General features: G+C 75.4%; 106 protein-coding genes, 1 tRNA gene and 1 pseudogene. 38 read left to right on the top strand and 70 right to left on the bottom strand.

The features are described 5' to 3' along the window. Nucleotides 1-75: 75 nt before the first annotated feature. Together IEX99_RS05945 and IEX99_RS05940 are read right to left on the bottom strand one after the other, a co-directional pair. Nucleotides 76-867 carry a WecB/TagA/CpsF family glycosyltransferase gene (locus tag IEX99_RS05945; protein ID WP_229677838.1) on the bottom strand — a complete coding sequence of 264 codons (792 nt, stop codon included), beginning with the start codon at nucleotides 865-867 and terminating at the stop codon, nucleotides 76-78. 13 nt (nucleotides 868-880) lie between these two features. Beyond that, nucleotides 881-2119 (bottom strand): outer membrane beta-barrel protein, encoded by a 1239-nt coding sequence (locus IEX99_RS05940; protein ID WP_188899099.1) that lies wholly within the window; start codon nucleotides 2117-2119, stop codon nucleotides 881-883. A 206-nt stretch (nucleotides 2120-2325) separates the two neighbouring features. Here IEX99_RS05940 and IEX99_RS05935 point away from each other — a divergent pair, with 206 nt between their 5' ends. From IEX99_RS05935 to IEX99_RS05915, 5 genes are all read left to right on the top strand, one after another. After that, a complete protein-coding gene (locus tag IEX99_RS05935; RefSeq protein ID WP_188899098.1) occupies nucleotides 2326-2847 on the top strand; it encodes a hypothetical protein in 522 nt (173 codons plus the stop codon). A 6-nt stretch (nucleotides 2848-2853) separates the two neighbouring features. Next, nucleotides 2854-4644, top strand: coding sequence for a type I secretion system permease/ATPase (locus IEX99_RS05930; RefSeq protein WP_229677837.1), 1791 nt, complete (start codon nucleotides 2854-2856; stop codon nucleotides 4642-4644). After that, nucleotides 4641-6134, top strand: coding sequence for an HlyD family type I secretion periplasmic adaptor subunit (locus tag IEX99_RS05925; RefSeq protein WP_188899097.1), 1494 nt, complete (start codon nucleotides 4641-4643; stop codon nucleotides 6132-6134). Before IEX99_RS05930 ends, IEX99_RS05925 begins: the two co-directional genes overlap by 4 nt. 71 nt (nucleotides 6135-6205) lie before the next feature. Next, nucleotides 6206-6496 (top strand): hypothetical protein, encoded by a 291-nt coding sequence (locus IEX99_RS05920; protein ID WP_188899096.1) that lies wholly within the window; start codon nucleotides 6206-6208, stop codon nucleotides 6494-6496. 4 nt (nucleotides 6497-6500) lie between these two features. Next, the gene (locus IEX99_RS05915; protein WP_188899095.1) at nucleotides 6501-7541 is read left to right on the top strand and encodes a glycosyltransferase family 2 protein; all 1041 of its coding nucleotides are present in this window, start codon (nucleotides 6501-6503) and stop codon (nucleotides 7539-7541) included. Nucleotides 7542-7663: 122 nt separating this feature from the next. On the opposite strand, the gene IEX99_RS05910 is transcribed toward IEX99_RS05915, so the two are convergent. Beyond that, nucleotides 7664-8785 carry an acyltransferase family protein gene (locus IEX99_RS05910; protein WP_188899094.1) on the bottom strand — a complete coding sequence of 374 codons (1122 nt, stop codon included), beginning with the start codon at nucleotides 8783-8785 and terminating at the stop codon, nucleotides 7664-7666. 160 nt (nucleotides 8786-8945) lie between these two features. Between IEX99_RS05910 and IEX99_RS05905 the strand changes: the two genes are divergently transcribed. Both IEX99_RS05905 and IEX99_RS05900 read left to right on the top strand, forming a co-directional pair. Continuing rightward, nucleotides 8946-10397, top strand: coding sequence for an O-antigen ligase family protein (locus tag IEX99_RS05905; RefSeq protein WP_188899093.1), 1452 nt, complete (start codon nucleotides 8946-8948; stop codon nucleotides 10395-10397). Between the two features lies 1 nt (nucleotide 10398). Next, entirely contained in the window at nucleotides 10399-11484 is a 1086-nt protein-coding gene (locus IEX99_RS05900; protein ID WP_188899092.1) for an acyltransferase family protein, read from the top strand. 42 nt (nucleotides 11485-11526) lie between these two features. Here IEX99_RS05900 and IEX99_RS05895 read toward each other — a convergent pair whose 3' ends face one another. Genes IEX99_RS05895 through IEX99_RS05880 form a run of 4 tightly spaced genes read right to left on the bottom strand, consistent with a single transcriptional unit; the run spans nucleotide 11527 to nucleotide 16459 of the window. Beyond that, nucleotides 11527-12309 (bottom strand): FkbM family methyltransferase, encoded by a 783-nt coding sequence (locus tag IEX99_RS05895; protein ID WP_188899091.1) that lies wholly within the window; start codon nucleotides 12307-12309, stop codon nucleotides 11527-11529. Next, nucleotides 12306-13079 (bottom strand): glycoside hydrolase family 16 protein, encoded by a 774-nt coding sequence (locus IEX99_RS05890; protein WP_188899090.1) that lies wholly within the window; start codon nucleotides 13077-13079, stop codon nucleotides 12306-12308. The genes IEX99_RS05895 and IEX99_RS05890 overlap by 4 nt, the downstream gene beginning before the upstream one ends. Nucleotides 13080-13122: 43 nt before the next feature. Next, on the bottom strand, nucleotides 13123-14139 hold the full coding sequence (galE, locus tag IEX99_RS05885) for a UDP-glucose 4-epimerase GalE (RefSeq protein WP_229677836.1): 1017 nt from the start codon (nucleotides 14137-14139) through the stop codon (nucleotides 13123-13125). Between the two features lie 4 nt (nucleotides 14140-14143). Next, on the bottom strand, nucleotides 14144-16459 hold the full coding sequence (locus IEX99_RS05880; RefSeq protein WP_188899088.1) for a GumC family protein: 2316 nt from the start codon (nucleotides 16457-16459) through the stop codon (nucleotides 14144-14146). A gap of 221 nt (nucleotides 16460-16680) precedes the next feature. On the opposite strand from IEX99_RS05880, the gene IEX99_RS05875 reads away from it, so the two are divergent. From IEX99_RS05875 to IEX99_RS05865, 3 genes are all read left to right on the top strand, one after another. Next, the gene (locus tag IEX99_RS05875; protein WP_188899087.1) at nucleotides 16681-17277 is read left to right on the top strand and encodes a polysaccharide biosynthesis/export family protein; all 597 of its coding nucleotides are present in this window, start codon (nucleotides 16681-16683) and stop codon (nucleotides 17275-17277) included. A gap of 104 nt (nucleotides 17278-17381) precedes the next feature. Then, nucleotides 17382-18179 carry a penicillin-insensitive murein endopeptidase gene (gene mepA / locus IEX99_RS05870; RefSeq protein WP_229677835.1) on the top strand — a complete coding sequence of 266 codons (798 nt, stop codon included), beginning with the start codon at nucleotides 17382-17384 and terminating at the stop codon, nucleotides 18177-18179. A gap of 116 nt (nucleotides 18180-18295) precedes the next feature. Then, entirely contained in the window at nucleotides 18296-19180 is an 885-nt protein-coding gene (locus IEX99_RS05865; RefSeq protein WP_188899086.1) for an MBL fold metallo-hydrolase, read from the top strand. 34 nt (nucleotides 19181-19214) lie between these two features. Here the strand turns inward: IEX99_RS05865 and guaA are convergent, their stop codons facing one another. The 8 genes from guaA to IEX99_RS05825 all read right to left on the bottom strand — a co-directional run bounded on the left by guaA (nucleotide 19215) and on the right by IEX99_RS05825 (nucleotide 28264). After that, nucleotides 19215-20807 (bottom strand): glutamine-hydrolyzing GMP synthase, encoded by a 1593-nt coding sequence (gene guaA / locus IEX99_RS05860; protein ID WP_188899085.1) that lies wholly within the window; start codon nucleotides 20805-20807, stop codon nucleotides 19215-19217. A gap of 45 nt (nucleotides 20808-20852) precedes the next feature. After that, the gene (locus tag IEX99_RS05855) at nucleotides 20853-21449 is read right to left on the bottom strand and encodes a GNAT family N-acetyltransferase (RefSeq protein ID WP_188899084.1); all 597 of its coding nucleotides are present in this window, start codon (nucleotides 21447-21449) and stop codon (nucleotides 20853-20855) included. Then, the gene (locus IEX99_RS05850) at nucleotides 21446-22768 is read right to left on the bottom strand and encodes an RsmB/NOP family class I SAM-dependent RNA methyltransferase (RefSeq protein ID WP_188899083.1); all 1323 of its coding nucleotides are present in this window, start codon (nucleotides 22766-22768) and stop codon (nucleotides 21446-21448) included. The genes IEX99_RS05855 and IEX99_RS05850 overlap by 4 nt, the downstream gene beginning before the upstream one ends. Then, the gene (locus IEX99_RS05845; protein WP_188899082.1) at nucleotides 22765-23463 is read right to left on the bottom strand and encodes a haloacid dehalogenase type II; all 699 of its coding nucleotides are present in this window, start codon (nucleotides 23461-23463) and stop codon (nucleotides 22765-22767) included. The genes IEX99_RS05850 and IEX99_RS05845 overlap by 4 nt, the downstream gene beginning before the upstream one ends. 72 nt (nucleotides 23464-23535) lie before the next feature. Continuing rightward, nucleotides 23536-24621 (bottom strand): LLM class flavin-dependent oxidoreductase, encoded by a 1086-nt coding sequence (locus IEX99_RS05840; protein WP_188899081.1) that lies wholly within the window; start codon nucleotides 24619-24621, stop codon nucleotides 23536-23538. A gap of 115 nt (nucleotides 24622-24736) precedes the next feature. Continuing rightward, entirely contained in the window at nucleotides 24737-26233 is a 1497-nt protein-coding gene (guaB, locus tag IEX99_RS05835; protein WP_188899080.1) for an IMP dehydrogenase, read from the bottom strand. Nucleotides 26234-26321: 88 nt separating this feature from the next. Then, nucleotides 26322-27125, bottom strand: a complete 804-nt coding sequence (locus tag IEX99_RS05830; protein ID WP_188899079.1) for an RlmE family RNA methyltransferase — start codon at nucleotides 27123-27125, stop codon at nucleotides 26322-26324. Then, nucleotides 27053-28264 (bottom strand): Ppx/GppA phosphatase family protein, encoded by a 1212-nt coding sequence (locus IEX99_RS05825; protein WP_188899078.1) that lies wholly within the window; start codon nucleotides 28262-28264, stop codon nucleotides 27053-27055. Before IEX99_RS05825 ends, IEX99_RS05830 begins: the two co-directional genes overlap by 73 nt. Nucleotides 28265-28541: 277 nt before the next feature. Between IEX99_RS05825 and IEX99_RS05820 the strand changes: the two genes are divergently transcribed. After that, nucleotides 28542-28615 (top strand) — tRNA-Gln (locus IEX99_RS05820). Nucleotides 28616-28719: 104 nt separating this feature from the next. Here the strand turns inward: IEX99_RS05820 and gpt are convergent. Next, entirely contained in the window at nucleotides 28720-29214 is a 495-nt protein-coding gene (gene gpt, locus IEX99_RS05815) for a xanthine phosphoribosyltransferase (protein ID WP_188899077.1), read from the bottom strand. A gap of 13 nt (nucleotides 29215-29227) precedes the next feature. Beyond that, nucleotides 29228-29569 carry a tRNA-binding protein gene (locus IEX99_RS05810; protein WP_188899076.1) on the bottom strand — a complete coding sequence of 114 codons (342 nt, stop codon included), beginning with the start codon at nucleotides 29567-29569 and terminating at the stop codon, nucleotides 29228-29230. A 277-nt stretch (nucleotides 29570-29846) separates the two neighbouring features. Between IEX99_RS05810 and IEX99_RS05805 the strand changes: the two are divergent. Further along, nucleotides 29847-30542 (top strand): annotated as a pseudogene (locus tag IEX99_RS05805) (MlaA family lipoprotein); the annotation flags it as partial. 167 nt (nucleotides 30543-30709) lie between these two features. On the opposite strand, the gene IEX99_RS22390 reads toward IEX99_RS05805, so the two are convergent. Further along, complete coding sequence (locus IEX99_RS22390) at nucleotides 30710-31342, bottom strand: ABC transporter substrate-binding protein (RefSeq protein ID WP_229677833.1); 633 nt, start codon at nucleotides 31340-31342, stop codon at nucleotides 30710-30712. 96 nt (nucleotides 31343-31438) lie between these two features. Between IEX99_RS22390 and hpnA the strand changes: the two genes are divergently transcribed. The 4 genes from hpnA to IEX99_RS05785 all read left to right on the top strand — a co-directional run bounded on the left by hpnA (nucleotide 31439) and on the right by IEX99_RS05785 (nucleotide 36533). Further along, entirely contained in the window at nucleotides 31439-32434 is a 996-nt protein-coding gene (gene hpnA / locus IEX99_RS05800; protein ID WP_188899074.1) for a hopanoid-associated sugar epimerase, read from the top strand. Next, a complete protein-coding gene (locus IEX99_RS05795; RefSeq protein WP_188899073.1) occupies nucleotides 32431-33591 on the top strand; it encodes a glycosyltransferase in 1161 nt (386 codons plus the stop codon). Before hpnA ends, IEX99_RS05795 begins: the two co-directional genes overlap by 4 nt. Before the next feature lie 171 nt (nucleotides 33592-33762). Beyond that, nucleotides 33763-35754, top strand: a complete 1992-nt coding sequence (gene shc / locus IEX99_RS05790; RefSeq protein WP_188899365.1) for a squalene--hopene cyclase — start codon at nucleotides 33763-33765, stop codon at nucleotides 35752-35754. After that, nucleotides 35751-36533: a phosphorylase family protein gene (locus tag IEX99_RS05785; RefSeq protein ID WP_188899072.1), complete on the top strand. Its 783-nt coding sequence runs from the start codon at nucleotides 35751-35753 to the stop codon at nucleotides 36531-36533. The genes shc and IEX99_RS05785 overlap by 4 nt, the downstream gene beginning before the upstream one ends. Here the strand turns inward: IEX99_RS05785 and hpnH are convergent. After that, entirely contained in the window at nucleotides 36444-37601 is a 1158-nt protein-coding gene (gene hpnH / locus IEX99_RS05780; protein ID WP_188899071.1) for an adenosyl-hopene transferase HpnH, read from the bottom strand. The genes IEX99_RS05785 and hpnH overlap by 90 nt on opposite strands. A 12-nt stretch (nucleotides 37602-37613) precedes the next feature. After that, nucleotides 37614-38576, bottom strand: coding sequence for a 4-hydroxy-3-methylbut-2-enyl diphosphate reductase (gene ispH / locus IEX99_RS05775; protein WP_188899070.1), 963 nt, complete (start codon nucleotides 38574-38576; stop codon nucleotides 37614-37616). Nucleotides 38577-38857: 281 nt separating this feature from the next. Here ispH and IEX99_RS05770 point away from each other — a divergent pair, with 281 nt between their 5' ends. The 4 genes from IEX99_RS05770 to IEX99_RS05755 are packed head-to-tail and all read left to right on the top strand — an operon-like array spanning nucleotide 38858 to nucleotide 42804. Continuing rightward, nucleotides 38858-39967 carry an enolase C-terminal domain-like protein gene (locus tag IEX99_RS05770; protein WP_188899069.1) on the top strand — a complete coding sequence of 370 codons (1110 nt, stop codon included), beginning with the start codon at nucleotides 38858-38860 and terminating at the stop codon, nucleotides 39965-39967. Nucleotides 39968-39972: 5 nt separating this feature from the next. Beyond that, the gene (locus IEX99_RS05765; RefSeq protein ID WP_188899068.1) at nucleotides 39973-41103 is read left to right on the top strand and encodes an NAD(P)/FAD-dependent oxidoreductase; all 1131 of its coding nucleotides are present in this window, start codon (nucleotides 39973-39975) and stop codon (nucleotides 41101-41103) included. After that, the gene (locus IEX99_RS05760) at nucleotides 41084-41386 is read left to right on the top strand and encodes a (2Fe-2S)-binding protein (protein ID WP_188899067.1); all 303 of its coding nucleotides are present in this window, start codon (nucleotides 41084-41086) and stop codon (nucleotides 41384-41386) included. The genes IEX99_RS05765 and IEX99_RS05760 overlap by 20 nt, the downstream gene beginning before the upstream one ends. Beyond that, a complete protein-coding gene (locus IEX99_RS05755) occupies nucleotides 41383-42804 on the top strand; it encodes an FAD/NAD(P)-dependent oxidoreductase (RefSeq protein ID WP_188899066.1) in 1422 nt (473 codons plus the stop codon). The genes IEX99_RS05760 and IEX99_RS05755 overlap by 4 nt, the downstream gene beginning before the upstream one ends. An 18-nt stretch (nucleotides 42805-42822) precedes the next feature. Here IEX99_RS05755 and IEX99_RS05750 read toward each other — a convergent pair whose 3' ends face one another. The 5 genes from IEX99_RS05750 to IEX99_RS05730 form a co-directional block, all read right to left on the bottom strand. Continuing rightward, a complete protein-coding gene (locus tag IEX99_RS05750) occupies nucleotides 42823-43623 on the bottom strand; it encodes a YdcF family protein (protein WP_188899065.1) in 801 nt (266 codons plus the stop codon). 77 nt (nucleotides 43624-43700) lie between these two features. Continuing rightward, a complete protein-coding gene (locus IEX99_RS05745) occupies nucleotides 43701-45302 on the bottom strand; it encodes a glycosyltransferase family 39 protein (RefSeq protein ID WP_188899064.1) in 1602 nt (533 codons plus the stop codon). A 90-nt stretch (nucleotides 45303-45392) separates the two neighbouring features. Then, complete coding sequence (locus tag IEX99_RS05740; protein ID WP_188899063.1) at nucleotides 45393-47189, bottom strand: DUF6311 domain-containing protein; 1797 nt, start codon at nucleotides 47187-47189, stop codon at nucleotides 45393-45395. A gap of 31 nt (nucleotides 47190-47220) precedes the next feature. Further along, on the bottom strand, nucleotides 47221-48309 hold the full coding sequence (locus tag IEX99_RS05735) for a TauD/TfdA family dioxygenase (RefSeq protein WP_188899062.1): 1089 nt from the start codon (nucleotides 48307-48309) through the stop codon (nucleotides 47221-47223). 31 nt (nucleotides 48310-48340) lie between these two features. Further along, on the bottom strand, nucleotides 48341-49501 hold the full coding sequence (locus IEX99_RS05730; protein WP_188899061.1) for a PQQ-dependent sugar dehydrogenase: 1161 nt from the start codon (nucleotides 49499-49501) through the stop codon (nucleotides 48341-48343). A 695-nt stretch (nucleotides 49502-50196) separates the two neighbouring features. On the opposite strand from IEX99_RS05730, the gene IEX99_RS05725 reads away from it, so the two are divergent. Continuing rightward, nucleotides 50197-51060 (top strand): hypothetical protein, encoded by an 864-nt coding sequence (locus IEX99_RS05725; RefSeq protein WP_188899060.1) that lies wholly within the window; start codon nucleotides 50197-50199, stop codon nucleotides 51058-51060. Nucleotides 51061-51105: 45 nt separating this feature from the next. Here the strand turns inward: IEX99_RS05725 and IEX99_RS05720 are convergent, their stop codons facing one another. Together IEX99_RS05720 and IEX99_RS05715 are read right to left on the bottom strand one after the other, a co-directional pair. Continuing rightward, nucleotides 51106-51984, bottom strand: a complete 879-nt coding sequence (locus IEX99_RS05720; protein ID WP_188899059.1) for a carbon-nitrogen hydrolase family protein — start codon at nucleotides 51982-51984, stop codon at nucleotides 51106-51108. Nucleotides 51985-51986: 2 nt separating this feature from the next. After that, on the bottom strand, nucleotides 51987-52997 hold the full coding sequence (locus IEX99_RS05715; RefSeq protein ID WP_188899058.1) for a dipeptidase: 1011 nt from the start codon (nucleotides 52995-52997) through the stop codon (nucleotides 51987-51989). Between the two features lie 99 nt (nucleotides 52998-53096). Between IEX99_RS05715 and IEX99_RS05710 the strand changes: the two genes are divergently transcribed. Continuing rightward, nucleotides 53097-54077, top strand: coding sequence for a Bug family tripartite tricarboxylate transporter substrate binding protein (locus IEX99_RS05710; RefSeq protein ID WP_188899057.1), 981 nt, complete (start codon nucleotides 53097-53099; stop codon nucleotides 54075-54077). Nucleotides 54078-54224: 147 nt separating this feature from the next. On the opposite strand, the gene IEX99_RS05705 is transcribed toward IEX99_RS05710, so the two are convergent. The 8 genes from IEX99_RS05705 to IEX99_RS05670 form a co-directional block, all read right to left on the bottom strand. Beyond that, the gene (locus IEX99_RS05705; protein ID WP_188899056.1) at nucleotides 54225-54425 is read right to left on the bottom strand and encodes a type II toxin-antitoxin system Phd/YefM family antitoxin; all 201 of its coding nucleotides are present in this window, start codon (nucleotides 54423-54425) and stop codon (nucleotides 54225-54227) included. Nucleotides 54426-54588: 163 nt separating this feature from the next. Further along, entirely contained in the window at nucleotides 54589-55506 is a 918-nt protein-coding gene (locus IEX99_RS05700; RefSeq protein WP_188899055.1) for an aminotransferase class IV, read from the bottom strand. Between the two features lie 147 nt (nucleotides 55507-55653). Beyond that, nucleotides 55654-57129, bottom strand: a complete 1476-nt coding sequence (locus IEX99_RS05695) for a Ppx/GppA phosphatase family protein (protein ID WP_456304523.1) — start codon at nucleotides 57127-57129, stop codon at nucleotides 55654-55656. A 74-nt stretch (nucleotides 57130-57203) separates the two neighbouring features. Then, a complete protein-coding gene (locus IEX99_RS05690; protein WP_188899054.1) occupies nucleotides 57204-59486 on the bottom strand; it encodes an RNA degradosome polyphosphate kinase in 2283 nt (760 codons plus the stop codon). Between the two features lie 12 nt (nucleotides 59487-59498). Next, a complete protein-coding gene (locus IEX99_RS05685; protein WP_188899053.1) occupies nucleotides 59499-60245 on the bottom strand; it encodes a P-loop NTPase family protein in 747 nt (248 codons plus the stop codon). Next, complete coding sequence (locus tag IEX99_RS05680; protein WP_229677860.1) at nucleotides 60242-61471, bottom strand: AI-2E family transporter; 1230 nt, start codon at nucleotides 61469-61471, stop codon at nucleotides 60242-60244. Before IEX99_RS05680 ends, IEX99_RS05685 begins: the two co-directional genes overlap by 4 nt. 5 nt (nucleotides 61472-61476) lie before the next feature. Next, on the bottom strand, nucleotides 61477-62037 hold the full coding sequence (locus tag IEX99_RS05675) for a CDP-alcohol phosphatidyltransferase family protein (RefSeq protein ID WP_229677832.1): 561 nt from the start codon (nucleotides 62035-62037) through the stop codon (nucleotides 61477-61479). A gap of 34 nt (nucleotides 62038-62071) precedes the next feature. Continuing rightward, nucleotides 62072-62890, bottom strand: a complete 819-nt coding sequence (locus tag IEX99_RS05670; RefSeq protein ID WP_188899052.1) for a hypothetical protein — start codon at nucleotides 62888-62890, stop codon at nucleotides 62072-62074. 63 nt (nucleotides 62891-62953) lie between these two features. Here IEX99_RS05670 and purM point away from each other — a divergent pair, with 63 nt between their 5' ends. The 3 genes from purM to IEX99_RS05655 are packed head-to-tail and all read left to right on the top strand — an operon-like array spanning nucleotide 62954 to nucleotide 64925. Then, entirely contained in the window at nucleotides 62954-64030 is a 1077-nt protein-coding gene (purM, locus tag IEX99_RS05665) for a phosphoribosylformylglycinamidine cyclo-ligase (protein ID WP_188899051.1), read from the top strand. Next, nucleotides 64030-64698 carry a phosphoribosylglycinamide formyltransferase gene (purN, locus tag IEX99_RS05660; RefSeq protein WP_188899050.1) on the top strand — a complete coding sequence of 223 codons (669 nt, stop codon included), beginning with the start codon at nucleotides 64030-64032 and terminating at the stop codon, nucleotides 64696-64698. The genes purM and purN overlap by 1 nt, the downstream gene beginning before the upstream one ends. A gap of 56 nt (nucleotides 64699-64754) precedes the next feature. Then, complete coding sequence (locus tag IEX99_RS05655) at nucleotides 64755-64925, top strand: aa3-type cytochrome c oxidase subunit IV (protein ID WP_229677831.1); 171 nt, start codon at nucleotides 64755-64757, stop codon at nucleotides 64923-64925. A 137-nt stretch (nucleotides 64926-65062) separates the two neighbouring features. Here the strand turns inward: IEX99_RS05655 and ndk are convergent, their stop codons facing one another. Next, complete coding sequence (ndk, locus tag IEX99_RS05650) at nucleotides 65063-65488, bottom strand: nucleoside-diphosphate kinase (protein WP_188899049.1); 426 nt, start codon at nucleotides 65486-65488, stop codon at nucleotides 65063-65065. 136 nt (nucleotides 65489-65624) lie between these two features. Here ndk and IEX99_RS05645 point away from each other — a divergent pair, with 136 nt between their 5' ends. Together IEX99_RS05645 and IEX99_RS05640 are read left to right on the top strand one after the other, a co-directional pair. After that, nucleotides 65625-67505, top strand: a complete 1881-nt coding sequence (locus IEX99_RS05645; RefSeq protein ID WP_188899048.1) for an ABC-F family ATP-binding cassette domain-containing protein — start codon at nucleotides 65625-65627, stop codon at nucleotides 67503-67505. Nucleotides 67506-67799: 294 nt separating this feature from the next. Next, nucleotides 67800-68384: a hypothetical protein gene (locus IEX99_RS05640; protein WP_188899047.1), complete on the top strand. Its 585-nt coding sequence runs from the start codon at nucleotides 67800-67802 to the stop codon at nucleotides 68382-68384. A gap of 30 nt (nucleotides 68385-68414) precedes the next feature. Here IEX99_RS05640 and IEX99_RS05635 read toward each other — a convergent pair whose 3' ends face one another. The 5 genes from IEX99_RS05635 to IEX99_RS05615 all read right to left on the bottom strand — a co-directional run bounded on the left by IEX99_RS05635 (nucleotide 68415) and on the right by IEX99_RS05615 (nucleotide 73969). Next, nucleotides 68415-70214 carry a thiamine pyrophosphate-binding protein gene (locus IEX99_RS05635; protein WP_188899046.1) on the bottom strand — a complete coding sequence of 600 codons (1800 nt, stop codon included), beginning with the start codon at nucleotides 70212-70214 and terminating at the stop codon, nucleotides 68415-68417. Between the two features lie 51 nt (nucleotides 70215-70265). Continuing rightward, on the bottom strand, nucleotides 70266-71315 hold the full coding sequence (locus tag IEX99_RS05630; protein WP_188899045.1) for an ABC transporter ATP-binding protein: 1050 nt from the start codon (nucleotides 71313-71315) through the stop codon (nucleotides 70266-70268). Further along, a complete protein-coding gene (locus IEX99_RS05625) occupies nucleotides 71312-72364 on the bottom strand; it encodes an ABC transporter ATP-binding protein (protein ID WP_188899044.1) in 1053 nt (350 codons plus the stop codon). The genes IEX99_RS05630 and IEX99_RS05625 overlap by 4 nt, the downstream gene beginning before the upstream one ends. A gap of 172 nt (nucleotides 72365-72536) precedes the next feature. Continuing rightward, nucleotides 72537-73328: a hypothetical protein gene (locus tag IEX99_RS05620; RefSeq protein ID WP_188899043.1), complete on the bottom strand. Its 792-nt coding sequence runs from the start codon at nucleotides 73326-73328 to the stop codon at nucleotides 72537-72539. After that, entirely contained in the window at nucleotides 73325-73969 is a 645-nt protein-coding gene (locus tag IEX99_RS05615; RefSeq protein WP_229677830.1) for a TlpA disulfide reductase family protein, read from the bottom strand. Before IEX99_RS05615 ends, IEX99_RS05620 begins: the two co-directional genes overlap by 4 nt. A 56-nt stretch (nucleotides 73970-74025) precedes the next feature. Here IEX99_RS05615 and argH point away from each other — a divergent pair, with 56 nt between their 5' ends. Continuing rightward, the gene (gene argH, locus IEX99_RS05610; RefSeq protein WP_188899042.1) at nucleotides 74026-75447 is read left to right on the top strand and encodes an argininosuccinate lyase; all 1422 of its coding nucleotides are present in this window, start codon (nucleotides 74026-74028) and stop codon (nucleotides 75445-75447) included. Continuing rightward, nucleotides 75444-75584: a hypothetical protein gene (locus IEX99_RS05605; RefSeq protein WP_188899385.1), complete on the top strand. Its 141-nt coding sequence runs from the start codon at nucleotides 75444-75446 to the stop codon at nucleotides 75582-75584. Before argH ends, IEX99_RS05605 begins: the two co-directional genes overlap by 4 nt. A 35-nt stretch (nucleotides 75585-75619) precedes the next feature. On the opposite strand, the gene IEX99_RS05600 is transcribed toward IEX99_RS05605, so the two are convergent. From IEX99_RS05600 to IEX99_RS05560, 9 genes are all read right to left on the bottom strand, one after another. Next, on the bottom strand, nucleotides 75620-76369 hold the full coding sequence (locus tag IEX99_RS05600) for a trypsin-like serine peptidase (RefSeq protein WP_188899041.1): 750 nt from the start codon (nucleotides 76367-76369) through the stop codon (nucleotides 75620-75622). 409 nt (nucleotides 76370-76778) lie between these two features. Then, nucleotides 76779-77177, bottom strand: coding sequence for a copper chaperone PCu(A)C (locus IEX99_RS05595; RefSeq protein ID WP_229677829.1), 399 nt, complete (start codon nucleotides 77175-77177; stop codon nucleotides 76779-76781). 304 nt (nucleotides 77178-77481) lie between these two features. Next, nucleotides 77482-77967 (bottom strand): hypothetical protein, encoded by a 486-nt coding sequence (locus tag IEX99_RS22655; RefSeq protein WP_188899039.1) that lies wholly within the window; start codon nucleotides 77965-77967, stop codon nucleotides 77482-77484. Next, the gene (gene lpxK / locus IEX99_RS05585) at nucleotides 77964-78953 is read right to left on the bottom strand and encodes a tetraacyldisaccharide 4'-kinase (protein WP_188899038.1); all 990 of its coding nucleotides are present in this window, start codon (nucleotides 78951-78953) and stop codon (nucleotides 77964-77966) included. Before lpxK ends, IEX99_RS22655 begins: the two co-directional genes overlap by 4 nt. 8 nt (nucleotides 78954-78961) lie before the next feature. Continuing rightward, nucleotides 78962-80341, bottom strand: coding sequence for a 3-deoxy-D-manno-octulosonic acid transferase (locus IEX99_RS05580; RefSeq protein WP_229677828.1), 1380 nt, complete (start codon nucleotides 80339-80341; stop codon nucleotides 78962-78964). A gap of 78 nt (nucleotides 80342-80419) precedes the next feature. Beyond that, nucleotides 80420-81145: a lysophospholipid acyltransferase family protein gene (locus IEX99_RS05575; RefSeq protein ID WP_188899037.1), complete on the bottom strand. Its 726-nt coding sequence runs from the start codon at nucleotides 81143-81145 to the stop codon at nucleotides 80420-80422. Nucleotides 81146-81547: 402 nt separating this feature from the next. Next, nucleotides 81548-82915, bottom strand: a complete 1368-nt coding sequence (locus IEX99_RS05570; protein WP_188899036.1) for a pilus assembly protein TadG-related protein — start codon at nucleotides 82913-82915, stop codon at nucleotides 81548-81550. Between the two features lie 144 nt (nucleotides 82916-83059). Further along, on the bottom strand, nucleotides 83060-83338 hold the full coding sequence (locus tag IEX99_RS05565) for a hypothetical protein (protein ID WP_188899035.1): 279 nt from the start codon (nucleotides 83336-83338) through the stop codon (nucleotides 83060-83062). 311 nt (nucleotides 83339-83649) lie between these two features. Continuing rightward, the gene (locus tag IEX99_RS05560) at nucleotides 83650-84474 is read right to left on the bottom strand and encodes an SDR family NAD(P)-dependent oxidoreductase (RefSeq protein WP_188899034.1); all 825 of its coding nucleotides are present in this window, start codon (nucleotides 84472-84474) and stop codon (nucleotides 83650-83652) included. A 130-nt stretch (nucleotides 84475-84604) separates the two neighbouring features. On the opposite strand from IEX99_RS05560, the gene IEX99_RS05555 reads away from it, so the two are divergent. Continuing rightward, nucleotides 84605-85357 (top strand): SDR family NAD(P)-dependent oxidoreductase, encoded by a 753-nt coding sequence (locus tag IEX99_RS05555; RefSeq protein ID WP_188899033.1) that lies wholly within the window; start codon nucleotides 84605-84607, stop codon nucleotides 85355-85357. Nucleotides 85358-85417: 60 nt separating this feature from the next. Continuing rightward, on the top strand, nucleotides 85418-85756 hold the full coding sequence (locus tag IEX99_RS05550) for a c-type cytochrome (protein ID WP_188899032.1): 339 nt from the start codon (nucleotides 85418-85420) through the stop codon (nucleotides 85754-85756). A gap of 46 nt (nucleotides 85757-85802) precedes the next feature. On the opposite strand, the gene IEX99_RS05545 is transcribed toward IEX99_RS05550, so the two are convergent. The 9 genes from IEX99_RS05545 to IEX99_RS05505 form a co-directional block, all read right to left on the bottom strand. After that, nucleotides 85803-87800: an elongation factor G gene (locus tag IEX99_RS05545; RefSeq protein WP_188899031.1), complete on the bottom strand. Its 1998-nt coding sequence runs from the start codon at nucleotides 87798-87800 to the stop codon at nucleotides 85803-85805. Between the two features lie 227 nt (nucleotides 87801-88027). Continuing rightward, on the bottom strand, nucleotides 88028-89305 hold the full coding sequence (locus IEX99_RS05540; RefSeq protein ID WP_188899030.1) for a flavin monoamine oxidase family protein: 1278 nt from the start codon (nucleotides 89303-89305) through the stop codon (nucleotides 88028-88030). Between the two features lie 54 nt (nucleotides 89306-89359). Further along, nucleotides 89360-89872 carry a flavin reductase gene (locus IEX99_RS05535; RefSeq protein WP_188899029.1) on the bottom strand — a complete coding sequence of 171 codons (513 nt, stop codon included), beginning with the start codon at nucleotides 89870-89872 and terminating at the stop codon, nucleotides 89360-89362. Nucleotides 89873-89985: 113 nt separating this feature from the next. After that, entirely contained in the window at nucleotides 89986-90723 is a 738-nt protein-coding gene (gene phoB / locus IEX99_RS05530; RefSeq protein WP_188899028.1) for a phosphate regulon transcriptional regulator PhoB, read from the bottom strand. A gap of 10 nt (nucleotides 90724-90733) precedes the next feature. Next, on the bottom strand, nucleotides 90734-91465 hold the full coding sequence (gene phoU / locus IEX99_RS05525; protein WP_188899027.1) for a phosphate signaling complex protein PhoU: 732 nt from the start codon (nucleotides 91463-91465) through the stop codon (nucleotides 90734-90736). A 24-nt stretch (nucleotides 91466-91489) separates the two neighbouring features. Beyond that, nucleotides 91490-92332 (bottom strand): phosphate ABC transporter ATP-binding protein PstB, encoded by an 843-nt coding sequence (gene pstB / locus IEX99_RS05520; protein WP_373285161.1) that lies wholly within the window; start codon nucleotides 92330-92332, stop codon nucleotides 91490-91492. Next, nucleotides 92329-93276: a phosphate ABC transporter permease PstA gene (gene pstA, locus IEX99_RS05515; protein ID WP_229677827.1), complete on the bottom strand. Its 948-nt coding sequence runs from the start codon at nucleotides 93274-93276 to the stop codon at nucleotides 92329-92331. The genes pstB and pstA overlap by 4 nt, the downstream gene beginning before the upstream one ends. Further along, nucleotides 93273-94175 carry a phosphate ABC transporter permease subunit PstC gene (pstC, locus tag IEX99_RS05510; RefSeq protein WP_188899026.1) on the bottom strand — a complete coding sequence of 301 codons (903 nt, stop codon included), beginning with the start codon at nucleotides 94173-94175 and terminating at the stop codon, nucleotides 93273-93275. Before pstC ends, pstA begins: the two co-directional genes overlap by 4 nt. Before the next feature lie 99 nt (nucleotides 94176-94274). Next, nucleotides 94275-95276 (bottom strand): PstS family phosphate ABC transporter substrate-binding protein, encoded by a 1002-nt coding sequence (locus IEX99_RS05505; protein ID WP_188899025.1) that lies wholly within the window; start codon nucleotides 95274-95276, stop codon nucleotides 94275-94277. Nucleotides 95277-95684: 408 nt separating this feature from the next. Here IEX99_RS05505 and IEX99_RS05500 point away from each other — a divergent pair, with 408 nt between their 5' ends. The 4 genes from IEX99_RS05500 to IEX99_RS05485 all read left to right on the top strand — a co-directional run bounded on the left by IEX99_RS05500 (nucleotide 95685) and on the right by IEX99_RS05485 (nucleotide 99418). Continuing rightward, on the top strand, nucleotides 95685-96038 hold the full coding sequence (locus IEX99_RS05500) for a hypothetical protein (protein WP_188899024.1): 354 nt from the start codon (nucleotides 95685-95687) through the stop codon (nucleotides 96036-96038). A gap of 346 nt (nucleotides 96039-96384) precedes the next feature. Beyond that, complete coding sequence (locus IEX99_RS05495; RefSeq protein ID WP_188899023.1) at nucleotides 96385-97947, top strand: ABC transporter substrate-binding protein; 1563 nt, start codon at nucleotides 96385-96387, stop codon at nucleotides 97945-97947. Nucleotides 97948-98419: 472 nt separating this feature from the next. Beyond that, entirely contained in the window at nucleotides 98420-98938 is a 519-nt protein-coding gene (locus tag IEX99_RS05490) for an Hsp20/alpha crystallin family protein (RefSeq protein WP_229677826.1), read from the top strand. Nucleotides 98939-99055: 117 nt separating this feature from the next. Further along, nucleotides 99056-99418, top strand: a complete 363-nt coding sequence (locus IEX99_RS05485) for an SPW repeat protein (RefSeq protein ID WP_188899022.1) — start codon at nucleotides 99056-99058, stop codon at nucleotides 99416-99418. Nucleotides 99419-99626: 208 nt separating this feature from the next. Here the strand turns inward: IEX99_RS05485 and IEX99_RS05480 are convergent, their stop codons facing one another. The 4 genes from IEX99_RS05480 to IEX99_RS05465 all read right to left on the bottom strand — a co-directional run bounded on the left by IEX99_RS05480 (nucleotide 99627) and on the right by IEX99_RS05465 (nucleotide 102852). Further along, on the bottom strand, nucleotides 99627-100439 hold the full coding sequence (locus IEX99_RS05480) for a creatininase family protein (RefSeq protein ID WP_188899021.1): 813 nt from the start codon (nucleotides 100437-100439) through the stop codon (nucleotides 99627-99629). Nucleotides 100440-100539: 100 nt separating this feature from the next. Next, nucleotides 100540-101784, bottom strand: coding sequence for a Zn-dependent hydrolase (locus tag IEX99_RS05475; RefSeq protein WP_188899020.1), 1245 nt, complete (start codon nucleotides 101782-101784; stop codon nucleotides 100540-100542). A gap of 22 nt (nucleotides 101785-101806) precedes the next feature. Beyond that, nucleotides 101807-102247, bottom strand: a complete 441-nt coding sequence (locus IEX99_RS05470) for a VOC family protein (RefSeq protein ID WP_188899019.1) — start codon at nucleotides 102245-102247, stop codon at nucleotides 101807-101809. Between the two features lie 140 nt (nucleotides 102248-102387). Further along, complete coding sequence (locus IEX99_RS05465) at nucleotides 102388-102852, bottom strand: PilZ domain-containing protein (RefSeq protein WP_188899018.1); 465 nt, start codon at nucleotides 102850-102852, stop codon at nucleotides 102388-102390. Nucleotides 102853-103068: 216 nt separating this feature from the next. Here IEX99_RS05465 and IEX99_RS05460 point away from each other — a divergent pair, with 216 nt between their 5' ends. Both IEX99_RS05460 and IEX99_RS05455 read left to right on the top strand, forming a co-directional pair. After that, on the top strand, nucleotides 103069-104280 hold the full coding sequence (locus IEX99_RS05460; protein ID WP_188899017.1) for a class I SAM-dependent rRNA methyltransferase: 1212 nt from the start codon (nucleotides 103069-103071) through the stop codon (nucleotides 104278-104280). Then, nucleotides 104277-104729 (top strand): DUF3293 domain-containing protein, encoded by a 453-nt coding sequence (locus IEX99_RS05455; protein ID WP_188899016.1) that lies wholly within the window; start codon nucleotides 104277-104279, stop codon nucleotides 104727-104729. Before IEX99_RS05460 ends, IEX99_RS05455 begins: the two co-directional genes overlap by 4 nt. On the opposite strand, the gene IEX99_RS05450 is transcribed toward IEX99_RS05455, so the two are convergent. From IEX99_RS05450 to IEX99_RS05440, 3 genes are all read right to left on the bottom strand, one after another. Beyond that, entirely contained in the window at nucleotides 104681-105580 is a 900-nt protein-coding gene (locus tag IEX99_RS05450) for a MipA/OmpV family protein (protein ID WP_188899015.1), read from the bottom strand. The two genes, IEX99_RS05455 and IEX99_RS05450, sit on opposite strands and share 49 nt — an antisense overlap. Continuing rightward, nucleotides 105577-106311: a class I SAM-dependent methyltransferase gene (locus IEX99_RS05445; RefSeq protein WP_188899014.1), complete on the bottom strand. Its 735-nt coding sequence runs from the start codon at nucleotides 106309-106311 to the stop codon at nucleotides 105577-105579. Before IEX99_RS05445 ends, IEX99_RS05450 begins: the two co-directional genes overlap by 4 nt. Before the next feature lie 128 nt (nucleotides 106312-106439). Then, on the bottom strand, nucleotides 106440-107489 hold the full coding sequence (locus IEX99_RS05440) for an amidohydrolase family protein (protein ID WP_188899013.1): 1050 nt from the start codon (nucleotides 107487-107489) through the stop codon (nucleotides 106440-106442). A 163-nt stretch (nucleotides 107490-107652) separates the two neighbouring features. Between IEX99_RS05440 and IEX99_RS05435 the strand changes: the two genes are divergently transcribed. Then, entirely contained in the window at nucleotides 107653-108300 is a 648-nt protein-coding gene (locus IEX99_RS05435; RefSeq protein WP_188899012.1) for a nitroreductase family protein, read from the top strand. 128 nt (nucleotides 108301-108428) lie between these two features. Here the strand turns inward: IEX99_RS05435 and IEX99_RS05430 are convergent, their stop codons facing one another. From IEX99_RS05430 to IEX99_RS05415, 4 genes are all read right to left on the bottom strand, one after another. Next, nucleotides 108429-109013: a nitrile hydratase subunit alpha gene (locus IEX99_RS05430; RefSeq protein ID WP_188899011.1), complete on the bottom strand. Its 585-nt coding sequence runs from the start codon at nucleotides 109011-109013 to the stop codon at nucleotides 108429-108431. Nucleotide 109014: 1 nt separating this feature from the next. Further along, nucleotides 109015-109317: an SH3-like domain-containing protein gene (locus IEX99_RS22805; protein WP_188899010.1), complete on the bottom strand. Its 303-nt coding sequence runs from the start codon at nucleotides 109315-109317 to the stop codon at nucleotides 109015-109017. Next, the gene (locus IEX99_RS22800) at nucleotides 109314-109613 is read right to left on the bottom strand and encodes an SH3-like domain-containing protein (RefSeq protein WP_188899009.1); all 300 of its coding nucleotides are present in this window, start codon (nucleotides 109611-109613) and stop codon (nucleotides 109314-109316) included. Before IEX99_RS22800 ends, IEX99_RS22805 begins: the two co-directional genes overlap by 4 nt. Before the next feature lie 59 nt (nucleotides 109614-109672). After that, nucleotides 109673-110275, bottom strand: a 603-nt coding sequence (locus IEX99_RS05415) for an SH3 domain-containing protein (protein ID WP_308421471.1), incomplete at its 5' end; no start/stop codon positions are given.

The raw sequence follows: 110275 nt of genomic DNA, 5'->3' as shown, positions 1-110275 counted from the left end.
CCGAGGCGCGGTCAGCCATGAGCCGAGAAAATCTTTGAAATTCATATAATTTTCGATTTTGTCTGCCATTATGTGTCAGCTTTGCCGCCGCCCCCGCGCCTCCCTCCACAGCAGCGCCAGGATCGCCGGATCGTCCCGCAGGTAGCGCCGGGCCAGCCGGCGCGGATCCTGGGCAAGCCGCCAGGCCCACTCCAGCCCCGCCCGCTGCACCGCAACCGGTGCCCGGCGCTCCGCCCCGCAGAGGAACAGCAGGCTCGCCCCGATGCACAGCGCGGTGCCGCGCGCCTGTCCGCGCTCGGCCAGCCGGCGCGCCACGATCTCCTGCCGCGGCGAGCCTACGGCGAGGAAGGTGAGGCGCGCCTGCGCCCGCTCCACGAAACGCAGCGCCGCCTCCAGCGCCGCCGGGTCGCCCTCGAAGCCCATCGGCGGGTCGTGATGGGCGATCGCGGAAAGCCCGGTCCGCGCCGCCAGCGCCGCCACCCGTTCGGGCGCCATGCCGAGGATCGCCACCCGCTCGTCCGGCGCCACGGCGGGCTGCCCGTGGGAGGGGGCGAGCAGCGCCGCCGTCAGGTCGCTGCCCGGCACCACGGGCGGGACCGGCAGGCCGAGCAGCCGCGCCAGCCGCGCCACCACCCGGCTGTCGAGCAGCCGCAGCCACGCCCCCTGATACAGCGGGCCGAGCCGCTCCGGCTCCCGCGCCAGCCGGACCAGGTGGTCGGCATTGGGCGTCACCACGTAGGCGAAGGGCGCCCCGGCCGGCCGCTGCGCGATCGCCCGCGTCGCCCCGGCCAGGTCCAGCGCATCGAACTCCAGTCCGAGCAGCCCGACCCGGCCCGGCGGCACCGCTCCGCGGCTCTCCTCGCCCACGCGTTCTCCGCGGTCAGATGGCCATCCGCAGGCGCACCTGGATCAGGTTGCGGTAGTACTCCTCGGCGCCGCCGGTGGCCTCGATCCGGTTCACGTGCTGGTAGCTCGCGATGAGCTGCATGTTGCGGTTGAGCAGCCAGCGGCCGGAGAGGATGGCGTAGGCGTCGGTGGCCCGGAGGCTCGGGCTCTCGTACACGCGCCGGTCCGCCCCCAACTCGAGCCCGAGGATCACGTTGCGCAGCAGCTCGTGGTCCACGTTGGCCTGGAGCAGGGTGCGGGTGTAGCTGACGCGGCTGAGGCTGATGGACTCCTCGATGGTCCGGCGCAGGCCGAGGGTGACGGTGGTGATCTGGCTCGGCGCCCAGATCACCTGCGCCTCGAAGGCCGGCCCTTCCAGGTCCTTGATCGCGGGGGATTCGTAGCTGCGCCGGCGGTAGCCGATCCCGCCGCGGCCCTGCCAGACGCCGTCGAAATCGTACTGGAACCCGACCAGCACCTCCCAGGTGAAGCTGTCGCGCCCGCGGGAAACCGCCCGCTCGTACCGGATGTCCTGGAACCGGGCGACCAGCGTGCCGAGCCGCCCCGGCGCGAAGGCGTAGCCGGCGCCGACCACCGCGATCCACGTCTGGAAGTCGTTCGCCGACAGCGTCTGGGGCACCCCCCCGGGGGCGATGTCGTCGAACCGGAAGATCTGGTAGTTGAGAAGCGCCGTGAGCGCCAGCCGGTTGAGCCTTGTGTTTCCGGCGATCTGGAACTCGTCCACGTCGAAAGGCGCCGGTTCGGCGACGCCGGCCTGCTGCAGGTCCACGCTGCCGGTGTCGAGATGCTCGCGCCGGTGGGTGTAGCGCGCCTCGAGGCTGGACGCCGCCCCGATGTCGAGGCGCCCGAAGGCGCCGACCGACCAGTCGAGCCAGTCGAGGGCGCCCTGCGAGAAGTACCGCCGCCCCCCGACATTGCCCGCCACCCCGACCGCGTGGCGCGACCAGTCGCTCTCCAGGCCCGCGCCGAGGCGCCAGTCGAAGAAGCCGTCCCCGGTGCGGTTCCGCCGTTCCGCGAACACATTGTCGTCGTAACCGAGCCCGAGATCGGCGGCGGCGTCGAGCCGGAACGCGCCGACCCGGACGCCGAGCGGATCGAATTCGGGCCTGGGCCGCGTCGTGACCGTCGCTCCCCGGGCGGTCGTCTCGGCCGGAAAGACCTGCGCCTGGGCCTCGAAGGCGGCCGCCCCCGCGAGGAGGACGGCCCCGAGCACGCCCCCGATGCCGGAGAACGAACATTGACGGTGGCGGAACACCCTGTGACTCCCGGTGCGGAACCCCGCTCGACCGTGCTACCACGCATGCGGACGACCGGCCACCCGCGGAATGACAGCGCGAGTTCACCGGTTGTTGCGCGGGCCATCCCTTCCCCGCGCCGCGCCCCTCTGTCTTTTTCTTGTGCTGGAGTGGATGCCCCCCGATGGCGTCGTCGCCTGTCGAGACCTTGCGGCCGGACCTCCCCCAGGCCGCGCCGCGCCCGCCGGAGGCCGCAGTGACCGCGGCCGGCAAGGTTCCCCCCCCGCCCACGGCGGACACCGCCGCGCCGGAGGCGCCGCCGCGCCTCGGCGCGTTCCGCAGCGGCCGCGGCGACGACCGGCTCACCGATCTGCTGGCCTACGCCATGGCCGTCGAGGCGCACGAGGCGGCTGCCGCGAAGGGCGAGGCCGCCGCGCCCCTCGCCGCCCCCGAGGCGGCCGAACGGTGGCGCGACCGGGCGACGCGCGAGCTGCACGACCACGCCTTCCGCCTGCTGCACAACCGGGTCGAGGAGATCCGCGCCGAGGCCGTCGCCGAGCATCTCGGCCGCCACCCCCGGCCGCCGGGCCTTGCGATGCTGGTCCTCGCCAACCTGCTCGCCCTGGGCCTCGCCGCGGTCGCCGCCGCCTGGCTGCACGGCAACCCGCAGGTCCTGGCGCGGATCCTGGCGGCGTTCGGGAGCTGAAGGGGGATGGCGATGTTCTTCGGCAACCGCGCCCAGGCCGCCGGGATGTTCGGCGAGCGCGCGGCGGAGACCCCGCTCGCCCTCGCCCTGCGGGCATGCAAGCGGCAGTTCTGGTCGGTCGGCCTGTTCAGCGGCGTGGTCAACCTGCTCCAGCTGACCGTCTCCATCTACATGATGCAGGTGTTCGACCGGGTGCTCTCCACCCGCAGTGTCGACACCCTGATCTACCTCACCGTGGTCGCGATCACGGGGATCGGCGTGCTCGCCCTGCTCGAGGCCGCGCGCGCCAAGGTGATGCACCGCGTCGCCTCGTGGATGGAGCACAGGGTCGCGCCCGAGGGCTTCGTCCGCGCGGTCGAGAGCCAGCTCCGCGGCCGCTCCTACCGGATGGAGGCGCTGCGCGACCTCGCCGTGTTCCGCAACTACCTGAGCTCGCCCGGCGTCCTCAACCTCTACGACGTGCCCTGGGTGCCGATCTTCCTGCTGGTGATCTTCGCCCTGCACCCCACCCTGGGCTGGATCGCGCTGCTCGGCGCGCTGCTGCTGTTCGCCCTCGCGATCCTCAACGAGGTCGCCACCGCGGGCCTCCTGCGCCAGGCCAACACCGCCTCGATGGCGACCCAGCGGCGGGCGGACTCGATCGTGCGCAACGCCGAGGTGATCGACAGCATGGGCATGCTGCCGGCGGTGATGAGCCGCTGGCGGGAATCGGTGGCGGAGGCGGCGCCAGCCATGGGAGCGGCCTCGGACCGGGCGTCCGTGCTGCTGGCCATCACCAAGTTCATGCGCCTCGCCGTGCAGATCGGCGTCCTCGGCACCGGCGCCTTCCTGGTGCTGCAGCAGGAGATCACCGCCGGCGCCTCGATCGCCGCCTCGATCATCATGGGCCGGGCGCTCGCGCCGGTGGAGCAGCTCATCGGCGGCTACAAGCAGCTCGTCCAGGCGCGGCAGAGCTTCCGCCGCCTGCAGACCTTCCTCTCCCTCCCCCGGCTGCGCCCGCCCGGCCTGCCGCTGCCCGAGCCCAGCGGGCGGCTGACCGTGGAGCGCGTCTCCTACGCCTTCCCGGGCCAGGCGGTGGCGATCATCAAGGGGGTGAACTTCGCGCTCGCCGCCGGCGAGAGCCTCGCCGTGATCGGGCCCTCGGCAGCCGGCAAGACGACGCTGATCCGGCTGCTGATCGGCACGCTGCAGCCGACCGCCGGCAACGTCCGGCTCGACGGCGCCGACGTCTACACCTGGATGCGCGAGGACTTCGGCCGCCACGTCGGCTACCTGCCGCAGGACGTGGAGCTGTTCGACGGCACCGTCTTCCGCAACATCGCCCGCATGGGCGAGGCCGAGCCCGAGGAGGTGTTCGCGGCCGCGAGGCTCGCCGGCTGCCACGAGATGATCCTGCGCCTGCCCCAGGGCTACGACACCGAGATCGGCGACGGCGGCCAGCACCTCTCTGGCGGCCAGCGCCAGCTCATCGGCCTGGCGCGGGCGATGTTCGGCAACCCGAAGCTCGTCATCCTCGACGAGCCGAACTCCAACCTCGACGGCGACGCCGAGGCCGGGCTGATGCGCGCCCTCGCCGAGCTCAAGCAGCGCGGCACCACCGTGGTCCTCGTCTCGCACCGGCCGACCCTGGTGCAGGGCGTGGACAAGGTGCTGCTGCTGCGCGACGGCGCGGTCGAGATGTTCGGCCCGCGCGTCGAGGTGCTCAAGCGCCTGATGCAGCCCGCGCGCCCGCAGGAAATCGCCGCCACGGCCTCCGGCGCCACGCCGCGCCTCGAAGGCCAGAGGGCCGCCCAATGAGCCTCACCACCACGCCTCCCCGCTCCGACACCGCGCTGGCCGAACGGCCGCGCGCCGCCCCCCCGGCCGCGGCGCCAGCGCGACCGCCCGCGCCGCCGCCCCCCGGCGGCCGCGACCAGGCCGTCGGGCCTCGGCGGGTCGGCCTGCCCGCCTTCCCCGCCGCGGGCGGCGCGCTGCGGCCGCCGGTCGAGGAGATCCTCGATGCGCCTCGCCCGCGCACGCGGGGGCCGATGCTGTTCGGCTTCATCTCCATGCTCCTGTTCTTCGGCGGGTTCGGCGCGTGGTCCGTCCTCGCCCCGCTCTCGGAGGCGGCGATCGCGCCCGGCGTCATCAAGGTCGAGGGCCAGCGCCGCACCATCCAGCACATGGAGGGCGGCTACGTCCGCGAGATCCTGGCGCGCGACGGCGACCGGGTCGAGCGCGGCCAGGTGCTGATGCGGCTCGACGACATCCAGTCCGGCGCCAACCTCGAGGCCCTGCGCAGCCAGCGCTGGGCGCTGCTCGCCCAGGACGCGCGGCTCTCCGCGGAACTCGCCCGGCTGCGCGAGATCGCCTTCCCGCAGGACCTGCTCGCCGCGGAGGATCCTCGCGCCCGCGACGCGGTCGCCGGCCAGCGCGCCCTGTTCGAGGCCCGGCAGGCGAGCCTCGCCAGCCAGATCAGCGTGCTCCAGGCGCGGATCGACCAGCAGAACGCGGTGCGCGATTCCGCCGAGGGCACCCTGCGCTCGGCGCGCCAGCAGCTCGAGAGCTTCCGGCAGGAGGAGGCGGACATCGGTCCCCTGGTCCGCCAGGGTCTGATCCAGCGCCCCCGCCTGCTGCAGATCCAGCGCAGCGCCACCGAGCAGGAGGCGCGCATCACCGCCGCCCAGGCGGACATCGACCGCGCCAGCCACGCCATCCTCGAGGCGCGCAGCCAGATCCGCCAGATCGAGGACCAGCGCCTGCAGGAGGTCTCGGCCGAGCTGCGCGAGGTCCGCTCCCGCCTCGCCGAGGTCGAGGAGCGGCTGCGCGCCGCCCAGGACGTGGCCCAGCGCCGCGACATCGTCGCGCCGGAACCGGGCATCGTCGTCAATTCGCGCGTCTTCACCATCGGCGCCGTGGTCCGCCCCGGCGACGCGGTCATGGACCTGACCCCGCTGCAGGACCGGCTGATCGCCGAGGTGATGGTACAGCCCAACGACATCGACGTGGTCTATCCGGGCCTCCGCACCGAGGTGCGCCTGCCGGCGTTCAAGCAGCGCCTCGTCCCCTTCCTGCACGGCGAGGTGACCTACGTCGCCTCCGACGTGACCATGGACGAGCGCACCCGGCACAGCTACTATCGCGCCTTCGTGCTGATCGACCCGGAACAGCTCGAGCGGCTGCCGAACGTGCAACTGGTGCCCGGCATGCCGGTTGAAGCCTACATCCAGGTCGGCGAGCGGAGCTTCTTCCGCTACATGATCCAGCCGATCCTGGACAGCTTCCACCGCGCCTTCCGGGAGCAGTAGGCGCGCCGCGGCGGCGCCGGGGAAACGCAAGGGACGGGTCGCGCGGCCCGCCGACGGGAGAGCATCACGACATGGCCGAGATTCGCACCATCCTGTTCGCCGATGGCATGCTCGATGCCACCGTCGCGAACGGCGTCGCCCGCATCACGCTCGCGCAGAGCGGTCCCGAGGGGAAGCCCATGCCGGCCGGCCAGCTCTGCGTGCCGCTGGTCCAGTTGCCGACGCTCGCCAACGGCCTGGTCAACCTGCTCCGCCAGGTCGAGGCCAGGGCCAAGGAGGCGCAGCAGCAGCGCCAGGCGGCCGCGCCGGAGAGCGATTCCATCGCGGTGCCGCCGCCGGGCGCGTTCCGCTTCCAGAGCTGACCCCTTGCCGCCGGGCCCGGAAACCGCCGGGCGCGGCGCGGACGGCCGGCCGACCCTGTCGGTGGTCGTCTGCACCCATGCGCGGCCGCGCTACCTCGCGGCCTGCCTCCACGGGCTCGCCCGGCAGTCGGCCGCGGCGCGGGCGCGCTGCGAGACCATCGTGGTGGACAGCGCCTCGCCACCGCTGCCGGCGATGGAGGTTGCGGCGCTCGCCGCCGCCGCCGGTGCGCGCCTGCTCCGCAGCGAGACGCCCGGCCTCTCCGTCGCGCGCAACCTCGGCCTCGCCGCCGCCAGCGGGCGCTGGATCGCCTATCTCGACGACGACGCGGTGCCGGAGCCGGACTGGGCGGAGGCGCTGCTCGCCCGGATCGCCGCCCTGCCCCCGGACGCGGCCGCGCTCGGCGGGCGCATCCTGCCGGAGTGGGAGGCGCCGCTGCCGCCCTGGTGGCCGGACCGGCTCCGTGGCGTGTTGACCATCGTCGAGTGGCCCGGCTTCGGGGAGGTCGGGGCGCCGGAAACCCCGGCCGAGGCCGCTGTCTACGGCGCCAACATGGCCTTCGCGGTGGCGCCGCTGCGCGCGGTCGGCGGGTTCGACGCCGCCCTCGGACGGGTCGGCGCCCGCCTCCTCTCCGGCGAGGAGGTGGAGGCGCTCGACCGGCTCTGGGCGCATGACTGGCGGGTGTTCTACGACGGCGCCGTGGCCGTGCGGCACCACATCCAGGCCGAGCGGCTGCGGCCGGGGTGGCTGCTGCGGCGCCTCTACTGGCAGGGCGCCACCGACGCGCTGCGCGACCGGCGGCGCGGCCTCGGCCGCTCGCTGCGCCGGTTGCCGCCGCGGCTCGCCAGGCTGGCGGTCCAGGCCCCGCTCCTCGCCTGGCCGGAAGCCTCGGTGCGGCTGATGCGCGTGCGGTGCGGTGCGGCCTACAACCTCGGCTACGCGCGCGGCTGCCTGCTCGCGGCGCGGACCCTGCTCCGCCGCGGCAGCGGCCGCGGCGCGCCGGGCGGCGCGGCGCGCGGCAGGCTTTTTGGCGACGCCACCCGCTGATCCCGGGGACCGCGGGCGCCGACCGGTCCACCCGCGCCTCCCGCCGGGTCCCACGGCGCACGCGCCGCGGCCGGGCGCCCGGGGACGCCGACGGCCAAGGGCGGATCGGCCGCGACCGCGAACTATCCGCCCATGCGCGCGAGCAGCCAGCGCTGGGCCGGCACCTCGACCAGGCGCCAGGCGAGCCAGCCGGCCGCCAGGTTGACGCCGAGCGCCACCCCCATCAGCGCGAGCCGCGCCGGCTGGGAGGGGTCGGCGACCCGCAGCAGCAGCACCAGTGCCGCCTCGACGAAGACCCAGCAGAGATAGACGCCGTAGGACGCCTCGCCGAGGCGGAGCGCCAGGTCGCGCGGCGGCGTCGCCGGCGCCGGCCGGGCGGCCTCGCGGCAGTACCCGCCGGCGATCAGCGCGGCCAGCCCCGCCACCGTCACCGTGTCCACGCCGAGGGCGATTCCGCCCGGCACGCAGAGGCCGGCGATCGCGAGCGCGGCCGGCGCCACCGCCCCGGGCCGCGGGCTCTCCGCGCAGAGGCGCCCCAGGGCGAGGCCGAGCACGAACTCGGACGCGAAGCGGAGCAGCCCCAGGTGCACGGTCAGGTTGAGCCCCGCCCCCGGATCGCGCGCGCCCAGCGCGAGCAGCGCGGCGAGGGCGAGCGGCGGCACGGCGAGCAGGGCCGGCCGCGGCGCCGCCAGCACGGCCGCGAGCAGCAGGGGGAACGCCAGGTAGCCGGCCCATTCCGCCGAGAGCGCCCAGGAGGGGTAGTTCCAGGCCAGGACGTCCGTCGTCTCCCAGCTGTTGACCAGCAGCGCCTGGAGCCAGAAGTCGCGCATCCCGAAACGCGTCGGGTCGTTCACCTGCAGCCCGGCCAGCGCCGCCAGCCCCACCAGCGCGGCGAGCGCGAGCAGCGCCAGGGCGTGCAGCGGGTAGAGCCTGGCCAGTCGGCGCCCGAGGAACCGCGCATGTCCCCGCAGCCCCCAGGGCGGCCGCCGGTGGTAGCCGAGCCAGAGCGCGAAGCCCGAGAGCAGGAAGAACCCGTCCACCCCGAGCCAGCCCTTGCGGACCACCGCCTCCGCCACCGGCACGCCGCGCAGCGCGCCGAGCGCGAGTTCCAGGTGATAGATCACCACCCATCCGATGAAGAGCAGCCGGAGCCGCGTCAGCGCCGCGACCCGCGGCGGCGCCGCGCCCCCCGGCGCTGCCGCCCCCGCCGGGGCGACGGCGGCGCGGCCCTCGCGGCCCGGCAAGGGGCGCGCCGCGGGCTCGGCGCGGCCGGCCGCCTCATCGCGCGCGAGGCCCGCGCCGATCCTCGCCGAAGGCAGACCTCCCATCACCGTTCCCGATGCATCCTGATTTCGCCTGCGGCGTTGTCGGGTGCGACGACCCGCCCGCCACAACGCCACGCGCATGCGATCCGTTCCATCCACGCTCCGTCCCTGGCTGCTGATCCTGCCGGTCGGCGCGGCGCTCCTCGGCGCCGCGATCGCCGCGCCGGAGATCACGATCCGGCTGGTGCCGCTCCTGATCCTGATCCCCGCCGCGCTGCTGCTCTACGAGTACCCGCTGGCCTTCGCGGTCCTGCTGGTCGCGACCTACGGCCTCGGCGTGGACTTCGAACTGGCGCGGATGGCCTCGAGCGCGGTCCGGGACGGGACGGAGGAGGCCGCCGCGAGCGGGGCGAGCGAGGGCCTCGGCGCGCTGGGCGCGGCGGTGGTCAAGGTGATGCCCTTCGTCCTCGCCGCCATGCTGACGGTGCGCTACGGCTTCGCCTCGGCGGTCAACTGGCCGTTTCTCGCCTTCGCGGCGATCGCCGCGACCAGCATCGTCGTGCTGCCCATGGGCCGGGTCGTCGACCTGCCGGAGATGGTGCGCAGCTTCCTCGGCTCCACCGCGCCCTTCGTCCTGGCCTTCGCGGCGGCGCCGCGCCGGTTGTGGTCGCTGCTGTGCAAGGGCGTGGTCGCGGTGCCGCTGGTGAGCGCCGCGGTCGGCGTGCTCTACGACCTCATCGGCCCGCACTTCGCGGTCGACCCGATCTACGGCCGCTTCCAGGGCATGCACAGCGCGCCCTTCCTGGCGGGCTTCGTCGTGACCGCGATCTTCGCCTGCACGCTCGAGTACCTGCGGGGCTTCCGCCCGATCTGGCTGGTCCTGGGCGCCGCCAACCTGCTCGTCCTGTTCGCCACCCAGGCGCGCGCCCCGACGACGACGGTGGCGCTGTTCCTGCTGCTGGTCTTCATCGCCGCCCGCGACCGGATCTTCCCGCTGCGGCGCAAGGCGGACCTGGTGATGGGCGGGATGCTGCCCGGCCTCATCGTCCTCGGCCCGGCCTTCCTCTACGCGCTCGACCGCTTCATCGGCAGCGACGGGGAGTTCAACTACTCCGGCCGCGACGTGATCTGGCCCTACTTCGTCGACGCGATCGAGGCGCGGCCGCTGTTCGGCTACGGCCTCGGCGCGGGCAAGCTGATCGTTGATCCCGACGATCCGCAGATCAGGCTGATCCGCTCCAACGCCGCGCACAACGAGTACCTGCGCCTCGCCGTGGACGCCGGCGTGGTCGGCTGCGCCGCGATCTTCGCCGGCATCGTCGCCTGGATCTGGGGCGGCACGCGCCGCACCGCGCGGACGGAGCGGGTCGTGCTGCGCTGCGCGCTGGTCGCGGCGCTGTTCCACGCCGCCTTCGACAACGTGCTGATCGCCACCACGGGAGTGGTCCAGTTCATCTGGTTCACCGCCGCCATGGCCCGCAGCCGCCTCGAGGTGCGGACCGCGCCCGGCGCGGCGCCCCTCCCGTCCCGGCCGCGCCGCGGCGCCCCCGCAGCCGCGGGAGGCGGCGGCGGAAGACGAGGGGCCGCGTAGCATGCCGCCCCCGGACCGCACGCTCGACGCCGCGGCGCCCCCCCGCCCGCCCGCGCCGGGCGCCGCCGCGGCGGCCGGCCGTCCCGCCCGGGCGGCGGCCGGCGCCCGCCGGCTCGACCTCGACCGCGCGAAGGGCGTGGCGATCCTGCTCGTCGTGTTCGGCCACATCGTGGCGCGCGAGCCGCCGGCGGGGGTCGAGTGGTACGACCAGGTCCGCTACCTGATCTACCGATTCCACATGCCGTTCTTCCTCTACCTGAGCGGCTACGTGGCGTGGCTGACCGGCGCGGCGCTGACCCCCTCCGCGGCGGTCCCGGACCTGCTGCGGCGGCGGGCGGAGCGGCTGCTGCTGCCCTTCCTCCTGTTCGGCCTGTTCGTGCTGCTCGGCAAGCTCGTCGCGGCGCGGGTGCTGCACGTGGACAACGCGCCGGCCGGGCTGCTCCAGGGGCTGCGGGACCTCGTCTGGACCACGGGCGAGAGCCCGGCGACGATGGTCTGGTTCCTCTGGGTGCTGTTCCTCAGCAGCGCCCTGGCGCCGCTGCTCGTGCCGCGGATCGGTCTCGCCGGCTTCGTCGCGCTCGGCTTCGTCCTGGCCGCGGTCGAGCTGCCGGCGATCGCCTATCTCGACAAGTTCGGCCGGCACTTCCTCTTCTTCGCGCTCGGCTGCCTGGCCGCCGCGCGGGAAGCGCGCTGGCTGCCGCTGTTCGAGCGCCGGCAGCCCCTCTGGTGGGCCGCCTTCGCGCTGTCGCTGCTCGCCGCCCATCTCGGCTGGATCGGCGAGTGGTGGTCGCTCGCCGTCTGCGGCGTGGCGGCGATCCCGGCGCTGCACGGGGCGATGCGCCTGCCGCCGCTCGCCGCGGCGTCCTGGCCCCTGTTCTTCGGCCGCTACTCGATGGCGATCTACCTGCTCAACACGGTCGCGATCGGGCTGACCAAGGCGCTGCTGCTGGCGGCCGGCGTCGGCTGGACCGCGTCCGGCTTCCTGGTCCACGCGCCGGCGCTGACGCTCGCCGGCGTGTTCCTGCCGATCCTCGTCAAGGTCCACGCGCTGCGCCGGGTGCCGGCGCTCGACCGGATGACCAGTTGAGGCGGGATCCGCCCTGCGGGCCGCGGGCGCCGCCTTCCGGGATCAGGCCTCGATGTGGCGGGCCACCAGCTCGGCCTTCTCGTCCGCGAGGAAGAAGGTGCCGAGCGTGCCGGTGCGGCCGGCGCGGAAGCGTCCCGCCTGCGCGTCGTAGAGGTAGGGCCGGAAGCCGAGGCCGGCGAGGTGATCCAGCACCGCCGCGCCTGGCGTCTCGATCAGCAGCACCGGGCGGTGGCGGCGGAGCGTCTCCTCGGCCCCGCGGAGCGCGGCCAGCTCGTAGCCCTGCACGTCGAGCTTGATGAAGAAGGGTGCGGTCGCGAGGCTGTCGAGCGTCACCACCCGGCACCGGACCGTCTCGATCCGCAGCTTGGCGGGATCGAAGCCGCTGATCGTCCGCGGGTTCAGCCAGGACGCCGCCGCCGCGCGGTCGATCGAGGCGAGGCCGTCGAACACGTAGCCGCGGTAGGAGGGGATGTGCAGGTCGAACTCGCCCTCGCGGTCGCCGAGTCCCACCGGCTCGATCCGCACCCCTGGCAGGCGGCCGAACCGGCGCTCGAGCCGCGCCGCGAGCGCCGGGTTCGGCTCGAACGAAAGGATCCGCGGGCGCCGCGCGGTCATGCGGATCGCCGCGATGCTCTGCCCGCGGTTGGCGCCGACGTCGAGGTGCAGCCGGTCCTCGCCGCCGAACAGGCGCAGCGCGGCGAAGTCCGGCTCGAACGGCCGCCGGGCGATGCCGCGCAGCAGGTGCTGCAGCTCGGCCTTGGCGTCGCCCAGCCAGGGCGCATAGGTCTGGGCGGTGCGGAGCAGCCGCCTGGTCGACTCCCTCACCGGCCGCCTCCGGGGCGGCGCGGGGATGCGCCGGCCTCTCCCGGCCCGCAGACCGCCGCCCCCGGCGCCTCCGGCGTGAGGACCCGACGGCCGATCCAGCGGACGTAGCGGACCTCGACCTCGTAGGGATCGGGCGCGTCGGCGTCCGGCGGGCCGTTGTGCCAGGCCTCGGACGCCGAGGCGACATGCGCCTGCAGGCCGATGCTCATCGGGATGTCCGGCACGTGCTCGGTCCAGCTGTGCTTGTGGCGCCCGTTCACGTAGAACTCGAGCCGCCGCCCCGGCGTCCAGACGATCGAGTAGGTGTGCCACTGCGTCGCGTCCACGTCGGTGAAGCGCGAGTCGTAGCGGTCGTCGTTGATGCCGCGCGGCCCCTGCCAGTGCAGGGTGGTCATCACCTGCTGCTTGTCGACGCTCGGCGTCTCCACGATGTCGATCTCGGGCGGCCACACCAGGCGGCCCTGCGCGTCGGGCAGCGCCGGCCAGAGCAGGAAGGCCTGCCCGAGGCCCTTCCCCGGCGGGATCCGCGCGCAGATGTCCACCTGTCCGCCGAGGAACCCCTCGAACCCGGTCGCCTTCAGCCCCATCGAGACGCCGCCGGCCTTCCAGCGGCCGCCGTCGCGGAAAGCGCGCAGGCGCAGCACGCCGCCCCGCACCGCGACGCCCCGGCGGTCCCAGTCGAACATGCCGTTCCAGTAGGTGCTGCCGTGGTAGACGATCTGCCACTTGCGGCGGTCGAGCTCCGTGCCGCGGAAATCGTCCTCGAACATGGGCCCTCCCGATGCCGCCCGCCGCTCCGCCCGCGCTGCCGCCTCAGGCCGTCGCCGGCGCGGTGGCGGCGCGCCCGCCGTACCCCTGCGGATGCCGCTCGCGCCACGCCCAGGCAGTGCGGACGATCGCGTCGAGCCCGGCGAATCTGGGCGTCCAGCCTGTCTCGCGCCGCAGCCGTTCGCTCGAGGCCACCAGCACCGGCGGGTCGCCCGGCCGGCGCGGCCCGACCGCGTGCGGCACCTTGCGCCCGCCGACGCGCTCGACCGCCGCGATCACCTCGCGCACCGAGTACCCCGCCCCGTTGCCGAGGTTGTAGCGGCAGGAGCCGTGCTCCAGCCGCTCCAGCACGCGGAGATGCGCGTCGGCGAGGTCGGTCACGTGCACGTAGTCGCGGATGCAGGTGCCGTCGGGCGTCGGGTAGTCCGCGCCGAACACGGTGAGCGGCGGCGTGCGCCCGAGCGCGGCGTCGATCGCGAGCGGGATCAGGTGCGTCTCCGGCCGGTGGTCCTCGCCGAGGCGTCCCTCCGGATCGGCGCCCGCCGCGTTGAAGTAGCGCAGGCAGGCCGAGCGCAGCCCGTGCACCCGGTCGGCCCAGTAGAGGCCCCGCTCCACCATCAGCTTCGATTCGCCGTAGGCCGAGCCCGGCCGGACCGGCGCCTCCTCGTCGATCGGGATGCGGTCCGGCTCGCCGAACAGCGCGGCGGTGGAGGACAGCACGAACTTCCGCACCCCCGCCTTCACCGCCGCCTCGGCGAGCCACAGGCTGTTCGCCGCGTTCTCGGCGCAGTAGCGCAGCGGCTCGCGCATGCTCTCGCCGACCAGCGAGAGGGCGGCGAAGTGCAGCACCGCGTCGAAGCGGTGCGCGGCGAAAACCTCCGCCACGGCGCGGCGGTCGGCGAGATCGGCCACCACCAGCTCCGCGCCCGCCGGCACCGCCGCGCGGTGCCCCTGGTGCAGGTTGTCGAGCACCACGACGCGGTCGCCGCGCTCGACCAGCGCGAGCGCGACGTGGCTGCCGACATAGCCGGCACCGCCGGTCACGAGATAGCTTCGCCCCAAGCCCCTACTCCCTGAAATAGCCCCCGTAGCGGGGATGATACACCTCGCTGTCGGCATAGCCCGAACGGCGGTGGACCTTGGCGTCCACCCGGGTGAGCGCCGCCCCCACCACCCGCGCCCGCGCCTCCTCGAGCAGGCCGAGCGAGTTGCGCACCACGCTGCGCGGCGTGTCGCGCCAGCGCACGCAGAGCAGGGTGGCGTCCGCGAGCCGCGCCACCACCCGCGCGTCGGCCATGGCGAGCGCCGGCGGCGCGTCCAGCACGATCAGGTCGTAGTCCCGCCGCACCCGCTCGAGCAGCGCCACCATCGCCTCCGACATGAACAGGCCGAGCGAGTGGATCTCCGCCGCCCCGGCCGGGATGTAGTCGAGGCTGGTCAGGTGGTCGCGCCGGAGGATGTCCTCGAGCGTCGCCTGGCCGAGCAGGAGGTCGGTCACGCCCGGCGCGCCCTCGGCGCGGAATACCCGGCCCACGCCCGGCTGGCGCACGTCGCAGTCGATCAGCAGCACCCGCTCGCCGTTCATCGCCGCCGAGCGGGCGAGGGAGATCGAGGTGGTGGTCTTGCCCTCGCCCGGCCGCGCCGCGGTGACCAGCACGATGCGCGGCGGGTCGGCGCCGAGCCAGAGCGCGGCGCGCAGCGTCCGGATCGCCTCGGCGTAGGGACTGAGCGGCTTGCGCACCACGTAGTCCTCGGCCCGGTGGCGGCCGAGGATGCCCTTGCGCAGGGTCGGAATCAGCGCGAAGCACGGCAGGCCGAGCGCGCCGCGCAGATCGTCGCCGGAGCGGATGGTGCTGTCGGCCTGCTCGAGCACCCAGACGACGAGCAGCCCGAACAGGATGCCGAGCACCGCGGCCGCGGCGACGAAGGCGGTCACCCGCGGGAAGCTCGGCCGCACCGGGAGCGTCGCCGGAGAGAGCACCCGCGCGTCCGGCCGCTCGATCGCGTTCTGCGAGACGGTCTGCTGCGAGCGCTCGAGCACGGCGCGGAGCAGCGCGCGCAGCGCCTCCGCGTCACGCTCCAGCGCGGCGACCTGGATCTCGGCCGCCTGGGTCTCGTTGAGGACCTCTTGCTGGCTGCGGACCGACTGCTCGAGGCTGGCGACGCGGGCGCGCTGCGCCTGCACCTCGGCGGTCAGCGCCGACACCACGCGGGCAGTCTCCGCGCCGGCGGCGCGGTTGGCCGCGGCGAGCCGCGCGGCGGCGGCGCGCACCTCCGGATGGTTCCGGCCGTAGGTGGCGGAGAGCCGCTCGAACTCCCGCTGCGCCTCGTTCTGGGCGGCGATCGCCGCGGTGACGCTGCCCGCGCCGAGCGCGGTGAGATCGGTCCCGCCCCCGCGCTGCGCGGCCGCGAGTCGCGCCTCCGCCGTCGCCAGCTGCTCGCGCGCCGCGGTCAGGTCGGCGGTCATGCGGCTGAGCTGCTCGGTCCCGATCCCCGCGGCGACGCCGCGCGCGAGCCCGGACCGCGCCCGGATCTCGGCGATGCGGCTCTCGGTCGCCTGGAGCTCGCCGCGCAGCGCCGCGACGCGCCGGTCGAGCCAGTCGTTGGCGCGCCTCAGCTCGGCGAATTTCGACTCGAGCTGGTCGTTGATGTAGAGTTCCGCGGCGAGGTTCGCGACCGCCTGCGCGAGGTGGGGGTCCTCCGAGGTGAACTGCACCTGCAGCACCCGGCTGTTGCGCACCACCGCGACCAGCAACTGATCGAGCACCGCCTCCGCCGCGCTGATCTCGGCGCGCTCCTCGGGCGGCGTGCGGGCGATGGGCCTGGGCGCGACGAGCTCGGCGAGCTCGGCGGACCAGGGCGCGAGGCGGTCGGCGAGCTCGGCGCGGATGCGGAAAGGCAGGGTCCCGGCGCGCTCGGCGTCGCGCAGCCACCAGGCGAATTCCGGCCGCCGCGTCAGCTCGAACTGGCGCACGATCCGCCGCGCGACCGAGAGCGAGCGGATCACCTCGACCTGGCTCGCCAGCACCGCGTCCGTCGTGCCGTCCTGCAGCACCGCGGTCGGGCCGCGCAGCACCGGGTCCGAGTACTCCTGGCGGTCGTACATCACCTTCGTCGTGGCGGTGTAGAGCGGCGTCATCTGCCGCGTCGCGACGTAGGCGACGATGGGGAAGAGCAGCGCGCAGAGGATCAGCACCCAGCGCCGCCGCCGCAGCGTGGCGAGCAGGACGCCGACGCTCATGCCCTCCGGCTCGATCGCCGGCGCATAGCTCTCGCCGTAACCGGGCGCGGCGGCGCCCGGCCCCAGCGGGGGGCGCGGCGCGAAGGGCCGCGGCTCCGCGGTGGCGAGCGGTGTCCGCGACTGCACCGGTCGGTCTAGCATCGGTTCCAGGCCCCCCTCTCTCAACCAGGCGCTCGGGCGGCGGCGCCGCCAGGTCTCGCGCGTCGCCGCGAGGCCGTAAACGCGCGCGGACGCAAAGGGAGCGGCGCACCGGAAAACAACAGCGTGATGGACCGGTCCCGCAAGGACACCGGTTCGGATGCCCGGCGGAACGAGCGGCCGGAGAAAGCGTTCACCGGGCGTGGAGGAAGAGGGACTGCCCCATGCGATCACAATCACGCAACCAGCGGAGCCCGCGTTTCGTCCTGCTCATGGGCCTCCTGCTGCTCCTGGGCGCCTGCGCCGCCCCGGGCGCGCATCTGCCGCCGCTGCCGGAGACGGACCGGAGCAGCGCCAACGCCTACCGCCTCGGACCGAACGACGAGGTGCGGGTCACCGTGTTCAACGATCCGCGGCTGACCGGCGAATTCCGCGTGACCGACGCCGGCGCGATCGCCCTCCCCCTGGTCGGCACCGTGCCGGCGCAGGGCCGCAGCACGCGGGACGTCGAGCGGGCCATCGAGCGGGAGATGCAGCGCAAGGGGCTGTTCCGCGACCCCTCGGTCGCCGTGGAGGTGCGCAACTACCGGCCGATCTACGTTCTCGGCATGGTTGAGCGGGGCGGCCGCTACCCTTATGAACCGGGCATGACCGCTCTGTCCGCCGTCGCCGTCGCGGGCGGCTTCAACTACCGCGCGCTGCAGGACTACGTCTCGGTCACCCGGATCGGCCCGGACGGCCGCGCGCACGAGTACCGCGCCCCGCGCGACGCGCTGCTGCAGCCGGGCGACGTGGTCACCGTCTTCGAGAGGCGCTTCTGAGGCGGGCGGCCGCTGCCGCGCTGCGGGCGCTGGCGCCGGTCCTGGCGCTGGCGCTTCCCGCCGCCGCGGAACCGGCGCGGCGGCCCACGGGCGACCTCTCGGCCGTGACCGCCGCCGCGCCTCCGCCCTACCGCGGCGAGGTCTGGGGTGCCCTGAGGCGTCCCGCGGCCGGCCCGCCCCGTGCCATCGGCGGCCACGCCAACGGCTGCATCGCCGGCGCGGTGGCATTGCCGCCCGAGGGGCCAGGCTGGCAGGTGGTGCGCGCCTCGCGCAACCGCTTCTGGGGGCATCCGCGGCTGATCGCCTTCGTGCAGGACTTCGCCGGCCGGGCGCAGGCGCTCGGCTTCCCGGACCTGTGGATCGGCGACCTCGCCCAGCCGCGCGGCGGGCCGATGGCCTACGGCCACGCCAGCCACCAGACCGGGCTCGACGTGGACATCTGGCTCGACCTCTCGCCCAAGCCGCGGGTCCCGGCCGCGGCGCGGGAGGACATCCGCGTCCCCTCGCTCGTCCTGCCGGACGAGAGCGACGTGGACCCGGCCCGCTTCACGCCGCGCCACGCGGCGCTGATACGGCTCGCCGCGGAGAGCCCGGGGGTCGAGCGCGTGCTGGTCAACCACGCGATCAAGCGCGCGCTCTGCCGCGCCGAGGCGGGCGCGCCCTGGCTCCGCCGGGTGCGGCCCTGGCGCGGGCACGATTCGCACATGCATGTGCGCCTCGGCTGCCCCGATGGCGACCGCGGCGCCTGCCGCGACCAGGCGCCGCCGCCGCCGGGCGACGGCTGCGATGCGGCCACGCTCGACTGGTGGCTGACGCCCGAGGCGCGCCGCCCGCCGCCGCGCCCGCCGGGACCGCCGCCGGTGATGCCCCTCGCCTGCGCGCGCGTGCTGGCCGCGCCCTGACCGCGTATCGCCCTACCCGCTGGGCAGGAGGCGCCGCCTCGAGGATAGTGCCGCCGAGCGCCCGCGCCGGCCGCCGCGACGGCACGCGCGGCAGCCCGCCACCGAACGGAGGACGCATGAGCATCCCGGTCCCGCAGAAGCAGATCCCCGGCATCTACCACCGCCGCGTCGGCGACATCACCGTCATCGCGCTGAGCGACGGCTTCCTCGTCGGCTCGCTCGACGTGCTGAGGAACATCACGCCGGACGAGGCCGCGCGGATGCTCGTCGAGTCCTTCCGGCCGGTGCCGCGCGTCACCTCCGTCAACTGCTACGCGATCCATTCCGCCGGCCGGCTCGCCCTGGTCGAGACCGGCTGCGGCAACACCATGCAGGACACCGCCGGCAGGCTGCTCGAGCACATGGCGATCGCCGGGCTCGACCCGGCGCAGGTCGAGGCGGTGATCCTCACCCACATGCACCCGGACCACTCCAACGGCCTGACCGACCCCGCCACCGGCAGGCCGTTCTTCCCCAACGCCGAGCTGGTGCTGCACGCCGACGAGTGGGCGCACTGGCACGACGACGCGCGCATGGCGCAGGCGCCGGAGATGCATCGCGTCCGCTACTTCCCCTCCGCCCGCCAGCAGGGCGCCCCCTACCGCGACCGGCTGCGCCTGCACCGCGGCGGCGAGGTGTTCCCCGGCGTCACCGCCATGCCGATCCCAGGCCACACGCCGGGCCACACCGGCTACATGATCGCCTCCGGCAGCGACGCGCTGTTCATCTGGGGCGACATCGTCCACGTCCCGGACGTGCAGATCCCGCGCCCGGAGGTGGCCATCGAGTTCGACGTGGACTCCGCCGCCGCGATCGCCACGCGCAGGCGCGTGCTCGACATGGCGGCGACCGACCGGCTGCTGATCGCCGGGATGCACGTGCACTTCCCGGGCTACGCGAACATCGGGCGCGGCCCGGAGGGCTACCGGCTGGTGCTGGAGCCCTGGCGCCAGACGCTGTAGGGGCGGCGCGCGCGGCGGGCGCCGCCGTCGCGCGCTACTCCCACTCGATGGTGCCCGGCGGCTTGCTCGTGATGTCGTAGGTGACGCGGTTGACGCCGCGCACCTCGTTGACGATGCGGTTCGCCACGCGCGTCAGGAAGCCCATGTCGAAGGGATAGACGTCGGCGGTCATCCCGTCGGTGCTGGTCACCGCGCGGAGCGCGCAGGCGTGGTCGTAGGTGCGCTGGTCGCCCATCACGCCCACGGTGCGCACCGGCAGCAGCACGGCGAAGGCCTGCCAGATGGCGTCGTAGAGCCCGGCGGCGCGGATCTCCTCGAGGAAGATCGCGTCCACCTTGCGCAGCAGGTCCGCCTTCTCGCGCGTCACCTCGCCGGGGATGCGGATGGCGAGGCCCGGGCCCGGGAAGGGGTGGCGCCCGACGATGCCCTCCGGCAGGCCGAGCTCGCGCCCGAGCGCGCGCACCTCGTCCTTGAACAGCTCGCGCAGCGGCTCGACCAGCCGCATGCGCATCCGCTCCGGCAGGCCGCCGACGTTGTGGTGCGACTTGATCGTGACGCTCGGCCCGCCGGTCGCGGAGACGCTCTCGATCACGTCCGGGTAGAGCGTGCCCTGGGCGAGGAAGTCGGCGCCGCCGAGCCGGCGCTGCTCCTCCTCGAACACCTCGACGAACAGCCGGCCGACGGTCTTGCGCTTCTCCTCCGGGTCGGTGACGCCGCGCAGCGCGCCGAGGAACAGGTCGGAGGCGTCGCGGTGCACGAGCCGGATGTTGAAGCGGTCGCGGAAGGTGGCGACGACCTCCTCCGCCTCGCCGGCGCGCATCAGGCCGTGGTCCACGAAGATGCAGGTGAGCCGCTCGCCGATCGCCTGGTGGATCAGCGCCGCCGCCACCGCCGAGTCCACCCCGCCGGAGAGGCCGCAGACCACGCGCCCCTCCCCCACCTGGTCGCGGATGCGGGCGATCGCCTCGGCGCGGAAGGCGCCCATCGTCCAGTCGCCGCGGCAGCCCGCGACCTTGTGCGTGAAGTTGCGGAGCAGCGCCGCGCCGTGCGGCGTGTGGACGACCTCCGGGTGGAACTGCACGCCGTAGAAGCGGCGCGCGTCGTCGGCGATGAAGGCGAAGGGCGCCCCCTCCGAGACGCCGATGACGCGGAATCCGGGCGGCAGGCGCGTCACCCGGTCGCCGTGGCTCATCCAGACCTGCTCGCGCCCGCCCTTCGCCCACACGCCCTCGGTCAGCGCGCACGCGTCCACCACATCCACGAAGGCGCGGCCGAACTCGCGGTGGTCGGCGGGCTGCACCTCGCCGCCGAGCTGCGCGCACATCGCCTGCTGGCCGTAGCAGATGCCGAGCACGGGGACGCCGAGCGCGAACACCACCGCCGGGGCGCGCGGGCTCTCGCCCTCGTGGACGCTCGCCGGGCCGCCGGAGAGGATGATCGCCTTCGGCGCGAAGGCGCGGATGCGCGCCTCCTCGGCGGAGAAGGGCCAGATCTCGCAATAGACGCCCGATTCGCGCAGCCGGCGCGCGATGAGCTGCGTCACCTGGCTGCCGAAGTCGAGGATGAGGACGCGGTCGTGCCCGCCCGCAGCGGGCGACGACGGGGCGGAATGCGGGGCAGTGACCATGGCGGCTTCCAGCACAACCGGCCGCGCGGCGCAAGCCGCTGGCGCCTACCGTTCCGGCGCCGGGGCGGTGGCGGCGAGCAGCGACTCGATCGGGTCCCACACCATCGCGTTCTGCTCCACCTCGCGCCCGGCGAAGCGGATCACCTCGCGCGCCGCGAGGCGGCCGCCGAGCCGCCCGTAGAACCAGCGCGTCGGGTTGTCGCGCAGCACCCAGAGCATGACGGAACGGCAGCCGATCGCCTTGAGGTGCGCGGCCATCGCCCGCATCAGCCGCCGCCCCGCCCCGCGCTCGCGGAAGTCCTCGAGCAGGTAGAGCGTCTCGATCTCGCCCTCGGCCAGCGCCGGGCGGCGCGAGCGCCCGCCGGAGGCGAACCCCACCACCGCGGGCGGCTCGCCGCCCTGTCCGCCCGCCGCCCCGGAGGCGACGGCGACGAACACGGCGTGCCCGTCGGCCCGGTCGAGGATCGCCCGCTCGTAGGCGCAGCCGAGGCGACGGGCGCAGAGCGCGGCGAGGTAGGCGTCGGGCAGCACCCCGGCATAGGTGTTGCGCCAGGTCTCCGCATGCACCGCGCCGATCGCGGCGGCGTCGGCGGGGCGGGCGCGGCGGATGCAGATGGTGGTGGCGGAGCCGGTGTGGGTCATGGCGCGCGACGCTCCAGCACCGCGACGAAGAACCCGTCGGTGCCGTGGCGGTGCGGCGTGAGGAGCAGCCACGGCGCCTCGCCGCCCGGGAAGGGCGCGGCCTCGCCCGCGAGGCGCGGCCAGAGGTCGCGCGGCGGGATCGGTGCGAAATCGTCACGGGCGGCCGTGAACGCCTGCATCTGCCCCTCGTCCTCCTCGGGCAGCACCGAGCAGGTAGCGTAGATCAGACGGCCGCCCGGGCGAACAAGTTCCGCTGCGGCGGCGAGAATCTCCCGCTGGCGCGCCGTCAGCTCCGCAAGGTCGTCCGGGAGGGTGCGGAGCCGGGCGTCCGGGTTGCGCCGCCAGGTCCCCGTTCCCGTGCAGGGCGCGTCCACCAGCACCCGGTCGAACTGGCCGGCGCGGCGCTTCGCCCAGCGGTCGCCGGGGACCAGCAGGTGCCGCTCGGCGTTGTCCACCCCGGCCCGGCGGAGGCGGCGCACCGCCCCTTCCAGGCGCGGCGCCGAGACGTCGCAGGCGACGATGCGGCCCTTGTTGCCCATCGCCGCCGCCATGGCGAGCGTCTTGCCCCCCGCCCCGGCGCAGTAGTCGCAGACCCTGAGCCCCGGCCGCGCGTCGGCGAGCAGCGCGACGATCTGGCTGCCCTCGTCCTGGATCTCGACCAGCCCCTCGCGGAAGGCGCGGGTGCCGGTGACGGGCCGGCGGCCGGCGACGCGCAGGCCCCAGGGGGACCAGGGCGTCGGCCTCGCCTCCACGCCTTCCGCGGCGAGGGCCGCGGCGGCCTCGTCGCGCGTCGCGCGCAGCAGGTTCACCCGCAGGTCGAGCGGCGCCGGGCGTTCCATCGCCGCGGCCTCGGCGGGAAGGTCGTCGCCGAAGCGCGCACGCAGGCGCGGCAGCAGCCATTCCGGGACGTTGAGCGCGACGTGCTCCGGCATCTCCGGATGGCGCAGCGCCTGCCCGGCGAGGCGCGCCAGCACGCGCCGCTCCTCCGGCGCGAGCGGCGCGGCGGCGAAGCGCCCGCCGGGGAAGGCGCCGCGGCCGAGGCCGTCCAGGTCCCAGCCCTCCGCCAGCAGCAGATGCGCGCCGATCAGCAGCCGCGGCGTCGCCGCCGGGGCGCCGGCGCGGGCCAGCCACCAGTCGAGCCGCAGGCGCTGGCGGATCGTGCCCCAGGCGCGCTCGGCGACGGCGCGGCGGTCGGAGGCGCCGATGAAGCGGCGGGCGCGGAAGAAGTCGTTGGCGATCGCGTCCGCCGGCCGCCGCGGCTCCGCCTCGACGGCGGCGAGCAGCTCGATCGCGGCCGCGATCCGCGCGGCGGGCGTCACGTCGCGCCGAGGCGCAGCAGCGCGGGCAGCGGGGCGAGGTCGGGAATCTCCGGCACGCCCGCCTCGCGCAGCCCGTACTCGTCGGGCTCGCCGGCGCGGTTGACGCGCACCGCGCCGAAGCCGTTGGCGAGCGCCGCCTGGGCGTCCCAGGCGTTGGCGGAGACGAAGGCCATCGCCTCGGGCGCCTCGCCGAAATGCCGCGCGGCGAGGCGATAGACGCGCGGATCGGGCTTGAACACGCCGACCTCCTCGACGCTCAGGACCGCATCGAGCAGCCCGGCGATCCCGGCCGCCTCGCAGGCCTCGGCGAGCATGCCGGGCGTGCCGTTGGAGAGGATCGCGGCCGGCACGCCCGCCGCGCGCAGCGCCTCGAGCGTCGCCCTCGCCTCCGGAAAGGCGTCCGGCCGGCGGTAGGCCCGCAGCAGGTCCTCGCGCAGCGCCGGATCGGCGATGCCATGCCGGGCCAGGACGTAGTCCAGCGCGTCGCGGGTGCAGAGGAAGAAGTCCTCGTGGTGCTGGGGCCCCGTCAGGCTGCGCACCCAGGTGTATTCGAGCTGCTTCTGCCGCCAGGCCGCGGCGACCTCGCGCCAGCGCGGCCCGAAGCGCGCCGCGTGACGCGCCACCGGCGCCTGCACGTCGAGCAGCGTGCCGTAGGCATCGAAGATCACGGCGGCGGGGCGAGGCGGGGCGGCCATGGCCGGATCATGCCCGCCGCCGCGGCGCGGGGCCAGGGCCGCGCGCCGGCCCTCGCCGCCGCGTGCGCGGCGTCACTCCGCGGCCGGGGCCGGGGCGCCGGCGCCGAGGCGGTCGAGAGGGCCGAGCGCCTTCTCGAGCAGCGGCCGCACCTCCGTCGCGAAGCGCTCGATCGAGCGCAGCGCGGTCGCCTGGTCGGAGCCGCCGGGGCTGAAGTTCATCAGGTAATGGTCGGGCCGGGCGATGCGGATCTCCCGCGCGATGCGCTCGGCGACCACCTCCGGGCTGCCGACGAGGAGGTTGTCGGCCATCTGCTCGAGCGTCGGCTCGTTCTCGTAGGGCTTCTCGACCAGCATCGCGCCCTGCATCAGCTCCTCGCGCCGGCGCAGGCTCTGCGACAGGCGGACCTGGGAGCGCGAGTGCTCGACGAAGCGCATCACCTCCTCGCGGCTGTCGGTGACGCAGACGTGGCGCGAGACGGCGAAGCGCATGCCGCGCGGGTCGCGCCCCTCGGCGGTCCAGGAGGCGGCGAAGCGGTCGCGCGCCCTGGCGAGCAGCTCGGGCGTGAAGTGGCGCGGCGTGACCATCACGCCGTAGCCCTTGCGCGCCGCCAGGCGGTGCAGGTCCGGATTGTCGCCGGCGACCCAGACCTCGGGGATGCGGTTGTTCACGGTGCGGGAGGCGATGTGCGTCTCCGGCATGCGGTAGTGCTCGCCCTCGAAGGAGAAGGTCTCCTGACCGAAGGCGAGCTCCAGCATCCGCATGAACTCGATCACCTTGGGCACCGAGTTCCTCAGGTCCTCCCCGAAGCGGTCGAACTCGTAGGGCTGGTAGCCGCTGCCGACGCCGAGGACGAGGCGCCCGTGCGTCATGGAATCCACCAGCCCGATCTCGGCGAGCAGGCGCGCGGGGTGGTAGAGCGGCACGACGACGACGGCGGTGCCGAGGCGGATCGTCGTCGTCTCGCCGGCGAGGCGGGCGAGCATCATCAGCGGCGAGGGGCTGGCGCAGTAGTTCGAGAAGTGGTGCTCGGCGATCCAGGCGGTGGAGAAGCCGGCCTGCTCGGCGAGCTTCACCTGCTCGACCTCGTTGTCCACGAGCTGCCGGGTGGGCGTGCCGGGCGTGCGGTAGCTCATCAGGTTGAAGTGGCCGAAATCCATGGCGCGTTCCCTCGCGTTGCTCCGCCGTGCTGGCTTGGCGAGGGTGGAGTGTCGGCGATCCGGGCCGGCGGCTCAACCGCCGCGCGCCGGCGCGGCGGAGGGGACGGCGGCCCCGTCAGTCCTGGCGGTAGTTCGGCGCCTCGCGCGTGATCGCCACGTCGTGCACGTGGCTCTCGCGCAGACCGGCGTTGGTGATGCGCCGGAAGCGGCAGGACCGCTGCATCTCCGCGATCGTCGCGTTGCCCGTGTAGCCCATCGCCGCGCGCAGCCCGCCGACGAGCTGGTGGATCACCGTCGCCACCGGCCCCTTGTAGGCGACGCGCCCCTCGATCCCCTCCGGCACGAGCTTGAGCTGCTCCTGCACGTCCTGCTGGAAGTAGCGGTCCGCCGAGCCGCGCGCCATCGCCCCGAGCGAGCCCATGCCGCGATACGCCTTGTAGGAGCGGCCCTGGTAGAGGAACACCTCGCCCGGCGCCTCGTCGGTGCCGGCGAACAGGCTGCCCATCATCACGCAGTCGGCGCCGGCGGCGATCGCCTTGGCGATGTCGCCCGAGGTGCGGATGCCGCCGTCGGCGATCGCCGGCACGCCGCGCGCGCGGCACACCGCCGCCGCCTCGATCACTGCGGTAAGCTGCGGTATGCCGACGCCCGCCACCACCCGCGTCGTGCAGATCGAACCGGGTCCGATGCCGATCTTCACCGCGTCGGCGCCGGCGTCGATCAGCGCCTCCGCGCCTTCGGCCGTGGCGACGTTGCCGGCCACCACCTGCACCGAGTTCGACAGGCGCTTGATCCGCTCCACCGCCGCCAGCACGCCGCCGGAATGGCCGTGCGCCGTGTCCACCACGATCACGTCCACCTCGGCCTCGATCAGCGCCTCGGCACGGCGCAAGCCGTCCTCGCCCACCCCGGTCGCCGCGGCGCAGCGCAGCCGGCCGAGCGCGTCCTTCACCGCGCTCGGGTGCGCCAGCGCCTTGTCCATGTCCTTTACGGTGATGAGGCCGACGCAGCGGAACGCCTCGTCCACCACCAGCAGCTTCTCGATCCGGTGCTTGTGCAGCAGGCGCCGCGCCTCCTCGGGCGCGACGCCCTCGCGCACCGTCACCAGGTTCTCGCGCGTCATCAGCTCGTAGACGCGGGAGTTCGGGTCGGTCGCGAAGCGCACGTCGCGGTTGGTGATGATGCCGACCAGCCGGCCCGTGCCGCGCTCCACCACCGGGATGCCGCTGATCCGGTGCTGGCGCATCAGCGCCTGCACCTCGGCCAGGGTCTGGTCGGGATGGATGGTGACCGGGTTCACCACCATGCCGGACTCGAACTTCTTCACCTGGCGGACCTGCGCCGCCTGCTCCTCCGGCGAGAGGTTCTTGTGGATCACCCCGATGCCGCCCGCCTGCGCCATGGCGATCGCCATGCCCGCCTCGGTCACCGTGTCCATCGCCGCCGCGACCAGGGGGATGTTCAACGCGATCTCGCGCGTCAGCCGCGTGCGCGTGTCGGTCTGGCTGGGCAGGACGGTCGAGTAGGCCGGCACCAGCAGGACATCGTCGAAGGCCAGCGCCTCCTCGATCACGAGGCGCCGGGCGGGGTCGGGCAATGTGTCGGGTGCCATGGGGGAAGGATTCGCCATCCGCTGCCTTGGCGCGCCCCCATAGCCGCCGGAGGCGCGGCTTAGCAAGCGCGCGAGCGTTGCGGCCCGCTCACGTCTGCGCTGCGCCGCCCGCCGCCGGCACCGCGGCGGCGCCCCGGAACCCCGTCGCCACCACGTAGAGCTCGCTCGATTCCTTCCGGCTCGCCGGCGGCTTGGCGTGGCGGACGGCGGCGAAGTTGCGCCGCAGCGCGTCGAGCAGCCCCCGCTCCGCTCCGCCCTGGAACACCTTCGCGACGAACGCCCCGCCCGGCGCCAGCACGCGCAGCGCGAAGCCGAGCGCGATCTCGGCGAGCGCGACGATGCGCAGATGGTCCGTCGCCGCGTGCCCCGTGGTGTTCGGCGCCATGTCGGAGAGCACGAGGTCCGCCGGCCCGCCGAGCGCCTCCTCGACGCGCCGCTCGGTCTCCTCCTCCCGGAAGTCGCCCTGCAGCACGGTCGCGCCCGGCACCGGCTCCATCGGCAGCAGGTCGAGCGCCACCACCCGCCCCGACGGGCCGACCTTGCGCGCCGCCACCTGCGTCCAGCCGCCCGGCGCGGCGCCGAGGTCCACCACGCGCGCCCCGGGCCGGAGCAGGCGGAACCTCGCGTCCAGCTCGAGCAGCTTGAACGCGGCCCGGGAGCGCAGCCCCTGCGCCTGCGCCGCCCTGACATAGGGGTCGTTGAGCTGGCGCGTCAGCCAGCGCTGGCTGCCCGCGCTGCGCCTCTTGGCGTCGCGCAGCCGGCTGGCCAGGAGGCGACCCCCCGCGGGCGATCTCGGCATGGCGCGGCCCCCCCGACGCGTCAGGCGCGGCCCGGCGCGGCGAACAGCGCCGCCACCCCGGCGGCAGCGCCCTCGGCCGCTTGGTGGCGCCATCGCGCCGATCGCGCCGCGGCCCGGTCGGCGCGGATCATGCGCATCAGCATCCCCTCGCGCAGGCCGCGATCGGCCACCGTCAGCCGGGGCGCCGGCCAGACCTGGCGGATCGCCGCATAGACCGCGCAGCCCGGCAGCACGAATTCCACCCGCTCCGGCCCGACGCAGGGGTGCGCTGCCAGCCCCTCGCGCCCCAGCGCGAACAGGTCGGCGAGTGCCGCGTCGGCCGCCTCGCAGTCGAGGGTCTGGCCGTCCACCAGCGGCCGGCGGTAGCGCGGCAGCGCCAGCGCCACGCCGGCCAGCGTGGTCACGGTGCCGGAGGTGCCCATCAGCCGCACCCCGCCGGCGCGGATCTCCTGCCCGATGCAGTGCACCCGGTCGAAGGCGGCGAAGTGGGCCGCGACCTCCTCGACCACGGCGAGGAAGCCGCGCTCCGAGAAGCAGGAAAGGCCGGCCCGCTCGGCCAGGGTGACGACGCCGAGCGGCAGGGAGAGGTATCCGATCAGCTCCGGTATCCCGGCCGCATTCTGGTGCTCCGGCCGCCCCCCGCGCTCGCGTGGCGGGCGCACCCGGATCCAGGCGATCTCCGTGCTGCCCCCGCCGATGTCGAACAGGAGCGCCCTGCGGTCCCCGGGCTCGAGCAGCGGGGCGCAGGACTCCATCGCCAGCTCGGCCTCCTCGCGCGCGGAGATGATGCGCAGCCGGAGGCCGGTCTCCGCCTCGACGCGGGCGAGGAAGGCGGGGCCGTTGGTGGCGCGGCGGCAGGCCTCGGTGGCGACCGCCTGGAGCCTCCGCACCGGCCGCCGCGCCAGCTTCTCCGCGCAGGCGCGCAGCGCCGCGAGGGCCCGCCCCATCGCCGCCTCGGACAGCCGCCCGGTGGCCGCGAGGCCCTCGCCGAGCCGCACGATCCGGCTGAAGCCGTCGAGCACGCGGAACCCGCCGGCCGGCCCGGGCGCCCCGATCAGCAGCCGGCAGTTGTTGGTGCCGAGGTCGAGCGCCGCGAAGGCCGGGGCCAGCCCGCCGCCGCCCCATGGCCCATGCGGGCCCGTCCCCACCCGCGCCGGCGGCGATGGCGGCGGGTCGGCGGAGACGGCCGCCGCGGCGGCTTCGGCCGCGGCGAATGCGGAATCGTCGGGCATCTCGGGCGTCCGGTCCGCTCCGTAGGGGCGGACGTCTGATGATCCGGCTATGTGGGCGGAGCGGCAAGCGGATTCGAGGAGGCCGAACGGCCCGGCCCCCGGCCCGGGGAACGCGCGACGGGCCGTGCAGGACCGGCGCGCCATCCGGCCGTTGCGTGCCGTCGCCGCGGTCCTGCGCCCGCCTGGCCCCCGCCCGCGGCTTGCTTCGGCGGCCCGCGCGCGCTAGCTAGCGGGCATCGGCCGAACCGCCGTGTCGGGTGGCGCGCGCCGATCCGCTTGGGGGATAGTTTAGCGGTAGAACTACCGGCTCTGGACCGGTCAGCCCTGGTTCGAATCCAGGTCCCCCAGCCACTTCCCCGCGCCGCCACTCCGCGACCGATGCGCCGCTGCGGCCCCTCCGGGCCGGCCGAGGCGCCGTTGCCCCTGACCGGGAGCGGTCCGCCGCCCCCCGCGCCCTATGCGGCGTTGCCCCCGCTTGCGTGCGCCTTCGCGATCGGCGCAATGAATTGCGGCTCGGTGTCCCAGGGGAACAGGATCCAGGTGTCCTGGCTGACCTCGGTGATGAAGGTGTCCACCAGCGGCCGTCCTAGCGGCTTCGCGTAGACGGTCGCGAAATGCGCCTTCGGCAGCAGCGCGCGGACCACCCGCGCGGTGCCGCCGGTGTCCACCAGGTCGTCCACCAGCAGCCAGCCCGTGCCGTCCCCGGCGGCCGCGGGCAGCTTGGCCACGCGCGGCTCGCCCCGCTCCTCTTCCTCGTAGGTCAGGATCGAGACCGTCTCGATGACGCGGCACTCCAGCTCGCGCGCCACGATCGCCGCCGGGATCAGCCCGCCGCGCGTGATCGCCACGATCCCGGTGAACGGCCCAAGGCCGACCAGGCGCCAGGCCAGGGCCTTCGAATCCCGGTGCAACTGGTCCCAGGTGACAGTGTAGTAGCGCGGCGAGGTCATGCGGCGCCGCGGCTCAGTACACTCGCCCGCCGTCGGGCACCTTGAAGTCGGGACGGAGCAGCACCACCGCGCCGTTCTCGTCCGGCAGGCCGAGCACCAGCACCTCGCTCTCGAAGCCGGCGATGCGCCGCGGCGGGAAGTTCACCACCGCCACCACCTGCCGCCCGATGAGCCGGTCGGGCGTGTAGTGGTCGGTGAGCTGGGCCGAACTGCGCTTCACGCCGGTCGCCCCGCCGAAATCCACCCAGAGCTTGATCGCCGGCTTGCGCGCCCCGGGGAAGGGCTGGGCGTCGACGATGGTGCCGACGCGCATCTCGACCCGCTCGAACTCCTCGATGGTGATCTGGCCGGCCATGGATGCGCCCTCTAGCCCAGCAGACGGGGTTGCGGGAAGGGCGGGCGGATCGCATTCGCCGGAGCGGGAGCGGACCCGGTGGCCGGCACCTGAGTTCGGAATGGCGGGGCGTGCCTCCCGCCCCCTCCGCGTGCGTCCGGAAGCAGCTCCGCGGCGGCTGCATGGCCCCGTTAAGCATGCCGCGCGCTCTTCGGTGCAGGCTTTTTGCGCGTTTCTGTCTGCCTCGACGTGATTTCGCGGGTGCCGGCCCCTGGGCCTGATCCGGTATGGTGAAAAGATGCGCTCCGCCCGATTCCGCCAGGGCCTGCTCCGCAGGCTGCTGCCCCTCCTCCTTCTTCTCGCCCCGCTCGCCGCCTGCGCCACGGCCGGCGCGAACGGCCCCGAAGCGTTCGAGCCGACCGATCCCGGCGACCCGAACGAGGCCCTGAACCGCGAGGTGTTCGACTTCAACCTCGCCCTGGACGACGCGGTGATCCTGCCGGTCGCCAGGGCCTACCGGGCCGCGGTGCCGGAGTTCGCGCGCGTGCGCATCCGCCGGTTCCTCGAGAACCTGGAGGAGCCGCGTGTCCTTGCGAACAACCTCCTCCAGGGCCGGCTGGAGGATGCCGGCCACACCACGCTGCGCTTCGTCTTCAACTCGACGGCCGGGCTGGGAGGCCTGTTCGACGTCGCGACCGACTGGGGCATCGCGCGGCGCACCGGCGATTTCGGCCAAACGCTCTACGTCTGGGGCATCGCGGATTCGCCCTACCTCGTCCTGCCCATCGCCGGTCCCTCCACCGTCCGCGACACGATCGGGCTGGTCGGCGACGGCTTCCTCAACCCGCTCAACTGGCTGATCCCGTTCGAGGCGAACATCGGCCGCGGCGTCGTGGCCGGCATCGACCTGCGCGAGCAGAACATCGAATCGCTCGACGCGCTGCGCCGGGAGTCGCTCGACTTCTACGCGCGGCTGCGCAGCGTCTGGCGCCAGCGCCGGGCGGCCGAGCTGCGCAGCGCCATCGTCGGCGCCGCCGAGCCCAACGAGGGCCTCGACGTGCTGCAGGATCCCGGCGCCGCCGCCCCGGCCGAACCGCCCGCCTCCGGCGACCCGCGCGCGGCCGCCCCGCCGCCCGGCGCCGCCGCCGCTCCCGGCGGCGCTCAGCCGCTCAGCAGCGCCGCGCTGCGGCGGCGTAGCTCGGCGGCCAGCCGCTCGGGCCCGCCCTCGCGCAGGATCGTGGTGAACTCGGCGCGGCGCGAGGCGAGCTCGCTGATCGCGCCGGTCAGGTAGATGTCCACGATCCTCCAGTCCTCCGTCGCCGACCGGCGCATCAGGTAGTTGAGCTGCACCGGCTCGCCGTCGGTCCGGTTCAGGGTCGTGCGCACCAGGCGGTCGCCGGTGCGCAGCTCCGTCTCGCCGAGCGTGGTGAAGGTCTCGCCGGAATAGCCGTCGAAGCGGGCAGCATAGCTGGCGACGGACCAGTCGGTGAAGGCCGCGACGATCGCGGCCTGCTGCTCCGGCGCCATGCGGGTCCAGGCGGGGCCGACGGCGATGCGCGCCATCGCGGGCAGGTCGAAGGCCGCTTCCATCGCCGGCCGCAGGCGCTGCTCGCGCCCGCGCGGGCCGAGGCGCCGCGCGTCGCGCATCACCTCGAGCAGCACGGCGTGGAACCGCTCGACCACCGCCGTCGGCTCGCCGGCCTGCGCGCGCGCGGGCCGGGCGAGGGAAGGCGCAACGAGAAGGGCGGCGATGCCGAGCAGGGCGCGCCGACCGCGCGAATCGGGACCGGTCATGGGGGCGGACATAGCACGGGCGCCGCCTCTCGGCTGGACATCGGGCCCGCGTCCGGCGACACGTTCGCCGGAGCCTCCCTGCCGCCCGCGGAGACCATGCCCGAACGAGTGCTGCTGACCGGCGCCACCGGCTTCCTCGGCTCGGCTATCGCGCGCGCGCTGCTCGCCTCGGGCCGCGAGGTGCGCGCCCTGGTCCGTCCCGGCACGCCGCGCCTCCTCCTGGAGGGGCTGGAGGTGGAAACCGTCCCCGGCGACCTGCTCGACGCGGATTCGGTCCACGCCGCGGCGGCGGGCTGCGCGGCGGTGGTCCATTGCGCCGCCGACTACCGCATCTGGGTGCCCGACCCGGACCGGATGGAGCGGGTCAATGTCGGCGGCACCCGCGCGGTGATGGAGGCGGCGCTCGCCGCCGGGGCGCGCCGCGTCGTGCACGTCAGCAGCGTCGCCGCGCTGAAGCCCCGTCCCGATGGCACCCCCGCCGACGAGGCCGACGCCGCCCGGCCTGAGGAGGCGATCGGCCCCTACAAGCGCAGCAAGACCCTGGCCGAGCGCACCGTGGAGGCGATGGTCCGCGACCGGGGCCTGCCGGCGGTGATCGTCAATCCCTCCACCCCGGTCGGCCCCCGCGACCGGCGCCCGACCCCGACCGGCCGCGTCATCCTCGAGGCCGCCCGCGGCCGCATGCCCGCCTACGTGGATACCGGCCTCAACCTCGCCCATGCCGACGACGTCGCGGCCGGCTGCGTTGCGGCGCTGGAGCGCGGCCGGATCGGCGAGCGCTACATCCTCGGCGGCCAGGACGTCGCGCTCGGCGACCTGCTGCGCCACATCGCGCGCCGCGCGGGCCGCCGCGATCCGGTCCGGCTGCCGCGCGGCCCGCTCTGGCCGCTCGCCGCCGCCTCCGAGGGCTGGGCGCGCCTGACCGGGCGCGAGCCGATGCTGACCCGCGACGGCCTGCGCATGGCGGCGCACCGGATGTTCTTCTCCAGCGCCCGCGCCGAGCGGGAGCTCGGCTACCGCGCCCGTCCCTGGACCGAGGCGGTGGACGACGCCCTCGACTGGTTCCGCCAGGCGGGAATGCTCCGGCGGTGAGCCTCGCGGTCGCGCTCGCCGCGGCGCTCGCCTGGGCCGTGCTGATCCTCGGCCGCGGCGGCTTCTGGCGCTGCGACGTGGACGACCGCGACGCCGGCGCGCTGCCGGAGCCCGCGTGCTGGCCGGCCGTCGCCGTGGTGGTGCCGGCGCGCGACGAGGCCGCGACCGTCGGGGCCACCGTCGCGGGGCTGCTGGCGCAGGACTATCCGGGACCGCTCCGCGTCGTGCTGGTGGACGACCGCAGCCGCGACGGCACGGCGGAGGCGGCGCGGGACGCGGCGGGCGGCGACCCCCGGCTGGAGGTCATCCGGGGCGGGGCGCGCCCCGCCGGCTGGACCGGCAAGCTCTGGGCCCTCCGCCAGGGCCTCGGTCATCTTGCCGACTCGCCCTGCGACTACCTGCTGTTCACCGACGCGGACATCCGCCACGCCCCGGACAGCTTGCGCCGCCTCGTCGCCCGTGCGGAGGCCACCGGCGCGGTGCTCGTCTCGCTGATGGCGCGGCTGCGCTGCGAGAGCCTCGCCGAGCGGGCGCTGATCCCGGCCTTCGTGTTCTTCTTCCAGATGCTCTACCCCTTCCGCTGGGCCAATGCGCCGCGCGCCCGCACCGCCGCCGCCGCGGGCGGCTGCGTGCTGCTGCGCCGCGCCGCCTTCGCGCGCGCGGGCGGGCTCGAGCCGATCCGCGGCGCGATCATCGACGACTGCGCGCTCGCCCGGCGGATGAAGGCGCAGGGACCGATCTGGCTCGGCCTCACCGATCGCGTGGTCAGCCTGCGCGGCTACCGGGGCCTCGACGGCATCCGGCGCATGGTGGCGCGCACCGCCTATGCGCAGCTCGGCTACAGCCCGCTGGCGCTGGCGGGGATGCTGCTCGCCCTGGCCCTGGTCTTCCTCGCCCCGCCGGCCCTGGCGCTGGCCGGCGCCGGCGCGGCGCGCGCGCTCGGCGCGGCGGCCTGGTTCGCCATGGCGGGAGCGTTCGTGCCGATGCTGCGGCGCTGCGGCCTCTCGCCGGCCTGGGGCCTGGCGCTGCCGGGAATCGCCGCGGCCTACATGCTGTTCACGCTCGATTCGGCCTGGCAGGAGGCGCGCGGCCGCGGCGGCATGTGGAAGGGCGAGCCCGGCCCGCGGGCCGACCCCTCGCAGGCCGGAGACGGCTGACCGGCCGCCCGAGCCGCGGGGCGGGGGCCGGCCCCGTCGCGTCCCGGCCACGACGCCGGCGGCCGCGCGCCTGTTCCGCGATCGGTGCGCAGCGGCATTCGCCCCCTGGCTTTCGGCAGGCCCGCATCCCGGGCTATGTTCGCGGACCCAGGAACGATCAGCGTGTCGAAGATGCAGGACTTCCCGTCGGCGGCGCTCGCCGCGCCGGCCGACCTCCTCGGCCGCGACCTCCTCGACGAGGCGGTGGACCGCGGCGCCGCGGCCTTGCGCGCGGCGCAGCGCCCGGACGGGCACTGGGCCTTCGAGCTCGAGGCGGACGCGACCATCCCGGCCGAGTACATCCTGCTGCGCCACTTTCTCGGCGAGCCCGACCCGCCCGAGCGCGAGGCCCGCTTCGCCCGCTACCTCCGCCGCCTGCAGTCGCCGGACCACGGCGGCTGGCCGCTGTTCCATGGCGGCGCCCCCGACGTCTCGTGCAGCGTGAAGGCCTATTTCGCCCTCAGGCTGATCGGCGACGGCCCCGAGGCCCCGCACATGCGCCGCGCCCGCGAGGCGATCCGCGCCGCCGGCGGCGCGGAACGCTGCAACGTCTTCACCCGCATCGCCCTCGCCCTGTTCGGCGAGGTGCCGTGGCGCGCCGTGCCGGTGATGCCGCCGGAGATCATGCTGCTGCCGCGGTGGTTCCCGTTCCACATCGCGAAGATCTCCTACTGGGCGCGCACCGTGCTGGTGCCCCTGCTGGTGGTGATGGCGCGCCGCCCGCGCGCCGCGAACCCGCGCGGCGTGAGCGTCCGCGAGCTGTTCCTCGTGCCGCCGGAGCGGGTGCGGCGCTGGCCGGGCGGGGAGCATGAGAAGGAGCCCTGGGCCACCCTGTTCCGCGCCCTCGACCGCGTGCTGCAGACGGCGCAGCACGTCTTCCCCGCCGGCCCGCGCCGGCGCGCCGAGGCGTTGGCCGAAGCCTTCGTCACCGAGCGACTGAACGGCGAGGACGGGCTCGGCGGCATCTTCCCCGCCATGGTCAACGCCCTGCTGATGTACCGCTGCCTCGGCGTCCCCGAGGATGATCCGCGCATGCGCACCGCCCGCGCCGCCATCGAGAAGCTGGTCACCGGGCGCGGCGTGGACGAGGCCTACCTCCAGCCATGCCTCTCGCCGGTCTGGGACACCGCACTCGCCTGCCATGCCCTGATCGAGACGGGCGATCCGCGCGACGAGGCGGCCGCGCGCGCCGGGCTGCGATGGCTGCTGCCGCGCCAGGTGCTCGACGTGGTCGGAGACTGGGCCTGGCGGCGACCCGGCGTGCGGCCCGGCGGCTGGGCCTTCCAGTACGCCAACCCCCACTACCCGGACGTGGACGACACCGCCGCGGTCGTGCTGGCGCTGGATCGCGCCCGCTCCTCCGGCCTGCTCGAGGGCGCGGCGGTGGACGCGGCCATCGCGCGCGCCGCGGAATGGGTGCGCGGCATGCAGTCGCGCGGCGGCGGCTGGGGCGCCTTCGACGCCGACAACGAGCACCACGCGCTGAACAGCATCCCCTTCGCCGACCACGGCGCGCTGCTCGACCCGCCGACCGCGGACGTGACCGGCCGCTGCCTCGCCATGCTCGCCCAGCTCGGCGACGGCCCCGAGGACCCGGTGGTCGCGCGCGCGACCGACTGGCTGCTGCGCGAGCAGGAGCCCGACGGCTCCTGGTTCGGCCGCTGGGGCGTGAACTACGTCTACGGCACCTGGTCGGTGGTGACGGCGCTGAACGCCGCCGGGCTGCCCCCGGACGCGCCGCCGATGCGGCGCGCGGTCGCGTGGCTGAAGGCGCGGCAGAACCCCGATGGCGGCTGGGGCGAGGACGGGGCGAGCTACGCGCTCGACCGGACCGCGCCGCGCGCGCCGGCCCCGAGCACCGCCTCGCAGACCGCCTGGGCGCTGCTCGCGCTGATGGCCGCCGGCGCGGCGGAGGACGAGGCGGTGGCGCGCGGCGCCGCCTTCCTGCTGCGCAGCCAGCGGCCGGACGGGACCTGGCCCGAGGAGGCCTACACCGGCACCGGCTTCCCGCGCGTCTTCTACCTCCGCTACCACGGCTACCGGCAGATCTTCCCCGTCTGGGCGCTGGCGCGGCTGCGCGCCCTGCGGCGCGGCAATTCGCGCGTCGTGCCGCACGGGCTGTGACCGCCGCGCCGCTGCTGGTCGTCGTCGGCATGCGGCGCGAGGCGGCGCTGCTGCCCGCGGAGGCGACGGTCGTGTGCGCGGGCGGCGATCCGCGGCGCGCGGCGCGGCTGCTGCAGGCGTGGGCGGAAGCTCCCGACCGCGCGCCCGGCGGAGCAGGGGCGCGGCCCCGGGGGAGCGAGGACAGGCGCGCCGCGGCGGCGGTGCTCAGCTTCGGCATCGCCGGCGCGCTCGACCCCGCGCTGCGGCCGGGCGACCTGCTCGTCGCGACGGAACTGCGCGGCGCCGAGGGCGCGCCCTACCCCGCCGATCCCGGCTGGTCCGCCGCCCTCGCCGCCGCGACCGGCGCCCGCGCAGGCCCGTTCGCCGGCGCCGATGCCGTCGTCGCCGACGCCGCCGCCAAGCGGGCGCTTCGCCTCGCGACCGGCGCGCTTGCCGTGGACCTCGAATCCGGGCCCGCCGCCGCCTTCGCCGCCGCGCGCGGCCTGCCCTTCGCCGCGCTGCGCGCCGTCGCCGACACCGCGGCCGAGCGCATCCCGCCCGCCGCCCTCGCCGGCCTGACCCCGGAGGGCCGCGCCGACCCGCTGGCCGTCCTTCGCGCGCTGGCCCGCCGCCCGGGCGACCTCGCCGACCTGCTCCGCCTCGCCGCGCGCAGCCGCGCCGCGCTGGCGGCGCTTCGCCGCGCCGTCGCGCTACTCGGCCGCGATCTGGGGCGCGGCCCTCTCCCGCTCGCGCTTCTGCCGTTCCTGCTCCTCGGCGAGCGCCTGCTCCACGTGGCGTGAGAACACGTACTCCGCCGGGCGCTGGCCCTCGAGCGGGATCTCGGGCGCCATCGGCCCCGCGGTGCGCGGCCCGCGCAGCGCCGCCCACAGCGCCTTCCACGGCCGCTTCACCGCGTCCATCACCGCCGTCGCCTCGTAGCCGGAGTGCACCATGCAGTCGGCGCACTTCTCGTAGTTCCCGGTGCCGTAGGAGTCCCAGTCGGTCTCCTCCATCAGCGCGCGGAAGCTCCTCGCGTAGCCCTCGCCGATCAGGTAGCAGGGGCGCTGCCAGCCGAAGACGTTGCGCGTCGGGTTGCCCCAGGGGGTGCAGCGGTAGCTCTGGTTGCCGGCGAGGAAGTCGAGGAACAGCGGCGAGTTGCCGAACCGCCACCCCCTGCCCCTGCCGCGCGCGAAGATCGCCCGGAACAGCTCCTTGGTGCGGCGCCGGTTGAGGAAGTGCGCCTGGTCCGGCGCGCGCTCGTAGGCATAGCCCGGCGAGACCATGATCGCGTCCACGCCCATCGCGGTCACGTCGTCGAAGAACCGCGCCATGCGCTCCGGATCGGCGTTGTTGAACAGCGTGCAGTTGATCGCGACGCGGAAGCCCCGCGCCCGCGCCGCCTTCAGCGCCTGCACGGCGCGGTCGTAGACGCCCTTCTGGCTCACCGCCCAGTCGTGCTGCTCGCGGTCGCCGTCGAGGTGGATGTCGAGGGTGAGTCGCGGATGCGGCGTGAACCTGTCGAGCTGCTTCTCGAGCAGCAGCGCGTTGGTGCAGAGGATCACCACCTTGCCGCGCGCGAGGCAGCCTTCGACGATCCTCGGCATCTCCTTGTGCAGCAGCGGCTCGCCGCCGGCGATCGCCACCACCGGCGCGCCGCACTCCTCCACCGCCTCCATGCACTCCTCGAAAGAGAGGCGGCGGTTCAGGATCGGGTCGGGGTAGTCGATCTTGCCGCAGCCGGCGCAGGCCAGGTTGCACCTGAACAGCGGCTCCAGCATCAGCACCAGCGGGTATCGCTTCCGGCCGGCGAGGCGCTGGCGGAGGATGTAGGCGCCGATGCGCAACTGCTGCGCGAGGGGGATGCCCATGCCGCGACCGCCCTATTGCGCCGACGCCGCCGCGGCCGCCGCGGGGGAGCGCGGTTCCAGCGCGGCCGGCAGGCGGAAGTGCACGTTCTCGACCACGCCTTCCAGCGTGCTGACGGATTCGACCGGCGCGACGCGGCCGAGCGCCTCGACCAGCTCCCGCACCAGGCTCTCGGGCGCCGAGGCGCCGGCGGTGATGCCGACGGTGCGCGCGCCCGCGACCCATTCGGGCCGCAGCGCCGAGGCGTCGGGGATCAGGTGGCAGGGCACGCCCTGCTCCGCCCCGATCTCGCGCAGCCGGTTGGAGTTGGAGCTGTTCGCCGCCCCCACCACGAGCAGCACGTCGCACTGCCGCGCCAGCGCGCGCACCGCGGTCTGGCGGTTCTGGGTGGCGTAGCAGATGTCGCGCGTGTCGGGCCCGACGACGTCGTCGAACCGGGCGCGGATCGCCTCGATGGTCGCCCGCGTGTCGTCCACCGAGAGCGTCGTCTGGGTCACGTAGGCGACCGGGCGGGAGCGCGGCAGCGCCAGCCGCTCCACGTCCTGCGCATCCGCCACCAGATGCACCTCGCCGTCGATCTGGCCGAGCGTGCCGACGACCTCGGGGTGGCCGGCATGGCCGATCAGGATCACCGCGCGGCCCTGGGCGGCATAGCGGCGGCCCTCGTTGTGCACCTTGGAGACCAGCGGGCAGGTCGCATCGAGCACGTCGAGGCCGCGCGCCGCCGCGGCGGCCTCGACCTGCCGCGACACGCCGTGGGCGCTGAACACCGTCACCGCGCCCGGCGGCACCTGGTCGAGCTCCTCGACGAAGATCGCGCCGCGGCGCTCCAGGTCCTCCACCACGCGGCGGTTGTGCACGATCTCGTGGCGCACGTAGACGCCCGGGCCGTGCATCTCGATGGCGCGTTCGACGATCGCGATCGCCCGCACGACACCCGCGCAGAACCCGCGCGGCTGCGCCAGGATCACCCGCATGCCTCATTCCCCCAGCGGAACGCCGGCGGGGACGTTCCGGTCCGTATCCGCACTATTCGCATCTCCGGCGGCCGAAGGTAATGGGCCGCCGCGGCGGGACCCCGCCGGCGAGGCGAAGATGCCGGCCCGGATACGGCTTTGGAAGGATTTCCTGACCGGGCAGGTCTGATTTCGCCCCGAAGCGTGGCATCGCTGCCGCGCCCGCGGCGCCGGCAACCCGTCTCCCGCCGCCGGCGAGGGCGGGATAGGCTGCGCCGCTCCGGGAGGGGAGGCCGCGCGCCATGAGGATCACCGACGTCGTCCTGACGCTGTTCGCCTGGAAGGACATCCCGCCCGTCACCTACGGCGCGCACACTGCGGCGTCCGCCGGCGAATCGCGGCTCGGCCTGCTCGAGATCCGCACCGACCAGGGCGTCACCGGCCACGCCTTCCTCGGCTCCGCCACCATCCCGGCGGATGCGGAGGCGGCGATGCTGATCCGCTGGCTGAAGCCGCTGGTCCTGGGCGAGAACCCGCTCGACCGGGAGAAGCTCGTGGCGCGGCTCTGGACCCGCATCCGCCAGGCGACGCCGCGCGCGATCGGCGCGGTGGACGTGGCGCTGTGGGATCTCGCCGGCAAGGCGCTCGGCGTGCCGGTGCACCGCCTGCTCGGCACCTACCGCGAGGCGATCCCGGCCTACGCCAGCTCCGCCATCCTCCCCTCCCCGGACGCCTACGCCGAGGAGGCGGTGCGCTACCGGGAGGCCGGCTGGGCCGCCTACAAGATCCACCCGCCGCAGCGGCCGGAGGCCGACATCGCCGCCTGCCGCGCCGTGCGCCGCGCCGTCGGCGACGACTACCGGATCATGCTCGACTCCACCTGGGCCTACGACTTCCCGACCGCGCTCCGCGTCGGCAAGGCGGCGGAGGAGCTCGGCTTCTACTGGTACGAGGACCCGCTCGCCGACCAGGACCTCTACAACTACGTCAAGCTGCGCCAGCTCCTGCGCATCCCGATCATGGCGACGGAGTACCCGCTCGGCGGCCTCGACGGCTACGCGGCCTGGATCATGAACCGCGCCACCGACTACCTGCGCGGCGACGTCGCGGTGAAGGGCGGCATCACCACGGTGCTCAAGACCGCGCACCTCGCCCAGGCCTTCCGCATGAACTACGAGATCCACCACGGCGGCAACTCGCTCAACAACTTCGCCAACCTGCACCTCGCCATGGCGATCCCGAACACCGAGTTCTTCGAGGTGCTGCTGCCCGCCGAGGCGCAGAAGTACGGCGTCGTGGACGACATCGAGATCGGCAGGGACGGCATGGTGCGCGCCCCCGACCGGCCCGGCCTCGGCGCCGAGATCGACTTCGACCTGATCCGGCGCATGACGGTCGCCGTGCTGGGCTGAGCGCGATGGCGGGGGCGGAGCACCACGACATCGCCGTCGTCGGCGGCGGCATGGTCGGCTCGGCCATCGCCTACGGCCTCGCGAGGCGCGGCGCGCGCGTCGTCGTGCTCGACCAGGGCGACGGCGCGCTGCGCTCGGCGCGGGTGAATTTCGGGCTCGTCTGGGTGCAGTCCAAGGGCGACGGGATGCCCGCCTACGCCCGCTGGACCCGCCGCTCCGCCGACCTCTGGGGCGCCTTCGCCGCCGAGCTCGCCGAGGCCACCGGCATCAGCCCGGAGCACGAGCGGCGCGGCGGCCTCGCCTACTGCCTCGGCGAGGAGGGGTTCGAGGCGCGCCGCACGACGATCCTCCGCCTGCACAACCAGGCCGGGCCGGAGGTGTACGGCCTCGAACTCCTGGAACGCGCCGCGCTGGAGCGCCTGATGCCCGGCGTGCGCTTCGGCCCCGAGGTCACCGGCGCCGCCTTCTGCCCGCACGACGGCTGCGCCAACCCGCTGCGCCTGCTGCGCGCCCTGCACGCCGCGCTGCGGCGCCACGGCGCCGCCTACCGGCCCGACGCGCCGGCGCGCGCGGTGCGGCCCGACGGCGAGGGCTTCACCGCCGACACCCCGGCCGGCCCGATCCGCGCGGCGAAGCTGGTGCTCGCCGCCGGCCACGGCACCCCCGCGCTCGCCGGCGCGCTCGGCCTGCGCGCGCCGCTGCGCGCCGAGCGCGGCCAGGTGATGGTGACCGAGCGGGTGCAGCCCTGCATCCCGCTGCCCGCCAACGGCATCCGCCAGACCGCCGACGGCACGATCCTGCTCGGCACGACGCACGAGGACGCCGGCATGGACACCGGCACGACCCTCGCCGGCGAGGCGGCGATCGCGGCGAACGCGGTGCGCGTCATGCCCGGCCTCGCCCGCGCCCGCGTGGTCCGCGCCTGGGCGGGGCTGCGCGTGCTCTCGCCGGACGGGTTCCCGGTCTATCACCGGTCGGCGCGCTTCCCCGGCGCCTACGCGGCCATCTGCCATTCCGGCGTCACGCTCGCCGCCGTGCACGCCAACGACCTCGCCGAGGCGATCCTCGCCGAGCGCCTCCCCGACACCCTGCGGCCCTTCGCGCCGGAGCGCTTCGATGTTCCACAGGCCGCCTGACCCGGCGCGCGAGGCGACGCAGGCCGTCACGGTGACGCTCGACGGCCGTCCGGTGCGGGCGCGCGCGGGCGACACGGTGGCGGCGGTGGTGCTGCTCGCCGGCCTCGGCCACACGCGGACCGACGCCGCGACCGGCGAGCGGCGCGCGCCCTACTGCATGATGGGCACCTGCCACGAGTGCCTGATGGTGATAGACGGCGAACCCTCCCGCCAGGCCTGCCTCGTCACGGTGCGCGAGGGCATGGCGATCGAGCGCCAGCCCGGCGCGCCGCGCCTGCGATGACGCCGCGCGAGGAGCGCTTCGATCTCGTCGTCGTCGGCGCCGGCCCCGCCGGCCTGTCCGCCGCCACCGAGGCGGCGCGGCTCGGCCTCTCCACCGTCGTCCTCGACGAGCAGCCCTCGCCGGGCGGGCAGGTCTGGCGCGCCGTCGAGCGCGCCGCCGCGGACGCGCCGCTCGCCGCCGCGCTCGGCGCCGAGGGCCGCGCCGGCGCCGCGCGGGTCGCCGCCTTCCGCGGCTCCGGCGCCGCCTACCGCCCGGAGACGCAGGTCTGGCAGGTGGAGCGCGACGGCCGGGTGATGGCGAGCTGCGCCGGCATCGCCTCGGTCCTCCGCGGCGAGCGCGTGCTGCTCGCCGTCGGCGCGCTGGAACGGCCGGTGCCGATCCCGGGCTGGACCCTGCCCGGGGTGATGACGGTCGGCGCGGCGCAGATCCTGCTCAAGACCTCCGGCGCCCTCCCCGATCCCGGCGTGTGGGTCGCGGGCCAGGGGCCGCTGGTGTGGCTCTACTGCGCGCAGGTGCTGGCGCTCGGCGGCCGCGTCGCCGGGGTGCTCGACACCGCGCCGCCGGGCGCCTGGCGCGCCGCCGCGCGGCATCCCGCGGCCGTGGCGACGGCATGGCGTTCCGTTGCCGAGGGCCTCGCCTGGCGGCGCGCCGTCGCGCGCGCGGGCATCCCCGTGCACCGCGGCGTGGAGGCGGTGGAGGCCCTCGGCGAAGGGGGCCGCATCGCGCGCCTGCGCTGGCGCGGCGCCGACGGCGCGCGGCGGGAGGCGCCGGCGCGCGGGCTCCTGCTGCACGAGGGCGTGGTGCCGAACGTGCACGCGGCGCTCTCGCTCGGCTGCGCCCATGCGTGGGACGACGCGCAGGCCTGCTTCCGCCCCGTGCTCGATCCCTTCGGCCGCAGCAGCGAGCCGCGGATCCTGATCGCCGGCGATGCCGGCGGCATCCTCGGCGCGCGCGCCGCCGGGCTGCGGGGGCACATCGCCGCCCTCGGCGCGGCCGCCGATCTCGGCCGGCTCACCCCCGCCGGGGCAGCGGCGCGCGCCGCCCCGCTCCGGCGCCTGCTCCGGCGCGAGGTCGCGCTGCGCCGCCTGCTGGACACGCTGTTCCCGCCGCGCCCCGCCCTTGCCGCGCCGGCCGACGAGGTCGTGGTCTGCCGCTGCGAGGGCGTCACCGCGGGCGCGCTGCGCGAGGCGGTGCAGCTCGGCGCGCTGGGGCCGAGCCAGGCGAAGGCCTTCACCCGCGCCGGCATGGGGCCGTGCCAGGGCCGCACCTGCCTCCTCCCGCTCGTCGGCACCATCGCCGCCGCCCGCGGCGTCCCCCCGGCGGAGATCGGGCCGCCGCGCGTCCGTCCGCCGCTCAGGCCGGTCACCGTCGGCGAGCTGGCGACGCTCGCGGAAGCCGGGGGCCCGCGTCTCGCCTGACCGGCGCGGCGCCCCGCGTCACGGCGCCGGGAACAGCGCGTCGGTCCGCCCCATCGCCCGGTAGGCGAGCAGCCCGAGCCACTCCCGCAGCCCGGTCTCGAACTGCGCCAGCCGCTCCGGGAAGGGGGCGTCGTACCAGACGACGAGGCTGCGCCCGGTGCGGTAGTTCACCGGCCAGGCCAGCACCTCCCACCCCGCCTTGCGGAACACGCCCACCGCCCGCGGCATGTGGCTCGCGGAGGTCACGAGCAGCCAGGTCTCGCCCGGACCGGGTCGCATCAGGGCGCGCGTCAGCACCGCGTTCTGGTGCGTGTTGCGCGCCGCCTCCTCGTAGGTCACGCGCTCCGGCGGCACACCCATGGCCGTGAGCAGCGCGCGCGCGACGTCGGCCTCGGTCAGCCCGCCATGGACCAGGGAGCCCTGCCCGCCGGTGAAGACGAGCCGCGCCTGCGGATAGCGCCGCGCCAGCGCGACCATCTCGGTCAGCCGCTCCGCCGCGCCGTTGAGCGCCGGGATGCCGCGCGCCTCGGTGATGGTCTGGTCCACCATGCCGCCGAGCACCACCACGCCGTCCACCCGCGCCGGCGCCGCGGCCGGACGGGGAAAGCGCTCCTCGAGCGGGATCAGCACCCACTGGCTGAGCGGCGTCGCGAACACGGCGGTGTAGAAGCCGAGCGCGGCGAGCAGCGGCCACCGTCCCCAGCGCCGCCGCCGCCACAGCGCCCACAGCCCGAGCCAGCCGAGCAGCAGCGCGAAGGTCCCGGGCCGCAGCGGGAACCAGAGCACCTTCGAGAGCACGTAGCTGAGCTGTTCGGACACGGGCGGCTTCCGGCATCGGCACCGACCCGGCCCGAATAGCGAGGCGGCCGGCCGATGGCCAGCGCGCCGCCCCGCGCTCAGCGCCGGCGCCAGATCTCCACCGGCCCGCGCTCCTCCATCACCGTCGCGGCGATCGCGTAGTCCTGCGCGAGCGCCTCCTCGAGCATCGCCCGCACCGTCGGGCGCATGGCCGTCCACCAGCCGCGGTCCACCACGATCGCCGCGGGGCGGGAGGCGAGCACGCGCGCCACCTCGGCGTCCATGTCGATGCCCGCCACCGCGCCGTAGCGGCCGGTGAGCTGCGCCGGGAAGACGTAGCGCGTGGCCAGCCCGACATCGGCGAGCGCATGGACCACCGGGTGGTAGTTGGCGACCAGCACCGGCGCCCCGCGCGGCACCGCGGCGGCGAGCGCGGCCGCCACCCCGCGCACCGGGTCCGGCTCGCGCAGGCCGACGCCGCGCTGCATGCGCGGCACCGCGTCGCCGAGCCAGGCGTCCACGCTCAGGGCCGCGATCACCAGGGCGAAGGCGAGGCCGGCGCGCCGCGGCGGCGGCGCGATGCAGCACGTCGCCAGCCGCCACGCCCCGCAGGCGGCAAGCAGCGCGAGCGGCGGCAGCCAGAGCAGGAAGTAGTGCTCAAAGAACATGCCCGGCATGGCGACGGCGAGGCTCGCGGCGACGAACCACAAGGCCCCCACCGCGCCCAGCCGCCGGGCCCAGCCCTCCTCGGCCGCCCCGCGCCGCGCCGGCAGCGGCGCCAGCGCCGCCATGACGAACAACCAGGCGAGCCCAAGCATCGCCGTCCCCACCTGCCAGGCGGCCGTGCCGGGATCGAGCCGCTCGCCGCCGTAGCGCAGCGGCGCGAGGAAGGACCCGTCGAGGAACTCCCAGAACGCGCCATGCAGCGCATAGGCCAGGGCGAACAGCGCGGTCGGCGCCGCGCACAGCGCGGCATAGGCCGCCGCCATCGCGAGCCCGCGCCGCCAGGGCAGTGCGCCGCGCCGCCACGCCGGCGCGGTCAGCAGCAGGAAGGCGAGGGAACCCTCCGGCACCGCCACCGGCTTCACGGTCAGCGCCGCGCCGACGAGCAGCCCCGTCGCCACGAGGTCCCGCCAGCGCGGCGCCGCCCCCCGCTCCAGCGCCCGCGCCGCCCCGCGCACGCCGAGCGCCATCGCCGCGGCCACGAAGGGCGCCAGCAGCACCTCCGTGTTGGTCGCGAGCCCGCCGAGCAGCACGCTGTGCGCCACGTAGAGCAGCCCCGCCCCGAGCGCGACGCCATGGGGCGCCCCGGCCGCCCGCGCCGCGCCGTGCAGCGCCCAGCCGGTCAGCGCCACCGCGACCGCGCCGAACAGCCGCACCGCGCCCACCCCCTCGCCGAGCACCGCCATGGCGAGCGTCAGCAGTGCCGGCCCGCCCACCGGATGCATGTCCCACACCGCGACCAGCGGCCAGCCGCCGCGCAGCCAGGCGCGGGCCTGGAGGATGTAGAGGCCCTCGTCGGTGTCGATCACCGCGGGGACGAATCCGAGCGCCCGCAGCGCCAGCGCCGCGGCGAGCAGGATCAGCGGGGTCGCGACCGCCGCGGCCGGCGCTGCGCCCGGCGCCGGCGGCGCCGCGACGGCCGAACCCGCCCGCGCGTCCTCGGCGGCGGCGCCGGCGGTCGGTCGAACGATGCTCATGGGCGCGGCGTCGGGTGGCTGGAAGGACGGGCGGCGGACCCTCCGCCCGGCGCGGGCGCGGAGCAGGCGGAGCAAGCCCTCCCGCGGCGCTCACCCACCGGGCCGACCCTGCGTCACGTCCGGTCGCCCCTCGGTGGCGGCCTGCGATCGGCCGAGCGGCCGCGCCCCTGCCGGCGCGGGGCGTTGCAGCAGCCATCCCGGCGCGAGTACCGCGATCCCGTCGATCTCCGCCAGCAGGTCCCGGCTCGGGTCGTGCGCCGCGGCCGCCAGACGCAGCGTCGGCGCGTCGCGCAGCACGTAGAGCGTGGCGGGCTCGAAGTCGCCGGCTGCGATCCGCGCCGTGACGGATTCCCGGAGGGCGCGCACCGCCTCCGCGTCGATGCGGGCGAGATAGACGGCGTCCGTCGGCATGCCGTGGCGCGCGGCGAACCGGGCGACGGACTCCCAATGCGGGCCCTGGTTCGCCGCCGGCACCGCCCGCACCCGGCGATAGGCGTGCCCCGCCTGCTCCCAGAACGGATCGGGCAGCCGCTCCCGCGGCACGCGGGGCGCGTCGGCGACGAGGGAGCGCAGCCGCGCCATCGCCGGCGCCAGGTCCGCGGCCTGCACCGCCAGCAGCGCCGCGAGCAGCAGCCCCGCCCGGCGCCCGCCCCAGGCCTGCGCGACCAGGCCCACGGCGCCCAGCAGCAGCGCATAGGCGAGCGGCCAGACGAACCGCTCCGACGCCCGCAGCGCACCGGCCAGGGCGAGCGCCCAGCCCGGCGGCTCGAACAGCGTCAGCACCACGCCGCCGACGGCCACGCGGTGCGTGATGGCGAACCCGAGCAGGCCGAGCAGGACCGCCGCGAGCGGCCAGTGCCGCCGCAGCACGGGCCGCAGCACGGGACCGCGGCGCCGCGCCCACGCCAGCGCCGCGGCGAGGATCAGCAGCAGGGCGCCGAGCCCGAGATAGCTCCCCCCCGCCTCCGCATGGTTGAGCCCCGGCAGGGCCGGCAGCAGCGCGCCCCATTCCGCCGCGTCGAAGAGCGCCAGGAGATCGAGGCCCAGGGCGCCATACCCCGGCGCATCGAAGCCGCGCCGCAGGACGAAGAACCCGCCGGCCCAGAGGCCGAGCGCCCCCGCGCCAGGCACCGCCACGCCCTCGGCCGCCAGCCCCGCCGCTCCGGCCCGTCCCTCCCGCCCCGGCAGCGCCCGGCGCAGCCAGTCCGCGCTCCACAGTGCCAGCACCATCGCGAGCAGGTAGCCATGGACGAGGCTGGTCGCGAGCACCAGCAGCCCCCAGGCGCCGCCCTGCCGCAAGCCCCTCCCCTCCGGCCGCAGCGCCAGCCAGAGCGCGGCGAGCAGCACCCACTGCCCGGCCAGGGCGAGATGCCCGCCCATCCGGTTGAGCAGCATCGGCTGCAGCACGAACAGCCCCGCACCCGCCAGCCGCGCGAGCGGCTCCGCCGCGACCAGCCCGATCAGGCGCCAGGCCAGCAGCGCCTGAGCCACCCCGCAGCCGAGCAGCCAGAGCCCCCAGTACTGCGGCACCGCCACCAGCCCGCGCAGCGCCTTGAACGGCAGCGCCAGCAGCGGGATCGCATCCGCGTAGAAGATCGAGGAGCCGAGCTCCAGTCCGTAATCGGGGTTGAGGCCCGGCGGCAGCGCCCAGGGCGAGCGCACGAAATAGGTCCAGCCGAGCAGATACTGCACCGGGTCCGGCCCCAGCGGCCCCGCCAGCATCCACCCCACCGAGCGGGGATCGATCACCCCCGGTCCGAACACCAGCAGCACCGGCAGCGCCCCGAGCAGCGCCGCGCCCCCCCAGCCCAGCCAGCGGGCAGCGCCGGAGGACTCCCCGGCCCGCGCCGAGGCGCCGGCGCGCGGCGCGGGCGCCGCGCGAGGCATCCCGCCGCCCTCGGCCCGGGCCGCCACCGCCTCAGTCCGCGCAGGCCATGCCAAGTGCCGCGGCCTGCCGCCGCTCGAAGGCGCGGCGATGCGCGTCGTGGTTCTGCCCGCGGATGCCGCCGCGCACCGTTCCCGGCTCGACGGCGCGATAGGCGTTGCGCCAGCTCTCCGGGAGGCGGCGGGAATCGGGGGGCGCCAGCCACAGCCGGAACAGGAGGCGCCTGCGTTCCGGCTCCTCGAAATCCTCGAACGAGGTCCGGGAATGCAGGGTGACGTGGCTGTTGAGCAGCTGCATGTCGCCCGGCGCGAGCCACATGCGGTACATCACCGCGTCGCGGCGCAGCACCTCGTCGAGCGCATCCAGCGCCTCGCGCTGCGCCGCGGAGAGCGGCGGCACGCCCTCGATTCGCTGCGCCGAGGTGACGCGGTTCCGGTTCCAGCGGCTGAACAGCAGCCCGTCCGCCGTGTCGTAGATCGGGTTCGGATAGGCCGGCGCCTCGTCCGGCGCCTGCTCGCCCTGGCGGCTGAACCAGAACGGCTGGTGCAGCAGCGCGCAGAGGTCGGGGCGCTCCGCGGCCAGCAGGTTGCGGGCGGTGACCGAGCTCGAGACCATGCTCATCCCGCCCCTGCGCGCCTGGTTGTAGCAGGTCAGCACCACCACGTCGGCGCCGTCGGTGTGGAAGTCGAGCTCGGCGTTGGAGGAGTAGCCGCGCCCCGTCGGGCTCCGGTACACCGTCCCCGCGTCCTGCACCTTGGAGACGTAGTGGCTCGCCTTGCCCTGCGGCCGGGCCACGCCGTGGTGGAGTCCGATCGCCCAGGTCATCAGCTCGAACTCGGCCGGCGTCACGCCCTCGCGCGGCAGGCCGCGGACCAGCGCGATGCCGCGGCCGTCGCGGATCTCCCGGAACGCGGCGGCGATCGGCACCGCCGCGGCGCCGAGGTCGAATTCCTCGCGCCGGTAGTCGAGCAGGTCCCGCTCCGGGTCGCGCCCCACGCGCCGGACCGCGACGACGAGGTCGCGCCGCGCGCGGTCGTCGAGGGTAAAGGTCCAGGCCGCCCGGCCGGCCTCGAGCGCAGCCGCGCCCCAGGCCGCCGGCGTGTCCGCCGCGATCGGCTGCATCCTCGCTCCTCTCCTGCTCCCCGTGCTGGTCCTAGCGGGCCGGATCGAGCCGCAGGATGCGGCCGTTCGGCTCGTCGGTCAGGATGTAGAGCCGGCCGTCGGGCCCGACCAGCACGTGGCGCATGCGCACGAGGCCCTGGAGGAGCCGCTCCTCCCCCGTCACCCGGTCCCCCGCGGTCGTCAGACGCACCAGCTGCGGCGGACTCAGCGTCGCGAGGAACAGGCTGCCGCGCCAGCCGGGGAATTCCGCTCCGTCATAGAAGGCGATGCCCGAGGGGCTGACCGAAGGCGTCCAATTGTAGGCGGGATCCTCCATACCGGGCAGCGACCGGTGCTCGGTGAAGCGAAAGCCCGAATAGGCGAGGCCCTGGCTGACCACCGGCCAGCCGTAATTCGCCCCGCGCCGGATCACGTTCACCTCGTCCCCTCCGCGCGGGCCGAGCTCGGCCTCCCAGAGCGAGCCGGTCCAGGGGTTGAAGGCAAGCCCCTGCGGGTTCCGGTGCCCGTAGGACCAGATCTCGGGCCGGGCATCGGCGCGCCCGACGAACGGGTTGTCCGGCGGGACCGAACCGTCGCGGGCGAGGCGCAGCACCTTGCCCGCGAGGTCGTCGAGCCGCTGCGCGCGCTCGCTCTGCTTGCGCTCGCCGGTGGCGAAGAAGAGGTAGCGGCCGTCCGGGGAGAAGGCGATGCGGCAGCCGTAATGCTCCCAGCTCAGCCGCTGCGGCGGTCCGGCGTCGAGGACGGTGGCGGTCCCTTCGAGGCGGGTCCCGTCGGCGGAGAGGCGGGCACGGCTCAGTCGGGTGAGGGCGCCGCCTTCGGGGACGGCGCTGCCATGGCAGAAGAAGATCTCGCGGCTGCTGGCGAAGTCGGGCGCGAGCGCGATGTCGAGCAGCCCGCCCTGGCCGCTTGCCGCCACCTCCGGCACCCCGGGGATCGGCGGCGAGACGCGGCCATCGGCCGTGACCCGCCGCAGCCGGCCGGGGCGCTCGGTCACCAGCATGTCGCCGCTGCCGTCGGGCAGGAAGACCGCCCCCCAGGGATGCTCGAGCCCGCGCGCGAACTCGGTGACGCGGAAGGTCGCCGCGTCCGACCGCACCGGGGCCGAGGGCGGCCCCTGGGCGCAGGAGGCGGCGAGGGCCGCGATGAGCGCGAGCGCCAGGCTCGACCGGAGGAGGGACACCGAACTGGTCATGCCACACCCTTGTCTGAGGACCATCCCGCCCCTGCGCCGGCCGCCGGGGCGAGCCGGGGGCAGACACAAGCACGCGAGGAGGCCGCGGGGGAACTCCCCCTATCTGGCGATAATGCACAACCATGGGTGGAAGCAGCCCCGGCGCTCCCGAACGCCGGCCGCCGCAACCGCGGGGTGGGCCGCTGCCGCGGCACCCGCCGCGGGAGCCGGCGTGGGGACATCCGCACCGCCGCACGCGTCGCAGCTTCCCGGAACCGCGCGATCCGGTGCGGCCAAGAAATGTTGGTGCATCGCAACCGGCTTCGGTCTAACGTCCAGCGGACCCTTGCGCACCCGGGAGCACGCGTGCCTCACGCATCGCCTCGACGGGCGGGAGAAGCCCATTTCCGCGGCCCCGCGGCGGCCGGCGCGGGCGGCGTCCGCCGCGCGGACGATCCGGCTTCGAACGGATTTCACGCCCATCCCGCGAATCCGGGGGTGCGCTCATCCAGATTTTGTGATACTTGCGTTATCGCTTCGTGGTTGATGCGCGGCCCTGGCCGTCCTCGCCGCGACGCTCAGGCAGGGACGATGAGCACGCTGCCATTCCCGACCCGTTTCCGCTCGCCCGGCGCCGCCCTCCCCCGGCGCCGGCGGCGGCTTTCGGCCCCCGCGGCCGAAGCGCGTCGCGAAGGCGGCGCGGGAGCCGCCCGCCCATGGCGATGAGGAACACCCGCACCCCCCGCGAGACGACGGACCACCAGTCCGTCTTCTACGGCGCGATGGGCCGCGAGCCCGATTCCGGCACCATGCAGGACGTCCGGCACGGCCTGCGCTGGCTGCTCGGCGGCGTGGCCGCCTTCTTCCTCGGCGTCGTCCTCGGCGAGGTCTGGCCGAGCAGCGGCCCGGGGCCGCGCGACCCGGGGCCGCGCACGGCGCAGGTCGCGTCGCAGGCGCGGCAGCCGGTGGCGACCCAAATCGTCCAGGTCGGACTCCATCGCCTGGCCGTGCCCAGCAACCTCCTGACCGAACGCCAGGTCGACGCGGCACGCCGGTCCCGCGGCGGATTCGTCACTTATCTCGCCTGGGCCGACCCGGGCAACCCGACCTCGGAGGCCTCCCGGCGCTGCATCGAGGCGCGGCCACGCTGCCGCGACTCGCTCACCATGGTCGTCACCACCAACCGCACGCCGGTCGAGCAGCAATGGGCGAACGCGCGCCGCGCGCTGTCGCGGATCGCCGGCGGCGAGGCCTACGGCGTGCAGTTCTACACCGGCCGTCCCGGCCCGGACGGCCGGCCGAGCGCCTCGATCGAGTTCGGCGAGCGCACCGCCGAGGGACAGGTCGTCTATGGCCGTTGCCCGCGCTCGCGCCGCGACATGCAGGACATGGCCGCCGCGCAGCAGGCCGCGACGGTGGACCCCGGAGCGAACTGCACCCTGACCTTCGACGTCCGGCCCGGCCTCTCGGTCACGCTGATGGTGCGGGGCGAAAGGCTGCCCGAGTGGCGCCGCGCGCAGGTCGCCGCCGCGACCCTGGTCGAGACCTTCGCCGCCGCCGGCGCCAGCAGCCCGGCCTGACCGGGACGGACACGCCTCGGCTCCGCCGGGAGGGCCGGCGCGCGGTCAGTCGCGCCGCACCGCCACCAGCGGCCCGTAGAGGTCGGGGCGCCGGTCGCGCCACCAGGGGAAGTCCTTGCGCGCCCGTGGCACCGCCCCGAGGTCGAGATCGGCAACCAGCAGTTCCTCGCGCTCCCGCCCGGCCTCCGCGACGATGCCGCCGCGCGGGTCAACCACCATGCTGCGGCCGAGATGGCGGCGCGGCCCCTCCATCCCGACACGGTTGGCGGCCACGACCCACACCCCGTTCTCATAGGCCCGGGCCCGCAGCGGCACCTCCCAGATGGAGGCGCGATGCTCGGGATCGGCGTAGGTCGAGTAGCAGATCGGCATGAAGATCGCCGCCGCTCCGGCCAGCGCCAGCGCCCGCGATGGCTCCGGGTAGAGCCGGTCGTTGCAGATCTGGATGCCGAAGCGCAGCCCCTCCGTCTCGAATACCGGCAGCGAGTCGCCCGGGGCGAAGTAGAGCTTCTCGAAGCTGCCCGTGCCGCCCGGCGCGTCGGTCGGGAAGTAGGCCGGGATGTGCGTCTTGCGGTAGGTGCCGAGGCGCCGGCCCTCCGCGTCCACCACCAGCGCGCTGTTGTAGTAGCCGCCGCCCCTGGTCCGTTCGGCGAAGGGCAGGATCGCCGCGAGGCCGTGCCGGCGCGCCAGCGCCGCCAGCTCGCCGATCTCCGGCCCCTCCGCGTCGAGGAACCAGCGGTCGAAGTCCTTCTCCAGGCGGTTGGGAAAGAACGGCGCGAGGAACAGCTCGGAGAAGCAGAGCAGGCGCACGCCCTCCCGCTCCGCCTGCGCGAACAGCCGGCGCGCCGCCTCGATGCCCGGCGCCGGGTCGTCGGACAGCACCGGCCCGGTCTGCGCCGCGCCGACGCGGAGCGTGCGGGGCATGGTCAGCCGTCGCCCCAGATCTCGCCGAATACGCGATACCAGTTGCGGCCCATGATCTTCTCGACCTCGCCCTCCGAGAAGCCCGCCCTCAGCAGGGCGTCGGTCTTGCGGCCCATCAGCGCGGGCGAGTTGATCTCGTCCGGATAGCGCTTCGCCAGCGAATTGCCGAACGCCTTCACGTAGTCCGCCGTGCCGCTGCGGTAGCGCGTCGCGCTCATCTCGAGGAACGCGTCCGCCGCCTTCTCGTCGCCCACCGCGGCGAAGTCGGTTCCGAACCCGACATGGTCGATGCCGACCAGGTTCAGGATGTGCCGCAGGTGGCGGATGAAGAGTTCGAGCGTCGGCGGATGGTGCGGGTCGCCGTCCCAGTTGGTGAAGCCGTGGATGCAGACGCCGATGACGCCGCCCGTGTCACGCACCGCGCGGATCACCTCGTCCGACTTGTTGCGCGGCCGGTTGGTCACCGCCTTGGCGTTGGCGTGGGTGATCAGCACCGGGCGCCTGCTCGCCCGCGCCGCGTCGAGCGAGGTCCGCTCGCCGACATGGCTGAGGTCGATCGCGATGCCGAGCCGGTTGAACTCCGCCACCACCTCGTGGCCGAAGCGCGAGAGGCCGGCATCGCGCGGCTCCAGGCACCCGTCGCCGACCGCGCAGGCCTCGTTGTAGGTGAGCTGCACGACGCGCAGGCCGAGCCGGTGGAACGCCTCCGCGCGCTCGATCCGGTCGCCGAGTGCCTTGGTCTCCTGCCAGCCCATGATGAGGCCGACCTTGCCCGCCGCCCGCGCCGCGTCGATGTCGGAGGTCCGCTCGACCAGGTGCCACTGGCCGTTCGGGTCGGCGCAGCGGGCGCGCCAGGTGGCGAAGGCGTCGAAGGTGTCCTCGAAGCTCGCCACCGGCGGGCGCAGCGTCACGTTCGCCGCGGCGACGTTGCCCGCGCGCAGCGTCCGCGCGTCGCCATCGGAGCAGAAGACGAGGCCGTCGATCACCATCAGCCGGTCGTGCAGCGAGGACATGGGCGGATGCTTCCTCCTTGTGGCGCGTCGACGCGCCCTTGCGCATAGCAGCCGAGCCGGCGACGATTGGGAAGAGCGGAGCACGAGGGGGACCGGGCCATGCCCAGGCCGGCGCGCCGACACCTGCTTCTCGCCCCGGCGGCCGCCGCCGCGCCGGCCGGGGCGCAGCCCGCGGCCACGGCGCCCTGGCCCGCGCGCCCAGTCCGCATGGTGGTCGCCTACCCGGCGGGCGGCAGCACCGACATCACCGCGCGGCTGATGGCGGAGCGCCTCTCGCGCGCCTGGGGCCAGCCGGTCGTGGTCGAGAACCGCGCCGGCGCCGCCGGCACGATCGGCGCCGACTCCGTCGCCAAGAGCCCGCCCGACGGCCACACCCTGCTGATGGCCGCGTCGCCGGAGATCGCGATCGCGCGCAGCACGCAGCGCAACCTGCCCTACGATCCGGTGCGCGACTTCGCGCCCGTCATGCTCGTCGGCGAGGTGCCTTTCCTGCTGGTGGTGAACCCCTCGGTCCCCGCCCGCACGTTGGCGGAACTGATCGCCCTCGCGAAATCGCAGCCGGGGCGGCTGAACTACGCCTCCTTCGGCATCGGCACCTCGTCCCACCTCGTCGGCGAGCTGTTCCGCACCACCGCCGGCGTCGACATCACCCACGTGCCCTACCGCGGCAGCGCCCCGGCGATGACCGACCTGATCGCCGGCCAGGTGCAGATGGCCTTCGACACCATCCCGGCCGCCCTGCCGCATGTGCGGGAGGGCCGGCTGCGGGCCATCGCTGTGGCCACGCCGGAACGCTCGCCGCTCGCTCCCGACGTGCCGACCTTCGGCGAGGCCGGGCTGCCCGGCTTCACCGGCGGCACCTGGATCGGCCTCGTCGCCCCCGCGGCCACCCCCGCCCCGGTCGTCGCGCGCATCTGGCAGGATGCCGACGCGCTCATGCGCGAAGGGCTCGCCGCAGCCCTGCGCGACCGCGGGCTCGAGCCGCGCGGCCTCGGCCCCGAGCCCTTCCGCCGCTTCATCGAGGCGGAGGTGGGCAAGTGGTCCGCCGTGGCCGAGCGCGCCGGCATCCGTCCCGAATAGCGCGCGGCCAGCCGCGCCCATGCTGGCGGCGATCGCCGGCCGACGCCGAGGCCGCGAACGCGGCCCGTGCGGCGCAGCCGGGCGAACCGGCGGTCGCGCCCAGCGTCCGGGGGGCGTTCGATGCCTCAGCATCGGCCGCCGCCGGCATCAGTCGCGCGCCGTCGCCTCGCCTTCGATCACCCGCGCCGGCTGCGGCGCCATGTCCGCCGCGCCGGCCCACAGGCGCCGGTAGTCATCGAGCGGCAGCAGCACCGCGAAGGCGCGCCCCTCCCGGGTCATCACCAGCGGGCCGCGCGCCACCGCGTCGAGGATCTGGGGGAGCATCTCCTCCAGCGTCCCGACGTCCATCCGCAGCAGGCCCTCCAGGCCGGCCTCCGCGTCCCCGGGCGGCGAGACAGGAATCGCCTCGTCGCCCGTCCTCGGAGGTGCACCGCCACCGCTGCCGCGTCGTGCTGCCATGCGCCGTGGTTCTCCCTGAGGCGGTCCCCGTCCTGCCCGGCACGCCCCGCGCTCAGGCGGCGACCGGCGTTCGCCACTCGGCATGCGCATCGGTCGTCCCGCGCACGACCGACTCGTAGGCGGCCTGCAGGCGCATGGTGATCGCGCCCGGCCTGCCGTCCCCCACCGGCAGCCGGTCCACCGCGACCACGGGCTGCAATTCCTGTCCGGTGCCGCAGATGAACGCCTCCTCGACGACGTAGAGCTCGGTGCGGTCCACCAGCCGCTCCTCCGCCGCGAGCCCCATCTCGCCGGCGAGCGTCAGCACGGTGTCGCGCGTCACGCTCTCCAGGATGTCGCTCTGGCGCGAGGGGGTGACCAGCCGCCCGTCGCGCACCAGGAACAGGCACGCCCCCGGCGTCTCGCTCACCTTGCCGAGATGGTTGAGGATCACCGCCATGTCGTAGCCGTCCGCCTTCGCCTGCAGGCCGGCGAGGCGCCCGGCGTGGTAGTTCGCCGTCGCCTTCACCCGCGGCGGCATCGCGCCGTCGGCGATCCGCACCCAGGACGAGACGCCGAGCGAGAGGCCGGACGCGTACTTCGCCGAGCGCTCGCGCGGCACGCAGGCGCAGAACCACCCCGTCGGCCCGGTGCTCGCCTGGCTGCCGATCGCCTCGATCTGCACCTGGAGGCGGATGTAGGCGTCCTCGTCCGGCGCGTTCTCGCGCACCGCGCGCAGCACGCCCTCGCGCAGCGTCGCGAGCGAGGGCGGATCGTCGAAGCGCATGATCTTCATGCCCTGCCCGATGCGCGCCAGGTGCTCCTCGAGCCGGAAGACGAAGAAGCGCCCCGTCGCCGGGTTGCGGTAGGCGCGGATGCCCTCGAACACGCCGACGCCATAGGCCGCGACCACCGAGAGCGGATGGATGCGCGCCTCCTCGAACGGCACGGAGCGGCCGTTGTGGATCAGCACCTTCGCCTGCCAGGCCATCGCGTCGGCTCCGCCCGAGGGCGCCCGCCCTGCGCGGCGCGCCGGGAAGCCCGCGGCGCGGCGGCGGGGATGGCTCGCCCCTGTTCCACGGACTCCGCGCAGGGTGGCGAAGCCGCCCGAGCCCGGCAAGGGCCACGCGCGGCCCCCTCACCCGCGCGCCACCTCGACCACCGTCTCCAGCCCGAAGGCGGCGCCGAGCGCCTCGACGCGGCGGACCACGCTCTCGCCGGCGAACACGCCGCTGCCCGCGACCAGGCGCAGCGCCAGCCGCCCGCCGCGCCGCGCCAGCGCCGTGCCGGCGAGCAGCGCCGGCGTGCCGCCGGACAGCGTGTAGGCCAGCCGCAGCGCGGCGCCCAGCATCTCTGCCCGCCGCATCGCGGCGGCGTCGAGCAGCGCGCGGCTCGTCCCGAGCCACGGCGCGTCCGGCTCGGCCTCGTAGCGCAGCGCCACGACCAGGGCGAGGAAGGCGCGCGCGTGGTGGTCGAGCCCGACCCCGGGCTGGCGCAGCACGCGCAGGAAGGCCTGCTCGGCGCGGTAGTCCGGGTGGTCGTGGCTGCCGATGTCGCTCACCCAGCACGCCGCCTCGCGCAGCGCCCGTTCCGCCGGCCGCTCGCCCTCGAACAGCGGCGCGGTCCAGCGGAACAGCGCCTCCGGCAGGCGCGGGTCGCGGCCGAAGCGGAGCGCGAGGTCCTGGCCCGCGGCGAGCAGCGGATCGCTGCGCCGCACCGCCTCCGGCAGCAGCTCCGCGTACCAGCCCTCGCGCAGACCGTTGGCCGAGAACACGACCCGCCGCGCGCCGGTGACCCGCAGCAGCCGCCGCAGCACCACCGCCGCGAAGGGCAGGTCGGCCACGCGCTTGGCCGGCGCACCGGGCATGCGCTCCAGCGTCCGCCGCGTCGCCGCCGTCACCATGGAGGCGAGGTCGCGCGCCTCGTCGCGCGGCAGCACGTAGTGATGGACGATCATCAGCGGATAGGCGGTCTGCGCGATGTGCATCCGCGCCAGGGCGCGCCAGGCGCCGCCGACGAGGTAGAGATCGCGCCCGGCGGCGCCCTTCAGCCACGCCACGCGGTCGAGTTCGGCCCGCGCCACGGCCCGCGCGCGGGCGGGCTCGCCCCCGGCGCGCTCGGCGAGGCGCAGCGTGCCGAGCGGCAGGCTCGCGACGCGCCCGGCCCGCCCCTCCTCCAGCTCGACCAGCTCGAGCGACCCGCCGCCGAGGTCGGCGAGGACCCCGTGCGCCTCGGGGAAGCCGAGCAGCACCCCCTCCGCGGAGAGGCGCGCCTCCGCCTCGCCGGAGAGGATGCGGATCGGCACCTCCGGGCCGAGGCGGGCGCGCAGCGCCTCCACGAACTCAGCGCCGTTGGCGGCGTCGCGCACCGCGGCGGTGGCCAGCACCTCGACCGGATCGGCCTCCATGGCGCGCGCCACCGCGTGGTAGCGCGCCATCACCGTCAGCGCCTGCTCCATCGCCGCGCCGTTGAGCCGGCCGGTCGCGGCGAGGCCACGGCCGAGGCCGAGCACCGCCTTCTCGTTGAACACCGTCACCGGGTTGCGCACACGCCCCTCGAAGACGACGAGGCGCACCGAGTTCGATCCGAGGTCCACCACGCCGCAGCGCGGCAGCGCCGCGTGCGGTGCGAGAGCGTGGCCGGCGCGCGCGAGCGCCGCACCGGGGGAGAGCGCAAGATCCAAGGCGCTCAGTCCTGCCGCACCCGGTCCGGCCGGGCGCGCCGCGGCGCGGCGCCGACGAGGCGCGCCGGCACCCGGTGCAGCGCGCTGCCGCGGCCGGACAGCGAGGGGTTGGTCATGAAGTACTCGTGCGCGGAGACCGGCTCCGGCCCCGGGTCGAGCCGGCGGTAGGTCCCGTCCGGCCGCAGCGCCCAGGATTGCATGGTATCCTTCAGGTTGGTCACCATGATCTGGTCGAGGACCTGCGCGTGCACCGTCGGGTTCTCGATCGGCACCATGGCCTCGACCCGCCAGTCGAGGTTGCGCGCCATCAGGTCGGCGGAGGATATGAACACTCGCGCGCGGCGCGACGGCAGCCGGTGGCCGTTGCCGAAGACGTAGATGCGGCTGTGCTCGAGGAACCGCCCGACGATGGACTTGACCCGGATGTTCTCGGACAGGCCCGGCACGCCGGGGCGCAGGCAGCAGATGCCGCGCACCACCAGCTCGATCCGCACCCCGGCGCGACTCGCGCGGTAGAGCGCGTCGATGATCTGCTCGTCCACCAGGCTGTTCACCTTAATCCAGATGCCGGCGGGTCTGCCCTCGCGCGCGAAGGCGATCTCCCGCTCGATCAGGCCGAGCAGCGCCGGGCGCATGGTGAGCGGCGCGAAGGCGATCGCCTCCATCGCCTCCGGCCGCGCGTAGCCGGTCAGGTAGTTGAACAGCCGCGCCGCGTCGCGCGTCAGCGCCGGGTCGGCGGTGAAGAAGGAGAGGTCGGTGTAGATGCGCGCGGTGACCGGGTGGTAGTTTCCCGTCCCGAAATGGGCGTAGGAGCGCAGCGTGCCCCCCTCGCGCCGTACCACCAGGCTCACCTTGGCGTGGGTCTTGAGGTCCATGAATCCGTACACGACCTGCACGCCGGCCGCCTCCAGCTCGCGCGCGAGGGCGATGTTGCGCTCCTCGTCGAAGCGGGCCTTGATCTCGATCACGCCGGTCACGCTCTTGCCCGACTCCACCGACTCGATCAGGGCGCGGACGATCGGGCTGTCGCGCGTGGTCCGGTAGAGCGTCTGCTTGATCGCGACCACGTTCGGGTCGCGCGCCGCCTGGCGCAGGAACTGCACCACCACGTCGAAGGACTCGTAGGGGTGGTGGACGACGATGTCCTTGGCGCGGATCGCGGCGAAGCAGTCGCCGCCGTAGTCCAGGATGCGCTCCGGGAAGCGCGGCGTGTAGGGCGTGAACAGCAGGTCCGGGCGGTCGTCCACGATCAGCTGGCGCAGGTCGGAGAGGCCGAGCAGCCCCTCCACCACGAACACGTTGCCGCGGTCGGCCGCGAGCGATTCGGCGACGAAGTCCACCATGTCGGGCGGCGTCGCGGCGGTGACGGAGAGGCGGATCGGGCGGCCGCGGCGCCGGCGCTTCAGCGCCGTCTCGTAGGAGCGCACGAGGTCCTCGGCCTCCTCCTCGAACTCCACGTCGGTGTCGCGGATCAGGCGGAACAGGCCCTGCTCGGCGAGGAGGAAGCCCGGGAACAGCCGGTTGAGGAACAGGCCGATCAGGTCCTCGAGCAGCAGGAACCGGATCGGCGCGGGCCCGGCCCCGGGCCCCGCCGCGGGGGCCGCCTCGGCGGGCGGGATCAGGCGGATGAAGCGCTCGATCTGCGGCGGCAGCGGCAGCATCGCCCGCATCGTGCCGCCGTCCTCCTCGCGCACGAGCTTGAGCATCATGCAGAGCGCGAGGTTGGCGATGAACGGGAAGGGATGCGCGGGGTCCACGGCGAGCGGCGTCAGCACCGGGAAGACCCGCTCCATGAACCAGGTCTCGAGCCAGCGCAGATCGGCCTCGGAGAGCTCGCGCGGCTCGACCACGACGACCCCGGCCTCCCGCAGCAGGCCGCGCAGCTCGAGCCAGGCGCGCTGCTGCTCCTCGATCAGCCGCTGCGCACGGGCGTGGATCGCGGCGAGCTGCTGGCTCGGCGTCAGCCCGTCCGGCGAGGGCTTGGCGATGCCGGCCCGCTCCTGCCCGACCAGCCCGGCGACGCGCACCGAGTAGAACTCGTCCAGGTTCGAGGCGGAGATGGCGACGAAGCGCAGGCGCTCCAGCAGCGGATGGCGCGGGTTCGCCGCCTCCTCCAGCACGCGGTGGTTGAAGTCGAGCCAGGACAGCTCGCGGTTGATGAAGCGGCGCGGACTGTCCGGCGGGATCTCCGGTACCGCCGGATGCGGCGGCTCCGCCGGCGAAGGCGCCGCCCGCTGCAGGTCGGCGACGTCCGGGGCGGTGGTGGCGGCTGCGGCCGAGGCGCTCATGGGCAAAGCCTACTACAGCGGGGCGCGCGTCGCCGCGGAATCCGGCGACGTTGCCGCCGCGCAACCCCCGTCCTCGTCGGCCGCGAAGCCGCAGAGGTCGCGCAGCGCCTCGCGGGCCAGCGCCCGCGTCACGGCGCCGCCCGCCGCCAGCGCGGCGCGGTCGAGCCGGGCTGCCGCCTCGGCCAGCGCCGCGCCCTCCCGCGGCAGGCGGGCGAGCAGCCAGGCCTGCACCTCCGGCGCGACACGAAGCTGGCGGTCGGCGAAGTGCTTGGCGAGCAGCGCCGCGAGCAGGGCCTCGCCCGGCCGCCCGATCGCCACCGCATGGGTCGCGCGCAGCCGGCTGGCGAGGTCGGGCAGCGCCACCGGCCAGCGCGCCGGCGGGGCGCGGCCGGCGACCAGCAGCGGATCGCCCCGCTCCGCGCACAGGTTGATGAGGTGCAGCAGCGCCCGTTCCTCCGCCGCGCAGTCGGCGTCGTCGAGCGCCGCCGGCCCCGGCTCCGGCAGCCCGCGCAGCGCCGGTCCCTGCAGCACGCGCCAGCCGCGCGCGGCGGCGAGGCCGCGCAGCATGTGCGTCTTGCCCACCCCGGGCGGCCCCCAGATCGCGAGCCGTCCTTCGGGCCATTCCGCCACGCGGCCGAGCCAGGCGAGCGCCGCGGCGTTCGATTCGTCCTGCAGCACGTCCTCGGGCGCGAAGGACGCCGCCACCGGCAGCGCGAGGGCCAGTTGCCGGGGCCGCCCGCCCTGGCCGCCGCCGTTCATGTCCCGGTGCGCGGCGGGTCGAGGTAGAGCGGGCTCTCGAGGTAGCGGCGCAGCCAGTAGCGCGCCACCACGCCGATCGTGGCGGCCATCGGAACCGCCAGCAGCACGCCCAGGAACCCGAAGGCCACGCCCCCCGCGAACAGCGCGAAGATCACCCACACCGCGTGCAGCTCCACCCGGTCGCCGAGCAGATAGGGATAGATGATGTAGCCTTCCACGATCTGCCCCGCGACGAACACCGCCACCACGACCGCCACCTCCTGCCAGGTGCCGAACTGGCCGATCGAGAGCAGCGTCGCGAGCACGAGGCCGGTGGTCGAGCCGACGTAAGGAATGAAGGTCAGGATGCCCGAGAGCAGCCCGACCATCAGCCCGAGCTCGAGCCCCGCCAGGGACAGCCCGACCGCGTAATAGACGCCGAGCCCGGTGCAGCAGAGCAGCTGCCCGCGCAGCCAGGCGGACAGCACCCGGTCGGTGTCCCGCGCGAGCTGGCGGATCGTGTTGGCCGAGCGGCGCGGCAGCCAGCTCTCGATCCGCGCCAGGATCCGCGGCCAGTCGCGCAACAGGTAGAAGGCGACGATCGGCGTCACCACCACCAGCGTGAACACGTTGAAGAGCGCGACGCCGCCGCCGAGCAGCCGCGTCGCCGCGGTGCCGAGCCAGGCGAGCATCGCGCCGACCTGGTTGACGGCGAGCTCGCGGAGCTGCGTGTCCATGTAGGCCGGCCCCACGGCCTCCTCGATCCGCAGCAGCGCATCGCGCAGCGCGGCACCGACGCGGGCGATGTAGGCCGGCAGGCTGGCCACCAGCACGCCGATCTGCGCGATCACGAGGGGCCAGAGCAGCAGCAAGCAGAGCAGCGCGAACAGCACCAGGGCGAGCACCAGCAGCAGCGCCGCCAGCCCGCGCGGCACGCCGAGCCGCGCCAGCCGGGTCGCCGGCGGGTCGAGGAAGTAGGCGATCACTCCGGCGAGCACGAAGGGCGTGAGGATACTCTGGAACAGCCAGACCCCGAAGAGCAGCGCGCCGAGCAGCCCGAGCACCAGCCCGAGGCGCTGGCGTGGCGTGGCGGTGCGCGGCCCGCCGCCGGCAGGCGGCGCCGGCGGCCAGCGCGCGCCGCCCCGCGCCGGCGCCGCCTGCCCGGCGGGGGGCGGCGGCGGCCCGGCCTTGCGGTCCGCCGCCTCCGGCCGCGGGGGAGACGGCGGCGATGGCGGCGGCGCGACCATGCGGCTCACCGCACGCCGACCTCGCCGCGGGAGGCGACGGCGAACACGTAGGCGGCGCCCGACGCCAGGGTGCTCGCCGCCACCAGCCAGACCATGGCCGCGAGCAGCCCGCCGAGGTCGAGCGCATACCCGCCGACCAGCAGCGCCAGCGCCGCCAGCGCGATCTGCAGCGCCGTGTTTACCTTCGAGATCAGCAGCGGCCGGATCCGCGGCGGCGCGCCGATGACGGCGAGCACGAGCACGCCGCCGACGATCAGCAGGTCGCGGAACACCACCAGGATCGCGAGCCAGCTCGGCAGCACGTGGACCGCGGCGAGGGTAACGTAGACCGAGACCAGCAGCACCTTGTCCGCCACCGGGTCGAGCACCGCGCCGAGCGCGCTGCGCGCGTTGCGCACCCGCGCGAGCCAGCCGTCCACCGCGTCCGACACGCCGGCGCCGACGAACAGCCAGAAGGCGAGGTCCAGCCGCTCCTGCAGCATCAGCCAGACCGCCGCGGGCACGGCGCAGATGCGCGCCAGGGTGATCGCGTTGGGAAGCGTGAACAGTCCAGCCTCCGCGGTCACGCCGCGCGCCGTGGCAGGGGCGGCGGCCGCGGGCTCAATACCCTCGGGCAAGGCCGACCTGCCAGCCCGCGCCCGTCGGCCCCGCGCCCGGGGCGAGCGCCACGCCGGCGCCGTGCAGCAGCCCCTCGGCCGCCGCCACCGGCACGGCGCGCAGGCCGAGCCGCAGGCGCGCCCCGTCCACCGAGATCGCGACGATGTCGAGGCGCGCCACCTCGGGCGCCGCCATCAGCCTGCGGCGCAGCTCCAGCCATTCGCCGAGCGATTCGAAGCGCGCGACCGCGTCCACCGTCGCAACGGCCGGCCCGAGGGCCCGCCGCATCGCCCCCGGATCCGCCGCCGCCGTGCCGCCGAAGCCGCCGCCGACGGCGTTGCCCGTCACCGGCCCGACGCCGGTCTGCGCGCGGACGCGGCCGGGGTTGAAGTTGACCGTGAGGCGCCCGCTGTAGCGGGTCGGCGTCGTCCGTTCCTCCTCGATGATGATCGAGTCCACGAGTCCCTCGATCTGCGCGTCCGAAAGGTTGCGCGGCGCGCCGATCTCCGCGGCCAGGCGCTCCCACGCGGCGCGCCGCCCGGCGGCGAGCGCACGCTCGCGCGCCACCACGCCGTCGGCGGCGGTCGCCTCCGCCGGAACGCCGCGCTGGACATAGGGGTTCGCCGTGCGCGGCGCCACCGCCGCCTCGCCGCCCGGCGCCGGGTCCTGCGCCCGCAGCGGCCGCGCGCCGGGCACCGCCGCCGCCCAGCAGAGCAGCGCCGCGACCGCCGTCGCCGCGCTTGCGCGGCCGAGGCGCGCGTGGTGATTTCCGCGCCGCTCCCAAACCCGCCACCGCACCGGGATCCGGGCCAGTTCCCGCATCGCCTCCCTTTCCTTCCGCGCCGCGCCGCGACACACCTTGCCCATAGCCGATCGGAGGCCGTCATGACCAGCCTGACCTACCGGGACGCCGGCGTGGATATCGCAGCGGGCGAGGCGCTGGTGGAGGCGATCGGGCCGCTGGCGCGCAGCACCGACCGGCCGGGAACGATGGGCGGGCTCGGCGGTTTCGGCGCGCTGTTCGACCTGCGCGCGGCGGGCCTGCGCGACCCGATCCTCGTCTCCTCGACCGACGGGGTCGGGACCAAGCTGCGCCTCGCCATCGAGGCCGGCCGGCACGACACGGTCGGCGTCGACCTGGTCGCCATGTGCGTCAACGACATCGTCGTGCAGGGCGCGGAGCCGCTGTTCTTCCTCGACTACTTCGCCACCGGCCGGCTGCGCGTCCCCCAGGCGCGCGCGGTGATCGCCGGCATCGCCGAGGGTTGCCGCCAGGCCGGCTGCGCCCTGGTCGGCGGCGAGACGGCGGAGATGCCGGGCATGTACGCGGCCGAGGACTACGACCTCGCCGGCTTCGCCGTGGGCGCGGCGGAGCGCGAGCGGCTGCTGCCGCGGCGCGACCTCGCGCCCGGCGACGCGGTGCTCGGCCTCGCCTCCTCCGGCGTGCACGCCAACGGCTTCTCGCTGGTGCGGCAGGTGGTGGCGCGGGCCGGGATCGGCCTCGACGCCCCCGCGCCCTTCGCCGGGGGCGCGACGCTCGCCGAGGCCCTGCTCGCGCCGACGCGGATCTACGTGCGGGCGGTGCTCGCCCTGCACCGCCGCGGCCTGCTCAAGGCGGCCGCGCACATCACCGGCGGCGGCCTGCCGGGCAACCTGCCGCGCGTGCTCCCCGCCGGCATCGAGGCGAGGCTCGACGCCGCCGCCTGGCCCGTGCCGCCGGTCTTCGCCTGGCTCGCCGAGGCGGGCGACATCGCCCCCGACGAGATGCTGCGCGTCTTCAACTGCGGCATCGGCATGGCACTGGTCGTCGCCGAGCCCGACCGCGCCGAGGCCGTGCGCGTCCTCGAGGCCGCGGGCGAGCGCGTCTTCGCCATCGGCCGCCTCGCCGCCGCCCCCGGCCCGGCGGCGCTGCGCGTCGACAACCTGGCCGGGACCTGGCCCCGCGGCGCCGGCGCCGCGTGATGCCGGCCGCGCCTCGCCGCCGGGTGGCGGTGCTGATCTCCGGCCGCGGCTCCAACATGCGGGCGCTGCTCGCGGCGGCGCGCGACCCGGCCTATCCGGCGGAGATCGCGCTCGTGCTCTCCAACCGCGCCGACGCCGCCGGGCTCGCCCACGCGGAGGCCGCCGGCGTCCCGGCCGCGGTGGTCGAAAGCCGCCTCTTCCGCGGCGACCGCGAGGCGTTCGAGCGCGCGCTCGACGCCGCGCTCGCCCGCCACGGCATCGAGCTGGTCGCGCTCGCCGGCTTCCTGCGCGTGCTGACGCCCTGGTTCGTGGCGCGCTGGCAGGACCGGCTGGTGAACATCCATCCCTCGCTGCTGCCGGCCTTCCCCGGCCTCGACACCCACGCACGCGCGCTCGCCGCCGGGGTCCGGCTGCACGGCTGCACGGTGCACCTGGTGCGCGCCGAGGTGGACGCCGGCCCGATCCTCGCCCAGGCCGCCGTGCCGGTGCTCGCCGACGACACGCCGGAGACGCTCGCCGCGCGCGTGCTGGCGCAGGAGCACCGCATCTATCCCGCCGCGCTGGCCTGGCTCGCCGCGGGCCGCGTGCGGGTGGAGGGATCGCGCGCCGTGATCGCCGGCGCCGGCGGCGCGCCCGCCGCCGCCCTCGCCAACCCCTTGCCGGAGTAGGCGCCACTCCCTAGAAGCGACGCGGACGATCCGCGCGAGGACCGACCGAGGAGCCCATGGCCGCCGACCCGCACCACACGACGACCACCGCCGACGCCCCGCCGATGAGCGACGCCGAGCTGCTGGCCGAGCGGCAGGAGACCTGGAACCGCTTCTGCCGGTTCGTGACCTGGTCGATCGTCGCCACGGCGACGGTGCTGGCGCTGCTCGTGATCTTCGTCGCCTGAGGCGGGCGCCGCAGGGCCGCGCCGCCGCGGCCCCGCCCGAGCAGAACGCGGACGGCCGGGACAGCCGCGAGCGCGCGGCGGCCCGGCAAACGGCGAGCGAGAGCCGCTGCAGCGAGCGCGGCCGAGCGAAAACGGCTCTAGCCGACGATCTCGATCTCCGAGAAGAAGAAGGCGATCTCGCGCGCGGCGTTCTCCGCGCTGTCGGAGCCGTGCACGGAGTTCGCCTCGATGTTCTCCGCGAACTCCTTGCGGATCGTGCCCGGCGCGGCCTTGGCCGGGTCGGTGGCGCCCATGATCTCGCGGTTCCGCGCCACCGCGTCCTCGCCCTCCAGCACCTGCACCACGACGGGGCCCGAGGTCATGAAGGCGACGAGGCCGCCGAAGAACGGGCGCTCCCGGTGCACGGCGTAGAACGCCTCGGCCTGCTCGCGCGTCAGGCGGATGCGCTTCTGCGCGACGATGCGCAGCCCCTGCTCCTCGAACTTCGCGTTGATCCGGCCGGTGAGGTTCCGGCGGGTGGCGTCCGGCTTGATGATGGAGAGGGTGCGCTCGACGGCGGCCATCGGGAGATTCCTTCTTCGCGGTCGCGACACGGACAGGCGCGGGCCGGATAGGGGCGGACGGGGTGGGACGCAAGCCCTCCGGCGCCCCGCGCGCACCCCTTCGCCGCGGCGGGCCGAGGCCCTATGAGGCGGCCCGATGACCGTCCTCGCCATCCGCGACCTGACCATCCGCATCGCCGGCCGGCCCCTGCTCGAGGGCGCCGACCTCGCCGTGGACCCCGGCCGCAAGATCGGCCTGGTCGGGCGCAACGGCGCCGGCAAGTCCACCCTGCTCCGCGCCATCACCGGCGAGGTCCAGCCCGACGGCGGCGAGATCCGCCTCGCCGCCCGCGCGCGCCTCGGCCACGTGGCGCAGGAGGCGCCGGCGGGAACGGCGAGCCTCCTCGAGACCGTGCTCGCGGCGGACGAGGAGCGCGCGGCGCTCCTCGCCGAGGCGGAGCGGCAGCCGGAGCCGGCCCGCCTCGCCGAGATCCACGACCGCCTGATCGCCATCCGCGCCGACAGCGCGCCCGCCCGCGCCGCCGCCATCCTCGCCGGCCTCGGCTTCGACGCCGCGGCGCAGGCGCGCCCCGTCGGCGGGTTCTCCGGCGGCTGGCGGATGCGCGTGGCGCTCGCCCGCGCGCTGTTCCTCGAACCCGACCTGCTGCTGCTCGACGAGCCGACCAACCACCTCGACCTCGAGGCGGCGCTGTGGCTGGAGGGCTGGCTCGCGCGCTTCCCCGGCGCGGTGATCCTGGTCAGCCACGACCGCGGCCTGCTGGAGCGCGTGCCGGACGCGATCGCGCATCTCGACCGCGGCCGCATCGCGCTCTACCCGGGCGGCTTCGGGAATTTCGCGCGCGTCCGCGCCGAGCGCCTGGCGCAGCAGCGGGCGCAGAACGAGCGCGTCGCCGCCGAGCGCGCCCGCATCCAGGCCTTCGTGGACCGCTTCCGCGCCAAGGCCACCAAGGCGCGCCAGGCGCAGAGCCGGCTGAAGGCGCTGGAGCGCCTGCCGCCGATCGAGGCGGTGGTGGAGGACGCCCCGGTCCGCTTCGACTTCCCCGAGCCGGCCGACCTGCCGCCGCCAATCCTCGCCCTGTCGCGCGCCGCGGTCGGCTACGACGGGCGCGCGGTGCTGCGCGACCTCGACCTGTGGCTCGACCAGGAGGACCGCGTCGCGCTGCTCGGCGCGAACGGCAACGGCAAGTCCACCCTGGCGAAGCTGCTCGCCGGCCGCCTCGATCCCATGGCCGGCGAGCTGCGCCGCGCCCCGCGGCTCAGGGTCGGCTACTTCGCGCAGCACCAGACCGAGGAGCTCGACCCGCGCGGCACGCCGCTCTCCCACATGCGGGCCGCCCTGCCGCGCGCGACCGAGACCGCCTGCCGCGCCCAGCTCGCCCGCTTCGGGCTGGACGCGGACCGCGCGGAGACGGAGGTGGCGTCGCTCTCCGGCGGCGAGAAGGCGCGCCTCCTGCTCGCGCTCTGCACGCGCGAGGCGCCGCAGCTCCTGATCCTCGACGAGCCGACCAACCACCTCGACCTCGACGCGCGCGAGGCGCTGGTCAAGGCACTGGCCGAGTTCCGCGGCGCGGTGCTGCTCATCACCCACGACCCGCACCTGGTCGAGCTGGTGGCCGACCGGCTCTGGCTCGTCGCCGACGGCACGGTGCGGCCGTTCGACGGCGACCTCGACGAGTACCGCGCGCTGCTCGCCGAGCGCGCGCGCGCGGCCGCGAACGGCAACGGCACGAAGCCCGACGCCGCGCCGACCCGCGCCGATGCGCGGCGCGACCGCGCCGAGACCCGCGCCGCGCAGGCGCCGCTGCGCGCCCGCGTCAAGGAGATCGAGGCGCTGCTGGAGCGGCTGGGCCGCGAGGCGGCGCTGATCGAATCCAGGCTCGGCGACCCCGCCACCTACGCCCGCTTCAAGCCCGAGGACATCGCCTGGGCTGGCACCCGCCGCGCCGCCATCGCCAGGGAAGTGGAGGCGCTGGAAGCCGAGTGGCTGGAGCTGCAGGAGCGGCTGGAAGCGGCGTGAGCGGCGGCCCCGCCCACCTTCGCCGCCTTCCAGCGTGCGCAGGTGCGGCGCTGGGAGGAGCTGGTGGCGCTGACGGGCATCCCGCTGGAGGGCTGACCGGCGCCGCGGCTGTGATTCGCCCTGGCGCATACGACGTTCGCCTTTTCGGACGCGCGGCTGCCGGCTCCCCTCACGGAAACGCGAGTGAATTGCGTCCCGCTTGGCAATCATCTAGCCTAAGAACGAAAAGGTCTGTACTGGCGTGCAAACCGGCCGCTTGCCAAGCAGCCGAACCCGAAAACCGGGAGGCGACGGATGGCCTTGGGGCGTGGAACGGCGGCGGCGGTGGTCGCCGCGGTCGCGGCGGATCCGGGTTGCCGCGAGGTGATCGACAGCGCACTCGGGCGCATCGCGGGCCGCTTCGGCTGGGCGGGAGGCCTGCGGAACCTCGGCTTCATCGCCCAGAACGCCGCCACCCTCCTCGGTGCGAGCTACGGCGCCTCGCTGATGGCGCAAGGCGGCAGACCCGTCGAGGGCGGGCGGTTCTTCAACGAGGTCCAGAAGGAGACCGGCACCCTCTTCAGCCTCAACACCACCGACGAACAGGCCCGTCTGGTCTGCACCGGCATCGCTGCCACGACCGCGGCGGCGATCAACAAGGCGCTGCGCACCGCCAAGCCCGGCTCGAGCCTCGCCCTCGTCGCGCGCGCCGACAGCCACGACCGGCAGGGGACGACGACGGCGCACACCGCGACCGGCATCTGGATGCGAGACAAGTCGTTCCACGTCTTCGACTGGCACGCCACGCTGCAATCGGACAACCCGATGCTGTACGCTTCCGACGCCGCCTTCAGCGCCGGTGACGGCGTCTTGTTCGCCGTCTTCAACGGCTTCCGCTGACGGCCGACGGTCCCGCAGCGGGGTGGCGCGTCAGCGGTTGCGCGGCCCGATGCGGCGCGGCGCCGGCCCCGGCGTGCCGCCATGCGCCGCCGTCGCGGCGGCCGCCCCCGCCGGGGGCTTCGCCGCCGTCTCCGCGGCCCTGCGCGCCTGCTCGCGCAGATCGGCGATGGTGGCGCGGTTGGTGATCTGCTCGGGGTTCATCACCAGCTCGATCACCGCCGGCCGGCCGCTCTCGACCGCGCGCCGGAAGGCCGGCACGAGGTCCTCGGTGCGCTCCACCGTCTCGCCGTGGCCGCCGAAGCTCTCGATGAACTTGGCGAAGTCGGGGTTGGTCAGCGCCGTGCCGGAGACGCGGCCCGGATAGCTGCGCTCCTGGTGCATGCGGATGGTGCCGTACATCTGGTTGTTGAACACCAGGATGATCGGCGCGACGGCGTGGTGGAAGGCGGTCGCGATCTCCTGGCCCGTCATCAGGAAGCCGCCGTCGCCGACGAAGCAGACCACCGTGCGCTCGGGATGGACGATCTTCGCCCCGATCGCCGCCGGCACGCCGTAGCCCATCGCGCCGTTGGTCGGGCCGAGGAAGTCCTGGCCCTCCGCCAGGTGCATGAAGCGCGTCGGCCAGGTGGCGAAGTTGCCGGCGTCGGTGGTGAAGATGGTGTCCGACGGCAGCACCTTCTCCAGCGCCTGCAGCGCCACGGCGAGGTTCAACGGGCCCGCGTAGTCCGGCGCCTTCGCCTGCTCGAGCCGCGCCGCGCGCGCCTCCTTCGTCCAGCCCGACCACGCCGGGTGCCTCACCGGCGGCGTTTCCGCGGCCAGCCGCGCGAAGGCGTTGAGGTCGGAGACGATGCCGAGCGCCGGGCGATAGACGCGCCCGATCTCGCCCTGCTCGGGATAGACATGGACGATCGGCGTGCCGTGGCCCGCCATGTCGAGCAGCGTGTAGCCCTGGCTCACCGGCTCGCCGAGGCGGGTGCCGATGGCGAGGATCAGGTCCGCCTCCTTCGCCCGCGCCACCAGGCCGGGATCGGCGCCGACGCCGAGGTCGCCGACGAAGTTCGGATGCGCGCCCGGGAACAGCCCCTGCCGGCGGAAGCTCACCGCCACCGGCAGGTCGTTGGCGACGAGGAATTCGCGGATGGCGGCGCGCCCCTCCGCCGTCCAGCGCGAGCCGCCGAGCACGGCGAGCGGCCGCTGCGCCTTCGCGAGCATCGCCATCAGCCGCGGCATCGCCTCCGGCGCCGGGTGCGGCGGCAGCACCGGCGCGGGGCCGATGTCCGGCACGCTCGCCATCTCCTTCTGCATCTCCTCGGAGATCGCGACGACGACGGGCCCCGGCCGGCCGCTCACCGCCACGTCGAAGGCGTGGGCCATCAGTTCCGGAATGCGCGCCGCGTCGTCGATCTGCGTCACCCACTTGGCGAGCGGGGCGAACATCCGGCGGTAGTCCACCTCCTGGAAGGACTCGCGGTCCGTCTCCCCGAAGGGGATCTGGCCGACGATCAGCACCAGCGGCGTCGAGTCCTGGTACGCGACATGCACCCCGATGCTGGCGTGGCACGCCCCCGGCCCGCGCGTCACGATCGCCACCCCCGGCCGGCCGGTCAGCTTGCCGTACGCCTCGGCCATGTGCACCGCGCCCGCCTCGAAGCGGCAGGTGACGAGGGTGATGCGGTTGCGCACCGCGTAGAGCCCGTCGAGCAGGTCGAGGTAGCTCTCGCCCGGCACGCAGAAGGCATGGGTCACGCCCTGCGCGACCAGCGCGTCGGCCAGCAGCTTGCCTCCTGGGCGCGGCGCGTGGTGCGCCGCCCCTCGCCTCGTCTCCGGCATGCGATCACTCCCGCGGAACCGCGCGGAGGCTAGCGCGCGGCGCGGCGCGCGTCACCCCGTGCGCGCCGCCGGCACGGGCTCCGCCGGGGCGCCGTCGGCGACGCGGATGCACCGCGCCATGCGCCCCGGCGCCGGACGGCGCGGCGCCGGAACGGCGGCGAGGCACGCCGCCTCCGCCTCGGCGCAGCGCGGCGCGAAGGCGCAGCCCGCCGGCAGGCGCTCCAGCGAGGGCGGCGCGCCGGGGATGGTGGTCAGGCGCGTGCCGCGCAGCCCGGCATGCACGGTCGCGCCGAGCAGGCCCCTGGCGTAGGGGTGCAGCGGCGCCGCCATCAGCGCCCCGACCGGCCCCTCCTCCACCACCCGCCCGGCGTACATCACCGCCACCCGGTCGGCGATCTCGCCCGCCACGCCGAGGTCGTGGGTGACGAAGACCACGCCCATCCCCAGCTCCTCCTGCAGCCGTCGCAGCAGCAGCAGGATCTGGATCTGCACCGTGGCGTCGAGCGCCGTGGTCGGCTCGTCCGCGAGCAGCAGCCGCGGCCGGCAGGCGAGCGCCACCGCGATCATCGCCCGCTGCCGCAGCCCGCCCGAGAGCTCGTGCGGATAGGCGGAGAGCCGCCGCCGGGCCGAGGGGATCTGCACCAGCTCCAGCAGCTCGAGCGCGCGCGCCTCGGCCGCGGCGCGCGAGACCCCCTCGTGGCGCCGCACCGTCTCGGCGATCTGCCGGCCGATGGTGAAGACCGGGTCGAGCGCGGTCATCGGCTCCTGGAAGATCATCGAGACCACGCCGCCGCGGAAATCCGCGAGCCGGCGCTCGTCCATCGCCAGCACGTCCTCGCCGGCGACCTCGACGCTGCCGCCGACGCGGGCGGCGCGGGGCAGCAGGCGCATCAGCGCGCGCAGGCTGACCGACTTGCCGGAGCCGGATTCGCCCAGGATGCACAGCACCTCGCCGGCGGCGAGGTCGAGGTCCACCCCGTTCACCGCGTACACGGTCGCCTCGCGCGAGACGAAGCGCACCGTGAGGTCGCGCACCCGCACCAGCGGCGCGCCGTTCGCCGCAGGCCGCGCGGCCTCCGCCGTCGCCGCCGCGCCGCTCACGCCGCGAGCCTCCCGGCCCGGGAATGGCCGCTGCCCGGCAGCGCCATGTGGCACGCCGCCTCGTGCCCGCCGCCGAGATCGGCGAAGGCCGGCGCCCGCTCCGCGCAGACCGGCTCGGCGAAGGGGCAGCGCGTGCGGAAGCGGCAGCCGGAGGGCGGGTTGACCGGGTTCGGCGGATCGCCGGTCAGCGGCGGCTCGGTCCGCCGCCGCGCCGGGTCCATCGAGGGCCGCGAGGCGAGCAGCGCCTGGCTGTAGGGATGCGCCGGCCGCTCGTAGATCGCCTCGACCGGTCCCTGCTCCGCCACCTGGCCCAGATACATCACCAGCACGCGGTCGGAGACGTACTGCACCACGTTGAGGTCGTGGCTGATGAACACGTAGGTCAGCCCGAACCGTTCCTTGAGGTCCATCAGCAGGTTCAGCACCTGCGCCTCGACGCTCTTGTCGAGGGCGGAGACCGGCTCGTCCAGCAGCACCAGCCGGGGATGCAGCGCCAGCGCGCGCGCGATGTTGACCCGCTGCCGCTGCCCGCCGGAAAGCTCGTGCGGGTAGCGCCGCGCGAACTGCGCCGGCTCCAGCCCCACCGCGGCCAGCAGCTCGTGCGCGCGCTCGCGCGCCTCGCGCGCGGGGACGCCGTGCACGCGCGGGGCGAAGGCGATGGTGTCCTCGATCGGGAGGCGCGGATTGAGCGAGGCGTAGCTGTCCTGGAACACCATCTGCACCTGGCGGCGGTACTCCTTCAGCGGCATGCCGCCCGCGCCGGTCGCGCCGACCGCCTCGCCATCGAACACCATCGTGCCCGCGTCCGGGTCGAGCAGCCGCATCAGCAGGCGCGCCGTGGTGGACTTGCCGCAGCCGGACTCGCCGACGATGCCGAGCGTCTCGCCCTTGCGCACGGCGAAGGAGACGCCGTCCACCGCCCGCACGGTCGCCACCTGCCCGCCGAAGAGGCCGCCGCGGATCGGGAAGTGCCTGCGGAGGTCGCGGACCAGCAGGAGCGGCTGCGCGGGGCCGCCGCGGTCGGCGCGATGCGTCGGGGTCTCGTTCATGCCGCCCAACGGAGCAAACGCGCCCCCGCCCGCGCAAGGGGCAAGTTCGCGCCGCAGCGCGCCGGCGCGCCGGGGAGTGCCCGCGGCGCGGGCGCCATGCCCGGCGGACGGGCAGGCCTGCCGCCGTCCTGGCCGCGCGGCGCCGGTGCGATGCGCGCCCCGCCGCGCCGCCTCACGCCGCGGCCGGCGCCGGCAGGAACCACACCGCGCGGGCGAGGGCGCGCAGCCCGCCATCGGCGCCGAACACCGCCGTCCCCGCGAAGCGCCGGCGGCCGCCCGCTCCCGCCTCGCCCGCGATCGGCCAGCCCAGCACGACGCAGGGCTCGCCGATGCGCACCGCGCCCATGCGCCGCGCGGTGATGCGCCCGAGCAGCATACCGGCCGACCGTTCGGCCCCCTCCCCCTGCGGCATCACCGCGAAGGCGCCGGGGCAATCGAGCGCCGCCCAGACGAATTCCGGCCGCACCCAGGCGCCCTCCGCCCCGGCGATCGAGCCGTCGGGCACCCAGGGCGCGGCGACGATCCGCCCCTCCGCCGCCGCCGCCGCATCGAGCGCGCCGGCGAAGATGCGCAGCCCGTCCCCGACGGCGCGCGAGGGGCCGCAGACGAAGCAGCCGCTCACGCCGTGCCGGCGGAAGCCGACGAAGCGCCGCGCCGCCGCTTCCGCGGCCTCGCGCGGCGGCGGCCGGGGCAGGGGCGGCGGGGCGAGCGACGCCCCCGGCACGAGACGCGCCTCGGCCAGGCAGGTCGCCGCCTCGTCCAGCAGCCGCGCCGTGCCGGGCTCCTCCCCCGCGACGACGCGCAGCGCCCGCGGCGCGAGCGGCACCGGCCGCCGCAGCGTCACCTCCACCGCGGCGTCGCCCGCCGCATCCTCCAGCGCCGCGGCGAGGCGCCCGGCGACATAGCCGCCGTTCCCCGTGCCCGGCGGGCCGCAGAAGCGGGGCGCGATGGTCAGCGTCGTCATGCCCGGCTCACGCCCCCGCCGGCGCGCCGGTCCGCCGCGCGACGGCCGCCATGCCCTTCGGCATCCCCGCCCGCACGGCCGGCCGGCTCCGCGCCGATGCCGGTCAGCCGCCGCACCGCCGCGACGAATTCCGGCGCGTCCCATGCCGCCGCCCCCTCCAGCCGGGCGCGCTCCATCCCCGCGCGGTCCACCAGGATGGTCGTCGGCACGCCGCGCACCCCCGCGAGCCGCGCCGCCGCGCCGCGCGGATCGAGCCAGATGCCGAGCCGGCGGATCCCGAGGCGGCGGTAGAACGCCTCCACTTGCGCCCTCCCGCCCCGGTCGGAGGACAGCGCGAGCACGACGAACCCCTCCCCCGCCAGCGTCTCCGCCAGTCGGTCGAGCGCCGGCATCTCGGCCACGCAGGGCGCGCACCAGGTCGCCCAGAAGTTCAGCAGCACGCCCTGCCCGGCGAAGCGCGCCAGGGTCTGCGGCGCGCCCTCCTCGTCCAGGAAGCCGAACCCTTCGGGCAGCGGGCGCGGCGGCTCGGTCTCGCGCAGCCTGCCGAGGCCCTCCGGCGCCTCGGCGCCGCGGCCTTGCCGCGCTGGGAGCGCGACCGCTAGGGTCCCGCCGCCGGCCGCCAGGGCCAGGGCCGAGATCACCGCTCGGCGGGTCGGACCACGACGACGACGCAGCAGCACGGAAAGCACCTCCCCACGTGACCAGCCCGGACGCGACCCCAGGACGCGGCGAGAGCCTCGCCAACCCGCAATGGGGCGGCCGCTTCGCCGAGGGCCCCTCGGCCATCATGCGCGCGATCAACGCCTCGATCGGCTTCGACCGCAAGCTCTGGCGCCAGGACATCCGCGGCAGCCTCGCACACGCCGCCATGCTGCGCCATGTGGGCATCCTCTCCGCCGAGGACGAGGCGGCGATCCGGCGGGGCCTCGAGGACATCGCGCGCGGCATCGAGGCCGGGGACTTCCCCTGGGACGAGGGCCTCGAGGACGTCCACATGAACATCGAGGCGCGGCTCACCGAGGCGATCGGCGAGGCCGGCAAGCGCCTGCACACCGCGCGCAGCCGCAACGACCAGGTCGCCCTCGACCTGCGCCTCTGGGTGCGCGACGCCATTGACGGCCTCGCCGGCCAGGTCGAGGCGGTGATGCGCGCCCTCGTCGCCCGGGCGGAGGAGCACGCGGCGACCGTGATGCCGGGCTTCACGCACCTGCAGCCCGCGCAGCCGGTGACGCTCGGCCACCACCTGCTCGCCTATGTCGAGATGCTCGCGCGCGACCGCGGGCGCTTCCGCGACTGCCGCGCGCGGCTCGACGAGTGCCCGCTCGGCGCCGCGGCGCTCGCCGGCACCAGCTTCCCGATAGACCGCCACATGACGGCGGCCGCCCTCGGCTTCGCCGGCGGGCCGATGCGCAACAGCCTCGACGCCGTCGCCGCGCGCGACTTCGCCGCCGAGTTCCTCTTCGCCTGCGCCATGTGCGCGACCCACCTCTCGCGCTTCGCCGAGGAGGTGGTGCTCTGGACCAACCCCTATTTCGGCTTCGTCCGGCTCTCCGACGCCTTCACCACCGGCTCCTCGATCATGCCGCAGAAGCGCAACCCGGACGCGGCGGAGCTGGTGCGCGGCAAGACCGGGCGCATCACCGGCGCCCTGGTCGGGCTGCTGACCGTGCTGAAGGGCCTCGCCCTCGCCTATTTCAAGGACCTCCAGGAGGACAAGGAGGGCGTGTTCGACGCCGCGGAGAACCTCGCCCTCTGCCTCGCCGCCGTCGAGGGCATGGTGCGCGACATGCGCCCGGACGCGGCGCGGCTCGCGCAGGCCGCGGGCGCCGGGTTCTCGACCGCGACGGACCTCGCCGACTGGCTGGTGCGCGCGCTCCGCATGCCGTTCCGCGACGCCCATCACGTCACCGGCCGGCTGGTGGCGATGGCGGAGGCGAAGGGCTGCGACCTCGCCGGCCTCTCGCTCGCCGAGATGCGGAGCGTGGAGCCGCGCATCACCGACGACGTGTTCTCCGTGCTGACGGTCGCGGCCTCGGTCGCCTCGCGCACCTCCTACGGCGGCACGGCGCCGGCGAACGTCGCCCGCATGGCGGCGGAATGGAAGGAGCGGCTGGCATGAGGGGCGCGGCGGCGCGCGCGGCGATGCTGCTGCTGGCGGCGGCGGCGCTGCTCGCCGCCTGCGGCCGGGTCGGCCCGGTGCGCCCGCCGGGGCCGCCCGATCAGGTCACCTACCCCCGCACCTACCCGAGCCGGTAGAGCGGATCGCGACCGGCCGCACGCACCGGCTCCGCTCAGGGGGGCGGCAACGGTCCGATCGCCCCGGCCGGAACGGCGTGGCCGCGCGCGCCGTCGGCCGCCACCGCGACGGCGACGCCGGCCACGGCCCATTGCCCGTCCGGCCCGCGCGCCAGGAGCGGCGCGCCGCTCGTGCCGCGGGTCGCGGCACAATCATGCACGAGCAGGGCGTGGCCGCCGGGGCCGCGCTCGATGCCGAGGGCATGGCACCCGGTGGCGGCGAGCAGCACCTCCGGCCGGTCCTGCTGGTAGCCGGCGAGCATCAGCGGCGCGCCCGGCGGGGGCGGATCGCCGAGCAGGGCCAGCGCGTGTCCCGCGGGCGCGACCTCCCGCTCCAGGACGAGCAGCGCCCAGTCGGCGCCCGCCGGGCCGGGCCGGACCGGATCGGGCGCGAAGCCGGGGCCGATCGCGTAGGCGCCGACCTGCGCATGCGCGGTCCAGGCGCCGAGGTGATAGCCGAGCAGGAAATGCACCGAACCGGGCCGCACCATCCCGGTGCGCCCGCGGTTCATCAGGCAGTGCGCGGCGGTGAGCACCAGGCGCGGGCCGATCAGCGCGCCGGTGCAGCGGCGGCCGATCCCGGTCTGCACCCGGCCCAGGGCGCGCCACGGCGCGGCGCCGCGCTCGCCGACCGGCCGGCGCGGGTCCTCGGCGCCAACGCCCGGCCGGAGCACGCCCGGCGGCGCGATCCGCATGTCCTGCGCCCGCGCCGGAGCGGCGGCGGCGAGGAGCGCCGCGGCGAACACCGCCCACCCCAGACGGTGCGCAGGCCGGAACCGCTGTTCCGGCCCGCCGTCTCCGCTCCGGTCCGCCTCGGCGTGCCGCCCCGCCGGCGAGTTCGGCGACAGGCGCCGCCGCGCGGCGCCCGCGCGTCTCGCCGCGGCGGCGCTCAACTCGTCGGCGGCGCCGGAGCCGGGCTGCACCGCGTCGGGCGCGGCATCGGCGTCTGCGGCGCCGGGCTGCGTGGCGGCTCGGATTGCTGCGCGAGGCGCGGCGGCCGCGCCGCCTCCGTGGCCCCGGGCCGATCCGGAGGGGCGCCGGGCGCGGCGGCGCCCGCAAGCAGCGGCAGCGCCGCGAGCGGCAGGAGGGAACGGAGCATGGGTCGTGCCTCGCCTCGTCCGATGCCTCCACCCTCGCGGACGCCGCGCCGCGCCGTCAATGCCCGTGCGGGGCGCCGCCGGGCATGGCGGCGGCCGGCCCGCGTGCTCCGGCCGCCATCACCTCGAGCTCGACCGTCAGGCTGCCCCCGCGCTCCAGGGTCAGCGTGACCGGCACGCGCTCTCCCTGACGCAGCGGCCGGTTCAGTCCGATCAGCATGAGATGCAGGCCGCCGGGCGCGAGCCGCACCTCCTCGCCGGGCGGCAGCTCGATCGCCGGCACCGGGCGCATGCGCATCACGTCGCCCTCGCGGATGTGGGTGTGCAGCTCGACGACGCGGGCCGCCGGGCTGCTCGCCGCGATGATGCGGTCGGCCGCCGCGCCGCGGTTGCGCAGCGCCATGAAGCCGGCGCCCGTCCCCCCCTGGGAAGCGGCGCGGGTCCATGGAGCGGACACCTCGACCTCCGGCGCGGCCTGCGCGGGGGACGCGGCGGCCGGCGCGAGGAGGCCGGCGATGCCGGCGGCAAACGCGACGAGAAGGCGGCGGCGAAGGGGCATGGCAGGGTGGGTCCCGGGCAGGGGGCCGCACAGGCGCGGCATCGGACGGACGGGGCGGGGGCGCGCCACGGCGCGCGCGCGCCGGGCGGAAGGGGCTGCGGTCATGATGGAAGCGTTCTCCTCTCCACTCCTGGCGGATGCCCGACCGGGCCGCGCGGGCAGGGGCTCCGCGGCGCGGCCGGCCGGGATCGGGGGCGTCGGGTCAGGAGAGGGGCGGAGGCGGCGCCCGCGGCGCCCCCGGCCGGAGCGGCGGGCGCGGCGGCGAGGCGGTGGCCGGATTCGGCACCCAGGCGAGCCCCGCCGGCCGGCAGTCCGTGTCGGGCAGGACGCTCCCCTCGGGGACGCCGGGACAGGGGGGCTGCGGCACGGCATGGCACGCCAGGCTGCATCCCTCCTCGCCGGGCCGTCCGCCGCCCGGCTGGGGATCGGGCGCGCCGTCGGCCTGCGCATGGTCGGCATCCCGGCGCAGGCCCTCCGGCCCGCAGATCGCGGCGGCAAGCAGCGTCCGCGCCGCCCTGTCCGCCGCATCCGCAGCGCCGGCCTGGCGGAGCACACCGAGGCCGAGGACCGGCGCCAGCGCCCCCTGCAGCACCACCGCAAGGGCGAGGGCCGCGCCGAACGCCAGCCGCCGGCAGCCAACCGCCGCGCGGCGCGGCGCCCGCGCCGGCCGCTGCGCGGCGCCGGTCACGCCGGCACCGGCACCCGCGCGGCGTGCGGCTCGAGAAGCTGCTCGATCTGCGCCGGCTCCTCCCATTCGAGGCGCACCGTCAGCACCGTCACGCGCGCGCGGAAGGCCGGGGGGATGCGGACGAAGTCCTTGCGCGTGGTCACCGGGATGGCGCGCAGCGCCTCCGCCTCCGCGAGCAGGTCACGCATGTCGCCGGCGTCGTAGGGGTAGTGGTCGGCGAAGGCGAGCCGGCCGGCGATCACCGCCCCCGCCTCCTGCAGGGTGGCGAAGAAGCGGCGCGGATTGGCGATGCCGCAGAAGGCGAACACCGGCTGCCCGGAGAGCGCCTCGGCCTCCGGCCCCGGGCGGAGCCGGGCCCGCAGCACCGGCAGGCCGGGCGGCAGCCGGGCGAGCGCGCCGCTCTCGTCCGCCCCGATCAGCACCGCCGCCTGGCAACGCGCCGCCGCCGCCGCCACCGGCTCGCGCAGCGGCCCGGCGGGAATGACGCGGCCGTTGCCGAAGCCGAAGCTGCCGTCCACGATGAGCAGCGAGAGGTCCTTCTCCAGCGTCGGGTTCTGCAGCCCGTCGTCCATCACGATCGCCTGCGCGCCGGCCGCGACCGCCGCCTGCGCGCCGGCGGCGCGATCCGCGGCCACCCAGGTCGGGCGCTCGGCGGCGAGCAGCAGCGCCTCGTCGCCGACCGCGCGGCTGTCGTGCTGCGCCGGGTCCACGCGCACCGGCCCCTTGAGACGCCCGCCATAGCCGCGCAGCAGGAAGTGCACCGCCACGCCCCGGTTCGCCAGCCGCCGACCGAGGTCGAGCGCGACCGTCGTCTTGCCCGAGCCGCCGGCGGTGGCGTTGCCGCAGCAGATCACCGGCACCGGGGCGCGCCAGCCGCGACGCGCGACACGGCGCGCGGTCGCCGCCGCATAGAGGCTGGCCAGGGGCGAGAGCAGCAGGGGGAGAAGTCCCCTGCCGTCCCCGCTCCAGAACTCGGGGGCCCGCATGGCCTTGGTCAGTCCTTCTCCGTCGTCCCGTGCGCCGCCAGGGTCTGGCCCGCACCCCGGTCGGCCCGCGGCGGCAGCAGCTCGGCGAGCGCCTCCGCGACGCGGTCCGGCAAGCCCGCCTGATCGGCGGCGACCGCGGCGGCGGCGGCCGCCATAGCCTGTCCGCGGCGCGGTTCCCTTAGCACGGCGGCTGCCTCGCGGGCCAGCGCGGCGGCGAGGTCGGGTCCGGGGGCGAGCTGCACCGCGCCGCCGGCGGCCAGCAGCCGCTCCACCGGCTCGGCGAAGTTCCAGGTGTGCGGCCCGAGCAGGATCGGGCAGCCGAGTCGCGCCGGCTCCAGCGGGTTCTGCCCGCCGTGGGGCACGAGCGACCCGCCGACCAGCGCCACCGAGGCGAGCCGGTAGAACAGGCCGAGCTCGCCGAGCGTGTCGGCGACATAGACCGCGGTGGCCGGCCCCGGCTCCTGTCCCGCCGCCCGGCGCGCCACGCGCAGCCGCGGCGCCTCGGCGTGCCGCCCGACCAGCCCGTCCGCCTCCAGCGCCACCGCCTCGCCGCGCTGGGGGTGGCGCGGCACCAGGATGGTCAGCAGCCGCGGATAGATCGCGGTGAGGCGCCGGTGCGCGACCAGCGCGAGCGCCTCCTCGCCCGGATGGGTGCTGGCGGCGAGCAGGATCTCCCGTCCCGCCGTCAGTCCGCGCAGCCGCTCCAGCTCGGCCGGGTCGGCCGGCAGCGGATCGGCGGCGTATTTCAGGTTGCCCCAGCACGCCGCGCGCGGGGCGCCGAGCGCGGCGAGCCGCCGCGCGACCTCGTCCGACTGCGCCAGCACGAGGCGGAACGCCCCGAGCAGCTCGCGCGCGAGGCCGGGCGCGCCGCGCGCCCAGAGCCGCGCCGAGCGCGGCGACAGCCGCGCATTGACCAGGGCGAGCGGGATGTCGCGCCGGCGGGCCGCGGCGATCAGGTTGGGCCACAGCTCGCTCTCCACGAACACCCCGGCGTCGGGCCGCCAGGCATCGAGGAAGCGTGCCACCCAGGCCGGGACGTCGAGCGGCGCGAACCGGTGCCGCACCCGCGGCGCCAGCGCGGGTCGCAGGCGTTCGGCGAGCAGTCCCGCAGAGGTGACGGTGCCCGTGGTGACGAGGAAGGCGAGGTCGGGCAGCCGCGCGGCGAGGGCGTCCATCAGCCGCAGCACGGAGAGCGTCTCGCCGACGCTCGCCGCGTGGATCCAGAGCAGGCGCCCGGGCGGGCGGGCGCCGCCGGCGCAGCCGCGCCGCTCGCCGAGGCGCTCGGCGATCTCGTGTCCCGCCCGGGCGCGCCGGCGCAGGTAAAGCGGCAGCAGCGGCGCGGCGAGCGTGCCGGCCGTCCGCCACAGCAGCGCGGCCGGCCCGGTCACCGCCGGCGCCCCCGGCGCGGGAAGAGGCGCCCGACCGCCTGCGCGGTCATCGCCCGCCGCTCCTCCGGTCCGGCCCGCTCACGGCACGACGCTCCGCCAGGGCGTGCTGGGCACCGCGATGGGGTCGGCGACCGCGGCGTCAGCGGCCTCGCAGGCGGCGGTCAGTGCCGACTCGATGGCCGGCAGCGCCGCGGCGGAGGCGTCGCGCGCCACCGTGATCGGCGCCCCGATCGCGAGGACACCCCGGCCGAACGGGAGCGGCAGCACCATGCGGTCCCAGGTCCGGCGCAGCACCCGGCGGTTCGACGTCGCCGCCGCGACCGGCAGGACCGGCGCGCCGGAGAGCGCGGCGAGCTGCGCCACGCCGGGCGCGGCCACCCGGCGCGGGCCGCGCGGGCCATCCGGCGTGATCACCACCACCTCGCCCGCGCGCAGGGCGCGCAGCAGCTCGAGCGTGCCGGCGGTCCCGCCGCGCGAGGACGAGCCGTGCACCATGGTCACGCCGAAGCGCCCCACCACCCGGCCGATGAGGCGCCCGTCGCGGTGGCGCGAGACCAGCACGCGGGGGGCGAGCCCCGCCTGCGGGAACAGCCGCCGCGCCAGCACCGCGAAGGCCGGGACCAGCGCCAGCCGCTCATGCCAGAAGGCGAGGATGACCGGCATGCGCTGGCGCAGGAAGGGCAGGCCATGCCCCTCCCCGACCACGGACCAGCGCGTGGTGCGGATCACGAGCGAGAGGTAGTGGCCGAGCGACCAGGCCAGCACCGCCCGGGCGGCGGGATGGCGGGTCAGCCGCCGCAGCATCGATGGCGTTCCATGCGAGCGCCGCCCCTAGCACGTCACCGGCTATGGCGGAACGGCCCGGGATGCGGCGCGCCGGCCGCGCGCCGAAGAGCCGGGTCGGCGCGGATCGGTCGGGGCGCGGCCATCATCCCGTCCATGGACCGGCCGCCCGCGCGGCTGATGCGGCGCGAGACTCGGCCGGGGGGCGCCGGCGCAGGAGCGTGCCCCGCGGCGAAGCGTCGCGAGCCAGGGGGCACCGCCGGCACCATGGCGATCGCCGCCCGGCGGCCCGGCGCGGGCGGCCTGCGGGAACGGGCGGGCCGCGCGCCGCCTCGGGGCGCGACGACGGCGCCGCCCCCGGCCGTCCGGCGGCGCGGCGCGGCCGCGCGCGAGGAGCGGCGAGGCGGCGCGGCCGCGGGCGGCCTATCCGAGCAGCCGCGGCAGCCGCCTGCGCGGGATCGGCGTGCCGAGTTCGGGGCACTTGGTGATGTTCACGTTCGTCACGCCGTTCCCCGACAGGTCGATCGTCCCGCCGATCAGCACCGTGCACTCGGAGGGGCTGACCTGGTCGCCGCCATTGTATCGGACATAGGCGTTCGGAAAGTACATGCCGCCCTCGAGCACCGAAAGCGCGCCGCCGTTCATCTGCACCGCGGGGTTGCCGCTGTTGTTGTTGTGCGCCCGCGGGTCGCGGAAGAACAGGACGCCCCGGTAGTCCATGTCGGAGCGCGGGTTGCGCGGGGCCATGATCCGGATGTCGGCGGTGGCGTTGATCTTCGGCCCGCCGATCTTGGTCACGTCGGTGCCGGTGAAGACGATGGTGATGCCCTGGCCGTCGCGGCAGGCGCGGCCGCCGCTGTCGAGGCAGCGCACCACGCCGCTCTGCACGCTGAAGGAGGCGTGGTGGAGGTAGTAGGTGCCCGGCCGCATGTTCAGGGTGACGCCGCCGGTCACCGAGATGTCCTTGCAGTAGGCCCGGCCGCCGTTGTCCTCGTAGGGAAGGATCACCCCCGAGCTCGGCGGGTCCATGCAGGTCGCGTTCGCGGTGGAGAAGGTCGGCAGCACCTTCGAGTCGAGGTAGCGGAACACGTTCTCGAGCGGCGGCGCGTGGCGGGAAGGCGGCTGCTCGAGCGTGACCAGGCCGTTCGAGCAGCCCGAGCAGCCGCCGGCGCTGTAGAGCGAGAAGGCGGTGACCGTCGCCGTGTTCCCCACCTGGATCGCGTCCGCCGCCGTGCTGTTGGAGGCGAGGAGGCAGGCCGGGCCGGCCGTGGTGCTCCTCCCTGTCATGATCAGCGGCCCGGTCAGCGCCAGCACGCAGGCGTCGGTCGTCAGCGCCAGCGAGGCGACGGCGCGCGCCGAGACCGTGACCTCCCGGTCGAGCAGGAACCGCGATAGCCCGAGCGGCTGGACCTGCTCGATCAGCACCTCCACCACGGCGGGGTCGCCGGCGTGGGGTCCCTCGGCGGGCGGCGTCGCGACCGTCACGGTGGTCCGGCCGTCGTTGGCGAAGCCGTTGCGGCGGGCGACGTCGAGGCCCATCTCGACCGCCCCCTGGGCGCCGCGGCCGTAGGAGAGCGCGATCGCCGCCGCCATCGCCGCGCTGTCCGCCGCCGAGACGGCGCTGCGTCGCGCGAGCTGCCAGGCGCCGCCGTCCACCGCGAGGGCGGCGAGGCCGAGCAGGGCGCTCATGCTGCCGCCGACCATGAGGCTGCTGACCCCCCGGCGGTCGCGCAGCGCGTGCCGGATCCGGCGCGTGAAGGCGGCGGTTCGCCTGCCGATGGTACCTTTCATCCCGGGTCTCTCCGCAGCATCGGCCTGGGGGCCCCCGCCGGCCATGACGGGGCAGATGGCGGGGCGGGCGGCGACGCAACCACGCGCCTTCCGCCCGCCTCGCGGTTCGGTCCGGCCAGGTCCGTCGTCCCGGCCGCGACGGGGTCAGGTGGCGGGCGCCGCGTCGGCCCAGCCGTGGCGCGCGGCGGGCTCCCCCGTCCTGGGGCCCGGGCGCACGGCGTTGCGCCGGAGCCTGCGCCGCTCGCGGAGATGGAGCGTGACGCCGGCGGCGGCCGCGGCGCAGGCGGCGAGGAGGAACAGGATGGCGGTCGGGGTGCCGTCGGGCCGGATGACGGCCCAGGGGACGCCGACGCCGGCAAGCGCCGAGGCGAGGAGCACGAGCTTCTCGGCCCCCGAGAAGCGGAAGGGCTGCGTCGGGTTCATGGCCTCGTCCTCTCGTTCTGGACAGGCCGAAAGATAACGAACTCGTGAGCAGACGACAACCACAGAACTTCGTAGTGCAAAAGTATTAACGGTTCGGCATTTCGGCTTTCCAATTTGATGGAAAGCATTTTCCATGTTTCCTGGGCCAGGCAGCAATCTGACACAGAATTGAACGAATGTTGATTTGGTCGCCTGCCGGGGGATCTCCCGCGCAGAGGCGGACAATTTCCTCTCTTTTGTGCATCTTCGGAGCGTTTTTGGGACGCTCGCGGCCCGGCGGGCCGCGCCCGTGGCCAGGCGCCGCGCGGGCCCTACAGCGGGTTCACCGAGTGTCCGCCGTCCACCGTCAGCACCGCGCCCGTCATGTGCGCCCCCGCCTCGGAGGCGAGCAGCAGCAGCGGCCCGGTCAGGTCCTCCGGCCGGCCGAGCCGGCGCTGCGGGATCCGCCGGATCATCGCCTGGCCCGGCTCGGAGGCGAAGAACGCCGCGTTCAGCGGCGTCGCCACGTAGCCGGGCGCCAGCGCATTGGCGCGGATGCCGTGGCGCGCAAGCTCCACCGCGAGCTGCCGCGTCAGGTGGATCAGCCCGGCCTTCGCCGCGGTGTAGCCCGCGACCCCCGCGATCACCCGCTCGCCGAGCACGGAGGCGATGTTGACGATGGCGCCCGGCCGCCGCGCCGCCACCAGCCGCCGCGCCGCCTCCTGGGCGACCAGGAAGCAGCCGCGCAGGTTGACGTCGAGCACCGCGTCCCAGTCCTCGGGCGTCTGGTCCAGCAGCGGCTTCGTGACCGCGACGCCGGCGTTGTTGACGATCACGTCGCAGGGCGCCCCGAAACGCGCCTCCGCCGCGTCGCACGCCGCGGCGATCGAGCGCGGGTCGGTCACGTCGAGCGGCACCGCCAGCGCCCGCGCCGCCCCGAGCTCGGCGGCGAGCCCGGCCAGGGCGTCGGCCCGCCGCGCCGCCAGGACCACGGCCGCGCCCGCGGCGTGCAGCACGCGCGCGAAATGCGCGCCGAGCACGCCGGAGGCGCCGGTCACCAGCGCCCGCCGGCCGGCCAGCGAGAACAGCGCCGCCGCCGCGCCCGCCTGCGGCGGCGACGGTGCGGCGCCCGATGCGGCGGATGGCTCGTCGGTCATGGCGACGCCAGGGGAGCACCGCCCCGCGCGTCCGGCAAGGCCTCCCCCGGCACCCCCCGGAAGCCGCCGTGTGACACGCGCGGCGGCCGCGTCTAGGCTGTCCCCGCCGATCCCGGAGGGAGCCGAGGCGATGGCGCAGCAGCGCGGGCGGGTGGTGCTGGTGACGGGCGCGCAGCAGGGCATCGGCCGCGCGATGGCCATCGCCTTCGCCGCGGCGGGCTACGACGTCGCCGTCAACTGGCTCGACGACGCCCGCGCCGCCGACGCGGTGGCGGAGGCGGTGCGCGCCCAGGGCCGCCGCGCCGCGCTGCTCCGCGGCGACGTGTCGGCGACCGCCGAGGCCGCGGCGCTCGTCGCGCGGACCATCGCCGAGCTCGGCCGCCTCGACGTGCTGGTGAACAACGCCGGCATCTTCCCGCGCGTGCCCTTCCTCGAGATGGACGAGGCCGAGTGGGACCGCGTGATCGCCGTCAACCTCAGGGGCAGCGTGTTCTGCGCCCAGGCGGCGGCGCGCGCGATGGTGGCGGCCGGCACGCCGGGCTGCATCATCAACCTCGCCTCGCGGGCGCTGTCGGGCGCGCCGCTCGGCGTGCACTACAGCGCCTCCAAGGCCGGCATCGCGGGGGCGACCCGGGCGATGGCGCTGGCCCTCGCGCCGCACCGGATCCGCGCGAACGCGATCGCACCGGGCCTGACCGACACCGCCCAGCCGCGCCACGGCCACTCGGAGGAGGAGATCCGCGCGATGGCGGCGGCGATCCCGCTCGGCCGGATCGGCCGGCCGGGCGACATCGCCGGGCTCGCCGTGTTCCTCGCCTCCGACGCGGCATCCTGGATCACCGGACAGACCTACCACATCAATGGCGGTAGCCTGATGCCCTAGCCTGCCGGCGCGCCGCGCCGGCAGGCGGGAGCGGGCACCCCGCGACGAGGGAAGCAGCCGATGCGCCTGATCCGACCCCGCACTCTGGCCGCGCTGGCCGGCCTCGCCCTCGCGGGCGCCTCGCCGGCTCTCGCGCAGACGGTCGGCGACCCGGTGGCGGGCCGGCGCATCGCCGAGGTGTGGTGCGCCAACTGCCATGTCATCGCCCCCGGCGGCCCCGGCCCTGCCACGGACGCGGTGCCGAGCCTGCCGGCCGTCGCCCAGCGCGCCGCCACGACCGAGCTGTCGCTCCGGGTCTTCCTGCAGACGCCGCACGCGAACATGCCGAACTACCAGCTCTCGCGGACGGAGACGGACGACCTCGTCGCCTACATCCTGAGCATGAAGCAGCGCCGCTGACGCCGGCCGGGGGCGTCCCCCGGCGCGCCCCGCCCGCGCCGCCGGCTCAGCGCGCCGCGGCCGCCGCAGGCACCGGGCCGCGCGCCTCCGCCAGGTGGTCGAAGCGGCGGCGGAAGGTGCCGAGGCCCATGGTGAGCGAGCGCAGCTCGATGATCAGGTCGTGCAGCTCGGCCTGCGGCACCAGCGCCTCGACCTCGTCCCAGCCGGGCCAGCCCTCCTTCTCCGCGTAGCCGAGGATCTGCCCGCGCCGTCCGGTGAGCAGGCGCTGCGCGCTCGCCGTGTAGTCGTTCGGCACCGTCACCGTCACGTGGTCGATCGGCTCCAGCAGCACCGGATCGGCCTTGGCCAGCCCCTCCTGCATCCCGATCCGCGTCGCGGTGGCGAAGGCCATGTCGGAGCTGTCCACGCTGTGGAACTGCCCGTCCACCAGCGTCACCCCGACATCCACCACCGGGAAGCCGAGCGGGCCCTTCCTGCACGCCTCCTCCGCCGCCTCGCCGACCGCCGGGATGAACTTCTTCGGGACCGCCCCGCCGACGATCCTGTCGGTGAAGAGGAAGCCCTCGCCGCGGCCGCGCGGCTCGATCTCCAGCTTGACGTCGGCGAACTGGCCGTGGCCGCCGGTCTGGCGCTTGTGGCGCGCGTGCTGGTGGACCGCGCGGCGGATCGTCTCCTTGTACGGCACCCGCGGATGCGCCGAGTTGAGCTTCAGGCCGTAATTCGCCGCCAGCCTCTGCAGCGCGTGGCCGAGATGGATGTCCCCCTGGCCGCGCAGCACGGTCTGGCCGAGCGCGGCATCCTGCTCGACCGAGATGGACGGGTCCTCCTCGGCGATCCGCTGCAGCGCGCCGGAGAGCTTGACGTCGTCCTTGCGGTCCTCGGTGGTGACGGCGAGCGCGTAGACCGGCTCGGGCGGCTGCGGGAAGGGCAGCGGCTCGGCGGCCGGGCCGGCGGCGAGCAGGGTGGCGCCGGTCGCCACCCCTTCCAGCCGGCCGAAGGCGACGATCTCGCCGGTCTCCGCCTCCGCCACGCGGGTCGCCTCGCCGCCGGGGAAGCGGGTGATGCTGCCGATGCGCACGCCGCCCATCTGCTGGCCGTCCCTCACCGGTCCGCGCCAGACGCGGGCGAAGGACAGCTTGCCGCCATGCCCGGTGTGCAGGGTCTTGAAGACCTGCACCAGCGGCTCGCCCTCCGGCGCCACGCCGCGGCGCGAGGCGGTGACGAGCGGGTTCGGCCCGTCGTGGCGCAGCGCCTTCCACAGCCGCTGGATGCCGCTGTTCTGCTCGGCCGCGCCGAGCATCACCTCGACCACGGCGCCCTTCTCGATGTCGGCGTGCAGCGGACGGAACACCTCCTCGGGCGTGACCGCGGCGTCCTCGAGCACCTTCTCGAGCAGGCCGTCGTCGTGGTCGGCGAGCACCTCGAGGAGCGCGCTGCGCGCCTCGGCCTCGCGCTCGCGCATCGCGGCCGGCAGGGCGATGAGCTCGGAGGGCTCGCCCCTGCGGAAGCGGTAGGCGCGCTCGCTGATCACGTCGACGTAGCCGGTGACCTGCTCGCCCTCGCGGATCGGGACCTGGCGCAGCACCAGCGGCCGCCTCGAGTAGGGCTGCAGCGCCGCGAGGGTGTCGCGGATGCGGCCTTCGCCGAGGGTGTCGATCTTGTTGACGAAGATGATGGTGGGAATCCCCCCCGCCTCGAGCTGCTTGAGCAGCGGCGCGACGGCGAGGGCGCGGTCGGGCGAGGGCTCGCAGACCAGCACGGCGATGTCGCAGACCGCCAGGGCGCAGGCCGCCTCGTAGGCGAACTCGACCGAGCCCGGCGCGTCGATCACCGCCCAGGGGTCGCCGAGATAGGCGCCGTGCCCGACGCGGAGCTCGGTGCCCATGATCCGGCTGCGGGGATCGGCGCTGCGCCGGGCCGCGCCGCCGGCGGCGGCGAGCAGGGCCTCGTACAGCGTGGACTTGCCGCTTCCCTGCGGGCCCACCAGGGCGACGGAGCGGGGCCGCGCCCCGCCTTCTGGTCTCGCTGCGGATGCTTCAGGCATCGGATCGGCGCCTCCCACGCGCGTGCCGCGGCGCCTGCGCGCGCGCGGCCTCCATCCGGTTGTGCCGGGGCGGCCGGGGCAGCCTGGGCCGGTGCGGGGGACCGACCGGGCCGCGCATGCCGCCGCGATCGCCTCCTGGCGACGGGACTGTAGCCCAGCGCGAGGCGGGGGCGAGCCCCGGAAATGTCACGGTCGGCGGCGGCGCCGGGCGCCCCGCCGGCACCGCCTCAGCCGAGCGCCGCGGCGACCGCCCGCGCCGCCGCGCGCCCGCTCTCCCACGCCCCGGCGACGGTGCCGGCGAGCCAGGTGTGGCACGCCTCCCCGGCGAAGCGCAGCCGGCCGCCGGCGAGCGCGGCCCCGGCCAGCGCGGCCCGGGCGCCGGCGCATCCCGGCCGCGCGTAGCTGTAGGCGCCGCGGACGAAGGGGTTGGCGCCCCAGTCGGTGACCACCGCCGCCGGCGCGCGCAGCGCGCGGGCGACGCGGGCGGCGCCGAAGCACCGCGCCAGCTCCTCCCGCGCGAAGGCCTCCGTCGCCGCGGGGCCGGCGCGGGCGAGCTCCCACGCCGCCCGGCCGCCGACGAAGCCGACCAGGTGGTCGCGCCCGAACGGCCAGGCGTGGAAGCTCATCGCCGCCTCCTCCGGCGAGTCGACGCGGCGCCAGAGCGCGGCGAAGGGCGGCAGGTCCAGCCGGTCCTCCCCGGCGGCGCGGAACGCCACCTTGGTGAGCAGGCCGAGCGGCAGCCCCGCCACCGCCTCGCGCACCGCCTGCGGCAGCGGCGGATCGAAGGCGATCCCGCCCGCGCCGAGCACGCCGGTCGAGACGGTCACGACGCAGGCGCGCGCCGCGAGCGCGCCCTCCGGCGTGTCGAGCACGACCCCTTGCCCGCCCCAGCGGATCCGTGCGACCGGCACCCCGGTCCGGATCGGCAGCCCCTGCGCGAGGCGGCGCACCAGCGCGCCGACCCCAGCCTCGGGCATCAGGTTGGGCGGGCCGAGGGCGTTCGCCGCGAAGTCGCGCAGGCTCAGCTCCCCGAGCTCGGCGGCACTGATCAGCGGCCCCTGGCGGTGCGCCACGGTGGCGTCCCAGAACCCGCCGCGCGGCACCGCCTCGGCGAGCGGGAGGTCGGCCGCCGCCGCCGCGCGCGCCGCGACCGTCGCGTCGAAGCGCGCCATCGCCGCCTCCAGCGCCGCGACCTCCTCGGGCGTCGCGCGGCGCGGCCCGACGACGACGCGGCGCTCGCGCACCGCGTCGGAGTCGACGAGCCGCAGGCCGAGCGCACGCGCCAGCGGCACCAGCGGGTTCGCATCCGCGAGGTGCAGCCAGGACGCCCCGTGGTCGAACGGGGCGCCGAGGCGCGCATCCTCGGTGAAGGCACGGCCGCCGACCCGCCCCATCGCCTCCACCACCAGGCAGGAGAGGCCGAGCGCGGCGCATTCGCGCGCGGCGGCGATGCCGGCGGCGCCGGCACCGACGATCGCGACCTCGGGGGCGGTCGGGAGGACCATGCGCGCGGGCCGGCCTGTCGGCGGACGGGAGCGGGACGCGCGGCTGCGCCCGGCTCAGCCGCCGTCGCGCGGGGTGGGGCCGCCGAGCCGGTGGTAGTTGCGCGCGAAGTAGATCAGCGCCTCGCCGCCGGGGTCGCCCTGGCGGATCGCCTCGACCTCGGCGAAGACCACGCTGTGGGTCCCGCGCTCGACCACGTCCACGATGCGGCAGTCGAAGGACGCGACCGCGCCCTCGAGCACCGGCGCGCCGGTCGCGAGCTCGGTCCACCGGGCGCAGGCGAAGCGATCCTCGCCGGAGAGGCCGGTGCGGCCCGAGAAGGTGTCGGAGACCTCGCGCTGGCTGGCGGCGAGGGTGTTCACGCAGAGCACGCCGTTCGCCTTGAACAGCGGATGGGCGCTCGCCTTGCGGTTCATGCAGACGAGCAGCGTCGGCGGGTCGTCGGTGACGCTGCAGACGGCGCTGGCGGTCAGCCCGCCCCGGCCCGCCGGCCCGCCGGTGGTGATGACGTTCACCGCCGCGCCCAGCCGGGCCATGGCGTCGCGGAATCGTTCGGGGGGGACGGTCATGCGCTGCGCCTGCCTCGGCCTGGTCCGCGGTCCTGGGTGCTCCCGGCCGCAGCATGCCGCCTCGCGCCGCGCTCGGGTAGGGGCAGGAGCGGGGCGCGCCGCCGCGGCCCCTGTCAGCCCGGGTCGGGCCCGGTGTCGAGGGCGTAGCCCGCGGAGCGCACGGTGCGGATCAGGTCCGGCTCGCCGGGCCCGTTGATGGCGCGGCGCAGCCGGCGGACGTGCACGTCCACGGTGCGCGGCTCGACGTGGATGTCCTGCCCCCACACCGCGTCGAGGATCTGCTCGCGCGAGAACACCCGGCGCGGATGCCGGAGGAGGAACTCGAGCAGGCGGTACTCGGTCGGCCCGAGGTGCAGCGCCCGCCCCTCGCGCGTCACGCGATGCGCGTCCTGGTCCATCGCGAGCCCGGCGAAGGCGAGCACGCCCCGCGGCGGCGGCGCCGCGCCGCCCGAGCGGCGGAGCAGAGCGCGGATCCGCGCGAGCAGCGCCTCCATCGCGAAGGGCTTGCCGATGTGGTCGTCGGCCCCGGTGTCGAGGGCACGGACCGCGTCCTGGGCCTCGGTCCGCGCCGTCAGCATGATGATCGGCAGGTTGCGCGTCGCCGGCCGGCGGCGGATCTGCCGGCACACCTCGAGGCCGGAGAGCGTGGGCAGCATCCAGTCGAGCAGCACCAGATCCGGGCGGGATTCGGCCACGCGCAGCAGCGCCTCCTGGCCGTCCGCCGCCTCCTCCACCCGGAACCCCTGCTTCTCCAGGTTGTAGCGGAGCAGGGTGAGGAGCGGCGCCTCGTCCTCGACGACCAGGATCGTGGGCCTCGCGGCGCCGCCGGCCGCGGCGCGGGCGTCGGTCATCGCGGTCGCCTCAGCCCTCCGGCGGCCGCACGACGGCGGAGACGGAGGTGTCGGCCTTCGGCCGGTCCTCCGGCAGGGTGTCGCCGCGCACCGCGTAGTGGACCATCTCGGCGATGTTGGTGGTGTGGTCGCCGATGCGCTCGAGGTTCTTGGCGATGAACAGCAGGTGCGTGGCCGCGGTGATGTTGCGGGGGTCCTCCATCATGTGGGTCAGCATCTCGCGGAAGATGCCGTTGTAGATCTCGTCCACCGGCTCGTCGGCGGCCCAGACCTCGTCGGCGCGCGCCGCGTCGTCGTGCACCAGCGCGTCCATCGCGCCCTTGAGGTTCTCCTGCACCAGCCGCGCCATGCGCTCGAAGCCGTTGAGGCTGCCGATCGGGGGCAGCCCGGCGAGCACGATGGCCCGCTTGGCGGCGTTGCGGGCGTAGTCGCCGATGCGCTCGAGCGCGTGGCTGATCCGCATCGCGCCGACGATCAGGCGCAGGTCCTGCGCCATCGGCTGGCGCAGCGCGAGGAGGCGCACGCAGAACGCCTCGATGTCGCGCTCGAGCTGGTCGATCTGGGCGTCGCGCCGGACCACCTCCTCCGCGAGTTCCGTGTCGCGACGGACCAGCGCCGCCGTCGCGTCGGCGACCTGGCGCTCGGCGAGGCCGCCCATGCGGGCGACCATGTCGCGCAGGCGCTGCAGATCCTGGTCGTAGCTGCGCACCGTGTGCGCCGGCGTGGTCGTCTCTCCCACCATGGTCGCGCCCTCCTGCCGCCGCGATCAGCCGAAGCGGCCGGTGATGTAGTCCTGGGTCTGCTGGATCCGCGGGGCGGTGAAGATCTGGCCGGTCTCGCCGAACTCCACCACCTCGCCGAGGTACATGAAGGCCGTGTGCTGGGACACCCGCGCCGCCTGCTGCATGTTGTGGGTGACGATGACCACGGTGACGCGGCCGGCGAGCTGCTGCACCAGGTCCTCGATCTTGGCGGTGGCGATGGGGTCGAGCGCCGAGGTCGGCTCGTCGAACAGGATCACCTCGGGGTCGGTCGCCATGGCGCGGGCGATGCAGAGCCGCTGCTGCTGCCCGCCGGAGAGCGCGGTGCCGGGCTCGCGCAGGCGGTCCTTCACCTCGTCCCAGAGGGCGGCGTCGCGCAGCGCCGCCTCGACCTTCTCGTCGAGCGCGGCGCGGCGGCGCTCGCCGCGCAGGCGCAGGCCGTAGGCGACGTTCTCGTAGATGGACTTCGGGAAGGGGTTCGGCTTCTGGAACACCATGCCGATGCGCATCCGCACCGCCATCGCGTCCACCCGGCGGTCGACGATGTTGACGCCGTAGGGCTCCATCAGCACCTCGCCCTCGTAGCGGGTGCCGGGGTAGAGGTCGTGCATGCGGTTGAAGCTGCGCAGCAGCGTGGACTTGCCGCAGCCCGAGGGCCCGATCAGCGCGGTGACGGCGCCCTCCTCGAAGGCGAGGTTGATGCCCTTCAGCGCGTGGAAGGCGCCGTAGTAGAAGTGGAAGTCGCGGCAGCGCAGCTTGACGCGCCGCTCGGCCGGCGCCTCCGCGGCGGACGCCGCGACGCCGGCGCGCACCGCCGGCGGCGGCGTCCTCAGGGCGGCCTCGTTCACCACTTGACCTTCCTCCTGACGCGGATGCGGATGTAGATCGCGGTGAGGTTCATCGCGATGGTCATGAGGATCAGCACCAGACCGGCCGCCGCCGCGTTCGGCAGGAAGTCGGTGCCCGGCCGCGAGACCCAGTTGAACATCTGGATCGGCAGCACCGTGAACGGGTCGAACAGCCACTGGAAGCTGACGAACGGGAACTCGGGCCGCACCGGCGGCGCCGGCAGGAAGGCGATGAAGGTGAGCGCGCCGATGGTGATCAGCGGCGCCGTCTCGCCGATGGCGCGGGAGAGCGCGATGATCACGCCGGTCGCGATGCCGCCCGACGAATAGGGCAGCAGGTGGTCCGCGATCACGCGCCAGCGGGTCGCGCCGAGCGCGTAGGCGGCCTCGCGCACCGTCGGCGGCACCGCCCGCAGCGCCTCGCGCGTCGCGACGATGATGATCGGCAGCACGAGCAGCGCGAGGGTGAGCCCCGCGGTGAGGATGCTCCGCCCGAGCCCGAGCAGGTAGACGAACAGCCCGAGGGCGAGCAGGCCGTAGATGATCGAGGGCACGCCCGCGAGGTTCGAGACGTTGACCTCGATCACCGCGGTAAGCCGGTTCTTCGGCGCGTACTCCTCGAGATAGATCGCCGCGGCGATGCCGAGCGGGATGGTGACCACCGCGGTGACCAGCATCACCAGCGCCGTCCCGACCCAGGCCGAGAGGATCCCCGCCTGCGCCGGCCGGCGCGAGGGGAAGCTGGTCAGGAACTGCAGGTCGAGCCGCGGCAGCCCGCGCACCGCGAGGTCCACGATCAGCGCCGTCAGGGTCAGCACGCCGATCATCAGCGCGACCAGCCCGATCGCCGCGAAGATCAGGTCGGCGTTGGACCGCAGCCGGCCGACCGACGCCCGCGGCATGCCGCGGGCCGCCGCCTCGGCGGAGAGCGCGCCGCCGCTCATTCGTAGATCTCCCGGAAGCGCCGGCGCAGCGCGTGGCCGGCCAGGTTGAACAGCAGCGTCAGCACGAACAGCGTGAGTCCCGCGGCGAAGATCGACTGGTAGCCGATGCTTGCGTGCGGCAGGTCGCCGAGCGAGACCTGCACGATGTAGGCGGTGATCGTCGCCGCCGGCTGCGTCGGGTCGAGGGTGAGGTTCGGCTGCTGGCCGGCGGCGATCGCCACCACCATCGTCTCCCCCACCGCGCGCGAGGCGGCGAGGATGCAGGCCGCGGCGATCCCGGAGAAGGCCGCCGGCACCACGACCTTGAGCGCCGTCTCGACCCGGTTCGCCCCCATCGCGAAGGAGCCCTCGCGCAGGCTCATCGGCACCGCCCGCATCGCGTCCTCGGCGAGGGAGGAGACGTAGGGCACGATCATGATGCCGATCACGATGCCGGCGGAGAGCACGTTGAAGCCCGGCAGGTCGGGCAGGACCGTACGCTGCAGCAGGGGCGTGACGAGGAACAGCGCGAAGTAGCCGAACACCACCGTCGGGATGCCCGCCAGCAGCTCGAGCACGGGCTTGACCGTCTCGCGCATCCGCTCCGAGGCGAACTCCGAGAGATAGATCGCGATCGTCAGCCCGAGCGGGATCGCCACCAGCAGGCCGACGCTCGCCGAGAGCACCGTGCCCGCGAGCAGCGGCAGGATGCCGTAGCGCGGCTCCGCGAAGAGCGGGGTCCACATGGTGTCGGTGAGGAACTCGACGACGCTGACCTCGCGGAAGAAGGCCGAGGACTCGTAGATCAGGATCGCCGCGATCGCCGTGGTGACCAGGATCGAGGAGACGCCGGCGAGGAACAGAAGCCCCTCGATCGCGCGCTCCTTCGCCCTCTGCCGGGCGGGTATGCCCTCAAGCATCCTGGGGGGGGTCCTGTTCCGTCCGTTCTCGCCGGCGGGTGAATTGGCCGCCGCGCGCGGCCGGCGCAAGCGCCGCCCGCACGGGGGCCCGCCGGCCGGCTATTCGCGCGGATCGTGCCGCAGGACCTCCACGATCGGCATGCCGACCTCCGGCTGCCCGCCGTACCCGGTCCCGGCGATCCGCTCGCGGATGCGCCGCAGGCCGATCTCGTAGGCCTGCTCGGGCAGCGGTACGTAGCGGACCTCGCGGATCAGGTTGCGCCCGGCCGGGGAGAGGTAGAACTCGGCGATGCCCCGGACCTCCGGCCGGTCCAGCGCCTGGAGGTTCACGTAGAGGAAGAGCGGGCGCGACAGCGGGGAATAGGTGCCGTCCTCCACCGTCTCGGCCGAGGGCCGCACGCAGCCGCGCCCGCCGTCCACCGCGACCGTCCGCAGGGTGTCGGCGTGGGAGGCGACGTAGGAGAAGGGGATGTAGCCGAGCGCGTTCGGGTCGCGCGCCACGCCCTGGACCAGGACGTTGTCGTCCTCGCTCGCCGTGTAGTCGCCGCGGCTCGCCTTGGCGCGGCCGACGACGGCCTCGGTGAAGTAGTCGAAGGTGCCGCTGTCCGCGCCGGGCCCGTAGAGGGTGAGGCGCGCGTCGGGGAAGCCCTGGCGCACCTGGTTCCAGTTCGTGATCCGGCCCTGCGCCGCCGGTTCCCAGACGCGCCGGAGCTCGGCCACGGTCAGGCATTCGACGAAGCGATTCCGCGGACTGACGACGACGGTGATGGCGTCGAAGGCGATCGGCAGCTCGACGTAGCGGACGCCAGCGCGGCGGCATTCCTCCATCTCCGCCTGCAGGATGGGGCGGGAGGCGTTCTGCATCTGGGTCTCGCCGCGGCAGAACTTCTTGAACCCGCCGCCGGTGCCGGAGATGCCGACGGTGACGCGCACGTTGCGGTTGGCGCGCTGGAACTCCTCGGCGACGGCCTCGGCGATGGGGAAGACGGTGCTCGACCCGTCGATGGTGATGGTCGCCTGGGCGGCCGCGGGCGCCTGGTGGATCAGCATGGCGGCGATGGTCGCGGCGGCGGCGAGCGGGCCGGTGGTTCTGTGGCTCATGGGGTGGCGCTCCTTTCGAGGTGGCTCGGGCGCGGCGGTACGCGCGCGGGAAGGGAGCCGTCCTTCGCCGCTTGGCGCTCCGGCGCGCCGGGGTTCCCGGAAGCGGTGGCGGGCGGGCGGCCGTCTCCGGACCGGTTCTAGGCGCGGGCCGAGGCGGTCGTGTTGCGGTTTGGTGAATCTTTGATGACGGTCGGGGCGGATCGGCCATCACGCCCTGGCGGCGGCGCGTGGCCAGGCACGGGCACGCCGACCTTGCGCGGGGGCCGAGGGCCGGCGACCCAAGGATCCGCCGGGTCTGACACCGTCAAGCCACGGGCAAGGGATTTTTCACGTTGGATGCGATCATTTTTCTGTGATTGCGCGCCGTCCTGTGGCATCCTCATGCCGTCAAGGCAACGGAACCCGGCAATGGCGCAGCAGAACAACACCGGCCTGGTCGCGACGCTCGAGCGGCTCCTCGCCGGCGGCGCGGTCCTCTTCCTCCTGCTCGCCGCCGGCATCGCCCTGCTCCTCGTGCTGGAGGACCCCAACGCGCCCGCCCGCTGCGCCGCGGCCGCCGCGGGCTGGATGGAGGCCGTCGGCTGCCTCGGCGACAACGGCTACGGAGCCGCGATCCGGCTCGCCCTCGGCGGCGTCGGCGTCGGCCTATTCGCCGGCCTCCTCACCTCCCTGCGGAGCCGCGCCGAGGACCGGGAGCTGACCAACACCCTCCACGCGGTGCTCGCGGCCAGCGCCGAGGCCAGGCAGCGCGAGACGGCCTGAGCCGGCGGCAGCCCCGGCCAGGCGCCGCGCCACCAAGGCTGGCGGGCGACCGCCTCGTCGCCCCGGGAGCCGCCTCAAGGCGGGAAGTGCGGATGCGCCTCCCGATCGGCGCCGGACCGGTGCCGATGACCGCGGGCCGCGCCGGCGCGGCGGAAGCCCCCGGCACCGCGTGGCGCGGCCGCGCCCCTCCGCATCGCGAGGGCCGAAGCCGGTGGACCGGGCGGCGCCACCGGTGCAGAGTGCCGCACAACGGCGCCCCCGCTCCGCGCGAGCGGCGGGACCGGCGCGCGGCCGTCGCGGTTGCGGCGCGCGAACCCGCCACCGCAACAGGGAGGACAACATCAAGATGCTCAGGGCATGGCACGCGGCGGCGCTGGCGGCGCTGACCGCCTGGGCGCCGGCGACGAAGGCGCAGAACTTCTCGGTCGGCTCGGCCTCGATCATCGGCTCGCTCGACCCGCACTTCTACAACGTCGGCCCGAACAACGCGGTCGCCGCCACCTTCTTCGACCGCATGCTGGAGAGCGACGCCCAGGCGCGCGTCCACCCCGGCCTGCTCGAGAGCTGGCGCCTCCTCGCCGACGACACCTGGGAGTTCCGCCTGCGCGCCGGCGTCCGATTCCACAACGGCGCGGAGTTCACCGCCGAGGACATCGCCTTCACCATCGCCCGCCTGCCGACCATCGTGAACAGCCCGGGTTCCTTCACCACCTACACGCGCTCGATCGCGGCGGTGGAGGTGGTGGACCCGATGACGGTGCGGATCCGCACCAACGGCCCCTACCCCAACCTGCTGGTGGACCTCGCGCGCATCGCCGTCCTCAACCGCCGCACGCACGAGAACGCCACCACCGACGACTTCAACGCCGGCCGCGCGGTGATCGGCACCGGTCCCTTCCGCCTCGTCGAGCACCGCCCCAGCGACCGCATCCTGATGGCCCGCAACGACGCCTACTGGGGCGAGAAGCCGCGCTGGGAGCGCGTGGACTACCGGATGGTGACCAACGATCCGGCCCGCACGGCGGCGCTGCTCGCGGGCGACCTCGACGCCATCGAGCAGGTCCCGACCTCGGACATCGCGCGACTGCGGCGCGACCCGCGCATCGCGATCTCGGAGACCGAGAGCCTGCGCAACGCCTTCCTCGTGTTCGACCACAGCCGCGAGGGCGCCACTCCCTTCGTCGCCGACAACGACGGCAGACCGCTCGAGCGGAACCCGCTGAAGGACCGGCGGGTGCGCCAGGCCCTCTCGATCGCCATCGACCGGCACGCGATCGTGGAGAGGGTGATGGAGGGCGCCGCGAGCCCGAGCATGCAGTTCGTCGGGCAGGGCGTGTTCGGCCACGTGCCCGACCTGCAGCCGCCCCGCGCCGACCCCGAGGCCGCGCGCCGCCTGCTCGCCGAGGCCGGGTACCCCAACGGCTTCCGCATCACCCTGCACACCTCGAACGACCGCTACCAGAACGACGCGCGCACCGCGCAGGCGGTCGGCCAGATGTGGACCCGCATCGGCGTGCGCACGCAGGTGGAGGCGATGCCCTTCACCAACTTCATCGGCCGCGCCAGCCGCCAGGAGTTCTCCGTCTGGTACGCCTCCTGGGGCAGCTCGACGGGCGAGACCTCGGGGGCGATGCGCTCCGCCCTCATGACCTTCAACCGGGAGCGCGGCACGGGCGCGGTCAACCGCGGCCGGTACTCCAACCCGGAGTTCGACGCCAGGATGCTCGCCGCGATGCGCGAGATGGACGACGAGAAGCGCGAGCAGTTGCTGCAGGAGGCCATGCGCTTCGTGATGCAAGACCACCCGATCGCCCCGATGCTGCTCTTCCGCAACATCTGGGCGATGCGGAGCGGCATCGCGCACACGCCGCGGGCGGACGAGCTGACGCGGCCGCAGGACTTCCGCTGATGCTGGCGACATCGCTCGTCGATTGATGCCGGGCCCGCGCGCTGACGCGGGGAAGCCGGACGATCCGGAGGCCGCGCCCGGCGCCTAAGGCAGTGGTCGCCGGGTCGGCACCGCACCGCGGCCCGCCCCCCGCCAGCAGGCGGGCCGCCCTCTTGACACGCGCGGCAACGAAACCAACTCACGGGCGTCGAGTGCCCGATCGGGGCTCGGCGCTCCGTGTCCCTCGCTCCATGTCGCTCGCAGGTTCGGGGATATGGTCAGGGGAGCGCTCCCGGGGGCCCGCCACCGCCCGCGCCGCCCCGCAGCCGATGGCGGCCGGGAATGGCGGTGGCCTCCGCAGCGGCGCGACGTCGCCCGCCGCGCTCCGCCTCGTGCGGACCATCTCTCCTCCCGGGCCATGTCGAGGAGGCGGCCGACCGCCAGGCCCCCGGCATCGGGCACCCCACTTGGCACGGATGGAGGAGATGCAGCCATGACCGCGATGAGGAGCATGCGCGACATCGCCCCCTGGACCGGCGGTCGCTCGCGCATCCCGACGATCTTCCGCGACGAGCCGGGCAGCCTGTTCGCCACCCTGCGGCAGGAGATGGACCGGCTGTTCGATGACGTCTTCCGCGGCTTCGGCATGCCGATGACGACCCGTTTCGGCGGCCTCGCCGCCGACTGGCCGGCCGTCGAGGTCGTCGAGACCGACGGCGAGTACCGCCTGACCTTCGAGATCCCCGGCGTCAACGAGAAGGATGTCGAGGTCCTGCTCGAGGACGGCGCGCTCGTCGTCCGCGGCGAGAAGCGGAGCGAGACCGAGGACCGCGACCGCCGCTTCACCGAGCGCTTCTACGGCCGCTTCGAGCGCCGCATCCCGCTCGACCGGGAGGTCCAGGAGGATGCGATCCGCGCGGAGTTCCGCAACGGCGTGCTGGCCGTGATCGTGCCCAAGGCGCCGCACGCCGCGCAGCGGACGAAGCGCATCCCGGTGCAGGTGGCGGCCTGATCGCCGCCCCGGCGGGGATCGAGCGGTGCGCCCCCTCGGGCGCGGGCCGGCGGGACCGGACGGGGCCGCGGTCGCGCCGGCCAGGAGGATCGGAGGCCCCTGGAAGGAGGCAGTCCGATGACACGCCACGCCACCTGGAAGTCCCTGATCGCCGGCAGCCAGCTCGTGCTCGGGCTGGTCCTGCTCCTCACCCCCTGGATCTTCGGCTTCTCGGCCGCGGCGACCCCGGCCTGGTCGGCCTGGATCGCCGGCCTGCTGATCGCCCTGATCGGCGCCGGCGCCCTGGCCGGCTACGCCTACCCGGCCGCCTGGGCCAACCTGGTGCTCGGCATCTGGGCGATCGTCGCGCCCTGGATCCTGGGCTTCGCCGCCCTTGCCGCGGCGATGTGGAGCCACGTCGTACTCGGCGCCCTGGTGCTCCTGGCCGCCGCCGTGGCGCTCTGGATGGAGCATGAGGCGCCGACCCAGGCGCACGCCTGAGGCCCGGCAGGCCTGCGACAGCCGGGCCATGCGAGGGCCGGGCCCCCCGGGCGCCCGGCCCTTCTTCCGCACCCGTCGCGAAGGTAGGCCGCCCGCGCAGGATACGTGACGGGCGCCCCCGGCCGTGGACGGCGCGGAGCCTGTCGCCGCCGCCCGGCGCAGCCGGACGGCACCGCGCGCCACCCTCCCGATCGTCCCGCCGCGGCGATCAGCCTTCCGACGGCGGGCGTTGCGCCCGGCCGGGCGCCCAGACCGGGTCGGGCTGGCGCCACAGCGCCGGATCGCGCATGGCGCGCGCGAGCGCGCCGGCGACCGCGGCGACGATGCGCTCCCCCTTCTCCGCCGTCGCGGCGCGCGGATCGCCGCGCACGCCGGTGCGCGGGGCGCGCTCCTCGAAGCTCCAGAAGCGCGAGAAGGCGGCGGCAGGCGAGGCGCCGGCCGCGGCGTCGGAGGCAGCCTCCGCGATCCGCTCCCGCCGCACCTGGGCCGCATCGAGCGCGAGCCAGACGCTGGTCTCGCCCTCGCAGGCGTGCTGCACGCCGGGCTGGGTGGTCAGCACCGCGGCGATCTCGGCGGCGGCGACGGCGGGCCAGGAGGTCACCACCACCGGGATCCCGAACTCGTGCGCCAGCTCGCGCGCCGAGACGGCGAGCGGCTCGATGTTGCCGCCGTGGCCGTTGACGATCAGCAGCCGCCGGAACCCGTCGGCGCGGATCGAGCGGACGACGCAGCGCAGCAGCGCGTGGAAGGTCGCGTAGTCCACGCTGATCGTGCCGCCGAAGGGGAAGTGGTGCTCGGAGAGCCCGGTCCAGACCGGCGGCAGCACCACGGCGGGGACGTCCCGCGCCTGCTCGGCGGCGCGGCAGGCGAGCGCGTGGGCGATGAAGCTGTCGGTCCAGACCGGCAGGTGCGGGCCGTGCTGCTCGAGACTGCCGACGGGCAGCACGACCAGCGCGTCGCGCGCGGCGAGCGCCTTGAGCTCGGGCGCGGTGAGGCGGTCCCAGCGGATCTCGGAGGTCATCGGCGGCGTTCCTTCCCGTGCGGGCGGTGCGGCGAGGTCGGGGGCGGGAGCGGCCCCGGTCCATCGGGGCCGCGCGGGGCGCGGGCGCTCTCCCCCTCGCTCAGAGGGGGCGGTTGGCGCGCGCCACCACCGCCTCGAACAGCACCTGGGCCCCGGCCTCGGCCTCCTCCGGGAGGATGCTCTCGGCCTCGTTGTGCGAGAGCCCGTCCTTGCAGGGCGTGAAGATCATCGCGGTGGGGACGCGGCGCGCGACATAGACCGCGTCGTGCCCGGCGCCGCTCACGATCTCCCGCGCCCCGTAGCCGAGCCTGGCCGCGGCCTGGCGCACCAGGTCCACGCACTCCGGGTCGAAGGGCTGGTGCGCGAAGCGGAACAGCTCCGTCAGCTCCAGGCCGACGCCGCAGCCGCGCGCGATCGCCTCCGCCTCGCGCGGGAACTCGGCGGCGAGGCGCTCGATCTCGGCGGTGTCCGGGTGGCGGAACTCGACGCTGAAGCGCACCTCTCCCGGCACGACGTTGCGGCTGTTCGGCAGCACCTGGACGAAGCCGACCGTGCCGCGCCCGTCCTCGCCCCGCGCGCGCATCATGCGGTCCACCAGGTCTATGATCCGCGCCGTCGCCACCAGCGCGTCCTTGCGCGCCGAGGGCGGCGTGGTGCCGGCGTGCGAGTCCCGGCCGGTGCACACCGCGTCCCACCACACCTGCGCCTGCGCGCCGGTGACGATGCCGATCTGCTTGCCCTCCCTCTCGAGGATCGGACCCTGCTCGATGTGCAGCTCGAAATAGGCGTCGGCGGGGAAGGACTGCGCCGGCTCCGGCCCCTTGTAGCCGATTGCGTCCAGCGCCTCGGAGACGCTCACCCCCTCCACGTCCCGCAGCCCATAGGCCTTCTCCAGCGGATAGACGCCGGCCCAGACGCCGCTGCCCATCAGCGAGTGGCCGAAGCGGCTCCCCTCCTCGTCGGTCCAGTTCACCAGCTCGAGCGGCGCCTCGGTGACCAGGCCGAGGTCGTTCAGCGTGCGCATCACCTCGAGCCCGGCGAGCACGCCGAGCGCCCCGTCGAACTTCCCGCCCGAGGGCTGGCTGTCGAGATGGCTGCCGAACATCACCGGCTTGCGGCCGGGGTCGCGCCCCTCGCGCCTCGCGAACATGTTGCCGATCGCGTCCACGCGCACCTTGAGGCCGAGCGCCTCGCACCACTCCGCGAAGCGCTGCCGGCCGCGGCGGTCCACGTCGGTGAGCGTCAGGCGCCGCACGCCGCCCTTGGGCGTGGCGCCGATCTCGGCCATGGCCATCAGGCTGTCCCACAGCCGCCTGCCGTCGATCCGCTGGTTGGTGCCGCTCATGCTGCGCAAGCCCTTCGTTCGGTCAGTAGATCGGCCAGATCCCGGGCGTCGCCAGCTCGCCGAGATGGCCGTCCGGATCGCGGAAATAGAGGCTGCGGCCGCCGCGCGGCCAGTCGGTGCGGCCCTCGATGGCGATGCCCTTGGCGGCGAGGCGCGCCTCCCAGGCCGGAAGGTCGGCGCGGGCGACGGCGAGCGCGTAGTGCACCGGACCCGAGCCGTCATGCGGCGGGATGGTGCCGCCCGGCAGCCGCGTCGCCTGCATCGCGGCGCCGCGCTGGAACACGAGCAGCGCGCTGCGCCCGCCGACACCGTAGGCGGTGAGGCGCGCATCGGCGAACATCGGCCGCAGGCCGAGCACGCCCTCGTAGAAGGCCCGGGCGCGCGCCATGTCGTCCACGTAGAGCGCGGTCTCCAGCACGCCGGCGAGCGGCGGCGGCGGGTCGTCCTGCGGCGGGGCCGTCATGCGGTCATGATGCGCCGCCCCCGCCGCGCCGCAACCCCGAAGGTCCCGGCAGGCGGGGAAAGCGCCCGGGGAAGGAGACGGCGCGCCCCTGCCCCGCGCTTCGGCCGGAGGGCGCGCCGGCCTGCCGCGGCGGCCACGCCTCAGGGGTGCCGGCGCTGGGCGCGCTCGCGCAGCAGCGCCTCGAGCCGGGCGCACGCCGCCTCGGCCGCCTCCGCCGCCTCGCGCAGGGCCTCGTCGTCGAAGAAGCGCACGGCGCACAGCCGCTGCATCGCCTCCTGCAGCCGGCCGTCGCGCAGGGCCTCGTAAGCCACCCACGCCAGCTCGGCGGCCTCGCGGCGCAGGGTCGCCTCGCCGACGAATTCGAGGCCGATCTCCAGCCCGCGCACCCAGCGGCGCCGCGCGGGAAAGACGCCGCCCCCCGCGAAGTGCAGCTCGACCCGCTCCGGCGGGACCACGGGCTGGGCCACGCGCACACGGGCACCGCGCTCGCCGCTGTTCAGCACCACGCAGTCGAAGATAGCGTCCCCGGCGACGATCTTCGCCCGCTTGAGCACGCCGAGGCGCGGCGCCCGCCGCCGCTCGCCGCCCGCCCGGGTCCCGGGCATGGCCATTGCCCGGGCCGCCTCGTCTTCCGCGAAAGCGCCCCTGTCCATGTCGCCGCCCCCTGTCCACGGCGGGGTGCGGGACCGAACCTGTCCCGCGCCCCCGGCGGCTTCCGCGCCGTTCCCCGTGCGGCGGCGCAGATACCGATACCGGACCGATTCGAAAAGGGGGGCGGCACCCGTGCGCGTCCCCCCGGCGCGTGCTACGGCGCACGGCGCATGTCCGAGACGCCCCCCTCCTCGACCCGTCCCGTCGTCCGCCTCCTCCCCGGCCGCGACCGCCGCGTCAAGGCTGGCCACCCCTGGGCCTTCTCCAACGAGATCGCGATGGACGCGGCGGCGCGCGCCGTTCCGCCCGGCAGCGTGGTGCGGCTGGTCGGCGACGACGGCATCGTCCACGGCGCCTGGCACTTCAACCCGCACAGCCTGATCGCCGCCCGCCGCCTCGATCGCGATCCGGAGGCGGCGATCGACGCCGCCTGGTTCCGGGCGCGGCTCGCCGCGTGCCTCGCGCTGCGCGAGCGGTTGTATGCGACGCCGTTCTATCGGCTCGTGCACGCCGAGGCTGATGGCCTGCCCGGGCTGGTGGTGGACCGCTACGGCGACGCCCTCGCGCTGCAGGCCAACACCGCGGGCATGGACCGCGCCACCCCGGCACTGGTCGAGGCCCTCGCCGCCCTCCTCGCGCCGCGCGCCGTCGTCGCCCGCAACGATGCCGGCGTCCGCCGGCTCGAGGGGCTGCCCGAGGAGATCCGCCCCCTGCACGGCGCGCCCGAGGCCGGCGCGACGGTCGAGGAGGGCGGCGTGCGCATCCCCGTGGATCTGCTCGGCGGGCAGAAGACGGGCTGGTTCTTCGACCAGCGCGAGAACCGCGACCGCGTCGCGCGGCTCGCCGCGGGCGCCGAGGTCCTCGACGCCTTCGCCCACACCGGCGCCTTCGGGCTGCGCTGCGCCGCCGCCGGCGCCGCCCGCGTGACGCTGCTCGATTCGAGCGCGCCCGCCCTCGCCATCGCCGCGGACGCGGCGCGCGCGAACGGCCTCCACGATCGGGTCGGGATCCGCCGCGCCGACGCCTTGGAGGAGCTCGCCCGGACCGCCGAGACCGGGCGGCGCTTCGACATCGTCGTCGCCGACCCGCCTGCCTTCGCGAAGAGCCGCAAGGACCACGGCCCGGCGCTGCGCGGCTATGCCAAGCTCGCGCGGCTCGCGGCGGCGCTGGTCGCGCCGGGCGGCTTCCTCTTCCTCGCCTCCTGCAGCCACCACGTCGCGCCCGGCGAGTTCGCCGAGGCGGTGGTTCACGGCCTGTGGCGCGCCCGCCGCCGCGACCGCGCACGCATCCTGTTCCAGGGCGGCGCCGGCCCCGACCACCCCGTCCATCCCCTGCTGCCGGAGAGCGCCTACCTCAAGGCGATGCTCCTGCACCTCCCATGAGCGGCACCGCGGCCGCGCCGGCGAAGCTGCTGCGCGCCTGGCGCGCCACCGCCTACGAGGCCGAGGGCGCGGTGGCGCGCATCGGCCGCCGCAGCGCCGCGGTGGACCGCCTGCTGCGCCGCCTCGGGGCGCGCCAGGGCGCCTTCGTCTCCGCCTGGAACCCACAGGCGCGCCGCCTCCCGCCCGGGCACAACATGCGCCGCCACGCCGCGCTGCGCCAGGCCGCGCGGCGCCTCGGCTTCGCCGAGGGCTGGGGACGCGGCCGCTGCTGGGCGGAGCGCCACCTGCTGATCGCCGGCGACCCGCGCCGGCTCGCGGCGCTCGCCCGGCGCTTCCGCCAGCGCGGCATCGTCGTCGTCCGCCGCGGCGCGCCGGCCCGCCTGATGCTCCTGCCGCCCCCTCACTCGAGCGGATCGGCCGTCGCCGCCACCGTGTCCGTGCTGCGGTAGAGCGTCCAGGAGAAGCCGGCCGCGACGCTCACGTTGAAGTCGCGGCGGAACAGCGGGCTGTCGGCGTTGGTCGCGCCGGCGAAGTTCTCGAACCGCGCGCCGGCGATCAGCGAGAGGTGCTCGGTGACCGGCACGCGGTAGCTGAACTGCAGCCGCGTGCCGAGATAGCCGCCGCGCGCGCGGTAGGCCGGCCTGTCGGGCCGCGCGAACTCCGGCGCGACGCCGTAGAAGTAGTCCATGAACCGCTCGTTCGCGAGCACGACGCCGAGCCCGATGCGGAACCGGCTGCGCGGGATGAGGAGGTCGCGCTGCTCCCAGGCGATGTCCGGGTTGAACACCCAGCCGCGGAACCGCATGTTCGACAGGTCGGTCGAGAACACCGCGCGCACCGGCGTCTCCAGCATGACGCGCCGCGGCGCGGCGGGATCGCGCCAAAGCGTGATGCGCAGCGTCGGGCCGATCTCGCCCATCCAGTCGAGATCGGGCATGCCCTCGCGCGCGCGGTTCTCGCGCGAGGACACCGGGAACGACCCCGAGGCGCTGAACGAGAACTCCACTCCCCCGTCGCGCCAGGCGCGCAGCCGCGCCCCAAATTCGTCCGCGCGCAGCAGCTCGCCGCGATAGGTGATGGAGGGCGAGACGATGCCGCGCAGCCGGCTCTGCGCCGCCCCCGGATAGTCCGGCACGTACCCGCCGCCGCCGAGGATGCCCATCTCGAGCAGCGGAAGCCTTTCCTGCGCCCGTGCGGGCGGCGCCGCCTCCGTCTGCCCCAGCGCGGGCCCGGCGGCGGAGAGCACGAGCGCCGCCGCCAGGGCGAGGCGGCGCAGCGGCGAGGGCGGCGGCCGCGTCACGCGCCCTCCCGTTCGGCGTGCAGCAGGACGTTGGGCAGCGGCGTCGCGCCCCAGCAGGGGGCGATGGCGACGCGGGCGAATCCGGCCTCCCGCAGCGCGCCGGCGAGGACGCCGAGCGGCAGCGGCGCGATCGCCGTGCGCCCCGTCTCGCCGCGGAACACGCGGCCGAGCTGCTCCACCGCGAGGCCGAAGGTGCTGCGCCAGCCGCGCCCGGGATCGAAGACGCGGATCACGACCCGCCGCCGCGCCGCAGCCGCCGCCCGGGGCAGCAGCGCCCGCTGCGCCGCGGCCGGAAGCTGGTAGAGCACGTCGATCAGCAGGACCGTGTCCGCCTCCGGGAACGCGACGCCGGGATCGAGCAGATCGCCCTCCACGAACCCGGCGGGCAGACCGGACGCGGCGGCGCGCGCCTCCTCGAGCTTCGCGCGATCGCGGTCGAGGCCGAGCAGCGCCGTCGCGCATCCCGCCTCGAGCAGGGCGAGCCCGAGCTGGCCGCGGCCGCAGCCTAGGTCGAGCACCCGCCCGAACGGCCGCGCGGCGCCGAGCGCCAGCAGCGCGGCCGTCGCCGGATCGGACCGCAGCTTTCCCCGCACGTATCCCTGCGCCCAGCGCGATGCGCCCGCGTAGCGGGCGGCGACGGCGCGGCACACCGCGGCGCGGCCGCGCACCGCCGCCGGTGCGAGGCCGGCGCGACCATCCGCCTGGGCAGTGTCGAGGGAGGAAGGCGGCACGGATTCGGATCACGCGATCGGGAGCCTTCGGACTATGGGTGAGCCGCCGCGCCATGGCAACGCCGCGACGCGGGCCGGCCCGCGGCCCCGCGCGGCGCAACGCGCCGGCCGCGGACCCCCGGCCCGCCCTACAGCCGGTACACCCGCCGCGCCGTGCCCGCGAACAGCGCCGCCTTCTCCGCCGGCGAGGCGCCGGCGGCGATGCGCTTGAAGGCGTTCCACAGCGCCGCGTAGCCGATGCCCATCTTCTCGACCGGGAAGTTGCTCTCGAACAGGCAGCGGTCGGCGCCGAAGAGCTCGATGCAGGTCTCGATCCAGGGGCGCCAGAGCTCCGCGAGCCGCGCGGAACCGGGCGGCGCCTCCGCCGCGCCGTAGTCGTAGGCGGCGAGGCGCATCATCATGCCGCCGAGCTTGACGACGACGTTCGGGCAGCGCGCCAGCTCCGCCATCGGCGCCTTCCACGCGGCGAAGACCTCGTCGCGCCTCCCCGCATAGGGGCCGTAGCCGAGCGGGCCGCCGCAATGGCCGAGGACGAACCGCGTGTCGGGGAAGGCGCGGACGAGCTCCACCGCCTCCGGCAGTTGCGGGTGGAACACCCAGAGGTCGAAGGCGAGGCCCATCGCGGTCAGGCGCCGGAGCCCGGCGCGGAACTCCGGCCGGCGCAGCAGGTGCGGATGGGGGTGGCCGTTGCCGATCACCGGGTCGGCGTCCCAGGCCGCGGAGTGGCGGACGCCGCGGAAGCGGCCGCCCGCCGCCCGGACATGCGCCTCCAGCACCGGCTCCACGCGGTCGCCGAGCGCGAGGTCCGCGAAGCCCACGATGCCCGCGGCGACGCGCGTCGGGCCGTACTGGCCGCTCGCGCTCATCGCCGCCTGGCCGGCGACGAACTCCGTCTCGCCGACCGGGCGCATCTCCTCCGGGCCCGCGGCGCGGTACATGGCGTGGCACTGCACGAAGACCGTGGCGACGACGTTGTGCCCGCTGCGCAGGTCGGCGAGGAAGTCGTCGAGCAGGTAGCGGTTGCCGTCCGGCCGGTCCCAGAGGTGGTGGTGCGCGTCCACGATCGGCAGGTCGGGCTCGAGCACCGGCTCCGGCGGCTGCCTCGCCAGCCAGGCCGGATCGGGCGGGAAGATGCGGCCGTAGGGGGTGGGCGAGGGGATGCTGCGGTTCGGGGCCATGCGTGCGCGCTGCTTCTCCTGCGGCCGCGGCCTCGCGGCGGCCCCGCGGATTGGCGCACGACGCGCCCGCGGACTCAAGCCGGCCTGAGTCCGCGGGCGCGTTGCCCGCGCCGGCACGGCGGGGCTAGCCTGCTCCCCCGCCGCTCGGCGACAGGGGGAGGCGATGCCCGAAGGAACCGACGTCTTCGAGATCATGCACACCACGCGGGCGATGCGCCGGCTGAAGCCGGACCCGGTGCCCGACGAACTCATCCGCAGGATCCTGGAGGCCGGCACCTGCGCCGCCAACGGCGGCAATTTCCAGCGCTGGCGCTTCCTCGTGATCAAGGACCCGGCGATCAAGAAGGCCGTGCAGGTCTGGTACAAGAAGGCGTACGACGAGGTGATCGGCCCCCGCTACGCCTCCAGCGCGCCGCCGCCGGGCGTCACCGCGGAGAAGTACCGGCGCCAGCACGCCGCCGTCGAATACCTGACCGAGCACTTCCACGAGGCCCCCGTCTGGATCGTCTGCTGCCTCGAGGAGAGCGGCCCGCCGAACCGCTGGTCCGGCGCCTCGATCTACCCGGCGGTGCAGAACATGCTGCTCGCGGCGCGCGCCCTCGGCCTCGGCGCGACGCTGACGACGCGGCACCTGCTGTTCGAGAGGGAGGCGGAAGCCGCGCTCGGCCTGCCGCCGGGCGTGCACTCCTACGCCATCCTCCCGATCGGCTGGCCGATGGGGAGGTTCGGCCCGGTCGGGCGCGGCAACCTGTCCGAGTTCGTCTTCGGCGACCGCTGGGGCGAGCCCTGGAGCGGCGCGGCGCAGGGCTAGAGCCGTTTCCGCTCGGCCGTGCGCGCTGCAACGGCGCTCGCTCGTTGTCTGCCGAGCCGATTCACGCTCCCGGCTGTTCCCGGCCCTCCGCGATCTGCTCGACCGCGGCGCGCCGCCCCCGGCGCCGCTCAGGGCACCCTGGGCAGCGCCACGCCGACCAGCGCGTCGCGGGTGACGATCGAGGCGAGCCGCTCCTCGCTCCACCCCTCCGTCCCCGCCGGGCGCATCGGCAGCACCATCCAGCGGTAGTCCGCGGTGCTGTCCACGACGCGGATCTCCACGCTGTCCGGCAGGTGCGTGCCCCACTCCGCGAGCACGCCGCGCGGGTCGCGCACCGCCCGCGCCCGGTACGCCGCCGACTTGTACCAGTGCGGCGGATAGCCGAGCACCGCGCGCGGATAGCAGCTGCACAGCGTGCACACGACGAGGTGGTGCCGCGTCGGCGTGTCCTCGAGCACCCCGAGCGGCGGGGCGCCGGCCATGGTCACCCCCATCGCCTCCGCCGCCGCGGTGCCGTCCGAGAGCAGCAGCGCGCGGTAGGCCGGATCGGTCCACGCCTTCGCCACCATGCGCGCGCCGGTCTCGGGCGAGGCGCGGTCGGTGATCGCCTGGCGCTCGGCGATCTCCTCCTCGGTGAGGATGCCCCTGGCGCTCAGCGCCGCGACGAGCTTCTCCAGCAGTTCCACGCTCTCCGGGCGGGGCGGGGCGGCCATCTCAGTGCCTCCCTTCGGCAAGGGGTTCGAGCCAGTGCTCGAAGATCTCGACCAGCACCGTGTCGCGCGGGTTGCCCTCGTCCCACAGCGGCTTCTGGTCGAAGCGGACGTGGTAGAGCGTCCGGCGCGGCGCCGGGCGGCCGAAGGCGAGGTCCTCGGGGTTCGGGAACGCCCCGAGCACGCGCTCCACCGTGCCGGTGCGGCCGCGCACGTAATGCGGCGTGCGGATGTGGCACGGCCCGCGCTCCTCCGGCCAGTCGTCCCTGACGCGCACGCGGGCGCCGGGGGCGATGGCGGCGCTCATCGCAGCTCCTCCGGCGCGATCACGCCCTTCTCGAGCATCAGGCTGGCGATCGAGCGCAGCCAGCGCTCGTAGTAGCCGAGGGCGTGGTACTCCTCGGCCGGGATCGCCTCGATCCCGCGGCGCAGCTCGTCCACCGTCATCAGCTTCTTCTGCGCGAGGAGCTGGCGCACCGCGTCCACCCGCTTCCCGAAGTCGTCGGGCGGCGAGTCGTCGGGGTCGATCGGCGTGCAGCGGAAGCGGCTGGCGCCGCCGAGGTCGTGGGTGGCGGGGGTGTGGGCCGGGGCGTCGTCGGGCATGGCGGAAGGCTAGGACGGGGCGGCGGCGCGAGTAAAGCGGGGCCGGCGCGCGGTCGCGCCTACCTGACCTCCTCCCCCGGCCAGACGCCCCAGATCTCGGCGCGCCGGATCCAGCCCCGGTGGTTCCCGACCTGGCCCTCGCACCAGGCACTGTCGGCCTCGCAGCGGCGCAGCCGGCCGATCACCCCGGGGCGCAGCCGCGCGACCGGGGCGGCCTCCGCATCCGGGCTGCGGCGCAGCAGGCGCTCCTCGCCGCCGCGCACGAGGAAGCTGCGCCGGGTGGTGAGGGTGGAGACGTGCACCCAGCCCTCGGTGCCGTCCACGTCGCGGATGCGCCGCCAGACGTCGTGCTCGCGCAGGATCTCCACCGGCCAGTCGCGGCGCTGGAAGGTCCACTCGATCGGGTAGCGGGTGCCCGGCCCGGCACGCAGGTTGACCTGGTCGGACCGCAGCGCGGCGAAGCGCGGCAGCGGCAGCCCGGTGACCGGGCCGGTCTGCCACGTCGGGGGAGATTCCGGCGGCGCGACGGCGGCCTCGGGCGGCCGCGGCGCCGCGGCCGCGCCGGCGGCCGCACCTGCCGCCACGCCCCCGGCCGTCGTCGCGGCCGGTGGCCGTGCGCCGGCGGCGGGGGCGGCGGCGCGCGGCGCGCCGCGGCGCGCGGG

Source organism: Caldovatus sediminis (genome assembly GCF_014644455.1).
Lineage (GTDB): Bacteria > Pseudomonadota > Alphaproteobacteria > Acetobacterales > Acetobacteraceae > Caldovatus > Caldovatus sediminis.
This window is presented reverse-complemented; position numbering and strand designations above follow the sequence as displayed.

Coding starts and splice junctions, on each gene's coding strand:
- IEX99_RS05710 (WP_188899057.1), top strand. CDS start 53,097: ATGCCCAGGCCGGCGCGCCGACACCTGCTTCTCGCCCCGGCGGCCGCC.
- IEX99_RS05505 (WP_188899025.1), bottom strand. CDS start 95,276: ATGAGCCACAGAACCACCGGCCCGCTCGCCGCCGCCGCGACCATCGCC.
- IEX99_RS05670 (WP_188899052.1), bottom strand. CDS start 62,890: ATGCGGGAACTGGCCCGGATCCCGGTGCGGTGGCGGGTTTGGGAGCGG.
- IEX99_RS05565 (WP_188899035.1), bottom strand. CDS start 83,338: ATGAACCCGACGCAGCCCTTCCGCTTCTCGGGGGCCGAGAAGCTCGTG.
- IEX99_RS05715 (WP_188899058.1), bottom strand. CDS start 52,997: ATGTCCTCGCTGCACGACCGGCTGATGGTGATCGACGGCCTCGTCTTC.
- IEX99_RS05465 (WP_188899018.1), bottom strand. CDS start 102,852: ATGCCCGGGACCCGGGCGGGCGGCGAGCGGCGGCGGGCGCCGCGCCTC.
- IEX99_RS05810 (WP_188899076.1), bottom strand. CDS start 29,569: ATGGCCGGCCAGATCACCATCGAGGAGTTCGAGCGGGTCGAGATGCGC.
- IEX99_RS05545 (WP_188899031.1), bottom strand. CDS start 87,800: ATGCCTGAAGCATCCGCAGCGAGACCAGAAGGCGGGGCGCGGCCCCGC.
- IEX99_RS05430 (WP_188899011.1), bottom strand. CDS start 109,013: ATGGCCGCCCCGCCCCGCCCGGAGAGCGTGGAACTGCTGGAGAAGCTC.
- IEX99_RS22390 (WP_229677833.1), bottom strand. CDS start 31,342: ATGACCGGTCCCGATTCGCGCGGTCGGCGCGCCCTGCTCGGCATCGCC.
- IEX99_RS05680 (WP_229677860.1), bottom strand. CDS start 61,471: ATGGTCGCGCCGCCGCCATCGCCGCCGTCTCCCCCGCGGCCGGAGGCG.
- IEX99_RS22800 (WP_188899009.1), bottom strand. CDS start 109,613: ATGCCCGACGACGCCCCGGCCCACACCCCCGCCACCCACGACCTCGGC.
- IEX99_RS05825 (WP_188899078.1), bottom strand. CDS start 28,264: ATGCCCGACGATTCCGCATTCGCCGCGGCCGAAGCCGCCGCGGCGGCC.
- phoB (WP_188899028.1), bottom strand. CDS start 90,723: ATGACCGACGCCCGCGCCGCGGCCGGCGGCGCCGCGAGGCCCACGATC.
- IEX99_RS05855 (WP_188899084.1), bottom strand. CDS start 21,449: ATGACCCACACCGGCTCCGCCACCACCATCTGCATCCGCCGCGCCCGC.
- IEX99_RS05560 (WP_188899034.1), bottom strand. CDS start 84,474: ATGACCGACGAGCCATCCGCCGCATCGGGCGCCGCACCGTCGCCGCCG.
- IEX99_RS05490 (WP_229677826.1), top strand. CDS start 98,420: ATGACCGCGATGAGGAGCATGCGCGACATCGCCCCCTGGACCGGCGGT.
- IEX99_RS05760 (WP_188899067.1), top strand. CDS start 41,084: ATGTTCCACAGGCCGCCTGACCCGGCGCGCGAGGCGACGCAGGCCGTC.
- IEX99_RS05640 (WP_188899047.1), top strand. CDS start 67,800: ATGGCCTTGGGGCGTGGAACGGCGGCGGCGGTGGTCGCCGCGGTCGCG.
- IEX99_RS05550 (WP_188899032.1), top strand. CDS start 85,418: ATGCGCCTGATCCGACCCCGCACTCTGGCCGCGCTGGCCGGCCTCGCC.
- shc (WP_188899365.1), top strand. CDS start 33,763: ATGCAGGACTTCCCGTCGGCGGCGCTCGCCGCGCCGGCCGACCTCCTC.
- IEX99_RS05570 (WP_188899036.1), bottom strand. CDS start 82,915: ATGAAAGGTACCATCGGCAGGCGAACCGCCGCCTTCACGCGCCGGATC.
- IEX99_RS05735 (WP_188899062.1), bottom strand. CDS start 48,309: ATGCAGCCGATCGCGGCGGACACGCCGGCGGCCTGGGGCGCGGCTGCG.
- IEX99_RS05880 (WP_188899088.1), bottom strand. CDS start 16,459: ATGCTAGACCGACCGGTGCAGTCGCGGACACCGCTCGCCACCGCGGAG.
- hpnA (WP_188899074.1), top strand. CDS start 31,439: ATGCCCGAACGAGTGCTGCTGACCGGCGCCACCGGCTTCCTCGGCTCG.
- ispH (WP_188899070.1), bottom strand. CDS start 38,576: ATGCGGGTGATCCTGGCGCAGCCGCGCGGGTTCTGCGCGGGTGTCGTG.
- IEX99_RS05635 (WP_188899046.1), bottom strand. CDS start 70,214: ATGCCGGAGACGAGGCGAGGGGCGGCGCACCACGCGCCGCGCCCAGGA.
- IEX99_RS05890 (WP_188899090.1), bottom strand. CDS start 13,079: ATGTTCGAGGACGATTTCCGCGGCACGGAGCTCGACCGCCGCAAGTGG.
- IEX99_RS05625 (WP_188899044.1), bottom strand. CDS start 72,364: ATGAACGAGACCCCGACGCATCGCGCCGACCGCGGCGGCCCCGCGCAG.
- IEX99_RS05725 (WP_188899060.1), top strand. CDS start 50,197: ATGGCGATGAGGAACACCCGCACCCCCCGCGAGACGACGGACCACCAG.
- IEX99_RS05865 (WP_188899086.1), top strand. CDS start 18,296: ATGAGCATCCCGGTCCCGCAGAAGCAGATCCCCGGCATCTACCACCGC.
- phoU (WP_188899027.1), bottom strand. CDS start 91,465: ATGGTGGGAGAGACGACCACGCCGGCGCACACGGTGCGCAGCTACGAC.
- IEX99_RS05475 (WP_188899020.1), bottom strand. CDS start 101,784: ATGAGCGGCACCAACCAGCGGATCGACGGCAGGCGGCTGTGGGACAGC.
- IEX99_RS05485 (WP_188899022.1), top strand. CDS start 99,056: ATGACACGCCACGCCACCTGGAAGTCCCTGATCGCCGGCAGCCAGCTC.
- pstA (WP_229677827.1), bottom strand. CDS start 93,276: ATGAGCGGCGGCGCGCTCTCCGCCGAGGCGGCGGCCCGCGGCATGCCG.
- gpt (WP_188899077.1), bottom strand. CDS start 29,214: ATGACCTCGCCGCGCTACTACACTGTCACCTGGGACCAGTTGCACCGG.
- IEX99_RS05935 (WP_188899098.1), top strand. CDS start 2,326: ATGGCGTCGTCGCCTGTCGAGACCTTGCGGCCGGACCTCCCCCAGGCC.
- IEX99_RS05840 (WP_188899081.1), bottom strand. CDS start 24,621: ATGGATTTCGGCCACTTCAACCTGATGAGCTACCGCACGCCCGGCACG.
- pstC (WP_188899026.1), bottom strand. CDS start 94,175: ATGCTTGAGGGCATACCCGCCCGGCAGAGGGCGAAGGAGCGCGCGATC.
- guaA (WP_188899085.1), bottom strand. CDS start 20,807: ATGGTCACTGCCCCGCATTCCGCCCCGTCGTCGCCCGCTGCGGGCGGG.
- IEX99_RS05770 (WP_188899069.1), top strand. CDS start 38,858: ATGAGGATCACCGACGTCGTCCTGACGCTGTTCGCCTGGAAGGACATC.
- IEX99_RS05455 (WP_188899016.1), top strand. CDS start 104,277: ATGAGCGGCACCGCGGCCGCGCCGGCGAAGCTGCTGCGCGCCTGGCGC.
- IEX99_RS05435 (WP_188899012.1), top strand. CDS start 107,653: ATGCCCGAAGGAACCGACGTCTTCGAGATCATGCACACCACGCGGGCG.
- IEX99_RS05690 (WP_188899054.1), bottom strand. CDS start 59,486: ATGAGCGCCTCGGCCGCAGCCGCCACCACCGCCCCGGACGTCGCCGAC.
- IEX99_RS05740 (WP_188899063.1), bottom strand. CDS start 47,189: ATGCCTCGCGCGGCGCCCGCGCCGCGCGCCGGCGCCTCGGCGCGGGCC.
- IEX99_RS05575 (WP_188899037.1), bottom strand. CDS start 81,145: ATGCTGCGGCGGCTGACCCGCCATCCCGCCGCCCGGGCGGTGCTGGCC.
- IEX99_RS05830 (WP_188899079.1), bottom strand. CDS start 27,125: ATGGCGCCACCAAGCGGCCGAGGGCGCTGCCGCCGGGGTGGCGGCGCT.
- purM (WP_188899051.1), top strand. CDS start 62,954: ATGACCAGCCTGACCTACCGGGACGCCGGCGTGGATATCGCAGCGGGC.
- IEX99_RS05765 (WP_188899068.1), top strand. CDS start 39,973: ATGGCGGGGGCGGAGCACCACGACATCGCCGTCGTCGGCGGCGGCATG.
- IEX99_RS05705 (WP_188899056.1), bottom strand. CDS start 54,425: ATGGACGTCGGGACGCTGGAGGAGATGCTCCCCCAGATCCTCGACGCG.
- IEX99_RS05930 (WP_229677837.1), top strand. CDS start 2,854: ATGGCGATGTTCTTCGGCAACCGCGCCCAGGCCGCCGGGATGTTCGGC.
- IEX99_RS05845 (WP_188899082.1), bottom strand. CDS start 23,463: ATGGCCGCCCCGCCTCGCCCCGCCGCCGTGATCTTCGATGCCTACGGC.
- IEX99_RS05535 (WP_188899029.1), bottom strand. CDS start 89,872: ATGACCGTCCCCCCCGAACGATTCCGCGACGCCATGGCCCGGCTGGGC.
- IEX99_RS05685 (WP_188899053.1), bottom strand. CDS start 60,245: ATGAACGGCGGCGGCCAGGGCGGGCGGCCCCGGCAACTGGCCCTCGCG.
- ndk (WP_188899049.1), bottom strand. CDS start 65,488: ATGGCCGCCGTCGAGCGCACCCTCTCCATCATCAAGCCGGACGCCACC.
- IEX99_RS05745 (WP_188899064.1), bottom strand. CDS start 45,302: ATGAGCATCGTTCGACCGACCGCCGGCGCCGCCGCCGAGGACGCGCGG.
- IEX99_RS05875 (WP_188899087.1), top strand. CDS start 16,681: ATGCGATCACAATCACGCAACCAGCGGAGCCCGCGTTTCGTCCTGCTC.
- IEX99_RS05645 (WP_188899048.1), top strand. CDS start 65,625: ATGACCGTCCTCGCCATCCGCGACCTGACCATCCGCATCGCCGGCCGG.
- IEX99_RS05905 (WP_188899093.1), top strand. CDS start 8,946: ATGCGATCCGTTCCATCCACGCTCCGTCCCTGGCTGCTGATCCTGCCG.
- hpnH (WP_188899071.1), bottom strand. CDS start 37,601: ATGGGCATCCCCCTCGCGCAGCAGTTGCGCATCGGCGCCTACATCCTC.
- IEX99_RS05555 (WP_188899033.1), top strand. CDS start 84,605: ATGGCGCAGCAGCGCGGGCGGGTGGTGCTGGTGACGGGCGCGCAGCAG.
- IEX99_RS05495 (WP_188899023.1), top strand. CDS start 96,385: ATGCTCAGGGCATGGCACGCGGCGGCGCTGGCGGCGCTGACCGCCTGG.
- IEX99_RS05730 (WP_188899061.1), bottom strand. CDS start 49,501: ATGACCAGTTCGGTGTCCCTCCTCCGGTCGAGCCTGGCGCTCGCGCTC.
- IEX99_RS05440 (WP_188899013.1), bottom strand. CDS start 107,489: ATGGCCCCGAACCGCAGCATCCCCTCGCCCACCCCCTACGGCCGCATC.
- purN (WP_188899050.1), top strand. CDS start 64,030: ATGCCGGCCGCGCCTCGCCGCCGGGTGGCGGTGCTGATCTCCGGCCGC.
- IEX99_RS05470 (WP_188899019.1), bottom strand. CDS start 102,247: ATGACGGCCCCGCCGCAGGACGACCCGCCGCCGCCGCTCGCCGGCGTG.
- IEX99_RS05480 (WP_188899021.1), bottom strand. CDS start 100,439: ATGACCTCCGAGATCCGCTGGGACCGCCTCACCGCGCCCGAGCTCAAG.
- guaB (WP_188899080.1), bottom strand. CDS start 26,233: ATGGCACCCGACACATTGCCCGACCCCGCCCGGCGCCTCGTGATCGAG.
- IEX99_RS05460 (WP_188899017.1), top strand. CDS start 103,069: ATGTCCGAGACGCCCCCCTCCTCGACCCGTCCCGTCGTCCGCCTCCTC.
- IEX99_RS05605 (WP_188899385.1), top strand. CDS start 75,444: ATGAGGGGCGCGGCGGCGCGCGCGGCGATGCTGCTGCTGGCGGCGGCG.
- IEX99_RS05925 (WP_188899097.1), top strand. CDS start 4,641: ATGAGCCTCACCACCACGCCTCCCCGCTCCGACACCGCGCTGGCCGAA.
- IEX99_RS05900 (WP_188899092.1), top strand. CDS start 10,399: ATGCCGCCCCCGGACCGCACGCTCGACGCCGCGGCGCCCCCCCGCCCG.
- IEX99_RS05920 (WP_188899096.1), top strand. CDS start 6,206: ATGGCCGAGATTCGCACCATCCTGTTCGCCGATGGCATGCTCGATGCC.
- IEX99_RS05500 (WP_188899024.1), top strand. CDS start 95,685: ATGGCGCAGCAGAACAACACCGGCCTGGTCGCGACGCTCGAGCGGCTC.
- IEX99_RS05655 (WP_229677831.1), top strand. CDS start 64,755: ATGGCCGCCGACCCGCACCACACGACGACCACCGCCGACGCCCCGCCG.
- IEX99_RS05720 (WP_188899059.1), bottom strand. CDS start 51,984: ATGCCCCGCACGCTCCGCGTCGGCGCGGCGCAGACCGGGCCGGTGCTG.
- IEX99_RS22805 (WP_188899010.1), bottom strand. CDS start 109,317: ATGAGCGCCGCCATCGCCCCCGGCGCCCGCGTGCGCGTCAGGGACGAC.
- IEX99_RS05620 (WP_188899043.1), bottom strand. CDS start 73,328: ATGACGACGCTGACCATCGCGCCCCGCTTCTGCGGCCCGCCGGGCACG.
- IEX99_RS05540 (WP_188899030.1), bottom strand. CDS start 89,305: ATGGTCCTCCCGACCGCCCCCGAGGTCGCGATCGTCGGTGCCGGCGCC.
- IEX99_RS05755 (WP_188899066.1), top strand. CDS start 41,383: ATGACGCCGCGCGAGGAGCGCTTCGATCTCGTCGTCGTCGGCGCCGGC.
- lpxK (WP_188899038.1), bottom strand. CDS start 78,953: ATGCGGGCCCCCGAGTTCTGGAGCGGGGACGGCAGGGGACTTCTCCCC.
- IEX99_RS05700 (WP_188899055.1), bottom strand. CDS start 55,506: ATGGCCTGGCAGGCGAAGGTGCTGATCCACAACGGCCGCTCCGTGCCG.